General features: G+C 36.7%; 105 protein-coding genes and 1 pseudogene (1 of these 106 cut by a window edge). 20 read left to right on the forward strand and 86 right to left on the reverse strand.

Annotated elements, in window-relative coordinates:
- The 5 genes from HHL20_RS09945 to HHL20_RS09965 form a co-directional block, all read right to left on the reverse strand.
- Positions 1-2,915, reverse strand: partial view of a CusA/CzcA family heavy metal efflux RND transporter gene (locus HHL20_RS09945; RefSeq protein ID WP_169230972.1) — the 5' portion only. The gene continues 1,450 nt to the left of window position 1, outside the view; the window shows 2,915 of its 4,365 coding nt (coding positions 1-2,915); the start codon lies at positions 2,913-2,915; its stop codon lies off the left edge, out of view.
- A 159-nt stretch (positions 2,916-3,074) separates the two neighbouring features.
- Complete coding sequence (locus HHL20_RS09950) at positions 3,075-3,401, reverse strand: DUF6660 family protein (RefSeq protein ID WP_169230973.1); 327 nt, start codon at positions 3,399-3,401, stop codon at positions 3,075-3,077.
- A 695-nt stretch (positions 3,402-4,096) separates the two neighbouring features.
- Positions 4,097-4,993 (reverse strand): helix-turn-helix domain-containing protein, encoded by an 897-nt coding sequence (locus tag HHL20_RS09955; protein ID WP_169230974.1) that lies wholly within the window; start codon positions 4,991-4,993, stop codon positions 4,097-4,099.
- A 58-nt stretch (positions 4,994-5,051) separates the two neighbouring features.
- Positions 5,052-5,885: an alpha/beta fold hydrolase gene (locus HHL20_RS09960; RefSeq protein WP_169230975.1), complete on the reverse strand. Its 834-nt coding sequence runs from the start codon at positions 5,883-5,885 to the stop codon at positions 5,052-5,054.
- A 132-nt stretch (positions 5,886-6,017) separates the two neighbouring features.
- Positions 6,018-6,842 (reverse strand): SDR family NAD(P)-dependent oxidoreductase, encoded by an 825-nt coding sequence (locus HHL20_RS09965; RefSeq protein WP_169230976.1) that lies wholly within the window; start codon positions 6,840-6,842, stop codon positions 6,018-6,020.
- Positions 6,843-7,000: 158 nt separating this feature from the next.
- On the opposite strand from HHL20_RS09965, the gene HHL20_RS09970 reads away from it, so the two are divergent.
- The 5 genes and pseudogenes from HHL20_RS09970 to HHL20_RS09990 all read left to right on the forward strand — a co-directional run bounded on the left by HHL20_RS09970 (position 7,001) and on the right by HHL20_RS09990 (position 10,952).
- Positions 7,001-7,579, forward strand: a complete 579-nt coding sequence (locus HHL20_RS09970) for a Crp/Fnr family transcriptional regulator (RefSeq protein ID WP_169230977.1) — start codon at positions 7,001-7,003, stop codon at positions 7,577-7,579.
- A 116-nt stretch (positions 7,580-7,695) separates the two neighbouring features.
- Positions 7,696-8,553, forward strand: a pseudogene (locus tag HHL20_RS09975) (SDR family oxidoreductase).
- A 214-nt stretch (positions 8,554-8,767) separates the two neighbouring features.
- Positions 8,768-9,772 carry a VOC family protein gene (locus HHL20_RS09980; protein ID WP_169230978.1) on the forward strand — a complete coding sequence of 335 codons (1,005 nt, stop codon included), beginning with the start codon at positions 8,768-8,770 and terminating at the stop codon, positions 9,770-9,772.
- 46 nt (positions 9,773-9,818) lie between these two features.
- On the forward strand, positions 9,819-10,262 hold the full coding sequence (locus tag HHL20_RS09985) for a nuclear transport factor 2 family protein (RefSeq protein WP_169230979.1): 444 nt from the start codon (positions 9,819-9,821) through the stop codon (positions 10,260-10,262).
- 54 nt (positions 10,263-10,316) lie between these two features.
- Positions 10,317-10,952, forward strand: coding sequence for a nitroreductase family protein (locus HHL20_RS09990; RefSeq protein WP_169230980.1), 636 nt, complete (start codon positions 10,317-10,319; stop codon positions 10,950-10,952).
- A gap of 183 nt (positions 10,953-11,135) precedes the next feature.
- Here HHL20_RS09990 and HHL20_RS09995 read toward each other — a convergent pair whose 3' ends face one another.
- The 6 genes from HHL20_RS09995 to HHL20_RS10020 form a co-directional block, all read right to left on the reverse strand.
- Positions 11,136-11,675 carry a carboxymuconolactone decarboxylase family protein gene (locus tag HHL20_RS09995; protein ID WP_169230981.1) on the reverse strand — a complete coding sequence of 180 codons (540 nt, stop codon included), beginning with the start codon at positions 11,673-11,675 and terminating at the stop codon, positions 11,136-11,138.
- A 338-nt stretch (positions 11,676-12,013) separates the two neighbouring features.
- A complete protein-coding gene (locus HHL20_RS10000) occupies positions 12,014-12,820 on the reverse strand; it encodes a helix-turn-helix domain-containing protein (protein WP_169230982.1) in 807 nt (268 codons plus the stop codon).
- A 67-nt stretch (positions 12,821-12,887) separates the two neighbouring features.
- On the reverse strand, positions 12,888-14,303 hold the full coding sequence (locus HHL20_RS10005) for an aldehyde dehydrogenase family protein (RefSeq protein ID WP_169230983.1): 1,416 nt from the start codon (positions 14,301-14,303) through the stop codon (positions 12,888-12,890).
- A 102-nt stretch (positions 14,304-14,405) separates the two neighbouring features.
- Positions 14,406-15,314 (reverse strand): helix-turn-helix domain-containing protein, encoded by a 909-nt coding sequence (locus HHL20_RS10010; RefSeq protein WP_169230984.1) that lies wholly within the window; start codon positions 15,312-15,314, stop codon positions 14,406-14,408.
- 313 nt (positions 15,315-15,627) lie between these two features.
- Positions 15,628-16,449, reverse strand: a complete 822-nt coding sequence (locus HHL20_RS10015) for an SDR family NAD(P)-dependent oxidoreductase (protein WP_169230985.1) — start codon at positions 16,447-16,449, stop codon at positions 15,628-15,630.
- 437 nt (positions 16,450-16,886) lie between these two features.
- A complete protein-coding gene (locus HHL20_RS10020; RefSeq protein ID WP_169230986.1) occupies positions 16,887-18,005 on the reverse strand; it encodes an alkene reductase in 1,119 nt (372 codons plus the stop codon).
- A gap of 138 nt (positions 18,006-18,143) precedes the next feature.
- Here HHL20_RS10020 and HHL20_RS10025 point away from each other — a divergent pair, with 138 nt between their 5' ends.
- Positions 18,144-18,563 (forward strand): winged helix-turn-helix transcriptional regulator, encoded by a 420-nt coding sequence (locus tag HHL20_RS10025; RefSeq protein ID WP_169230987.1) that lies wholly within the window; start codon positions 18,144-18,146, stop codon positions 18,561-18,563.
- A gap of 102 nt (positions 18,564-18,665) precedes the next feature.
- Here HHL20_RS10025 and HHL20_RS10030 read toward each other — a convergent pair whose 3' ends face one another.
- The 14 genes from HHL20_RS10030 to HHL20_RS10095 form a co-directional block, all read right to left on the reverse strand.
- Positions 18,666-19,262: a DUF1989 domain-containing protein gene (locus tag HHL20_RS10030; protein WP_169230988.1), complete on the reverse strand. Its 597-nt coding sequence runs from the start codon at positions 19,260-19,262 to the stop codon at positions 18,666-18,668.
- A complete protein-coding gene (gene gntA, locus HHL20_RS10035; RefSeq protein ID WP_169230989.1) occupies positions 19,259-19,948 on the reverse strand; it encodes a guanitoxin biosynthesis heme-dependent pre-guanitoxin N-hydroxylase GntA in 690 nt (229 codons plus the stop codon). Before gntA ends, HHL20_RS10030 begins: the two co-directional genes overlap by 4 nt.
- A 252-nt stretch (positions 19,949-20,200) precedes the next feature.
- Positions 20,201-24,556: a pyocin knob domain-containing protein gene (locus tag HHL20_RS10040; RefSeq protein WP_169230990.1), complete on the reverse strand. Its 4,356-nt coding sequence runs from the start codon at positions 24,554-24,556 to the stop codon at positions 20,201-20,203.
- Positions 24,556-25,575 carry a hypothetical protein gene (locus tag HHL20_RS10045; protein ID WP_169230991.1) on the reverse strand — a complete coding sequence of 340 codons (1,020 nt, stop codon included), beginning with the start codon at positions 25,573-25,575 and terminating at the stop codon, positions 24,556-24,558. The genes HHL20_RS10040 and HHL20_RS10045 overlap by 1 nt, the downstream gene beginning before the upstream one ends.
- Positions 25,576-25,588: 13 nt before the next feature.
- Complete coding sequence (locus HHL20_RS10050) at positions 25,589-26,428, reverse strand: hypothetical protein (protein WP_169230992.1); 840 nt, start codon at positions 26,426-26,428, stop codon at positions 25,589-25,591.
- A gap of 480 nt (positions 26,429-26,908) precedes the next feature.
- Positions 26,909-28,723, reverse strand: a complete 1,815-nt coding sequence (locus HHL20_RS10055; RefSeq protein WP_169230993.1) for a pyocin knob domain-containing protein — start codon at positions 28,721-28,723, stop codon at positions 26,909-26,911.
- Between the two features lies 1 nt (position 28,724).
- Complete coding sequence (locus HHL20_RS10060) at positions 28,725-30,143, reverse strand: phage tail protein (RefSeq protein ID WP_169230994.1); 1,419 nt, start codon at positions 30,141-30,143, stop codon at positions 28,725-28,727.
- Between the two features lie 4 nt (positions 30,144-30,147).
- A complete protein-coding gene (locus HHL20_RS10065; RefSeq protein WP_169230995.1) occupies positions 30,148-30,999 on the reverse strand; it encodes a hypothetical protein in 852 nt (283 codons plus the stop codon).
- Positions 31,000-31,172: 173 nt separating this feature from the next.
- Complete coding sequence (locus HHL20_RS10070; protein WP_169230996.1) at positions 31,173-31,613, reverse strand: lysozyme; 441 nt, start codon at positions 31,611-31,613, stop codon at positions 31,173-31,175.
- Complete coding sequence (locus HHL20_RS10075) at positions 31,610-32,182, reverse strand: hypothetical protein (RefSeq protein ID WP_169230997.1); 573 nt, start codon at positions 32,180-32,182, stop codon at positions 31,610-31,612. The genes HHL20_RS10070 and HHL20_RS10075 overlap by 4 nt, the downstream gene beginning before the upstream one ends.
- 166 nt (positions 32,183-32,348) lie before the next feature.
- Entirely contained in the window at positions 32,349-33,665 is a 1,317-nt protein-coding gene (locus HHL20_RS10080) for an ATP-binding protein (RefSeq protein WP_169230998.1), read from the reverse strand.
- Between the two features lie 919 nt (positions 33,666-34,584).
- Positions 34,585-35,322, reverse strand: coding sequence for a hypothetical protein (locus HHL20_RS10085; protein WP_169230999.1), 738 nt, complete (start codon positions 35,320-35,322; stop codon positions 34,585-34,587).
- Positions 35,323-36,022: 700 nt separating this feature from the next.
- Positions 36,023-36,880: a hypothetical protein gene (locus HHL20_RS10090; RefSeq protein ID WP_169231000.1), complete on the reverse strand. Its 858-nt coding sequence runs from the start codon at positions 36,878-36,880 to the stop codon at positions 36,023-36,025.
- A 361-nt stretch (positions 36,881-37,241) separates the two neighbouring features.
- Complete coding sequence (locus tag HHL20_RS10095) at positions 37,242-37,652, reverse strand: 5-fold beta-flower protein (protein WP_169231001.1); 411 nt, start codon at positions 37,650-37,652, stop codon at positions 37,242-37,244.
- 154 nt (positions 37,653-37,806) lie between these two features.
- Between HHL20_RS10095 and HHL20_RS10100 the strand changes: the two genes are divergently transcribed.
- Positions 37,807-38,361, forward strand: a complete 555-nt coding sequence (locus HHL20_RS10100) for a hypothetical protein (protein WP_169231002.1) — start codon at positions 37,807-37,809, stop codon at positions 38,359-38,361.
- An 80-nt stretch (positions 38,362-38,441) separates the two neighbouring features.
- Here the strand turns inward: HHL20_RS10100 and HHL20_RS10105 are convergent, their stop codons facing one another.
- The 34 genes from HHL20_RS10105 to HHL20_RS10270 all read right to left on the reverse strand — a co-directional run bounded on the left by HHL20_RS10105 (position 38,442) and on the right by HHL20_RS10270 (position 65,677).
- Positions 38,442-39,302 carry a hypothetical protein gene (locus tag HHL20_RS10105; RefSeq protein WP_169231003.1) on the reverse strand — a complete coding sequence of 287 codons (861 nt, stop codon included), beginning with the start codon at positions 39,300-39,302 and terminating at the stop codon, positions 38,442-38,444.
- Between the two features lie 67 nt (positions 39,303-39,369).
- Positions 39,370-40,233, reverse strand: coding sequence for a hypothetical protein (locus HHL20_RS10110; RefSeq protein ID WP_169231004.1), 864 nt, complete (start codon positions 40,231-40,233; stop codon positions 39,370-39,372).
- 66 nt (positions 40,234-40,299) lie between these two features.
- Entirely contained in the window at positions 40,300-41,166 is an 867-nt protein-coding gene (locus tag HHL20_RS10115; RefSeq protein ID WP_169231005.1) for a hypothetical protein, read from the reverse strand.
- A gap of 105 nt (positions 41,167-41,271) precedes the next feature.
- The gene (locus HHL20_RS10120; RefSeq protein WP_169231006.1) at positions 41,272-41,775 is read right to left on the reverse strand and encodes a hypothetical protein; all 504 of its coding nucleotides are present in this window, start codon (positions 41,773-41,775) and stop codon (positions 41,272-41,274) included.
- 239 nt (positions 41,776-42,014) lie between these two features.
- Positions 42,015-42,167 carry a hypothetical protein gene (locus HHL20_RS10125; RefSeq protein WP_169231007.1) on the reverse strand — a complete coding sequence of 51 codons (153 nt, stop codon included), beginning with the start codon at positions 42,165-42,167 and terminating at the stop codon, positions 42,015-42,017.
- Between the two features lie 595 nt (positions 42,168-42,762).
- Complete coding sequence (locus HHL20_RS10130) at positions 42,763-43,203, reverse strand: hypothetical protein (protein ID WP_169231008.1); 441 nt, start codon at positions 43,201-43,203, stop codon at positions 42,763-42,765.
- A gap of 215 nt (positions 43,204-43,418) precedes the next feature.
- Positions 43,419-43,970, reverse strand: coding sequence for an alpha-ketoglutarate-dependent dioxygenase AlkB (locus tag HHL20_RS10135; RefSeq protein WP_169231166.1), 552 nt, complete (start codon positions 43,968-43,970; stop codon positions 43,419-43,421).
- A 1-nt stretch (position 43,971) separates the two neighbouring features.
- The gene (locus HHL20_RS10140) at positions 43,972-44,430 is read right to left on the reverse strand and encodes a hypothetical protein (protein WP_169231009.1); all 459 of its coding nucleotides are present in this window, start codon (positions 44,428-44,430) and stop codon (positions 43,972-43,974) included.
- Between the two features lie 32 nt (positions 44,431-44,462).
- Complete coding sequence (locus HHL20_RS10145; RefSeq protein WP_169231010.1) at positions 44,463-44,735, reverse strand: Rossmann-like fold-containing protein; 273 nt, start codon at positions 44,733-44,735, stop codon at positions 44,463-44,465.
- A gap of 395 nt (positions 44,736-45,130) precedes the next feature.
- Positions 45,131-45,505: a hypothetical protein gene (locus HHL20_RS10150; protein WP_169231011.1), complete on the reverse strand. Its 375-nt coding sequence runs from the start codon at positions 45,503-45,505 to the stop codon at positions 45,131-45,133.
- A 105-nt stretch (positions 45,506-45,610) separates the two neighbouring features.
- Positions 45,611-46,075, reverse strand: a complete 465-nt coding sequence (locus HHL20_RS10155) for a hypothetical protein (protein WP_169231012.1) — start codon at positions 46,073-46,075, stop codon at positions 45,611-45,613.
- A gap of 22 nt (positions 46,076-46,097) precedes the next feature.
- A complete protein-coding gene (locus tag HHL20_RS10160; RefSeq protein ID WP_169231013.1) occupies positions 46,098-46,874 on the reverse strand; it encodes a hypothetical protein in 777 nt (258 codons plus the stop codon).
- The gene (locus tag HHL20_RS10165) at positions 46,849-47,070 is read right to left on the reverse strand and encodes a hypothetical protein (protein ID WP_169231014.1); all 222 of its coding nucleotides are present in this window, start codon (positions 47,068-47,070) and stop codon (positions 46,849-46,851) included. Before HHL20_RS10165 ends, HHL20_RS10160 begins: the two co-directional genes overlap by 26 nt.
- Positions 47,071-47,211: 141 nt before the next feature.
- Complete coding sequence (locus HHL20_RS10170; RefSeq protein WP_169231015.1) at positions 47,212-47,646, reverse strand: hypothetical protein; 435 nt, start codon at positions 47,644-47,646, stop codon at positions 47,212-47,214.
- A 316-nt stretch (positions 47,647-47,962) separates the two neighbouring features.
- Complete coding sequence (locus HHL20_RS10175; RefSeq protein ID WP_169231016.1) at positions 47,963-48,751, reverse strand: hypothetical protein; 789 nt, start codon at positions 48,749-48,751, stop codon at positions 47,963-47,965.
- 83 nt (positions 48,752-48,834) lie between these two features.
- Complete coding sequence (locus HHL20_RS10180) at positions 48,835-49,068, reverse strand: hypothetical protein (protein WP_169231017.1); 234 nt, start codon at positions 49,066-49,068, stop codon at positions 48,835-48,837.
- Positions 49,069-49,158: 90 nt separating this feature from the next.
- Positions 49,159-49,458, reverse strand: a complete 300-nt coding sequence (locus HHL20_RS10185; protein ID WP_169231018.1) for a DNA/RNA non-specific endonuclease — start codon at positions 49,456-49,458, stop codon at positions 49,159-49,161.
- Positions 49,459-49,498: 40 nt separating this feature from the next.
- Entirely contained in the window at positions 49,499-49,897 is a 399-nt protein-coding gene (locus HHL20_RS10190; RefSeq protein ID WP_169231019.1) for a hypothetical protein, read from the reverse strand.
- 4 nt (positions 49,898-49,901) lie between these two features.
- Complete coding sequence (locus HHL20_RS10195; protein WP_169231020.1) at positions 49,902-50,075, reverse strand: hypothetical protein; 174 nt, start codon at positions 50,073-50,075, stop codon at positions 49,902-49,904.
- A 114-nt stretch (positions 50,076-50,189) separates the two neighbouring features.
- Positions 50,190-50,930 (reverse strand): hypothetical protein, encoded by a 741-nt coding sequence (locus HHL20_RS10200; RefSeq protein ID WP_169231021.1) that lies wholly within the window; start codon positions 50,928-50,930, stop codon positions 50,190-50,192.
- Complete coding sequence (locus HHL20_RS10205; protein WP_169231022.1) at positions 50,927-54,925, reverse strand: phage tail protein; 3,999 nt, start codon at positions 54,923-54,925, stop codon at positions 50,927-50,929. The genes HHL20_RS10200 and HHL20_RS10205 overlap by 4 nt, the downstream gene beginning before the upstream one ends.
- 515 nt (positions 54,926-55,440) lie before the next feature.
- Complete coding sequence (locus HHL20_RS10210; RefSeq protein WP_169231023.1) at positions 55,441-56,058, reverse strand: hypothetical protein; 618 nt, start codon at positions 56,056-56,058, stop codon at positions 55,441-55,443.
- 44 nt (positions 56,059-56,102) lie between these two features.
- On the reverse strand, positions 56,103-56,381 hold the full coding sequence (locus HHL20_RS10215) for a DUF6966 domain-containing protein (protein ID WP_169231024.1): 279 nt from the start codon (positions 56,379-56,381) through the stop codon (positions 56,103-56,105).
- A gap of 222 nt (positions 56,382-56,603) precedes the next feature.
- Positions 56,604-56,927: a hypothetical protein gene (locus HHL20_RS10220; RefSeq protein ID WP_169231025.1), complete on the reverse strand. Its 324-nt coding sequence runs from the start codon at positions 56,925-56,927 to the stop codon at positions 56,604-56,606.
- 94 nt (positions 56,928-57,021) lie between these two features.
- Entirely contained in the window at positions 57,022-57,306 is a 285-nt protein-coding gene (locus HHL20_RS10225; RefSeq protein ID WP_169231026.1) for a hypothetical protein, read from the reverse strand.
- Positions 57,307-57,377: 71 nt separating this feature from the next.
- Positions 57,378-57,608: a hypothetical protein gene (locus tag HHL20_RS10230; RefSeq protein ID WP_169231027.1), complete on the reverse strand. Its 231-nt coding sequence runs from the start codon at positions 57,606-57,608 to the stop codon at positions 57,378-57,380.
- 74 nt (positions 57,609-57,682) lie between these two features.
- Entirely contained in the window at positions 57,683-58,312 is a 630-nt protein-coding gene (locus HHL20_RS10235) for a hypothetical protein (RefSeq protein WP_169231028.1), read from the reverse strand.
- A 291-nt stretch (positions 58,313-58,603) separates the two neighbouring features.
- Positions 58,604-59,197 carry a hypothetical protein gene (locus tag HHL20_RS10240; RefSeq protein WP_169231029.1) on the reverse strand — a complete coding sequence of 198 codons (594 nt, stop codon included), beginning with the start codon at positions 59,195-59,197 and terminating at the stop codon, positions 58,604-58,606.
- Positions 59,198-59,249: 52 nt separating this feature from the next.
- The gene (locus tag HHL20_RS10245; RefSeq protein WP_169231030.1) at positions 59,250-59,663 is read right to left on the reverse strand and encodes a hypothetical protein; all 414 of its coding nucleotides are present in this window, start codon (positions 59,661-59,663) and stop codon (positions 59,250-59,252) included.
- Positions 59,664-59,842: 179 nt separating this feature from the next.
- Complete coding sequence (locus HHL20_RS10250) at positions 59,843-60,280, reverse strand: hypothetical protein (RefSeq protein WP_169231031.1); 438 nt, start codon at positions 60,278-60,280, stop codon at positions 59,843-59,845.
- Positions 60,273-64,262, reverse strand: coding sequence for a coiled-coil domain-containing protein (locus tag HHL20_RS10255; protein ID WP_169231032.1), 3,990 nt, complete (start codon positions 64,260-64,262; stop codon positions 60,273-60,275). The genes HHL20_RS10250 and HHL20_RS10255 overlap by 8 nt, the downstream gene beginning before the upstream one ends.
- 339 nt (positions 64,263-64,601) lie before the next feature.
- Positions 64,602-65,003, reverse strand: coding sequence for a hypothetical protein (locus HHL20_RS10260; RefSeq protein WP_169231033.1), 402 nt, complete (start codon positions 65,001-65,003; stop codon positions 64,602-64,604).
- A 59-nt stretch (positions 65,004-65,062) separates the two neighbouring features.
- The gene (locus tag HHL20_RS10265) at positions 65,063-65,227 is read right to left on the reverse strand and encodes a hypothetical protein (RefSeq protein ID WP_169231034.1); all 165 of its coding nucleotides are present in this window, start codon (positions 65,225-65,227) and stop codon (positions 65,063-65,065) included.
- 291 nt (positions 65,228-65,518) lie between these two features.
- The gene (locus HHL20_RS10270; RefSeq protein ID WP_169231035.1) at positions 65,519-65,677 is read right to left on the reverse strand and encodes a hypothetical protein; all 159 of its coding nucleotides are present in this window, start codon (positions 65,675-65,677) and stop codon (positions 65,519-65,521) included.
- 802 nt (positions 65,678-66,479) lie between these two features.
- On the opposite strand from HHL20_RS10270, the gene HHL20_RS10275 reads away from it, so the two are divergent.
- Positions 66,480-67,145 (forward strand): S24 family peptidase, encoded by a 666-nt coding sequence (locus HHL20_RS10275; protein ID WP_228463157.1) that lies wholly within the window; start codon positions 66,480-66,482, stop codon positions 67,143-67,145.
- Positions 67,146-67,214: 69 nt separating this feature from the next.
- On the opposite strand, the gene HHL20_RS10280 is transcribed toward HHL20_RS10275, so the two are convergent.
- The 17 genes from HHL20_RS10280 to HHL20_RS10360 all read right to left on the reverse strand — a co-directional run bounded on the left by HHL20_RS10280 (position 67,215) and on the right by HHL20_RS10360 (position 90,847).
- Entirely contained in the window at positions 67,215-68,153 is a 939-nt protein-coding gene (locus HHL20_RS10280; RefSeq protein ID WP_169231036.1) for a hypothetical protein, read from the reverse strand.
- 147 nt (positions 68,154-68,300) lie between these two features.
- Positions 68,301-70,922, reverse strand: a complete 2,622-nt coding sequence (locus HHL20_RS10285) for a PKD domain-containing protein (RefSeq protein ID WP_169231037.1) — start codon at positions 70,920-70,922, stop codon at positions 68,301-68,303.
- A gap of 120 nt (positions 70,923-71,042) precedes the next feature.
- Positions 71,043-74,282 carry an Ig-like domain-containing protein gene (locus HHL20_RS10290; RefSeq protein ID WP_169231038.1) on the reverse strand — a complete coding sequence of 1,080 codons (3,240 nt, stop codon included), beginning with the start codon at positions 74,280-74,282 and terminating at the stop codon, positions 71,043-71,045.
- A 13-nt stretch (positions 74,283-74,295) separates the two neighbouring features.
- Positions 74,296-77,085: a hypothetical protein gene (locus HHL20_RS10295; RefSeq protein ID WP_169231039.1), complete on the reverse strand. Its 2,790-nt coding sequence runs from the start codon at positions 77,083-77,085 to the stop codon at positions 74,296-74,298.
- A gap of 24 nt (positions 77,086-77,109) precedes the next feature.
- Positions 77,110-80,160, reverse strand: coding sequence for a baseplate J/gp47 family protein (locus HHL20_RS10300; RefSeq protein WP_169231040.1), 3,051 nt, complete (start codon positions 80,158-80,160; stop codon positions 77,110-77,112).
- 87 nt (positions 80,161-80,247) lie between these two features.
- Entirely contained in the window at positions 80,248-80,658 is a 411-nt protein-coding gene (locus HHL20_RS10305; RefSeq protein WP_169231041.1) for a GPW/gp25 family protein, read from the reverse strand.
- A 148-nt stretch (positions 80,659-80,806) separates the two neighbouring features.
- Positions 80,807-81,097: a PAAR domain-containing protein gene (locus tag HHL20_RS10310; RefSeq protein WP_194306235.1), complete on the reverse strand. Its 291-nt coding sequence runs from the start codon at positions 81,095-81,097 to the stop codon at positions 80,807-80,809.
- 3 nt (positions 81,098-81,100) lie between these two features.
- Entirely contained in the window at positions 81,101-82,846 is a 1,746-nt protein-coding gene (vgrG, locus tag HHL20_RS10315) for a type VI secretion system tip protein VgrG (protein WP_169231042.1), read from the reverse strand.
- 1 nt (position 82,847) lies between these two features.
- Positions 82,848-83,567 (reverse strand): CIS tube protein, encoded by a 720-nt coding sequence (locus HHL20_RS10320; RefSeq protein WP_169231043.1) that lies wholly within the window; start codon positions 83,565-83,567, stop codon positions 82,848-82,850.
- Positions 83,567-83,728, reverse strand: a complete 162-nt coding sequence (locus HHL20_RS10325; protein WP_169231044.1) for a DUF5908 family protein — start codon at positions 83,726-83,728, stop codon at positions 83,567-83,569. Before HHL20_RS10325 ends, HHL20_RS10320 begins: the two co-directional genes overlap by 1 nt.
- Positions 83,729-83,926: 198 nt before the next feature.
- Positions 83,927-84,394, reverse strand: coding sequence for a phage tail protein (locus HHL20_RS10330; protein WP_169231045.1), 468 nt, complete (start codon positions 84,392-84,394; stop codon positions 83,927-83,929).
- A 2-nt stretch (positions 84,395-84,396) separates the two neighbouring features.
- Positions 84,397-84,828 carry a phage tail protein gene (locus HHL20_RS10335; protein ID WP_169231046.1) on the reverse strand — a complete coding sequence of 144 codons (432 nt, stop codon included), beginning with the start codon at positions 84,826-84,828 and terminating at the stop codon, positions 84,397-84,399.
- Positions 84,829-84,865: 37 nt separating this feature from the next.
- Complete coding sequence (locus HHL20_RS10340) at positions 84,866-86,179, reverse strand: phage tail sheath family protein (RefSeq protein ID WP_169231047.1); 1,314 nt, start codon at positions 86,177-86,179, stop codon at positions 84,866-84,868.
- Positions 86,180-86,202: 23 nt separating this feature from the next.
- Positions 86,203-86,634 carry a phage tail protein gene (locus HHL20_RS10345; protein WP_169231046.1) on the reverse strand — a complete coding sequence of 144 codons (432 nt, stop codon included), beginning with the start codon at positions 86,632-86,634 and terminating at the stop codon, positions 86,203-86,205.
- Between the two features lie 37 nt (positions 86,635-86,671).
- Positions 86,672-88,375, reverse strand: a complete 1,704-nt coding sequence (locus tag HHL20_RS10350) for a phage tail sheath family protein (RefSeq protein ID WP_169231048.1) — start codon at positions 88,373-88,375, stop codon at positions 86,672-86,674.
- A gap of 84 nt (positions 88,376-88,459) precedes the next feature.
- On the reverse strand, positions 88,460-90,166 hold the full coding sequence (locus HHL20_RS10355; protein ID WP_169231049.1) for a phage tail sheath family protein: 1,707 nt from the start codon (positions 90,164-90,166) through the stop codon (positions 88,460-88,462).
- A gap of 93 nt (positions 90,167-90,259) precedes the next feature.
- Positions 90,260-90,847 (reverse strand): DUF4255 domain-containing protein, encoded by a 588-nt coding sequence (locus HHL20_RS10360; RefSeq protein WP_169231050.1) that lies wholly within the window; start codon positions 90,845-90,847, stop codon positions 90,260-90,262.
- Between the two features lie 573 nt (positions 90,848-91,420).
- Between HHL20_RS10360 and HHL20_RS10365 the strand changes: the two genes are divergently transcribed.
- The 8 genes from HHL20_RS10365 (at position 91,421) to HHL20_RS10400 (ending at position 99,744) form a co-directional block, all read left to right on the forward strand.
- Positions 91,421-91,741 (forward strand): hypothetical protein, encoded by a 321-nt coding sequence (locus tag HHL20_RS10365; RefSeq protein ID WP_169231051.1) that lies wholly within the window; start codon positions 91,421-91,423, stop codon positions 91,739-91,741.
- Positions 91,742-91,782: 41 nt separating this feature from the next.
- Positions 91,783-93,285: a contractile injection system tape measure protein gene (locus HHL20_RS10370; protein WP_169231052.1), complete on the forward strand. Its 1,503-nt coding sequence runs from the start codon at positions 91,783-91,785 to the stop codon at positions 93,283-93,285.
- 101 nt (positions 93,286-93,386) lie between these two features.
- A complete protein-coding gene (locus HHL20_RS10375) occupies positions 93,387-93,833 on the forward strand; it encodes a hypothetical protein (protein WP_169231053.1) in 447 nt (148 codons plus the stop codon).
- Between the two features lie 22 nt (positions 93,834-93,855).
- Positions 93,856-94,422: a Crp/Fnr family transcriptional regulator gene (locus tag HHL20_RS10380; RefSeq protein ID WP_228463159.1), complete on the forward strand. Its 567-nt coding sequence runs from the start codon at positions 93,856-93,858 to the stop codon at positions 94,420-94,422.
- A 75-nt stretch (positions 94,423-94,497) separates the two neighbouring features.
- Positions 94,498-95,388 (forward strand): NmrA family NAD(P)-binding protein, encoded by an 891-nt coding sequence (locus HHL20_RS10385; RefSeq protein WP_169231054.1) that lies wholly within the window; start codon positions 94,498-94,500, stop codon positions 95,386-95,388.
- A 21-nt stretch (positions 95,389-95,409) separates the two neighbouring features.
- Complete coding sequence (locus HHL20_RS10390) at positions 95,410-96,321, forward strand: alpha/beta fold hydrolase (protein WP_169231055.1); 912 nt, start codon at positions 95,410-95,412, stop codon at positions 96,319-96,321.
- Positions 96,322-96,490: 169 nt separating this feature from the next.
- A complete protein-coding gene (locus tag HHL20_RS10395) occupies positions 96,491-99,067 on the forward strand; it encodes a phosphatidylglycerol lysyltransferase domain-containing protein (RefSeq protein WP_169231056.1) in 2,577 nt (858 codons plus the stop codon).
- A complete protein-coding gene (locus HHL20_RS10400) occupies positions 99,064-99,744 on the forward strand; it encodes an AcvB/VirJ family lysyl-phosphatidylglycerol hydrolase (RefSeq protein ID WP_169231057.1) in 681 nt (226 codons plus the stop codon). The genes HHL20_RS10395 and HHL20_RS10400 overlap by 4 nt, the downstream gene beginning before the upstream one ends.
- A gap of 155 nt (positions 99,745-99,899) precedes the next feature.
- Here the strand turns inward: HHL20_RS10400 and HHL20_RS10405 are convergent, their stop codons facing one another.
- On the reverse strand, positions 99,900-100,211 hold the full coding sequence (locus tag HHL20_RS10405) for a hypothetical protein (protein ID WP_169231058.1): 312 nt from the start codon (positions 100,209-100,211) through the stop codon (positions 99,900-99,902).
- Positions 100,212-100,285: 74 nt separating this feature from the next.
- Positions 100,286-101,722: an NADP-dependent isocitrate dehydrogenase gene (locus HHL20_RS10410; RefSeq protein WP_169231059.1), complete on the reverse strand. Its 1,437-nt coding sequence runs from the start codon at positions 101,720-101,722 to the stop codon at positions 100,286-100,288.
- Positions 101,723-101,809: 87 nt separating this feature from the next.
- Between HHL20_RS10410 and HHL20_RS10415 the strand changes: the two genes are divergently transcribed.
- Complete coding sequence (locus tag HHL20_RS10415) at positions 101,810-102,727, forward strand: LysR family transcriptional regulator (RefSeq protein ID WP_169231060.1); 918 nt, start codon at positions 101,810-101,812, stop codon at positions 102,725-102,727.
- A 109-nt stretch (positions 102,728-102,836) separates the two neighbouring features.
- Here the strand turns inward: HHL20_RS10415 and HHL20_RS10420 are convergent, their stop codons facing one another.
- Both HHL20_RS10420 and HHL20_RS10425 read right to left on the reverse strand, forming a co-directional pair.
- A complete protein-coding gene (locus HHL20_RS10420) occupies positions 102,837-103,169 on the reverse strand; it encodes a hypothetical protein (RefSeq protein WP_169231061.1) in 333 nt (110 codons plus the stop codon).
- Positions 103,170-103,642: 473 nt separating this feature from the next.
- The gene (locus HHL20_RS10425) at positions 103,643-105,106 is read right to left on the reverse strand and encodes an OmpA family protein (protein WP_169231062.1); all 1,464 of its coding nucleotides are present in this window, start codon (positions 105,104-105,106) and stop codon (positions 103,643-103,645) included.
- 667 nt (positions 105,107-105,773) lie between these two features.
- Between HHL20_RS10425 and HHL20_RS10430 the strand changes: the two genes are divergently transcribed.
- The gene (locus tag HHL20_RS10430; RefSeq protein ID WP_169231063.1) at positions 105,774-106,334 is read left to right on the forward strand and encodes a hypothetical protein; all 561 of its coding nucleotides are present in this window, start codon (positions 105,774-105,776) and stop codon (positions 106,332-106,334) included.
- 81 nt (positions 106,335-106,415) lie between these two features.
- Positions 106,416-107,111: an ABC transporter ATP-binding protein gene (locus HHL20_RS10435; RefSeq protein WP_169231064.1), complete on the forward strand. Its 696-nt coding sequence runs from the start codon at positions 106,416-106,418 to the stop codon at positions 107,109-107,111.
- Positions 107,112-107,230: 119 nt separating this feature from the next.
- On the opposite strand, the gene HHL20_RS10440 is transcribed toward HHL20_RS10435, so the two are convergent.
- Positions 107,231-109,168 (reverse strand): SPFH domain-containing protein, encoded by a 1,938-nt coding sequence (locus tag HHL20_RS10440; protein ID WP_169231065.1) that lies wholly within the window; start codon positions 109,166-109,168, stop codon positions 107,231-107,233.
- 452 nt (positions 109,169-109,620) lie between these two features.
- On the opposite strand from HHL20_RS10440, the gene HHL20_RS10445 reads away from it, so the two are divergent.
- Positions 109,621-110,052, forward strand: coding sequence for a hypothetical protein (locus HHL20_RS10445; protein ID WP_169231066.1), 432 nt, complete (start codon positions 109,621-109,623; stop codon positions 110,050-110,052).
- A 25-nt stretch (positions 110,053-110,077) separates the two neighbouring features.
- Here HHL20_RS10445 and HHL20_RS10450 read toward each other — a convergent pair whose 3' ends face one another.
- The 5 genes from HHL20_RS10450 to HHL20_RS10470 all read right to left on the reverse strand — a co-directional run bounded on the left by HHL20_RS10450 (position 110,078) and on the right by HHL20_RS10470 (position 115,299).
- Complete coding sequence (locus HHL20_RS10450; protein ID WP_169231067.1) at positions 110,078-110,875, reverse strand: patatin-like phospholipase family protein; 798 nt, start codon at positions 110,873-110,875, stop codon at positions 110,078-110,080.
- Positions 110,876-111,039: 164 nt separating this feature from the next.
- On the reverse strand, positions 111,040-111,654 hold the full coding sequence (locus HHL20_RS10455) for a PH domain-containing protein (RefSeq protein WP_169231068.1): 615 nt from the start codon (positions 111,652-111,654) through the stop codon (positions 111,040-111,042).
- A gap of 394 nt (positions 111,655-112,048) precedes the next feature.
- Positions 112,049-113,437, reverse strand: coding sequence for a dihydrolipoyl dehydrogenase (gene lpdA, locus HHL20_RS10460; RefSeq protein WP_169231069.1), 1,389 nt, complete (start codon positions 113,435-113,437; stop codon positions 112,049-112,051).
- Between the two features lie 173 nt (positions 113,438-113,610).
- On the reverse strand, positions 113,611-113,883 hold the full coding sequence (locus HHL20_RS10465; protein WP_169231070.1) for a hypothetical protein: 273 nt from the start codon (positions 113,881-113,883) through the stop codon (positions 113,611-113,613).
- Between the two features lie 99 nt (positions 113,884-113,982).
- The gene (locus HHL20_RS10470; protein WP_169231071.1) at positions 113,983-115,299 is read right to left on the reverse strand and encodes a PQQ-dependent sugar dehydrogenase; all 1,317 of its coding nucleotides are present in this window, start codon (positions 115,297-115,299) and stop codon (positions 113,983-113,985) included.
- Between the last annotated feature and the right edge of the window lie 44 nt (positions 115,300-115,343).

Raw genomic sequence — 115,343 nt, forward strand, 5'->3', positions numbered from 1 at the left:
CTTGTTTTTGTGCCTTCAAAAACTCTTTTCAGAATGTCGGTTTCGCCCTCTTTTTCAAATTGATTGAATGTTCCAATCAAAACAATTCCATTAAGAACTGCGACTCCAAATAAGGCAATAAAACCGATTCCGGCACTTATACTGAAAGGCATATCTCTCAATAACAAAGCAAAGATTCCTCCGATGGCACTCATTGGAATGGCTGTAAAAATCAATGTTGCCTGCTTGAACGATTTAAAAGTAAAATATAAAAGCATAAAAATCAGGAACAGAGAAACCGGAACAGCAACCATTAATCTTTTGCTTGCTGCCTGAAGATTTTCAAACTGACCTCCGTAAGTGAAATAATATCCCGAAGGTAACTTAACTTCTTTGTCTAATTTTGCCTGAATATCTTTCACAACACTTTCCACATCACGGTCTTTGACATTAAAGCCGATAACAATTCTCCGTTTTCCTTCTTCACGGCTGATTTGTGCAGGACCAAGCTTATAACTGATATTCGCAACTTGCGCAAGCGGGATCTGACTGCCTGAATTGGTGGAAATCATCAGATTATTCACATCATCAATATTGGTTCTGTGGAGGCTGTCGAGACGAACGACCAAATCAAAACGTCTTTCATTTTCGAAAACCTGTCCGGCAGATTTTCCCGCAAAAGCGGTACTTACTGCATTGTTCACATCTTCGATGTTCAGTCCGTAATTTGCCATTCTTGTACGGTCATATTCCACATTGATTTGCGGAAGTCCGCTTACACGCTCGATTTGTGGAGCAGTTGCACCATCTACGGTTTGAATCACTTTTCCAACCTTATCTGCATAAATGGCGAGAGAATCCAGATTTTCCCCAAATATTTTCACGGCAACATCCTGTCGGATTCCGGTCATCAATTCATTAAAACGCATTTGAATCGGCTGGTTTTTTTCAAAGAAAACTCCTGGAATCAGTTCCAGTTTTTCGGAAATTTCATCTGCGAGTTCATCATAAGACTTCTTCGATTTCCAATCACTTTGCGGTTTTAAAACAATTATTAAATCGGTCGCTTCCGGTGGCATTGGGTCGGTAGGAACTTCTGCCGAGCCCGTTTTTCCTACGACCATTTTAACTTCGTCAAATTCTTTTATTATTCTGGAAGCCTGCATAGAAGTTTCAATACTTTGTGTCAATGAACTTCCTTGTGGTAAAATGCAGTGAAATGCAAAATCGCCTTCCTGCAATTGCGGAATAAATTCGCCACCCATTCTGCTGAAAATCACGATTGATAAGGCAAATAAAGCGACCGTTCCACCTACCAGCCAATATTTAATTTTTAAAGCTTTATCGAGTAATGGTTGATATATTGCCTGTAATCGATTCATCATCTTATCGGAAAATGTTTCTTTTTGGGAAACTTTTTTAGATAGAAACAATGCACTCATCATCGGAATGTAGGTCAGTGAAAGAATCAATGCTCCTAAAATCGCAAACCCAACTGTTTTAGCCATTGGCGTGAACATTTTTCCTTCCACACCAACCAATGTCAGGATTGGAATGTAAACAATTAAGATGATAATCTCTCCGAATGCTGCGCTGTTCCTGATTTTAGAAGCCGAGAGAAATACTTCTTCATCCATCTCAGACTGCGTAAGAATCTTATTTGTTTTTCTTAAACCTAAATGATGTAAAGTGGCTTCGACAATAATTACCGCACCATCTACAATCAATCCGAAATCTATTGCTCCTAAACTCATTAAATTGGCACTTACCCCAAAGACGTTCATCATTCCTAAAGCAAATAATAATGAAAGAGGAATTGCCGATGCTACAATCAATCCTGCTCTGAAGTTTCCAAGAAAAATGACAAGTACAAAAATGACAATTAACGCCCCTTCAATTAGGTTTTTCTCAACGGTACTGATTGCTCTTCCTACCAGATCGGTTCTGTCCAAAAATGGTTCTATCACAACATCATCCGGAAGCGATTTCTGAATGGTTGGGATTTTATCTTTGATTAAATTAACCACCTCGTTGCTGTTTGCACCTTTCAGCATCATTACGATTCCTCCGACGGCATCAACTTTACCGTTGTAGGTCATTGCTCCATATCTTACAGCGTTTCCAAAACGAACATCTGCAACATCTTTAACAAAGATGGGAACGCTTCCTGTTTCATTTTTAACAGCTATATTTTTCACATCATCCAGAAAAGTGACAACCCCGATTCCACGGATGAAATAGGCATTTGGTTTTTTATCGATGTAAGCACCGCCTGTATTCTGATTATTCTTTTCCAACGTTGTGAAAATATCGGTAATGCTTACACCCATTGCACGAAGTCTGTTCGGGTCGATAGCAACTTCATATTGTTTTAGTTCTCCACCAAAACTGTTCACTTCTGCAACACCGGGAGTTCCGTTAAGCTGTCTTCTGACAATCCAATCCTGCATTGTACGGAGTTCTTTGGAAGTATATTTTTTTTCACTTCCTTTTTTGGGATGGAGAATGTATTGGTAAACTTCTCCCAACCCTGTACTTACGGGAGCCAATTCAGGTGTTCCCACCCCTTTCGGGATTTCTTCAGCTGCCTGTTTCAACTGTTCACTGATAAGCTGTCTTGCGAAATAGACATCTACATCCTCCTTGAAAACCACAGTAATCACAGATAATCCGAATCTTGAAATACTTCTGGTTTCTTCTATATCGGGAACGTTGGCGATGCTTTGTTCAATGGGAAATGTTACCAATTGCTCTACTTCCTGCCCTGCCAATGTAGGACACACCGTGATTATCTGAACCTGATTGTTTGTAATGTCAGGAACAGCATCGATGGGCAGTTTGGTTGCGCTCCAAACACCCCATATAATCAATAACAAGGTCATTATACCAATGACAATCTTGTTCTTGATGCTAAACTTTATGATTTTATCTAACACAGAATTTTTTGATTTAAGTTTTATTGAAAATGCTGATAACTCGCATAGGACACTCCCAGCGTTTGAGTACAGCAAATGTAGAATTGAAAACAATGCAACTGTATTGCAAAGCCTTACAACGGGTCTTGAAGAATAAGTTCCTTCAAAAAGTCAACAAAATTAAATCTTAGGGGGTTGCCAAATCTGGTCGTAAACCAGATAAGCGAAATCATTCTTTTTGAAATTGATTTTCTTGGAGTAATAGGATTTTACAGCTTCGGGAAAATTTAGAATAGGTTCTGCTTTAAAAGAAGTTACCGTCATCTGACAACAGTTGCAAATGCATAATGGCGAACAATTGTCATCTTTATTTTCCGAATGTGAACTTTCGACATTCATCGAAATCCTAAAGCTGTTTTCCGAATTAGATTGTGCCTTAACATCATTGCACGGCATTACCAATAATGCGGTGAAATAAATGGTTAATATCAATCTCAGGAATTTCATTGAGACAAAGGTAAAGAATATTTTTTTACAACATTATTATAAATAAATGATATTATTACAATTATAGATTTTGCTGTTTATATTTAAAAAATATTTTTGTATTAAATAAATAAGACAACAAGATACTTTAATCTACCAAGTTTCATCTTTGTTTAAATCCTATTAACTATATACAAATTAAATACTGATGTTAAAATCTTTATGACAAAAGGGAAACCAATCGAAGCAAAATGAAGTCACACGATTCCATCTTCATTGTTTCAAATATTTAAAATTATCTTACAAAAAATTTATAACTATAAAAATTAAATTCTAAATTAGGAATAGCCTAAATCCTTTTTTAAAGTGGCGCCTTTTTTATATAGTTCAAATTTTCAGTCTGTTGATCGGTGATAAGCATACTTTCCATTATTTTTCAAATATGTCATTTTTATTATAACTATTCATGGAATTTCTGCAATAATTAGATTTTCTCCGAATAAAAAAAATAAAAAATCCCCAGCCAAGGCCGAGGATAAAAACTAATAACCATGAAAACTCAAATTAAACATGAGAATCGGTTGCAAATGTAAAGCAATTAGTCTACAAATCCAATAGACAATATGTATTATGATAATTTAATTGTACTAAATTATTTTTTTAATTTTCAGAAAAGAATTAGGACTACACAAACCAATGGATATTAGATCTGTTATTTAATTATAATAATTCTGAGATTTTCTAAATTCCAAAGGCTTCATGCCAGTGTGTTTTTTAAATAATTGTGTGAAATAAGATGCGTTTTCAAAACCGAGATGATATGCAATCTCCGTGATCCCTTTTTCCCCCAATCTCAGTAGATTTTTAGCTTCTGAAATCAAAAACGTGTGAATCAGTTCCGAAGCTGTTTTTCCTGTTTCCTGTTTCAGTAAATCGCTCAGATAACGTGGTGAAATACACAATTGTTCAGCAAGATAAGCTACATTTGGCAATCCTTTATTCTCCAAACCGTCCTCAGCAATATATTTTTTTAAGATGTTATTAAATTTTGTGGCGGTTTTTCCATTGACCAGTGCTCTATCGACGAATTGTCTTTTGTAAAAACGCTGCGCATACTTTAAAATGGAAGAAATATGACTCAAAATAATCTCACGGCTGTATTCATCAGGATTATTAAAATATTCTCCCTGGATTTTCGAATGAAGTTCCAGGATCGTCTGTTCTTCTTTTGGAGAAAGTTGTAGCGCTTCCGTTATATTGTAATCGAAAAAGCCATAATTAGTGATGCTTTGAAAGAGCTCGTGACCATTGAGATAATCTTCGTGAATCATCAGCATATAACCTTTTTCTTCAAACTCAAGGTCTTTCATTTCGATGATTTGCCGTGGCTTTGCAAAGAAAAGACAGCCATTATCATGGTCGTATTTTGTACGCCCGTACATAAAAATTCCTGATCTTATTTTTTTGAAAGCGATAATGTAACAGTCTGTAGTAAACTCCCGATTTCCCAGCGGACAAGCTGCCTGACAGCCGATCATACTGAACAGCGGATGTTCCGGAGCGTCCCACCCATTTCCTGTATGAAGTTCGGTAAGGGTTTTATAATGTTTCATCCGGACTTTAATTTTAATCGAATTAATGAAATCTGATTTTGATAAATTGGTTGTTGAATCAAGCCAGAAATAAATTGATATAACCTGCTGAAATTTCCGGATACTGATGTTGAGGTCCGTGCCCGGAATTATTAAAAATAATATGCTGCATGGTTGGTGCATTTTTCAGTAAAGGAAACCAGTTCTCGGTCGCAAAGCTGATATCGTGGTCACCGGAAATGACAAGAACAGGAGACTGCAAAGTTTTATAGCCTTCACGAAAATTCAGTTTATCTTCTTTAAAAATGCCTGAACCCGAAAAATATCTTTGAAAAACTTCTTGTGCTGAAGGTATCAAATCTCTGTCCAGCCTCTGAGCAATCCTATCATGGGACTCTTTTGCTGCCTGTCTGCTCTTTTCTGAAGTTGGTTCAAAAAACAGATAATATTCATCTTCCAGATCATTAATTGGCTTTAAAGCATGCTCGAAAAATATAGATTCAATCGGAATCGCATTTTCTCCCGGAGGGTTTGTTCCTATTAAAACGGTCTTCAGAACACGGTCTGGATTTTGAAAAGTAACGGTCTGGGCTACCAAGCCACCATAAGACCAACCCAACACATTGAATTTTTTTATGCCCAAATGGTCTGCCAAAGAAGGAACCGTATCTGCGACTTCAAAAATATCCAAAGGCAGCTCTCCTTCCGAACTTCCTATTCCCGGATAGTCAAAAAGAATTATCTCATTATTTTCTGCCAAAGAATCCAGAAATAAAGGATCCCAGGTATCCATTATCCCTCTGAACCTATTGATAAAAAATAAAGGCTTTCCGTTTCCGAATTTTCTGTAAGCAATTTTGTTGCTGTTGATTTCTGCAAATTGTGTTTCTGCTTTTAAAGCTGTAGTTTTCATAAATTACATTTTATTTTGTTGTTTTAATGATTCAAAGTTCAGAAAACTAAAGTCGAAATAATTTCACAAATCAGTGGAAGAGTAGCACAAAAACCCATGACTATTTTAAGCTGATTTGGGTTTAAACTTTAGTTAGTGTCCGTGAGCTGCGATACTCGTCTCTTTCCAGTTTCTGATATCATTTAATCTTTTGGTATAAACCTCATTGACAACATGATAAGCAATTTTACCAAATAATAATCTTTGCGGTGGATTTTGATTGTTAATAAGATTCAGGACAGGTTCTACTGTAGCTTCAGGTTTTCCCCATGTGTCAGGATTGTCACCAGATTCTGCAAATGCTGCCCGCACCGGATTATAATCGGCAATATCCGAAGAAGTCTGCACCGCCGAGGCTCCCGCCCAGTCCGTTACGTAACCGTTTGGCTCAATTAAAGTGGTTTTGATACCCAAGTGCGCGGTTTCGCTTCCAATGGTTTCAATTAAACCTTCAACCGCAAATTTTGAGGCATTGTATAAACCTAGCAAAGGCAAAGTTGTCAATCCCAAAAAGCTTGAAACCTGAATAATATGACCACTTCTTTGTTTTCTCATTACCGGTAAAACTGCCTGCGCTACCCAAAGCGAACCGAAGAAATTGGTCTCCATCTGTTCTCTTGCCTGCTGTTCTGAAGTTTCTTCCGTAGTTCCAAATAAACCGAAACCCGCGTTATTAATTAAGACATCGATCTTTCCGAAATGTTCTTCAATTTGGGCGACAGTTTCGAAAACTTCCGTTCTGCTGTTGACGTCAAGTTTTAAAGTTAAGATGTGATCACCATATTTTTCTTTAAGCTCGTGCAGAGCAGAAACATTTCTTGCTGTTGCGGCTACTTTATTGCCATTTTTTAAAAGTGCTTCAGCCCATAATTTTCCGAATCCTTTGGATGCTCCCGTGATAAAAACTACTTTACTCATGTTTTATTTTTTAATGTTATTTAATGAAGCAAAGTTATCTTCAATACTGAAGGGATGGATAGTCCATTTTAGCTGAAAAATAGCACATAAATACGTTTTGGAATTAAAAACGATTATTTTTAGATATAATAATTAAATTTGCTGTATAACTACTAGTAATGTTCGAGATTTTCCAGAAATACCTGACCGATAAAATAGAACTTTCCAATAACGAATTACAATTGATCGAATCTGTCTGCAGACTGAAAAAACTTCGTAAAAAACAATTCCTTTGTCAGGAAGGAGAAGTTTGGCATTACAATGCTTTTGTTTGCCGTGGACTGGTAAAAACATTTTCTATTGCCGAAAACGGAACCGAACACATCATCAATTTTGCACCGGAAAATTACTGGACAGGCGATAGAGAAAGCCTTTACAGCGGAAAACCATCACTTCTTAACATCGATGCAATAGAACCTACAGAATTAATCCTGATCGACAAACCTGATTTTGAAAAGCTATGTGCAGAGATTCCCCAGTTAAATCAATTGGTCAATCAGATTATTCAAAAAAGCTTTATTGTTTCACAGGGCAGAATTTTAGCCAACATCAGTTTTACGGCCGAAGAAAAATATCAGAATTTCCTCGAAAAATATCCTAACATCGTCAATAGAATACCTCAGCATATGATCGCTTCTTATATCGGAATTACTCCCGAAACCCTTACGAGGCTGCGTAGAAATATGGTCAAGAAATAAAAAATTTCATTTTCATTGACATTTGTTTGCTATTTTTTCAAGCTTTTGTCAATGGAAGAAGTCATCCTGCTGCAGCATCTTTGTCTTATAAAAATAACAATTAAAAATAAGACAAAATGAACAAAACAGTTTTTATTACAGGAACAAGCACGGGCTTTGGAAAATTAACAGCAATTACTCTTTCAAAAGCAGGATACACGGTTATCGCAGGAATGCGGGGCATTTCAGGAAAAAATGAAACAGTCGCCAAAGAATTGGGAGCTCTCCCAAATATAGAAGTTGTTGAAATTGATGTAACCAATGATTCTTCGGTAACTGATGCTTTCGAAAAAGTACTTCAAAAATATGGCAAAATAGATGTATTGGTCAACAATGCGGCCGTTTCAGGTTTCGGATTATTGGAAGCGTATAGCCTGGACAGAATCTGACAAATGTTTGAAGTGAATTTCTATGGCGTCATTCGTACCTATCAGGCTGTATTGCCTTCTATGAGGCAATATAAAAGCGGTTTGATTATCAATATCACTTCCGGTGCAAGTGCTCATACATCTCCTTTTATGATTCCTTATTTTGCTTCGAAATTCGGAGTGGAAAGTATTACTGAAGGTTTACAGGATGAATTGAAACAATTCAATATCGACAACGTTTCTATACAGCCGGGAGTTTATCCTACAGAAATGAATACGGGCGAAAAAACCGGTGTTAATTCGGATAAGCCTGAAATTTCCGAAGCGTATAATCCGGTTGCAACAGAGCAGTTTAATGCTATTGGGGCTGCATTATTTGGAAAAATGAAAGAATTCAATATGAACCCGCAAACTATAGCAGATGGAATATTGGAACTGATTCAGATGAAAGAAGGCTCCCGTCCGTTGCGCTTTCCTCTGGATGCTGTCGCCCAGGGAACGGATCTCGAATTTATCAATGCCAGAGCCGAACTTAAAGCTAAATGGCTTGCAAAATACAGTGAATAAATAGAATTCTAAATAATAACTGATAAGGTTGGAATGTTTCGTTTCAGCCTTTTTTTATGTTTAAACAGTAACCCCAATATTATCGTTGAATTTTTTAAAACAAAGTCCGGTTTCATTGACATTTGTTTGCTTTTTTTTCAAGCTTTTGTCAATGGAAGAAGGCTCCTGAATGTTGGAAATTTGCTTCATTAAATAACAACAACAAATTATCACAATGAGCAATTTAAAAAAACAAATCAAAGCCAATGCAACAGCAGTAGCAAGTGCACTTTTATTATCAACAGCAGTTTCAAACATTTCCGCGCAGGAAAAAGCAGGAATTCTTGGAGTGGATCATGTAGGAATCAACGTTCCGGATATGAAACAGGCTGTGAGCTTTTTTACTGATGTTTTAGGATTTTCAGCAGTAACAAGCTTAGGTCCGATTCCTTTGGATGATGCGTGGAAAAAGAATAATCGTATGAATCCCAAAACTGGTCCGGTATCATTCAAAATGGTAAAAGCAGGAACAGGTGCCAACATTGAGTTATTCGAATATCAGGACAATAAAGGAAGTTCCCAGCAACCTGGAGGAGACGATATCGGAGCGAGTCACATTGCATTTTATACCAATGATATCAGTAAAAGTGTAGCTTATCTTAAAAGCAAAGGTGTACAATTCCTGGGAGAGCCCTTTTTAATGCCATCGGGAGATACAGAAGGCGAAACCTGGGTATATTTTGTAACACCCTGGGGTTCTAAAATGGAATTAGTGTCTTATCCAAACGGAAAAGGCTATGAGAAAAAAAATCCTTCAACGATTTTATGGTCGCCTAAAGATGCTGTGAAAAACCCAATTGAAAAGTCAGATTCAAAAGCGCTTTCGGAAGCAGAGATTCGTTCTTTGGTAGAAGGACATTTGGCTATCTGGAATGAGAAAGACCTAAAAAAACGTGAAGCTTTGATGGCAAAGATCTATGCTGATGATATTGAAATGGTAGACCGTCATTTTATAGCAGTAGGCCACAAAGAGATCAATGGGTTTGTTGATGATTTGCAGAAGAAAAGCCCAAGCTCAAAATTCACCCATATCAAAGCCATTGATGTCAATCATAATATCGCAAGATTGTATTGGCAAAACGGCACTCCCGAAAAACCAGATGCCGTAACCGGAATGGATCTTTTTGTTTTCGAAAATGGAAAAGCAGTTAAACTATACGTTTTTGTGGACAACAAATAATCATTATAAATTATCAAAATAACATTTACAATTTTAAAAATCAATTATGAAAGCTTCAGTAATCAATCAAAATTCAGAAAACGAAAAATTAATCCGTGAGTTGTACAGAATCGCAGAAGAACAGGACACCCAAGGTTTTGTTGAGCTCTTTGCAGAGGACGGATACTTTTGGGATGTATCTGCAGGAACCAAATATTATGGACAGGATATCGGTAAAACAGTAGATATTTATGCAACAGCTTTTCCGGATATGCACAGAGAATTATACGATCTGTATGTTTTAGAAAACGAGAATACAGTGGTAGTAGAATTATCTTTAAACGGAACCCACAAAGGCCCGCTCCAGTTACCTTCGGGAACGATTCCGGCTACCAATAAAACAATGCAAACCCCTTGTTGTGATGTTTTCAAAATCGAGAACGGAAAAATAAAATCATTCCATTGTTACACTGCGGCAACTATACTTTTAGGTCAGTTAGGTATTCTTTAATAAAAAATCAGGGTGATAATGTTTTGTTGCCCTGATTTTTAACAGCTATAAATAATGAAAAATATATTAGATTTTCTAAATTGGCGATACGCAACCAAAAGGATGACAGGCGAAATAATAGAGGAAGAAAAAATCAATGCTATTTTGAAAGCTGCCCATCTCGCTCCATCCGGAATCGGATTACAGCCTTACGAAATTATCGTCATCAGTAATCCTGAAATTAAAAAGCAAATTGTGCCGATCGCAATGAATCAGGCTCCAATCGTGGAATCTTCGCATCTTTTGGTTTTTGCCGTCTGGGATGAGTACTCTAAAGAAAGAATTGATAAAGTGTTTGATTATCTGGCAGAAAAACGCAATGTCGATTCTGTTCAATATGATAAGCAAAGAAATTTTTCAAAACAGTTCTTCGGAAATATGAGCATTGAGGAAAACTTTCATCACGCTGCCAAGCAGGCAAATATTGCGTTAGGAGTAGCCATTGTAGAGGCTGCTTCAGAAGGAATAGATTCTACACCAATGGAAGGTTTTGACCCGATAGCTCTCGATGAATTTCTGAAACTTCCGTCCAAAGGATTAAGAAGCTCAATGCTTCTGGCGTTAGGATACAGAGACGAAGTGAAAGATTGGAATCTTAAGCTGAAAAAAGTGCGCAAGCCATTTGATGAGTTTGTGACGTTTCTTCAATAATTCAAAAAAATCAGAACATCCAATACTCGGTATAAACACAAAATACATGAACTAACTCAGTGCTTATTATAAAGTACATCCCGATGACAGAAAGTTTATAAATTTATGATGAATTGATAAAAGCCTTTTGAATACATCAAAAGGCTTTTCCTTAAAAACTAAAATTTATTTAAAAAGTCTTCACTAAATAGCTTGTGCTAAAGGAAAGTCAATTGGTATCCTGGTATTGGCAAATACATAGTTTGTAAAACTTCTTAATGCAACCAGAGCAGTCAATTCAATTAAAGCTTTTTCATTGTAACCTGAATTAAAGAAATCTTCTAAAGCTCCGTCTCCGGCGTTTCCTTTATTATTTGCGATAGACTGAGCTAATTTGATTATTGCATTCAATGTAACATTATCAGAATTCCCTTTTCTGACTTCTATGGTTTCTTCTTCCGTAAAGCCTCTCATTTTAGCCAAAGCCGTATGTGCTGCCAGACAGTAATCACATTCGTTAACCTGAGAAACAACAAGATTAATTGCTTCTCTTTCTTTTGCTGTAAACGATGAATCGTGGGAAAGTGCGGCTTCAGTTTCCAACATTGCTTTCAATGCTGATGATGAGTAACCTATGGTGGCGTACAGATTGGGAATTTTTCCCATTTTTTTCTCTACAGATTCTAAAATACTTTGTGATCCAAAACCCAACTGTTCCTTTTCAGGTACTGAAATTGTTTTCATTTTTTATGATTTAAATGTTATTAAATTGTTTCATTTGTTGATACAAAGTTAGCTCGCCCTCTAACCTAAAGCGTAGCCCATTTCAGCGGAAGAATAGCACAGAATTACTTAAACGAAACTGTAGAAATTTAAATAAAGTATTATAGACAAAAGACGATAGAATACAGCCGTCTTAACTTTGGATAAAGCAAAAATAGCATGCTGGAAAAGAAATTCTATGAGTGACATCGCCTGCCAGCTCGGTTTGAGCATCAATTTCACCTTATCAGACATTTCAAAGCAGGGCAGGAATCTCAAATACATGCTTTTTTAGAACAATTTTTCTCCGCAGAACTGATTTAATTATTTTTAAGTATTGCTGCGGTATTTTTCGGGCTGCGCCCAAACTGCTTTTTAAAGGCATAAGAAAAATGAGAAAGGTCTTCAAAGCCCAAATCAACATAGATTTCGGAGGGTGACTGCTGTTTTTCCTTAATTAAAAAATAAGCTTCCTCCAAACGTTTCTGCAAAATCCACTTATGAGGTGAGGTGTGAAAAATCTTCTCAAAATCACGCTTAAAGGTTGCTAAACTTCTTCCTGTGAGATAAGCAAGACGTTCTAAATTGACATTGTATTTGTAATTCTGAATCATGAAAGATTCCAAATCAATTTTAAATGGCTCTGAAAAATCGAATAGGATATGTTTGAGTTCAGGCTGAATCTCAAGTAAAATAAATAACAATTCTTTAATTTTAAGATCTATAAAATCCCTGGTCAGCAGTTTCTTATTTTCAAGAATGCTTTGCAACGAAGTAATGTAATTTTGAAGCACAGCACTCACTTTAATTGAAACCAAAGGTTTTGAAATCTCAGAACGGCTGGAAACAAGATGATATTCTTTTGCCATATTCTGTAGCACTTCCTGATTCAGGTAAATATTCAGGCTCTCAAAAATTCCGTTTTCAGGCGGATGCTTGGCGAATTTTACCAGCTGGTTTTTTCTGATTAAATTAAAATCACCTTCATGAGCGATGTATTTCTCCTGACCATCAGACAATACGAAACTTCCCGATAACTGGAAAGAAAGCACATGCATAGGAACGAAATTTTCGCCTTTTCGGCTTACTTCGTGATAGCAGGAATAGACAATATCAGATTTTTCCATTTCGTTTTAATGCTTAAACATAAAGCGTCATTTTTTAAAAACAACGCCTCATTAAATTTACAAAATATTATTGCAGTACAGCTTTCGGCTCAAGATAGGCTTCCAGGCCATAGACTCCATATTCCCTGCCGACCCCGGATTGCTTGAAACCGCCGAACGGAACCATCGGATCGTGACGGAATCCGTTGATACAAACTCTTCCGGCATCAATCTGTGCTGCTATTTTTTCAGCTCTTTCAATATTGGGTGAACTAACGTAAGCGGCCAAACCGTAAGGGGTATCATTTGCAATATCGATGGCGTCTTCTTCTGTTTTGTAAGGTATAATGCAGAGTACAGGACCGAAAATCTCGTCCTGAGCGATTTTCATTTTATTACTCACATTAGTAAAAATAGTCGGTTTTACAAAGTTTCCATCTTCCAGTCCTGAAGGTTTACCTTCTCCTCCCGCAAGTAGCTCAGCACCTTCTTCCAATCCTATTCTGATATAATTTTGAACCCTTTCAAATTGTTTCACACTTACCATCGGACCTACAATGGTATCATCATTCTGAGGCAAGCCTACAACCACTTTTTCAGCAGCTGCTCTGGCAATGTCATTTACTTTGTCGATTTGATTTTCAGGAACAAGAAGTCTTGTTGGAGCAATACAGGCTTGCCCGTTATTCATATACGCTCCGAAAATGGCTGTCGGTATGACTTCTTCAAAATTTGCGTCATCCATGATGATATTTGGTGATTTTCCGCCCAGCTCCAAAGTAACTCTTTTCATTGTATCGGCCGCAGTTTTAGCAATGAGTTTTCCAACTGCAGTAGAGCCTGTAAACGAAATCTTGGAAACATTAGGATTGGCAGCCAATTCAGATCCTACTACATTTCCCAAGCCTGTTACAAAGTTGATGGCACCTTTTGGCAAACCGGCTTCGTGAAAGGCTTCCATCAGCACCTGAGTCTGCAGGCTGCTCATTTCGCTGGGCTTGATAACAACCGTACAACCCGCTGCAATAGCGGTAGCCACTTTGCTGCATATTGAACTGTTACTTGCGTTCCACGGCGTTATAATGCCTACAACGCCAACCGGCTGCAAGAAAATTTTTGAAGAATTGATGATTGGGTTAAAGTTAAAATTCCGGAGAGATTCTATCATCGAATCGAACCACATTCCCGTAAATTCATTACTCAAGGATGAAAACCGGAAAGTTCCGCCATATTCTTCAATCATCACATCCGTGAACTCCTTTTTTCTTTTTTCAACGGCAGATTTCAGCCTTTCAAGATATCCTATTCTTTCTTCCACCGTAGATTTCGAAAAAGTTTTGAAAGCTTGTTTTGCCGCCTCGACCGCATTTCTGGCATCAAATTCGTCCGCAAGAATTACTTCACCAATTTTTCTATTATCTGAGGGATTAATTACATCTAAAGTCTGTGTTCCGTGCGGCGTTACAAATTCGCCATTGACATAAATTTTGTTTACTGTTTTCATTTCTAAATTTTATAGTACAAAATTAGATGAGAAATGAAATACATGGTTTGTAAAAAAGCTCAAATACAGTTTGTAAAAAAGTTCAGGCCGTGTTCATGAATTTTATTTGACCGCTTCTTTTTTATATTGACCAGGCGTAACGCCTACTACTTTTTTAAATAATCTGGTAAAATAAGAAGGACTTTCAAAACCGAGATCGTAAGCAATTCCTGCTACATTATTTTCTGAGCCTATCAAAAGATTTTTAGCTTCTTTGATCAGATAAATGTGAACATGCTCCAAAGCGGTTTTACCGGTTTCCTGCTTCAGAATATCACTGAGGTAGCGAGGAGAAACAGCTAATTTATCTGCCATAAAGCCAACAGTTGGCAACCCGTCTTCAGTATGTTTATTTTCGTTAAAATATTCATCCAGAACCGTCAGAAATCTTTTAACCATTGTTCCGGAAACATTGGAACTTCTGTCTATAAACTGTCTTTTATAGAAACGGTCAGAATATTTCAGGATAGAATCAATATGAGAGAGGATGATTTCTCTACTGAACTCATCAGAATTTTCATCATACTCGCTTCTTATTTTATCATAAAGTTCCCACATTATCAGTTCTTCGGATGGCGAGATATGAAGCGCTTCATTGATTTCATATTCAAAATAGCCATACTTTTTGATCTGTTCATTAAGTGGATGCCCCGACAGATAATCCTCATGGAAAAACATCACAAATCCCTTTTCAGCAAACTGTACATTACTGACTTCTATAATTTGTCTGGGTTTCATAAAAACTGCAGAGCCGTTGCTGTGGTCATACTGTGTTTTACCATATAATACATAACCTGACTTGATTTTTTTTAAAGCAATCATATAAAAATCTCCCGTAAAGCGGTCTTCACCAACAGAATAAGTCATCAGTTCTTTGCAGGTCATTAAACTCAAAAGAGGATTTTTAGGCGGTTCGAAACCACTTTTTTCGTGCAATTCTGCGATGTTTTTATAGTGATTGATTTTTTTCATAGTTATTGAGGTTATGAATCTTAATTAGGTATGATCAAATGTAGTAAATAAAGTTGTTTTATATTCTAAATTCCGGTTTTGATTTATAAAGCAGACACAGCTTTTATACTTCCGACAATTGCTTTTATTAATAGTTAAACTGAGATAAATAATAGCGATGCAATGATAAATAACCAAATGTCCGGCAATCTTTAATTTCCAAAAGATTTCTCCGGTAAATCTAAGTTCGAAAGATTTAAGAACGAATATTTGATTTTAAACAAAAAAAAATCCAATTTTATATTGGATTTATCTAATTTTTTCATTCTGCATATTAACCGTGAGCGGCTTCAGAAACGTCTTTCCATTCTTTCCAAACCTGAATTTTTTCTGCATATACTTTTTCCGTTTTTCTCAATCCTACTTTTCCAAGGAACAAACGAAGTGGCGGATTTTCACTGTCAATTAATTTCAAAATCGCAGGAACCGTTGCTTCCGGTTTTCCATAATCTTCAGGCAGTAAACCTTCCGCTTCTCCCAAGCTTGATTTCAAAGCATCGTAAGCCGGAATTACATCACCGTGAACTGCTGAGCTGCCTCCAAAATCTGTAGTATAACCATTAGGTTCAATCATGGTAACATGAATTCCAAAATCTTTCACTTCACTTGCCAAAGCTTCGCTGAAACCTTCCACCGCAAATTTTGTGGCGTTGTAAATGCCTAGTGTTGGTAAGCTCCAGACCCCCAAAACACTTGATAACTGAATTACGTGACCACTACCCTGCGCTCTGAAAATCGGCAAAGCAGCCTGAGTCACCCAAAGTGTTCCAAAAACATTGGCTTCAAATACATCTCTTGCAGCCTTCTCTCCTACTTCTTCTACGGCTCCGAAAACACCATATCCGGCATTGTTGATTACAACATCAAGTTTTCCGAAATGATCTTTAGCTTCATGTACAGCTTTAAAAACAGCTTCTCTGTCTGTAATATCCAATGCAATCGGTAAAAACTGCTCACCATATTGTTCTGCCAAATCCTGATATGCTTCAATATTTCTTGATGTTGCAGCTACTTTATCTCCTCTTTTAAGAAATGCTTCCGTCCAAAGTTTTCCGAATCCTCTTGATGCTCCTGTGATAAAAATTGTCTTTTCCATTTTAAAATTATTTGTCTTATTATTTAATTTTGATAGGACAAAGTTATACTGCATGGCACCTGTGTTTGTAGCTCAGATCAGCGGAAGAATAGCACAGAATTACGATGTGGAAATTATATTAAAATTTTTCGAGAGCCGCTATATTTGTTTTGATTATTTTATGTATCTAAATTAATTTGAAGTTAAATGCTAAGTTTGAAATAACCAAGTCTTTTCCGATTGACTCAAACAAACCAATCCTTATAAAAATATTTAAAGATATGTTCGTCCAGGTCAGAAAACCGACATAAGAAGTTATACTTCAAACGTCGGTTTTATGGTCTAAATTACTGTTATAATAGCAGATACCGTAAGCGATATATTCATCTCAGATGTCTGAAATTTCCGTTATACTTGATTTTTAAATATAAGCAGCAATTTGTATTTTATTTTTATACTTAGGCTCCGGCAATTACAGCTTTAGGATAAGTAGTATAGCCGTTTTCCTCTCCGGAATAATAAGTATTCCTGTCGCTTTCAGCCAAAGGTAAGTTATCTCTGAAACGCTCAACCAGATCAGGATTGGCAATGAAAGGTTCACCGAAAGAAACTAAATCGGCAATTCCTTCCTGTATGATTGCATTTCCGCTCTCTTTTGTAAAACCTAAATTGGCCACGATTCTGCCTGTATAATTATTACGAAAATGGGCAAAATAATTATCTTGCAGGTCTTCTACAGGAGTACCCGATAAATCTTCGGCCGGTCCTACGATGTGTATAAAAGCTAAATTGTAAGAATTTAAAGTATTTAAAATATATTTAAATAAATCAATTGTTTCTTCGTCCGGTTTAACGATTCCAACATTGCTAAGCATGACAGGAGAAAATTTTACGGAAACACGGTTACTTTCCCAAACTTCGAAAATGGCATCTAATATTTCAAAAATAATACGGGCACGGTTTTCAATGCTTCCACCATATCTGTCGTTGCGCTTATTGGTAGCGGTACTCAGGAATTGCGGTATAAGCATTCCTACTATGGCATGTACCTCAACACCGTCAAAACCTGCATCTTTTGCATTTTGAGCAGCTTGTCTGTAATCCTGTATCGTGTCTTGAATTTCAGCAACCGTCATCTCATGAGGCGTTACGGTATCTTTAAAGCCTTCCGGCGTAAAAGATTGCGATTGTATATTGACGGCCGACGGGCCGACAGGAAGCCTGCCATTCTGCAGATCAGGGTGTGCTCCGGCACCAATATGTCCCAACTGTGAAAAAATTAAGCCTCCATTATCGTGCACAGCTTTGGTTACGGATTTCCATCCTTCTACCTGTTCCTGAGTGTAAATACCCGGAACATTAATAAAACCAATGGATTGCGTATTTACCCAGGTACCTTCTGATATAATGAGTCCGGCAGAGGCACGTTGTGCATAATATTCTGCCATTATCGGGGTAGGAATTAAACCAGGATTAGTGGCTCTGCCGCGGGTTAGAGAAGCCATTATCACTCTGTTTTTTAGATTCAGGTCTCCTAATTGATATTCTTCTAATAGAGGTTGCGATGTATTTTTCATTTCTAATTTGTTTACACTACAAATTTCGTCTTATGACAGCAGCAGAACAATATGGGAGAAATTAAGATCATAGGGATAATTTTATCCCTATGTACATTTTAAAGAATATGATGTATTTTTGTTTAAAAATCTGAACTTATGTACGAAAGAAAGATTCCTCTTACGATTGATTGCGGTTTACATCTTACGAGAGAAATTCTCAACGGAAAATGGAAACCTGCGCTCCTCAATGCGATTTCTATGGATATAAAGCGGCCGAGCGAATTTGTAAGAATGCTGCCTGATGCTACACGCCGGGTCCTGAATGTACAGCTGAAAGAACTGGAAGAACATGGAATTATAGTAAAGAAAATCTATCCGCAACTGCCTCCTAAAGTCGAATATTCTCTTACTGATATAGGCTGGTCATTAATGCCCATTATTGATGCGATGAATGTTTGGGGAGATAAAAACCGGGAGTTTTTAGAAAAGGTAATTGCCCAGGATCCGAAAACTAAAAAAACATCAAAGTCTCCCTGTGAGGTTCTTCGAAAAGTTTCTGAGACCTCTCATCATTAATTAGCCAAAACATTTCTAACTAGATTAGGTAAAAAAACGCTGCAAATATGAGTTTTTACAGCGCCTTCAAATATTTTCAGTTTCTTATCAGTAAGAATGAAACTACAATTCTATCCCGGTTTTATCGACTGAATAACCGATGGGTTTGAAAGAATAATTATTCGACATTTCTGCAGAACAGGCGGTCATGCCTACAATCAGATCCATTTTAGCTTCAATTTCAATGAAATCACCGGGCCCGCTTTTTGGCGGTAAAACACTGATCTTACCGGTATCTCCGTCTACTGAAACATTCATAAAAACATTAAAGCATATTGGAATGGCGTCCGGCTCGATACCATAGGGTTCAAGGGCTTCACAAAGGTTGCCGAAACAGCCTCGGTGCGGATTTTCGTCCCCATAAATGATACGGAACGTATCTGCGCTGCAAGGCGTAAGCAAAAAGTCGTGTCTTCCAACCGTATCTTCGGTAATTTCAAACATGATATTGCTTCTGTTGGAATAAAATGGATTTCCTTTAGTTAAAAAGATTGTTTCCGCATAGTCAATGGTCCTTCCGGATGAAAGATATTCTTTGGTATCGTTAAGATTGAAACAGATAAAATCAGAAACCTGTTCGCCCTGTATATCTGTTATTTTAAGACGTTCTCCTTTTTTTAAGACAAAGGCAGTCCCGCTTCTTGGGGGTATTGTATTCATTTACTATTATATTTATAAGGACATTCCCAGTTTCTATCATATTGCATTCCGCTATACTGGTATACTTCAGAATCAGCTCCAAAATCCTGCAGCATAGGATTAATCGATCCGCTAAGCTCAACATCTCTCTTGCGGACTATATTTTTCATTTTTTCAAATCTTTTTAAAGACCTTAATTCTTCGAACTGCGCATGAGGATTAAATACAATCACCGGATAACGGAATCGCCTTGCATCTCTGCTGCTGTTTGGAGAAAGACCTATCACAAAAAAAGCTTCTTCTTTTAAGCTGAAACTGAATTCCGGTGAAGAGGGATCCGAATCTACCCTGCTGTCATAAGAATATTTCTGCGAATCAATGTCTGAAAGTGCCTGAAGCCTGGCCCAAAGCAAACGTTCAAAAGTCTCTTCGTCAATAGGATGCGTACTCGGAAAAATGACGCATGCAGTATGAAAAGGAGTCTCTGCATGACGATACTCGTCGACAAATTTATAAATAAAGTCAAGAATCGACTGGTCATCGTTCGGGCAGGCAAGATGTCCGGCTACAAATATTTTCATCTGATCTTTTGTGAGGGCAGCTTTCGCAGCAACACACGGAAAAAGTTTGTCATCAATAAACGACCTGAATTCATGCTTTACCTGCAGAGCATGGTCTGTATTTTGTAAATCGTGATTTGGTATCATACTCATATACTACACAAAGCATATGCCACTAGACATATTGTGGGCAGAATACTGCTAACGTGTGGTACCTATACATATCACAATGATTGTATCGGTTATATTTTATTGATTGAATTTTTATGAAATCATTCAAAATATTTGATCTGCTGTGAAGAATAAAACTCCACCACTTCTTCGAAGTGGTGGAGTTTTTAATTAATATTTAAAGATTACGGAAAATTTACTCTTAAAAAGTAATTTTTCCTTTATTCTTTACCAAATCATGTCGCACGGCTGCTGTCTTTCTGCAATTACCCTTAAGGAACTGGTAACGTACAGTCTAAGGAAACAGCGATTCTCAACGTAATATATTTTATTCCCCTGAATTCTGACTTCCATTGTTCTTCCATTTTGATCAAAATTATAAATAACGATCTGCTGTTTAGGATAGATTTCTCTAAAATTTACAATCATTTCGCCCTTAGCCTGTTCGCCAATAATGTGAATCAATCTGTTTCTGTCATTTACATCAAGATATCCTGACAGATCAATTTCATATTCATGAGGATCTAATCTGATGGCATATTCTGATTCATCATTAATGATTTCATCTCTAAGGCCAGCGGTTTCACCATTGGGGATAAACACGGTATCCGGTCTTTCCTCCTCAGATTTAAAATTACGAAGGGCTTTTACAGATCCATTTACGACAAGCTTATCTATGCCGTTAGACGGCATTCCCATTCCGAAAAGAGTACTTTTATACTCGAAATTCAAACCATCAAACTTACCATACTCGGACCCATAAAAATAGTAGCGATTATATTTTGCGGCGAGAAGCCTGGTCATCTGGTTATCGATAATCCCTGATTCTCCTCCAAAATAATCATCAGCCAATACTAAGCCTGTATTTAAATTGGGGGTAAATTCTTCATTTACTTTCAAGCCGTACTGATAGGCGTAATTCCATTGCTGAATATTCGTAATATTAAAATCTGCGGTAGTCCAGATCTGCATCCAGCCCGACCAATATCCGCCACTCAACGTCCTTTGATACGTTACATTAGCCGTATTTCCGGAGCCAAATGAAGTTGCGGTCTGCTTCACCCACGTACTGTCATGGGTTTCAACTGCCACGAACCACCAACCGCCATTATTCATAGGTGCATTGACCAGTCCGGCACCTCTGTAGAAGCCTGTTTTAAGATAGCCGTTTAAATCGGAGCCGCTAATGAGAACAGATGTACCATCAGGAGTATTTAAAAAACCGGATTGTGTGTACGCCTGAGTTGCCAATGCAATAGATGCCTGGGTGCCGCCATTATTAAAGTAAATATAAGGATATTGCGAACCGTTGGCAGACGGATAATTACCGGATGAAAAACCTATTCCCGTTGCATTTTCCCATGCATTTGCTTTTGTATTAAGCTGATTGACATTCACTGCATGTGACCCTAAAGTACCATTCGGAATCACCGGACTTTGGGCAAAAGTATTTGTATTGTTAAATGTCTGAACTCCGTTAAGTGTGGCATAACCTGCAAGCTGAGAATTTGCGGAAGATTGTGTAACATAGATGTTGGGATTAAAGTTCTGGCTATCCCAAACCTGTACCCAGTCATAATCGGCTCCATTCTCAACTCTTTTGTACGACAGCGCATTGAATCCGCCCGTCATCTGAACGCCGATTTCGCCATAATATCCGGATGAATTGTCGTGCAGCATTTTAATCCGATACCACCAGTTATTATTGGGATTTCCATTATGGGCACCTGCAGTATTCAGGTATCCTGCGACCGAACCATGAGTAGCGTTAAATAAATCCGTATCTCCATTGCCGTTTTTAGTTTTACCGGGAATAGAAGGGTTGACAATCATTCCCAATGAAGCATTTCTCCACGTATCTACGGCATTATCTCCTGTAATATTAGCTTTAGATGATAGTTTTGAAAGAATAAAGTCCTCGTTTTTTATATCTAAAACAGGGGTTTTGGTATCTTCTTCAAAAAATACGGAATCATTATTCAGATCATTAGAATAACTTCTCACCGTAACATCAATAAATATCGGATTTTGAGCTGAATGAAATTTATGAACATTGATATACGGTCTGTCTTTATCTGCATCATAGTGTATGACAGGGTCTACATATAACCTTTCTACTACTGCGCCAAAGGCTTGTTTTATCTGTGCTTCCGCACCCCAGGGACCACCGCCGGCATTAATTCCGTATACAAGCTCAAGTTCGATTAAACCGATTGCGTAAGCATCGTAATATGATGAACCTACTTTGATGGTAACATTGGCAACATTCTGTGTAGGAAGATATATTCTATTGATGATAGTTCCTGAATAAGCTCCTCCCTGCCAAAAGTACGTTCTCTTTTTGTTTTGTGTATTTGTAAAATTTGCCGAGGTGGTAATTTCCACCCACTCTGTCCAATAGGAATCGCTGATGAGTGTTCTTTTAAATATTCTGTTTGCCCGTGCATTATTTGCTCCCGTTCCGTAGGTAGAGGCAGTCTGGCTTACCCAACCTGTATAATGATATTCATTGGTGATGAAGAACCATTCGGGGCTGCCCATAGGAGCGTTTCCTAAATTACTTCCTCTGAAGAAGCCTGTTTCCCGGAGATCATTAAGATCTTTCCCCATAATAGCTACGGAAGATTTACCATCATCTAATCGTACAAATTCGTCTTTTCTTAAATTAAGGTTGTGCCAGACTTCGTTAAATGCAGTGTCTTCGTTACCATGGTTTCCTCTGAATAATAGCTGATTTTTAGAAATTAATAACTGTGATTTGTGTCCTAAATTATTTCCTCCTATAGAAATAAAGTTACCCACCCACGAGTTAATACCTCCTGCGCCGGTTACACCCCCGTTTATCCACATGAATTTATTTTCCTGTGTAAATAAATCGGAAGGATTCTGTTCATTAACAATTACAATGTTCCCTGCGTTATTTTTCCAGTTTTGAACATCTGCACTTGTGAAATCACCTGTATTCCAATAATCGACATATGACTGATATGGAGAAACACCTTGTGGGCTTCCCTGCCATTGCCGGAGACCGAATCCGTTTTTCTTAATCACGATCAGGTTCTGACTTCCTCCTGAGCTATCATGATATCCTCCAAAATGCATATAATCTGCCCAGGGATAAGAATTGTCATTGTTCCATGCAGTAAATCCTATCTGAAAGTTTTGAGGAAGGATATGTGCCGGCTGAATATTTCTGTTATCCCAATATCCTGCAAAATGTCTCCAGCTTCCTATTTCTGCAGCATTTACTCCGTAAACGGGATGTGAGGTTGGGATATAATTATTGGGGTTAAAATTGTGCTGGTCCCAAATTCTTGCAATGCCCCAACCTGTTCTGTTATGGAATAAATCATCATTTCCTGATTCGAAATAGACCTGTGACACTGATGGATTACCAAAGTAAATCTGAGAGTTATTGGTATTAAAAACCTGTGATCCGGATAAGATAGGAGAATATAAGCCAACACCGTCAAAGTAGCTGCCGGTTTTCACTACACCATGTATATAAGCTCCATTTGCAGGGATCAAACTTGAATGATCATAGGCATAAGATACCAACAACCCTCCTGTAAGGATGCGCTGTGCCTGATTGTCGGGAGTTAATACACCAATATCTCTATTAGATTTCATTCCCCAGTATACGCCTGCAATGTCTTCTTTTTTCCAAAAACTGTTACCCATCCAATCCCGTGTTGCAGCTCTGTCCGCTATAATGTTGGTTAAAGCAGAATATCCCACAAACTGTCCGTCTTCCAAAGCATGCTTCCATCCCTGGCTCCAGTCTTCATTATATACCCCATATTGGGTCTGAACTCTTTCAACCTCAATTCCGATATACCCGTCCCAAAAAGTAGTACTGTCTCCCAGGCAGATAGAAACCATTCCTGAGCCGTCGATCCCAACTCTGACGATGTCTGTTGGAAAATTATCGCTTACATTGAGCACAGCTCTTGAACCGGTTGTTATTATACCGCCAAAATATTTATAAAAAGAAACCTGAACTTTTCCTAAATAACTCTGATTATACCCATACAGATTCAGATCCACTACAAACATCGTCTGAGCCGTATTAACCTGTGGGAATTTTATGGCTAAAACTCCTTTAAAGGTTACATTATCTTCATATCCCTGATATACATTGTGAAAAATTCTCGTATCATTCTGCAGCTTGGAAACGGAACCGTTCTCAGCAAGAATATGTCCGGCAGAAACGATTTTTTTATATCCGGTATCGTATAAATTTTTAAAATGAAAATATCCGTCAAAATTGATCTTTCCTGCATCCATCCCGGAACTGTAGAATACCATTCCGGCTTTTGCACCACCAACTCCGTAAGTCCATAATGTAGTATCTTCCGGATTAGAGTCTCCTGAGACATAGAATATTTTCCTACCGCTAATTTCCTGTTGCGTGTTGGTCGTTACAACATTTAAATCCGAAATTATTTCCGCATGGGTTCTTTTACTTATTTTTTTCGTTACGGGATTCCAGACCAATACATATCCTGTATCGTTAGGAACCCCTTTCACGATTATTTCGCCTTCTACAGCGATGTGATTGTTAAAATATTCTGGTGCGATCATTAATCTAATCTTGCAGTTATGGTAATTCTGTATTCGTTCGGAGCAAGCGGTGCCAGTACATCTATCTGAACATCATTTGCAGAGACAGGCAGGAAGCTTACGTTTATTCTTCTGTTATCTGTATTGCGGTAACAGATATAGTCGACCTCCCAGGTATTCCACCCGTGAGTAATGGCAAAAGTGACCGAAGAGCCGTCTCCGATCTGCCATGTTTTAGATTTTATTTTTGAATCTAAAACTGCTTTTGTCGATCTCGGAGTCATTGCTTTGCTGGTATTAATACCCGCAAGAGCTTCAGCATCTGTAGCGATCTGAATGAGTCCTTTTACCGAATCTGTAGCATCTACGATATCCGGAATTCCTTTTTCAATAATCTGATAATTTGCAGGAACATTGGAAGCACCATCGGTATTGGCAATAAGATGATCTCCCACAGAAACGGGATTGCTTCCCACCCAGCCATTTGCGGTAATTACCCAAACCATCCCTGTTTTAATGCTGGCTGATGTAATAGGTGACGGAGCAGCCATCGAACCTTCAACAGAAGAAGGAACATACCCTCCCGGCTGATAGATTAACGCGCCTGTAAGACTTTGACCTAAAAGGTTTTCAATATAAGTTCTGATTTTATTGGATGACCATGTAAAGGTCCCCGACTGAATGGCATCATTGAGGAAAATGGAAACGATATCTGCATTGGTAAGGTTTCGTCCGGCCACTTTGATCACATGCCCTGAACTATTGGTGAGAATCTGGCTCAGCAACAGAAGTCCGCTTGTCTGGTCCGTCTGGAAAGGGTTATTGGTAAGCGGATAATCGGGGTGAACGTAATTTTGAGCCAGATTGATCCATTCGGCTCCGTTCCACTGGTGGAGCTGCCCTTTAAGATCAATGATCCAACCTGCGGGAACACCGTCCGTGCTTGGAAACGAATCAAAATACTGAAAACGTGTACGTTGAAGTTCTCCGAAAAAATTGTCCTGATTTGCATTGTTGCTTATTACTGCGTTTTTATTCATGGTTTTTATTTTTTTATGGTTTAACTTTTAAAATGAGAATATTAATTGGGTTAATGATTTCGCCCAGCATGTTGATTTCTATAGTCTGATTGGTGGCGTAATCGTCGATATTTATTTTTTTACCCGTCACACTATCACGGGCCTGGATGATTACATTTTCCGTTTCAACAGGGTTTGGGAATACCGTACTTTCTGTTATCTGTACAACGGCACTTGTGGGAGTCTGAGCGATGGACAAAACTTCATCATAGATCTTCTGATTAAATTCCTGCTGATTTTTTGGACTGTTCAGCCAGCTGTAATCAAGCAGCAGCTTTACTTTGTCTTCTTTTGTTTCCTCCAGGGAAACTGCTTTTAAAGCTTCAATATCCGTACGGCTTTTTTTTATAAAATCAACTATTTCCTGAAGTTCATCCAGGGAAAGATCGTTGGATAATAGTACCTTTCTGATATTTGCTATTTCTAAAGCTAAATCGCTGTCAGATTCTTTTAATTCATCAATAAAGCTATTGGTTTGTGTTTTAGTATACACATTACCTGATTGATTGTCAGCATCTACTGTACCCGCATTACCAATTCCCAGTTTAGTTTTCCAGCTTTTAACATCAGTTTGGGTCAGATTCGCAGCATTTAGCAAAGCAAGATATCCTGAATGAGCGCCGGAATCCGTAATATGTCCCTCAAAGGTATTTTTACTGACAAATTGAGAAAGATCTTCAAACCCTTCAATACTCTCCATTGGGATAGGATAATCTTTGTGATAAAAAGATGAAAATGTTGCTTTAAACTGTGCTTCTGTCGGAAAATCTCCACTTTGAAACCAGCTGAAGATTGTATGTAATGGTGTATTCATTTGATTATTAAAAATTAGTCTTGATATAAGTGATAATTGGAAAGCTTCAGAGCTTGTTTAAGTTCCCATCATGTTTGAGATAATGCTGATTAACTTCAGACTTGTTTTTGATCGTTCAAAAAATTACCGATAATATAATCTGAATAATTTGGTCAGATCCTTTTTGGAATTCAATAATGATCTATATCCCTGTGATTTCAAATTTCATGTTTATTTAACTCCTATGAAAGCTTTTTGGTCATTGCATTCTGTAGCTGCAACGAATTTTTAGAATCAGAAAACTGTATTTTAGAAAGGGTATTAACTTTCACAAAATGTGTTATTTAAAAGCATATAGATCCGGAAAAGTTGTTTGACCGATATTTTATGATAAAAATAAATCAGCGTGCAGGAATATCCGCACACGCTGATTAGACATCACTTATAATTTTTTACGTCATTGCTGTTTATGATGTCTGTTATTATAATAAACACTAGAATTTAAGAACTAAAGCAGTTTCCTATGCTCATGCTTTCCTGAATTATTCTTCCTACGCTATTCATGTAATATTTTGCACTACTTCTCGGAGGTATGGTAAAGTACAAATTCATATTACCAACAATGAATTTAGCTTCAGTTCCGCTGATGTTCATAATGGTTATTTCCTGATATTGAAACATTTTGTCTATGGTGATACTACCTCCTTCCCGCAACGTAAGCTTTACAACTCTGTTTTTAGAAGCATAGAAATTTGAAGAACCTACAAACTCCTTATCATCCGGCCTGAAACGTATAAATTCATCTTCCATAACCACTTCATGGGATAAACGGTACAAATTTCCGTCTCCGCCATATACATCATCATAATTGCTTGATTCTGAATAGATACCATAAGGAATCCTTATTGTTCCGTTAAAATAATGATTATGAGAATCTGTTGGAGCCACACCTCCGTAGCCGATATGACCATTTGATAAATCAAAAACAATTCCGTCGGTACCGCCATATTTACTGGCTATTTTCACAAATTCCCCTTCTTTCCCGGCAATATGATAATCCCTGCTTTTATCATATAACCCTGCAGTGTCAAGATTGTTTACATTCATCAGCATAATTGGTGATCCCGGGAATGTTTCGTTCAGCTTAATAAATCCGTTCGTTAAATTATTTAGCTGGGATACATTAACTGCATGGTTACTCAATGTACCGGCAGGAATAACCGGACTATGGGTAAATGTTTTTGTGTCGCTAATTGTTTCTACTCCATTTTTGCCCACGAACTGATTTAAAGCTTCGCTTTTTGTATAGTAATTGCTTAAAGCAGATTGCTGCACGGAGTTATTCCAGTTGGTAATATTAACTTGATTAAAATCTGTTTCAGACCATACTCTCAACCATCCACTGAAATTTACACCATCATAAATGCGTTTCCAAGATTTACCATATTGTAAATCAGAGTACTCCTGCACCAGTCGTGTATTGGAAGTTTTGTAAATATTTAAACAACCAGCAAGACCAACCGGATAATTTCTTGCTGCAGTTGCATTAGAGGAGGCATGCTGATAGTAAAAACCAGGTGTTAAGATTGTATTCAAGTCGGCAGTAGCAAGTAATGCGGCAGATTTAGGAATCGAACCAATATTGTTTTGATCAACCCAACTTCTGGAAGCAACTACATCGGGAACTATATTCAAAAATGATTGATAGTTCGTAATATCAATTTCAATACCTTGTGACCAGCCTTTTGACCAGTCGCTATTATATCCTGTATAATAAGTGGCGACACGTTCCACTTCAATGGCGACATATGTATTCCAGATGGTTGCAGAATCACCGATATTAATACATATTTTACCATCAGCATCTATTCCCACATTGATAATATTGGTTGGGAAAGTATCGGAACATTCAATAATCGCCTTTGAACCGGTTGGATGAATAATAGTCCCTGTTTGTTTGTAAAATGAAATTCTTAAATTTCCTAAAAATCTAGCCTGATAACCATAAATTTTTAAAGTAACATCAAACATCGTTGCAGATGTTGATGCCTGAGGGAATTTTAAACTCAAAATTCCAGTCTGGGCGGCGCTTGTAAATCCTTGAAAAACTTTATTAAAAACTCTGCAATTATTTTCAAATCGTGAAAGGCTTCCTTTCGTAAAATTAATATTCTTATCAGCCATATTAATTTCTGTACCTGCCGGAATATATGAGGCATTATCTACCGAACCGTCAGCCTTTAAAAACTGAGAGGCTGTACCGTTAACAAGCCGGTAGCCTTTGGCAGAGGTGTAATATGCATAGTTAATATCCATCTTATAAATCTAAATTTGTGATCACAACTGAAATCGGATTAGGTGGTGTAGAATCAAATTCTATGGCTACACTTGTATCATCAATCGGCTTTATTCTTCCGTAAATTTTATAAGAAGTAACTGTATCACGCATCGTAATACCAACATTCAGAGTGCCTAGGTTGTGTACGATCGTTGAAGTTCCTGAAATATTGGTAGCGTAAGTTTTTGCAACATTAGTTCCGGCTGTTACCAATCCTTTGGCGTTTACGGTAACCTGGCTGTATGTTCCTGCTGCTACTCCTGTCGGAGCTAATGTGAGTGCTGAAGTTGCGTTTGCCGAACCATCAAAGGCAATGCTCCAGGTTGCGTCACCTGATGCGGAGATTGTTCTCGGTGTGGTTAATTTTGCAGCTGATCCGGTGGTATTGATTGCTGCGGTTCCTGTAAGCAATGTCGCAGGAACAGCAGTAACAGGTATTGCAACGTTTCCGGAACCATCAATAGTTTGTGCTGTTGCAGTCACTCCTGAAAGTGTAATGGTCCTTGCTGCTGTCCATTTTGTAGCGGAAAGAACACTTTTCGCTGCGTCAGCCGTATTATCAACGTTAGCCAAGCCTACATGAGACTTGTTTAAAACGACAACACCCGTTAATCCATTTACCGAATCTACAGCTCCTGAGGTGATGTAAACGAATGTTGTTCCGGTCCAACGGTATGTTTTGTTGGTGTCAAGAGATACATAGATTTTACCTGTTTCCCCGCTGATAAGGTTGGTATAGGCTGCTTCTTTATAGAATTTCCCATCGGCAACCTTATAATATCCCTCTAAAACATCATCTACGTAAGAAGGTAGCTGAGACGCAGGAACCAGGCCAGATCCATCAAGGCTGGCAACGCCATTTGCTGCACCTTTCTGAGATACAGGGATATAATTAGCCAAATCCGTAATGGTTGGTACAGATCCCAAAGAAACCGTTATTCCGCTGGCGGTCTGGGTAATTCCCGTAACCACATTCCCGGTTCCTGAAGTTGTAACCGGCAAAGAAAATGTAGTTCCGGTAAGGGTCAAGCCATTACCTGCCGCATACGTTGTATCCGTAGAATCTAATTTAATAGTGTTTCCGGATTGGCTTACAGACATGTTGGCACCCGCTGCAAGCGTAATGTCTCCGGATACTAAAGAGCCGGATGTACCTCCTTTTAAACGGGTAATGGTATCTGGTGTGGTAAAGGATCTGTTTGCGGAAAGATCATAGCTCGTTCCGTTAATGGTTAAAGTTCTTGTTTTCGGTACATAGTCTGACGGGGTGAAGTTTCCGTCATGCCAGAAAGAACTCAATACTTTTGTACCGCCACCGGCTGTTAAAATATCACTGTCAGTTTTTCCTTCTATTTTATATCCGACAGAACTTCGATAATAAGCATATTTAATATCCATAAAATTATATTTTTTTTATTGTTAACTGAATTATATTTGGGGGTAATGAATCAAATAGTACATCAACTGTATTGCTGTCTATTCTTTTTACTTTAAGGGGAACGGTAAACATGGTTACGGTGTCATAGGCATCCACTACAAAATTTAAGGTATCAAGATCATGTTTTATTCTGGAATCTCCTCTTACCTTTTCTTCATGCCTGATTTTTCCTGAACCGACTGCATTTTCGATCTGCTGAATTTTATTATACACCAAACTGTTAAACTGACTTTGATAAGTGACCGCGCCCCAGTTTGAATAACTGCCTACAAGGCTGATTGTATCATCCGAACCGCTTCCGGCAATACGATCGGCAAGCAGCTCTATCTGTGTTCTGTTTTCTTTAGTATAGTTTATGATTTCCTGAAATTTATCAAGATTCGGATCATCAGAGCTCAGAATGTTATTAATCTGATCAACATGTGCAAGCAAAGCATCATTCTGAGTCTGGAAGACATTTAAAATCCCCTCAATCTGTGCTTTTGTATAGACATTTCCGGTGTCATCATCGCCGTCTATGGTAGCTGCTAAATTGATTTTTAATTTTTCTTTCCATTCATTAATGTTGGCTTCAGTGAGGTTGGAGGCGTTGAGTTTTGCCAATACTGAATTATGGGCATTTTCATCTTCCTGGTGACTGGTAAAAACTGCTATGGGCAGCGTATTCTGAAAAGCGTCCTGTAAACCCGTTACTTCATTCATCCTGATTCTTTCATCGGTATGACGGAATGAGGAAAAAGTTTGCTTAAATTGATATTCCGTAGGAAAATCACCCTTTTCAAACCAGCTGAATATTGTCGTTAATGGTACTGCCATGATGATCGGAAATTAGGTTTGAGTTTTTCTTTTATCACAAATTTTTGTTTTTGGTTACATTCATGTCTACATTTTTTCATTGGCTTTAATTTTCTTTTTAAGTGATTTTACAAACTCGCTGAGTTAATTCCCTTCGTTAGCTTTTGGCTTTGACCGGGAAAAGTATAGAAGTCTTATTTAGAGAAAAACAAATCGGCTTCTGTTTTTCTTCGCCTTACCAAACCATTTAATACTTTACCGCCTGCGGTAATATATCTTGTGGTAAGCCAGTCTTTAATAGCTTCCGGACTTGCTTTTTTATTGATCAAAGAAAATAGGGTATCAGACCCTCCTGTATTATAAGTATGGGATACAAGCGCATCGAATTGATTTTGGGTAAGAGCAATGTTAATTTTACTGTTCACGATTTTCTCGTACGCCGGTAAAACTGATGAAAATAGTTCTACTCCCCTTTCTCTGCTGATTGCAGGGTCTTTCATGGTTACTCTTTTACCACCGGGATAATACGTGTTTCCATAGCCGATCGTAGGAATCCCTGCAGAATCCAGATAAGGCCTGGGACTGAAACCTTCAAATAATAAAATTAAATTGATTCCATTTTGTGATGTTTTCATTTCTTAAAATATTTATAAGTGAAAAAAAGAAGTATCAAAGTAACGCCCATGATGGCCAGGAAAATCCAGGCTGCGATTTCAAAGCCTGTTACTTTTATTTTTTTTGTTTCCTGAGAAATTACCGATTTCTTCTGCCTGTCTGTTTCTTTTGAAAGCGCATGTAGAGCCTTCTCCTGAAAAGTATTTGTAAATTTTTCTTTTATATTTTCTGTTTTTTTACGGGATGTTTTCACATAATGATTGCTGATAGTATATTCCGCGTTTCCCAGAATGGAAATACTCTGGAGGGTATCTTTTCCTATAATATTGTGATAAACAAGGGGATTGGAATTATCAGATTTTCCCGTAATTGAAATGTTTCCCGATATTTCATCGGTTTTTTCGGTGGATAAAAGATCTGCAGAAGTATTCTGAACAGTTTCTGAATGTCGTAAGCCTAAGGAATCAGCTTTTACTTTTTCAGTTTCGTGCGTATTTTCACGGGAAACGGTTGTAACTTTATGTTTGCTTCTGCAGCAGCCAAGTATAAGGCTACTGAAGATTATCAGCAGCAGAATTTTTGTTTTCATAGGCTTTAATTTTTAGTAATTAATTGTTTGTGAGCTATAGTTGATGGTTTTACTGAAACCGAATTGAATTTAAGTTTGTTTTAATTTAGATTAAGATAACCAGATTAGGTTCTCGATACATTTTTCTTCATTTTATTTCGAAAACACCCGAACTGACGTTGTTGTTCTACGGGAAAATTTTATCTTCTTTTGCGTATTCTTTCCGGATGCTTTCCAGCAGCATCTCCAGGCTCACTTTGTAATCAGGATCTTTTAAAGCAATTGTTTTTAAGCTTACATCCTGGATTACGTTCATGATATTAGATCCTGTAAGTTCGTATTTCCTGGCGATCTGTTCAAGATCAATATCCTGAAGCTGTAACTGTTCGGGCAGGTTGTGCTGCCAGATGCGCAGACGCTCTTCGTGCTTGGGATTACTGAATTTTATACAGCTGTGAAAACGCCTTGTAAACGCTTTATCCATATTATTCTTAAAATTGGACGCCAGAATAATAAGGCCTGAGAATGTTTCTATCCGCTGTAACAGATAAGAAACTTCCTGATTGGCATATTTATCATGAGCATCCCGTACATTGGTCCGTTTTCCGAAGATAGCATCCGCCTCATCGAAAAATAAGATCCAGTTTTTATTTTCTGCCTTATCAAAAAGTTTAGCCAGCTGCTTTTCGGTTTCCCCTATGTATTTTGAAACCAGCATCGAAACATCTACTCTGAATACAGGCCGTTTTGTATATTTTCCCAACAGGCTTGCTGCAAGTGTTTTTCCCGTTCCCGGATCTCCGTAAAACAGTACCCTGAAACCGGGCTTCAGTTTTTTCTGCATGTCCCATTCTTCCATCAGAATCCTGCTGCTGCTGTACCATGATTCAATACTCTGAAGTTCATCCAGCGTATTCTGAGGGAGAATAAGATCTGCCCATGAGCGACGGGTGTGAATTTGCTCTGCAGGAAAATCATTGCTCATTTTAGGCAGTAATTCTGATCCGAAAATAATCATATTAAATGTTTCCTGCGGAACAGTTATCTGGACGTTCATCAATGCTTGGTTCTGTCCTGAACCGGGAAGCATAATCATCTCATTCCTTACCAATACAGAATCTGAAGAGAAATAATCCAGTGCGTTCAGTCTGTCTGCAATGCTGTCGCCACCTAAAATATACTGTACCGTCTGAACGGTAGGAAAAAAAAGTCTTCCATTGTCATTGACCGAACAAAAATCGAACAGCGCACTGTTGGGAAACTCCAGATAGATACGCTTCAGCAATGCCGGTTCCAATGCCGGTAATAAAGCCATTAAAAGAATAATAACTTCCTGATGGGCAAGCTTTTTTTCTGAAATGTAATTTCCCAGCTGAGACCCTTGATGGTCACCTATTATAAATTCAGGTGCTCCCGTGTTAAAATCTTCGGAAGAATTATTAATACGCCAGGTAATAACATTTTCCAAATGCGTAAATAGTTTTTGTATTTGTTCTGCCTTCATTGGTTATAGTCTTTTATTTTAATCAGGACTGATTTTGCTGATTGCTGAAATAATTGTTTATTGTAATTGTTAGATCTTTAATGTAGAATGGATGAATGTGCGTATTCATTTGATCAGTGTAAAGAAATGTAACTCATATTGAAAAGTCTTACCGAAACTGCCACAGCAGTTATTTTCGAAAGTCTTCTCTTTTACTGGAATTCCTACTTTTTATCATCAATTCCGTTTTTCATGAAATATCTGCTCCTGAAAGACAATAAAAAGATCTGATGACCGGTTATTATGGATTTTGGACGAGATTCTGATATCTGCATATCAAAAAATTCCAATATTTCAGGGTAAAAAGGCTTCCTGCTACAGAGTATCTTACTCGGTTGTTAAAATATCTTGTGATCCATCTTCTGATGTTACATTGTATTCTCTGGTTTAGCATCCTAAACCTCAGCCGAAAAGCAGCTCACCAATGAGTATGAATAATTGTTGTAATACTCAGTCTTCATGGTTATTGTTTTTATGTTTTACATTTCTTTTACTGATATTTTTTCTGCATCTTACAGTATTAATGAAATTTATTTATCGAAACAAGTAAAGGGTTTATATGCTCTTACATTAATTATCTAAAAAGAGCAATGTTTTTAAGATTAAAAAGTAACCTCAGCCGGAAAGCAACTCCCATAAGAGAATCTTACCCAACTGCCGTGAGTGACAGTTGTTTTTAAAAAAGCTTCTCACAATACGAAATTCCTACTTTTAAAGAATCAATCTTACTTCTGAAAGAAATAAGAGATTTTGCAATCTTTTATTTTATTCCGATAAGATTCTGATATTTACTATTACCATCAGAAAATCTCGGTATTTCAAAAGCAAAAGGCTTCCTGAGACGGAGCTTCTTACCCGGGCTGAGGTGATATTTTTGTTATTAACCAATGATATAATTAATTACATCATTTTTTTCCCGTCCTAAAATAATTTTTATCGTAACAGGATTAGACCTGAATTTTGTTCCGTTGACATCGATCTCCAAGAGCATTTGGATGAGAGAATAAGGTTTCCTGTGATGCACTGAATATCTGAATGATCCCGGTCTGTTAAAAGTGCCTGCAGGATAGAAATCCCTGTAGTTTTCACCCGGTCTGAAATAATTAATGGGATTGATATCCAAAACCATCTCGTTTGATTTGACAGGATATTCCGATTGTCTGCCCCAGGATTCTGCATCTCCGGGAAGTTCCTGGTAAAAACCGGGACTTTTCAGAAATCCGCTTTGGAGTCTTTTCTTTTGTTTATACCGTTTTATGATAATCTTCGGCTGATATTTATCAATGTCCAGTTCGCTTGATAATTTTACGTTTAAACGTTTGTAGCCAACTTCTCTTGACAAAATATGTTTATAGCCATCGATTGGTTCCGGTGCATTACCGGTATTTTCAACATTTATATGTCCTCTGTTTGTTCTCTTCCTGTCTTCAGCGATGTAGAAATGATAATTTTTTGTTTTGCAGTCTCCTGTTGGTTTTATTTCAAGTCCGAAATTAAATTCATTCAGATGGACATAATTATCTATGAATCTTCCAAACTGGCTTTGTGTTGGATATTTTCCCGTTTCAAAATAGGTTTTGAGTTCTTCTCTCTGGGTTAATTTATTTATTTCTTCCATAATATCTTAATGTTTTTTTATGCTTATGTCCTTCGTAATGTCTTTTCAGCCGTCGATTATTTATAAATGTGGTTGAGCATTAATTGTATTTTATCTGATTTTATTTAAATTGAATTTTTTAATTAAAATAATTCCCCAACCGGAAACTACCCCATATTTGAGAAGTTTACCCAACTGCCGAAGCAATTGCTTGCTGAAAGTTTCTCCGTCATTGGAATTCCTGTTTTTTAAAGAATCAATCTGCTCCTGAAAGAAAACAACAGCCTTTTGTTACGGATTACGTGTTGTTGTATTTCCCGGGGAGATTCTGACATCTGCATATCAGAAAATCCCGGTATTTCAAGAGTAAAAGGTTTCCTGTTATTGAGGATCTTACCCGGTTGAGAATTATTTTTTATAAGATGATATAATTGCTTACATTTCGCTGATTCTGCGATTCCAGATAACTTTTCATATTGTCCGGATGGCTGATAAAGCCTGTGAATTAAAGTTCAAAATTGAGGCTTTTTTTATACTTATCAAAGTTTTTTACCTTGTCTGTTCTGTAGTTGCAGTAACCTTTATTTTACAGGAAACGAAAGGTTTATCGCTTTATTTGAAAGTTCAAAGTTGAAGCTTTTTTTATTCTTATCAAAGTTTTTTGAACTGTCTGTTCTGTAGTTGCAGTACCTGGTATTTAGTCCAGGCCGAATCTATTGTTTTATTTTGCCAGATTTTCATAGTCACATTCTATTCTCACATTTCTGACGCGGTTGATTAAACCTCCTGCCATAACATTCTGGTTTTTTTGGTTTGGCAATAAATAAGCTGTCATTAAAAGAGTTCCATTATCTTCATCATAAAGCCTGCAAGCTATAGATTTATCCACTCCACGAAGATCTGCTTTATAAAAGCATGCTAAAGAGTCTCCCAGGTCATAATGATCCGTAACCATATCTTCAGAGGTATATCTATTGGACCAATAATTCCCATATAATGCATATTGAATAAGTACATCAGTCTTGTTAACCAAAGTAAAACGTGTATGTAAATTATTTATTTTCCGATCAAAATCCTGATTGCTTATCTGTATATACAGCTTTTTATTTTCCACGGTTCCCAGATCCATTCCTTCCGGAATTCCTGGCAGATTATTTCCGAACAACCTGTTGGTTGCATAGCTATCATCAATCAGGCTGTAGAGGTAATAATACCTGTTTCCTTCTAGTTTTTCTACCTGAAATTCTTTTGTTCTGACGGAGTATGGAGCCTCACCCTGAAAAAATCTTTTTTCTTCTTTGCCGGTATTGCTGACTGTAAAAATTTGTTCTTCTCCTTCTTTTGATCTTACAAGAATAGGGAACTTCCCATTTTCAATACTAATGGTACTGTAAAGAATATATCCATTATCAAGAGAGGCCAGGTTATTGGCAAGGGTTACCATTTCTTTATTGCTCTGAACACCATCTCTAATGCTTAAAAAATCGATGAGTTCTGCAAACTGATGCTCCGTTGGATATTTACCTGTTTCAAAATAGGTTTTTAATTTTTCTTTCGTGATTATTTCGTTTGTTTCCATGTATTTTAGTATTCTGTGCTGCTTGTGATTTACAGGTCAAAATTCATGTTTTTTTTGTTCCTGTAAAAGTTTTTTGCCTTGTGGATTCTGTAGTTGCAGTAGCTTTCATTTAAAAATAATTGAAAGATTATTTCTTTACCTGAAAGTTCAAAACTCAAGTTATTTTTTGTTTTTTTTAAAACTTTTTACCTTTCAGATTCTATAGTTGCAGTAATTAGGAAATGCAGGAAGCAGAAAGTTATCATTCGGACTGTCTATAACTTCAGTCCAAACTTACATCTCACTTCAGATCAAAACAACAAAGGCTCAGATTAAATCCAAGCCTTTTATTTTCAGGTAATTGTTAAAAAATTATCTTCTGCTAATCGAGATTAAAAAAGAAAAAAACGACTGCTGCCCATTCTTTTTTCACTCCTTTTGCATAGCCGATCGTGCTGTGGCTTCTGTTTTTTACCGTTCCGTCATCCTTGATGTACCCAATGGTTGAATGACTTCTGTTTTCTACTGTTCCGTCTTTTTTAAGGTACCCTACTGTAGAATGGCTTCTGTTTTCGATCGTTCCATCGCTTTTGATATAACCAATGGTTCCGTGACTTTTGTTTTCAACAGTACCGTCATTTTTAATATAGCCTACGGTGGCGTGGCTCCTGTCTTCTATAGTTCCGTCATTTTTAATATATCCTGCCGTATTGTGGCTTTCGGATTCCAGGGTCTGTGCGCTCAGTATGGAAATATTGAGTAAAAGAAAACAAATGTATAGTGCTTTTTTCATGATCTTATTTTATTTAAATATATGAAATAATACACATACTGTCTATGTTTTGAATTATAATTTTGAATTTTGAGCCAACAATTTATAATGACTGAATTTTATTAAAAATAAGAGAATTTTAAAATAATTTACATAACATTGCAAAAAAAATTCCATGAAAATTTTCAAATTAATTTCAGTTGTTATTGTAATGGTATTCTTCGGAATTACTGCAAATGCTCAGAAAAAGAAACCGGCCACTCCTTCGAAATCGGGGCCAATAGAAATGCCTGCAGACACGGAAACCCAAGGAATACCTAATGATGAGAACTTTAATAGAATGATTACAAAAGTTAATGAAGCTGTTACTTTTAAGTATGATACAAGTTACAAAAATGCGGATGTTTACGTCATGAAAAATGGTAAGGAAACGTTGATGTATAAAGTAAAATCTAATGATACGGGCGTTGATACCAAACTAAGAGCAAGAATCTATAATAAGAAAGTGTATAGTCCGGATGGCAAACAGCTTTTATTCACTTATGAAACGGAAACCGCAGCCACCAGTTTGATAAAGATGATCTTCAGCTTCCCAGAAAAGAAATCGCTTATTCTTGATTTTTCAAAAGTATATGAAAGTGACGGTTATACGATGATTAAATCAGAAACCTTTGAGAAATATCCTATTTTTTACTATTATTCATTTTATACTAACGCAAAAAGTAATTAATTTGAAAGCTGCATTTATTTGGGCAAGATTTATTTGAATATAAAGGCGAAATTTCCGGTTGGAAATTTCGCTTTTATTTTTTACAATATATCATACTCAAAAACAAACATTTTCTCTGGATCATTGGGATCTAGTTCAGCTACAAGCACTTGATTTTCGTTTAGTTTTTCCAATCCCCAATATCTGCTGTTCTCTTTAACTGGCCTTGTTCTTAGTACATTGCCTTCATAATCTAATACATACAGCATATGCTGATAACACAGCACAATTTTATCTGCCACCAAACAACCTTTTATGTTACTGTATGCTCCTGTATTATATTTATCTATTAAATTGTTATAAAAATTAACACGATCTATAGTTTCTGGTGCTTCAAACTGAATAATCATTTTTTCTTCTGACGAATCATAAATACAAATATCACTCTTTGTTTCATAATTGTGATAATGGCACAAAATCATTTCACTATCATTGGTAATGTACAAAGTATTACTAAATGCAAGATTCCTATAAACAGATCTAAAGGAAGGCATATTTTTTAAAACCAAAATGGAAGAATATTCAGTAAGTTTAAAATCTTTTAAGTTCAATAAATAAAAGCTATTTCCATCTCTAGTTTCTATAATTATATCTTCAAAGTTAAGATTTTTAAAGAGATAAGTTTTAGGGACTTTTCTATCCTCATATCGGTCTTTAAATACAATCTTGTGTATATTTAAATTACCTTCTACACAATATAAATCGGCAGTTTGTAAATCGGTAATAAATAAGCGCCCATCTTTTTCTCTAACATCGTAGTTATCCAGATTTTCTTTAAAAGTATGGTTTAACGTTTGTATAATCGAAGCATCTTCTAAACTCCATTTAATTATGTTTTTGCTTGTTATTGTGATTGAGTTTTTATTTAAAACACCTATTAATCCCTTAGTGGTATGTATCATTAGTTTTCTTTTTCGCTGTAAATTTTTTTGCAATACTAACATTCTGCATACTGCTAATAGCTTTTTTTTACAATATATCATACTCAAAAACAAACATTTTCTCCGGATCTTCCGGATCCAGCTCTGCTATCAGCACCTGATGTTCATTTAGTTTTTCCAATCCCCAATACCGGCTGTTCTCTTTAACTGGCCTTGTTTTTAGTACCTTACCTTCATAATCTAATACATACAGCATATGCTGATAACACAGCACAATTTTATCTGCTACCAAACATCCTTTTATGTTACTGTATGCTCCTGTATTATATTTATCTATTAAATTGTTATAAAAATTAACACGATCTATAGTTTGTGGTGCTTCAAACTGAATAATCATTTTTTCTTCTGACGAATCATAAATACAAATATCGCTCTTTGTTTCACCATTATGATGGTGGCACAATATCATTTCACAATCGTTAGTGGTGTATAAAATATTGTTATATCCTGTAAGATTACCATAAGTTGATCTAAAGGAAGGCATATTTTTTAAAACTAAAAGAGACGAATATTCACCAAGTTTAAAATTCTGTAAATTCAATAAGTAATAGCCACAGTTATCTGTTGTATCTATAATTATTTCCTCGAGGTTAAGGGCTTTAAAAAGATAGATTTTAGGAACTTTTCTATCCTCATATCGGTCTTTAAATACAATCTTGTGTATATTTAAATTACCTTCTACACAATATAAATCGGCAGTTTGTAAATCGGTAATAAATAAGCGCCCATCTTTTTCTCTAACATCGTAGTTATCCAGATTTTCTTTAAAAGAATAATTTATTTCTTTTACAATTACGTCCTCTTTCAAACTCCAGTTAATTATGTCTTTGCTTGTTATTGTGATTGGATTTTTATTTAAAACACCTATTAATCCCTTAATGGTATGTATCATTAGTTTTCTTTTTCGCTGTAATTTTTTTTTGCAATACAACATTCTGCATACTGGTAATAGCTTTTTTTACAATATATCATACTCAAAAACAAACATTTTTTCCGGATCTTCCGGATCCAGCTCTGCTACAAGCACCTGATGTTCATTTAGTTTTTCCAATCCCCAATACCGGCTGTTCTCTTTAACTGGCCTTGTTTTTAGTACCTTACCATCATAATCTAATACATACAGCATATGCTGATAACACAGCACAATTTTATCTCTTATTAAACAGCCTTTTACGTTGCTATAAGTTTTGGTGTTGTATTCATTAGTCAAATTAGTAAAAAAATTGATACAAGCTATGGGTTCTGGCGCTTCAAATTGGATAATCTTTTTTTCTTCTGCTGTTATATATATCCCTATTTCGCTTTTTGTTCCATCGTAATGATAGTGGTATAATATCTCCTCGCTATCATTAGCAGAATATAAGATATTGTAGGATATAAATAAAGTGTCACTATCCATTATTGAAAAAGGTCTCATGTACTTTGAAACTAAAATAGATAAATATTTGGTAAGTTGATAATTTTTTAAATTTAATAAGTAATAACCATAACTATCTCTTGTATTTATAATTAAATCTTCAAAGTTTAGATTTTTAAAAAGATAGTTGGTTCTCAGCTTTCTATCTTCATACCGGTCTTCAAACACAATAGTTTTTATATTGAAATCATCTTCTAAACAGTACAAATCTGAAGTTTGTAAATCGGTAATAAATAAGCGTCCATCTTTTTCTTTAACATCATAGTTATACAGATTTTCTTCAAAAGTATGGTTTAACGTTTGTATAATCGAAGCATCTTCTAAACTCCATTTAATTATATTTTTGCTTGTTATTGTGATTGAGTTTTTATTTAAAACACCTATTAATCCCTTAGTGGTATGTATCATTAGTTTTCTTTTTCGCTGTAAATTTTTGCAATACAACATTCTGCATACTGCTAATAGCTTTTTTTGAAAAGCGAAATTTCAAACTCAAAATTTCACTCTATATTATTACAAGTTTTTCAAATATTCAAAATTTTCTAATTTTTCATTATATCCTACTTTTAATAAGTCATCTTTTATACTTTTTAATAATTTATGCCATTCAGATATAAAAACTTCCGTGTTAACAGTTATGGGGAAATTAGCTTCTCTAACATTTTGTATAAATAAATTCGTTTTTTTACTCATTAGTCCAGCAGAAATCCATTTAGGAGAAATAGTAATTGAATTTTTTTCTTTTTTAAAATTCCAATATGCAGTAAAACCGCTCGTTAAAAAACCAGTTTGAAATTCATTCTCATTTTCATTCAAATCTTTCAGCATGTATATGATATCATTATAAATACCGCTTATATCTCCTTTTTTATCTATATGAATAAGATAATCACCAAAAGTTATAACTATTTCTTCACCGTAGGTAGGGTATGTAGACCAAACAGCTTCACTTACTGAAATATCTTCACTATCTTTTATGCCTAATGCTTTTGTTACATTAAATTTTATTTTAAACATAATCTTATAATTTTTAGTATAAGGGTTCTGCTGTCTTACTATTCTTCACTTGGAAAAGGATAATCTTCTATTAGCGGCTGTTGGCGCATACATTTCGTCTACTTTCTCTTCAATACGTTGGCTTATTTCGCGAATTACCCCCAAAACCTCATTCAATAATTACAAATAACTAATAATTAAACGATTGTTCAGCTTGGAATAATTATAAAAAGCAAAACCTTTTAATGTTCGTTTTCATATTAATCTTCTATTTCAAAATTATGGTTGTCATAGTATTTCCAACGGAAAATATAATATGTCATCATATTTCCGTCTAAATGTATCAGACATGGAATAGAATCTCCTTCACCAATATCTTTATTCGTTTTAGAATCAATGCACTTTCCATCCACATAATGGAAATTCGCATAATAATTATTTATATCGGTTGAATTATAATCAAATACTTTACGTCTCTTAAATTCTTCAAATTCTTCTTTAGCTATGGGGAGAAAATCAGAATATCTATATATATAATTGAAAGAAACATCTTCTTCTGAATATAAAATTAGCTCCCAATTTGTTATTAATGGAATCAGGGCCTTTACGGACTGTAAACTTTTAGGATCTTTGAAGTATTGATTAACTATTTCTAACTCATCCGCGGTATAACCCCCCTTCTAATTTATTTAAATCTAAAGTTATTTTTCCTATTGTCATCTTAAATATTTATAGTTACAATTCCCTCTCTAATTTATCATTAATTCACTATTTGCCAAATCTAATGATATTCGTACAGAATTTTCCCTTTATACGTAGCCAAAGTAATATCAGAACCTTTAAATATGATCACTAGCTCAGGATGGTTGTAATGAGCTTTGCATCAACCTCTTTTCCAAGAATAACATCATTAATTAAATATCCGCCAATTATTTCCTCTGTTCATCAGCAAAATTCCAAAATGTTTTGTTAAGTTTATTTGTATGATTCCTATTGCCATATTATTATTTAAATTATTCCTAGATCTCCATTTTCATCAAGAATAAAAAATGTAACTATATTTTTCTCAAAACAAACCATACATGGCACATTTGAATCATAATAATCTTCTTTTCCTTCTGGATGTGTGAACTTTTTATCTTCGTATTTAAAATTCCCAAACATAGTTGAAGAATAATTTAATGTAGATGGTAACATTTCATTTTGTCGCAGCTTAACAAAAGTATTTTGAGAAATAATATTATACGGAGTCCTATATATTGCCGAATAATAAAAATCTTCTTCTGCATAATACACAAGTTCATCATCTACAAGCTCTGCTATTAATGCATTAATTGTTTCCAGAGAATGATCTCCTAAGAAATATTTATCAATTAATTTTTGTATTTCATCATAATAAAGTTCTGATTTTGGGTTATATAAATCCATTTGTATGATTCCTATTGCCATGTTATTATCTAATATTAATCCAAATATACTTTAATATATTTCGAACCAAGTTCCAAATTATTTTTATTAATAGTAATCATTGTTTCAGTAGCGTTAAAATTATTTATATGATTCTTATGCAAGTCATGTTTCATTTCTCCGGTTACTGGTTTTTTCTCTTTTTTGACTTTGCATTTCTTTTTCCTTACTATCAACCCAATTATTCTTAGTAAGTATTAATTTTTTATTTTTATTTTTCTAAACGTTATAGACAATCGTCGTTCTCGAGGAATTATAGTGTCTAACCATTTGTCATTTTTTACAGCTTTTATACCATGTTTCCAATTATACCTTGCCTCTCCCTTTAATAATAAAATACTTCGAGGATTTAACAGTAATTCATATTTTTCTTGGTCTTTTGAGAATTGCATAATACATTGAGATAATAAACTTATGGAAATTATTATATCTTCAAAACACGGTATACAATCTATATGGCTCGATATCCCTTGACCGGGTTGATATTCATTAATAATAACCTGATCAAAAGAATTTTCAAGATTAAAATCTGTTTTAATCTTTTGCTCCAATAAAACAAGCCAATCAGGTAATTTGCCGATTTTTAGATTTTGATCAATATTTTTTTTCTTATAATCATAAATATATCCATAATGCTGAACTCTTCGTTTTAAATTCGTATCCCATTTCGCATGATCTATTTCTGATAAAATTAATTTCCCTTCTTCTATACTTAAGAAGTCATCCTGATAAACAAGACCATTTATCATATTATTCTTCAACTTCAATGGTTAAAATATATCTTAAAAAGTTTGTGAAATTTTTGTAAACAGGCTTATATCCGGCTTCTAATTCATTAGATGACCATATTGAATTTTCATCTTTCTTTGTCGCGTGATACCCATAAAAAATCGTTTCATCAATATTATCAAACCTAAGATCCGCTAATAGATATATATCTGCATCATTAAGTAACGGAGATGTAAGAAGACTGGGATTTAGCCAATCATCGAAACCAAAAATCCCTATATTAAAACTATTTCCATAAATGTTACATCCTCCATATTCGCTTAAAAAGTAGAAATATGCATTATCTTGTATAAACGGGGTTTCTTTAATGATACCAACTGTTTCTTCTTCCCAAAAATTTTCTATCTTTTTATCATTTCCAGTTTCAACTTTATATTTTGCACCTATATCCTGCATAAGCTTATCTACTTCAATAATCATAAAATATTCTATTTATTTTTTAAAAATTAAAGTTACACCTTTTCCATCTCCCATTGAGCCTGCAGATCTTTTTGTGTCATTTTATGCTCATATCCTTGAAAATTTTTACTATCAAACATTTTTTTACATTCTAAAGTAAAACCAACAGCTTGTTCTTGAGGTTTCCATCTCTTCACATAATCTTCCGTTGAAAGACTTAAAATAACTTTTCCCTCTTTATTTACTAGTCTGTTTGCTTCATTGAAAAAATCTTTAAGCAACTTTTTATTATTTATCATATTACCTCTTTTCTCTTCTAAATCCATGTAATCAAAATCTTCTTCCAGTTGTAATGCTAACTCTGTTTTAGCTATTAATTTAATAAACGAATTAACTACATTAGGATCATTATTTCCCTTTAAAATTCATCGATTATTTGTTTTTGTTGATCAAAAAAATTCCAAAAAAGATTTTTCAAATCTTTTTTCAATTTACTAATTGTCATATTTATCATTGTTTTTAAATATCAACTCAAAGATATTCCGCTTTTTCATTAGCCTCAAGTTTTGCATCATTTTTGCCATCTTTATTATCATTTGTAAGCTTTATGCGATCATTCTCTAATTTGTTAAATTTATTATTTAAAGGCAATACTTTGTTCTGGTGGTGTGCTATCCCGGCATTTACACTTTCCTCTTCACTCTTTGTTTCAGCAGCTTTTTTAGCATTGCTTAAGTGGGCTTAAAACATGGTCATCTTTACTTTGCATATAGAGCTTAGCGTTCTTGCCTTCACCTTTAAAGTGAAGTGTGTGTTTAGCATTTCCTACATTTTCAAAAGTGATTTTATCATTCCACCATTCAACACCTTTACTAATTTTTCCGTGCTCTTTTGCTTTCTTATCTTTCTTGTCAGCAACCAAAATTTTGCTTAACAGTTTCCCTGCCTTACCTTTCACAAAATTCCACAACTTCACAATCGCATTCTCAATACTTTGGCGTATTTTTCGGATAACACCCAAAACCTTATCAGCCAATCCGCCAATTCCCAGTAATGAGTTTAAAAAGCCAATTAATATAGGAACTGCTTTACCCAATGCATTTTCTATGGATTCACAACGGCACTTACATTTCCGCTGGCAATGGCTTTGATTTGAATATAAAAAAGCGAAATTTCTGGTTGGAAATTTCGCTTTTTTATATTAATCTTCTATCTCAAAATTATGCCCATCGTCAGGATTCCATTCAAAAATATAATAAGTTATCATAGTACCATACGAAAACTCTATTAAACAAGGAAGAAAAAATTCTACTTCGCGTATATTTTTTCCTGTGGCAATATCTATACATTTACCCTCCTCATACCAAAAGTTGGAGTAGTAGTTTGGTGATACTTCTTTAAAAGGGTCTATTACTTTATGTTTGATGAATTCTTTCAACTGCTCTTCTGATACTGGATTATATTCGCATTCTTCATATAAAGCATAGTATGAAAATTCTTCATCCACAGATAGTGTTACTTCAGTTCGTGCTATTATTTCTATTACTTGTCTGACAGTTTCTATTTCTTTATTTCCATTTAAATACTGATGAATTACTGCTAGCTCATCATTATTTAAATGATAATATAAATCATTTAATTGAATTTCTATTTTTCCTATGATCATATTTTTATGATTTTTTTAAAATTTATAATACTCCTGGTAATTTTCCGTTAAATTCGCCTTGGGCTAATCCTATAATAATACTTCTGGTAGAAGTCCCTTCTTGTGGTATGATGCTATATGCTGCAAGTGAAGCATCAAAACCCTTAAAAAGAATTACTGGTTCCTGATGATTGTACAGCGATTGTTCACCTAAATCTTCTCCTAGTATATAGCGAGTTCTATTAAAATACAATATTACTTTATTTGCAACATCTACAATTTCACTATTTACGGTATTTATAACACTATCTCTTCTGTTATCTACATTTTCTCCTATTGTTTCTTGCATTGAATGTAATTTGATTTTAAGATTAGGGTATTCATTATTATTTAATAAGGCAGCAATACCATTCGTTATAAGTATGAGAGAGTCGTTTTCTTTGTCTTCTACCTTATCATCTAATTGTTCTGCTTTTTTAACTTCATCATTGGATGCGTTTTGCTTTTTAGCCTTATCCAATGCTTTATCTGTTTCTCTTGCATCCTGACTAGTTTCTAGATATTGGCTTTTAGCTTCAGACAATAATGCTTTTGCTCTTGCTTGTTCTTCTTTCGGCAATGCATGCATTTCACTTTCCCATTTTTTCAACCTGTCACTTACACTCATTGTTGTACTCGCCACCATTACCTCAACACTATTTCCTTTTGTAGTTATCCAAAGCTTATGTTGTTCCCCATCAGCAGAAAAGTTTATTACTGTTCCTACTTCACTATCTTCAAGCTTTTCATTATTTTTAGCCTTTTTCACACTTTTCGTCATCTTTCTTTTTTTTGCTAACACCTAACCTATTCAACAGTTTTCCAGCCTTTCCTTTCACAAAAGTCCAAAACTTGACGATTGCATTCTCAATACGCTGTCTGATTTTTCGGATAACACCCAAAACCTTATCCGCCAAGCCGCCAATTCCTAATAAAGAGGCTAAAAAGCCAATTAATACAGGAACCGCTTTACCCAATGCATTTTCTATGGACTTGGCGACGGCACTTACGTGTCCGCTGGCAACGGCCTAATTTTTAAATACAAAAGCGAAATTTCCGTTTGGAAATTTCGCTTTTTATTTTGAGTTATTAATTGTTCAATAATATTGTTGATATGATTATTGAGGCAGAATGAAAGATGTTTCATCCAAAATATAAAAAATTAAATTATTCTTATCTAAATGAACTAAACATGGAATATTTTTTTTTAGATAATTTTCTCCTAGTTCAGAATTAACAAATATATCATTTTCATAATCAAAATTTACATACATATTCTCTGAATATTGAAGAAATTGTGGTAACAATGCATTGTTTTGTAGTTTTACAAAAGTGTTTTGAGATATGATATTATAACTTGTTTTACACAAACTAAAATACATAAACTCTTCTTCCACGTATAATATTAATTCATCATATACGACTTTATTTATTAATTCATTGACTAAATTAATATCTTGAATACCCGACAAATAGTTATTTATTATTTCTTCGTTCTGAGTAATAAAATATTCTGATTTTGGATTGTTTAAATCTATGATTATTTTTCCCATAATATTATTTTTAAGATATCAAATATACTATTTATAAAACGCCCTCCAGCTTCCCGTTAAGTTTCCCGTTACCTAATGCAATTACAATGTCCCTCGTGGTAGTGTTTTCAATAGGAGTAATTTGATATGCTACCACCGTTTCATCCATTGCATTGAATATTATAACTTTTTCCTTTCCATCATATTTTGTTTGGCTAGGAACATCTTCACCTAAATGTAGCTAGTTTGTGCATAATTAATATGAACCCTATTATATTTTGCCATCTCATTCATTTTAACACTTCGTTATAGAACTTCACTTTTATCTTTGTAGTAATTACAACAAATAAGGTCTTGCCCTTTCCTTTATCTGCTCAAGCCGATCTTGATGATAACTAAAATCTTTTTCAGGAAAAAGTATTGGTAAATTTTTTGTTATTATTTCCAATTCATCTATTAAATACTTCAATCTTGGGCTGTCTAAGTCTTTGTCTTCAATTGGATTGTTGATTAATATGCCAGACCTTAATAACATTTCTTGATTTTGTTTGATAAGTTCATCTATATCCACATAAAAATACTGCCAGTAACTAACCGCACAACTATCTATCAAAGCTTGAATATAGTCTTCTAACGATATATTCATTTTAATACGTATACCTTCATCAAAAAAATAAATATCCAACGGCCACTTAGCATACTCTCTATAGAAACAACCCCTTCCTCGCTGGGACATATGCTTACGCATTTCACTGTCATTAAATGAATATAAATTTTCCACTAATTTTTGTGCATGATTGAGTGGATTTTCCTTTAGCCATTCATCTTGAATTCCACAGAGAGAATTATATATCAGAAAAGATGTTCCTCCATTGATGTTTTCTTTTACTTTAGGAATAAATTTATTATTCCATTTTATTGCAAGAGAAGTTAAACCTAATATTCTTATATCATCGTCATTAAATTCAATACCAGCTTCATCAGAAATTTTTTTTTGATACTTTTGAAGAAATCTATCTGTTAAATTAAATTCTTGAGGAAAAAGAGATTCTTTATGTAATTCTATTAAATCATTTGAGCTTAATTCATTAAAAAGGGTTACCAGTTTTTTAAATAAATTTTCCATATTTTAAAACTTAATTTTTTTACTTTTTGCCAAAATATTAATATTTTTATCTAAATCATATCTTCTACTAATGTTTTTTGCTATCAAATAATTTCTATTTTATTTTCAAGATCTTCTATCCCTTTTATTTCACCAATATTTTTAGCATTTCTTATGTCATCAATAAATACATCATCTAATTCAGGTTCCATCAGTTTGATAGTTGGTCCGCCAATATCATTGATGTACAACGCCGGGTTTTCTCCTAACATAGGAATTTTTCCTTGACCGAAGGAACATTTTCTGGAGTAGAATACTTTTCTAATTTTCCGTTTCATACTTTAAGTATGCCATTGAAACTATCCATTTTTTTCGGAAAATGCTGCATATCTTCATGCCCTCCGCTCCACCATTCAGTTACTTTTGTTTCATAACTTTAAAATAGCACTTTTATCTTTAATGGCATTTTTAGCTTTGCTTTCTATTTCAGTTTCCATTCTTGTATTCACACCCGTACGAATGGGAACCAAGTTCCAATTTTCACCTGGACCATGTAATTCTTCACTTAATAAATGCCCACGGACCCAATCTTTGTTCGTTGAATGCAAACGCAACTGTTGAGCGTAATTCCAACCCGGTGGACTTGCATTTCCTGGATCAGAACCAACAAAATTTCCCTCTAACCAAGTTAACGGATGAGCAATTACATGTCCTTTTCCTTTTTTCATAACTACAGTTGGAATTTCATCCCTATCATTATGATTAACCTTATTCGCTTAAACAAATCCACCATATTTTTGCGCGCTTTTCGTAGCTCTTTAACTTCTTATCCATAAGAATAGAGTTTTTCTCAGTAGCTTTTAAATTTTCCAGTTCATTTTCTAATGGTAATATTTCTTGATTATAATATTGTTGTGCTGTCAAAATATTAGCTTCTTCAGCCCTATCTTTAGATTCCCTAGAAACTATCTTACGCTCTTCAAGTTTTTCCAATATAGGTTTAGGATTTTTACTAGCAACATATAATTGGAAATCATTCCCTTTTTTCTTATAATACATTTCATGATTACCACCATCTTTAGATTTAAAATCATCGATATCATTACTCCAATACAGGTAACCATAAGCTTCTTTTTCCTTATCTTTATTTTTTCTCTCTCTTCCCAATTCCTTACTTTCCTAATAAATTGCCAGCCTTCCCTTTCACAAAAGTCCAGAACTTCACAATCGCATTCTCAATACGCTGTCTGATTTTTCGGATAACACCCAAAACCTTATCCGCCAATCCGCCAATTCCTAATAAAGAGGCTAAAAAGCCGATTAAAACCGGAACCGCTTTACTCAATGCATTTTCTATGGACTTGGCAACGGCACTTACATTTCCGCTGGCAATGATTTCAAATGTAGAAGCGAAACTTCTATTTAGAAATTTCGCTTCTACATTTATTTTATTAAAACATTAATATTCTATTCCAAATTCTTTTAAATCGGGATCTATTTGCGGGAAAATTATCGGAAAAAAGCGCTTCATAAGTTCGTAACTTGGTGATTTTTCTTTTAAACAGTAAGTTAAATTCCAGTAATTAAAACATTTTGCTTTATAGGCTAATTCTAAATATTGTTCAAAATTAACTTTCATATCGTGCAATGCTTCCGGAAAGCCTCCGAAACCTGTATATAGATACACATTGTCTATTAACTTCCCGTTTTCAACTTTCATACAGGCTACAGCATATTCATTAAAATCTATGGGACGTAAATCTCCCCCATTTAAACCTAAACTTATTGCTGCATCGTACATACCAGTAGATTTTACATCCTCAATATCAATGATGTTTTGTATCTCAGAAATATTTAAATTACCACTCAACAATATTTTTACTGCTTCCCAACTGTAACCGTTGTCTAAATATTCTTTTTTTATCCACGGATCTTCTTTAAATAGCGCTTCTCTTTCTTTACCATTTCTAAATCGCTCATCAACAATTATCCATGTTAGTGATAACATTGCAGCTTGACTATAAAAATCCATTAAGCTTTTAGGAAAAGTCAAACTCTTTTCTTTTAGCATTAATTCTAATCCTTCCTTAGAAATAATATGGCTAGGTTTACTTACTGCACCAGGACATAATAACGAGTCACTTCCTTCAATTTCCTTATAGTATAGCTTATCTATGAGTTCTTTGTTAATATCTATCATATAAACCTCAATTTATTTTCTATTGTTAATAATCTTAAATTCTCAATATGTGAATCTTTTGCAATCCCTGACATTCTTTGTTTAACATCACTAATTCTATCAAACATTCCATTTTTATTGCGCTCATTTACCAACTCCTTAAAGAAACTACTCATTCCCGAAACACCATTTGCTTTAGCAACTTCTTGTAAACGTTCCGCGCTTTCTGTATTGATGTTTACTGTATAAGTCTGCGGTATTTCAAGTGCCTGGACATAAGTATTAGATACTCCTTTTCGTTGACCATTTGATAAATCATACTCTCCAAATTCGACTTTTATATGTGTTGGGAAATCGCCTGAACCATACGTTAAGCTGGTTTCATAAAAGTAAGATTTATTGTCTTTTCCTGCAACAGCTTTTTTCGCTGGATTTTCAACTGCCAACTCCATACCTTTGTTAATATCTTTATGTGCAGGGAATAAATTCCATTCAACACCCGGTCCATGTAAATGATGATTTAACAAATGGGCTCTTACCCAATATTTTGAACGAGCTTCTGGTTCTATTTTCTCCCATCCAACAGGAACACTGCTTCCTGGTGAAGAGCCATGAGTATTTCCTGGTATTTTGGTTAAAGGCTCTGCAATAACTCGTTTAGCTTTTTTCCCATGCATTGTATAAGCAACTTTAGTGGTAACTAATGAAGTATTAGCCTGCTCTACTCCAATAATTTTAAATGATGCTGCCATTGATCTCAAAATGGTCTTCATTGCATTATACTCATCTTTTACATTAGCACTATATTTTTTATCCTGTTTACCTTTATACTTGGAAAGTTCTTGTCCAAAATTACTTTTATCAGCAATTAATTTATTAATTGCTGCTTGTTTCTTAGAATAATCACTTGATATCTTATTTGCATGAATTTCTTCTTGCTTTTGTCTTAATAATTCGTTAAAACCTATTCTTGTACTGTAAACCGCTAACTCACCTTCATTTTCAAATTTCAATTTATGTCCCCCATCAACGTTTATTTTTTCTTCATTATTTCTAAGTTTGGCAAATAATTTTTCTTTTCCATCGGGAATAGTATCATACTGTTTTTTATCCGACCTAAGTTTGCCAACACCAATTTTTCCAAGCAATCCTTTAGCCTTCCCTTTCACAAAAGTCCAAAACTTCACAATGGCATTCTCAATACGCTGTCTGATTTTGCGAATTACGCCCAAAACCTTATCCGCCAATCCGCCAATTCCTAATAAAGAGGCTAAAAAGCCGATTAAAACAGGAACCGCTTTACCTAATGCGTTTTCTATGGATTTAGCCACGGCACTTACATTTCCGCTGGCAATGGCTGCAACGCTGTCGATGAAGGCCTTAATCAGCTCCATAATCTGTGCGGCACGCTGGATGAAGAATTTCACCACATCAATAATCGCCATGGCAGCTTTTATAAATGCTCCTACCGGAGTCAGCAAGCCCATCACCCATTTGATTCCCGCCTGGATTACCTGGGTCTGGATCATGTCCATAATGGTATCCATGATCGTGGCTTTCAGGTCGGCAAACTGGTCTTTGAGGTGTTCCCAAAGTCCGGCAACACCTTCTTTACGGACAATCTGAACCATTTCAACTCCTGTTTCCAGAGCTTTCATTACCGGCTCACCAACAACTCTCAAACCGATAGCTCTGATTCCGTTCCAGGTCAAACCAAGCACCTGTGTGGTGATTGAGAAAATTCCTTTGAGGGAAAATATATCTTCCGGCATGGTAAGGTCGATACCTTTTGTTGCACCGGTAAGCCAGGTGAAGAAGCCGGTTTTAAGGTGGGTCCAGATATTGGCCCCGAAATTGGCAAATCCCTGCCCGACGCCTGCAATAAGATTTTTAAAGAAGCCTATAGGATCTGCTATAATGGCCATCACAACATCTGCAATTCCTGACAATAAATTGGTAAGCGTATTCTTAATTTCAATGATAAAGGCAAATACACCGCTCAAAGCGTTGAGTGCTTTATTTATGAAGCCGCTGTTTTGGGCTTTCAACTCTTCAATTCTGGCATCGATACTTGCTACGTTTTCGGCATATTTTTTAGCTAATACATCGATGAGCGCATCTTTTTTACTGTTCACGCTTTCTTCCAGCGCATTGAATTTATTCTGAATTTCAGCAATGGCATCTTTACCTATTTTACGCAGGCTTGGCGATAAGCTGTTGACGTAGGTCTGTACGTCTTTTTTACCTTTGGCAATTTTCGCCTTAGCAGCATTAAGCTGATCGGTAACATGGGTTGCAATTTTGTCGATATGCTGATCCATGGTTTCAACATATAATGCTTTACCACTTACAAAATATTTATTGACCTCATCGGGAAGTCCGGTAGCTTTATCCCATAGCCATAATCCGGCAGTCGCTAAAGCGCCGTATTTGGCATAAGCATCACCGTAACGCTTCTTTTTGTATTCTTTCATTCCCTTGTCTACATGATCTTCAAATGCTTTTTTGGCAATCTTGCTACCGTAGTCGAACATCTCTGCAACTTTCTTATCGAGATTATTTAAAATGGTATCAACCTCTGTTTTGGAGCTGTTGTAAATGCTGTTGATGCGATCGGCTATTTCTTTTCGTTTCTGGCTGTCTTTGTTTGCCGTATTTTTTTGATCGCCGTGTGCATGATTCAATCCGCCTTTACGGGCATTATGCATTCCGCCAATATGTTGAACAGCCTGTGATTGTGCCTGGTCACGGGTTTTTGACAGTTCGGTATTTTCTGTTTTCCTGAATTTCTGTGTTGCAGCAGTACTTTCTGTTTTAGCCTTATTTTTTTCGTCTAAGGCTTCCGTAAATGAAGGTTCGTTGGAGTTGGCGAGCATTTTATCTGTTACTCCGTGGGTCTTCATCTCGCTGTCAATGGTATTGGTTTCTTCCTGCAGCGGTTTTTCCACGTTTGCAGCATCTCTTTTGTGAGGCATTGCTTTTGTTACATTGGGTACACCCGGAGCTTTTCCGGCATTAGGTGTCGGCATTTTGGCAACGGAGCGAACAGGTTGTGCCCCAATATTAGGTTTTGCTGCGGTAGCTGAAGCAATATCATTGGTTGCTGCATTCTTTTCATTCTTAACATCGGCAACCGCATTTTTATTGACCTGCTGGATATTGTTGTTTTTCTCGAAATCATCGGCTTCTGCTTCATCTTTTGGAAGTCTGATTCCTTCAATTTTCTTCTTTAATAAAGCTTTAAAATCTTCTTTGCTGAATGTTCCGGGTTTTTGGGCATCCATATGATCTACTTTACCTGCCTGCGCCATACTTTCGCGTTCGTTGGCAGGTGAAGGAGCAGCGGCCTGTGCAGCATCGCTTGCTTTTTGTGCCGGTTCATGGCTTTTCTGGGATTTTGCGGTAGCGGTTATTTTACCACTTAACTGTGTAAATTCAGGATTGTTATGGGCATTCGGGGAAGGTGCCGCTTCAATGCTTTGCTCCTCTCCTTTATCTTTAGTTTCGGCTGCAGGTTTTCCTTCTGCCTTCTGTTCAGGTTTGGCAGATGTTTCAGGCTTTGCTGTTTTTCCTTCATCAACTTTTTTGGTTTCCTGATATACTTCAGCCTGCTCCTGTAATGTTTTTGGAGTATAATTACCTGATTTAAGGTTTTGATAATCTTCTATCTGGTTAATGTTCAGGGTAGCCATATAGTCTTTTTCCATCTCCTTGGTTTCGGGATGGTTGATATCGCCGGTCTTCTGCAAATTTTCCTGAAATCTGCCGTAAGAGATTTTCGAGCCCTGATCATAAATATTTTGCGAACCGTGAACGGCCGCCGGTGTACCATTTAGGCTAACCTTGCTATCATCAGGTGTGGCGGGCCCTGGGTTGCCGAATGGATTTTCAGACTTTCGGGTTTGTATAGCAGCGACTTCTATCTCTGACTGAGATACGACCACCGGATCTTTCTGCTTTTTATTCTGGTTCTGGTGGTTTTTGTTGTCTGCTTCTACAGGTTTTGCTACTTTCATGATTTAGTTTTTTTTATTCATAATTGATGTATAATGTCATACAAAACGCAATTCTTCAATTGCGTTTTATACACCTGTTGAATGTAAAATCTGACCCGGTGCGGGTGATTTTTTTAAGAATTTATGTAATAGAAGTGGCATTTTTGTAATAAGAAACAGGTAATGACTGCACCACTTCTTTTTTCCTCCTGTGTTTTTTGAGTTTTAAATTCTGTGGTTCAAAAATCTTATTTTTTGATGAGAATGTATTACTTTTTAAGCGATGGATTCTGTAGTTGCAGTAAGTAAGGATAAGGCGTGACGCCGGAAGCGGGATGAAGATGCTGATAGATTGGTGTGGTTCGGGAACAATACAGCATTGTTTTTTTATTAATGGTTTTTACATTGATTTCTCCGAGAGGAATTATCTTGTAAATGCAAAAACTCAGGCCGGTTTGTATTCCGGCCCTGAGTTTACTTTTAAGACAGCATTGTTGTCATTTTTTCATAAAGTATTAATTTTATTTTGTAATAAATTATTCTTTATTTTCTCTAGGAATAATTTCACCACTAGAGTTATACGTATATTTTTTTTGGAAACTTTCTCCCGTTTCAGGATTTCCGTTTCTTGGGTCTACGCCATATTTTAGTATATACTCATATACGGTAGCAGGTTCAAATAAATTACCGTTAAACTTTTTTGAGTCGTAAAATCCTATTGTATCCTCATCTTCTTTTTTTCTTTCCTCTTCGGTTAAGGATGCTCTTCTTTGGGATTCCATCTCGTCTCTTACTTTCCATTTAAGCTGACTTAGCTGGGTGTTGTGGTCTTCTGATAAGGCATCAAATATAGCTCTTCTCACTTCTCCTTCTTTTTGGTACAGCATAACTTTCTGTAGTAAAGCATCGTCTAAGACTTCGGGTAAATTATTGAAATCTACATAAGGCAACGTTTCATTTCTCTCATTCCGGTACTTTTTAGCTTCTTCAGAGGTTTTGTAAGCAAGATATTGTTCTTGCTGATGAGGTTTCAGACTGTTAAAGACTTCATCAAAAATGAGATTATTTAAATCTTCAATGTTTAATAGTAATTTTAATTTGAATTCAGATAGTTCATTTTTAATGTATGCAAAGTCATCTATAGCGAAAATCATATTTTTATTTTATTGGTTTTATTAAATATCAGCTTTTTCGTTTTTTAACTTCTTAACTCAATAATTTCTGACAGCACTGCTTTATACAGATTTTCTCTTAATGCGGTGAGTTTTTCATTTGCTTCAGTATCAACTTTTCCGTCCTTATAGAGTACCAAATCGTTGAATGAACCCATACCTCCATATAATTCCTTTATACTTGAAACAGCATCCTCTTTGTGTGTAACATATAGATTTCCAAGCTGTATAAAAGCTTTACTCTTTTCGTGGTTTGCTTCTTTCAATAATTTGCTTATTTCCAGGCAATAGTCTTTAATTGTCATATTTCTTTATTTTAAAAGATAACTTTTTAAAACCTCACACCAGTAATTTTCATGACATATATATTTTGAGTTGTCGGTTTTTTCTTTTCAACATTTTTAAATAATTCAATTGATTTTAGCGGGAATAACTGGGTGCCAGTATCATAATTTCTAAAAATTGTTTAATATTTCTTTAATTTTTTTTATCGCCTGTTCTATGGTCATTTAGATCGACAGTTATGATTATCCCCTAAAAAGACGATTGATAATCTTTTGCATTTTTTTATCTTCCGGAACAACGCTTTTTAATAGATTCATTTCTCTTATGACGATTTCTAAATCTATATCAGATCCATCATATATTTTTCTTGAGCCAATTTCAATTCTTAATTCTATTAATTGATTGATTACGTCTAAGGTGAAACTGTAAAAAGGTTCCTGTCTTAAGCTATTTGGAAAATCATGCAATAATGTATCAGATATATTTAATAGTTGCATGTAATTTTTAATCGGATCACTTTCCTGGAACGATTTAAATTCTTTTATCAGGTTTTCGATATTATTCATACAAATTATTTGTAATATTTTATGGCATTTTAGGTTTTACTTTTGCAATTTTTTGCATGAATTATTGTAAAGAGATCTGGATTAATATTTAATTTTACTTTAATCTTAATATTATATTTTGGTTTTTAAAATCTAACAAATTTTTATCAAAAAAACCCTTATAAGAAAAAGATCTATTTTTAGTTTTAATTTCAGATTTATCTAAAGGTAAGTTTTCATTTTCAAATTCAATTGTATCGAAATAAATATCATTAATAAAAATATCCCATTGTGACTTGTCATTAATAAAAGTATTAATATTCTCAGCTTCACCAGTAAAAAATGTTTCATCAAAAGACATATTAAAAATGCTATTTAATTTTAAAATTTCTTTTTTCATATGTCTATGTTATTTCACGATATTTAAAACCTATTTCTAAATAATTATTTTAATTTAAAATGACAGCAATATTATCGCCATGAATTCATTTGATAATTATAATAGTTCATATTCATATCGTTAATTCTTTCTTCAAGAGCCTTAATGCCGATCTGCAGATATTTTTCTTTTTCAAATTCGTTCAAGATATGGATAACATCAAATCCCGGAGCAGGTTTTGGGATAGGCACAGATAATGTGATACTATTGTTTTCTTCAAAAATGTAATAATGCCAATCTTTTTTTTCTAATTCTTTTCTCACAGTAATAATTTAAGGTTTTTAGTTTCAGTTAGCTTTTAATTCTTAAAATAACAAATATGGATGATATATTATTACTATTTTTCTGCTTCTTCTATATTGAATTTAATTCTATCATCTTCGTTGATGAGGAATTCAAAAGTCTCTTTATATGTATTGAAATTATTTTTATCATAATGTACAATTACGGGAAAGAGCTGGCTTGCCTGATAGTATCTTTTATTTTGCAAAGCTTCCTGCATGGCCTGCTGTATTTCATTTAAAAGCGACTTGCAATTTTTCTTCAGAAGAAATTCTTTCAGGCCTGATTCGAAAAATTGAGTACCGTAAATTCCCAGGAAATGTTTAATATAAGGATAAAGTTCCTGCTCCGGTTTTCCATTGAGTGCGGCAATGTACAGGGCATTTGCAATGACATCGTACACATTATCTTCACCGTGTATTCTGTGGGGTTCAAAAGTTTCTTTTTCAGCCCATTTTTCGGAAATGAAGCGATCAAGCTGTTTAAATCCTTCCGGTTCTGCCCAGGCGAGTAAAATAAGCATTGCCTGATAAGCAATATACCGATCTTCATTGTGAAGCAGCAATTTTAGCTTTTCAGTTCTTTCAGCATCTCTTTTTTCAAGAAGCTGCACTTCTTTGAGATTGTATCCTTCCTCCCCTTCTTCGTTGTAGTGGTACAGGAGCTCGTGTATTTCGTTTTTCATGTGATTAGATTTTATTATGTTTTAAATAGTAACCATTTCCAGTTTGGTTTTTTGTAAGTTGATAAACAGTCATTAAGAATATTCTTACAATAATTCTAAGTTTTGTCTTACGACGTAAATTCCGAATCCAATTGTCATTTACACCTAATGATTTATTCTATCTGAAAATACCTTGCATTTTTTCGAGTCCAAAATCTTCTGCATAATAACGCAAATCATCCTGTTCATTTTTACTATCGGAATAATATAAGATATAATTAAACTCTTTTTTATAATTTTTTATCATAAAACTTAATCCTCCATTGGAATTACGTTACCATTTTTATCTCTCTTTCTTCTTACTGACGCTAAATCCTGATCAGATAAATATCGAGAATTAATAATCCTATTTTTTAATAATTTGGGCAACTTATATTCTTTTTCCAAATTTTCTACAGACCCGTAGCTTAATTTATCGTCTACATCTAAATTATAAACAGACATCTTTTCTTTTTCATTTTTATACAATTCAAAATCTTCTTTTGAAATGAAAAAAATAATAACATCATGTATATTTTCCATATCTTCAACCTGAAAACATTTTGCTACAAATTCTTTGCTTAATATTTTTGTTTCTCCTTTCCATTTATTTGAAGGAGTGACAACATATTTTGATTCTAAGAGAAATAGTTTTCTTAAATTTTGAACCGTAGAATCATCATACTCAAAATCAAATGGCCATTTTTCATCAATTCTATCAATTTCAGGAATAAATTTTATATAAATTCCTAATTTAGAATTTATAATGACATCGAAAATATCAATTACTAAATCTTCAGGATACACTTCATTATCTACTTCATCTAAAAAACTAATATTAAAATTATATTTTGGTATTAAGTGCATATTATTTAATATTAAGCAAATAGGTTATATATTAGTTCAAAATATTATTTGATTAAATAACTATTTCCAACATATTAGATGTTGTACCTAAAATGCCAAAAGTGATATAAAACTTTTCATCTTTAGGAATTTTAAACGAAATTCCTTTAAAAAATAAAATCAGATTATTATTTTCTTTTAAAATCGAAGCTGATAATTCATATTTTTTTGTCTCATTTGGAAGCAGTTTATCAGGATTAGTTTTAAGATTACTGTGGACTGGAGAAATAAAAGCCCTCTCATAAGGAATTAATTTTTCATATTTTGTATTGAGAATATTTATTCCATTTCTAGCCAATGCACCGGTGTCATTTACGAAGTAAAACTCTTGCTCTTCACTACTATAATTCGTTATATTAAAATATAATATAAAATTATTATTTATAATTTTATATGAAATATCCAAATCTATTTCCTTTGTATTCATTGATTTTAAAGATTTCCATGTTTATTTAACAAACTTCTAAGGGTTATTATAGTTTTTCAGCTTTTCACAATTTTTAAGGAATTGCACATTTTCATGCTTTAATTAAAAATAATATTGTTTATGCTTCTATTCTTTGATAGCTAAGAGATATTCTTATAATAATCTTTTAAGTTTTTTCTTTACAATTTAAACTCTGAAATCCAATTTTCATTTACAACTAGTTGTTTATTCTTTAAAATATCATTTAAGTAATTAATATCTATTGAATAATCAGAAACTACATAATCACTTTTTGAAAATTCAGAATATGATTTGTAAATAAGTTCTCCCTCATACGAATAACTGATTACTATTTCTTTAGCTCCATTTTCTTCATTAATTTTAATTAGTTGTTTACCGTTTATCGAATTTTCCCAATAAAGATTTTCATTTAATTCAATATCAAAATTAATATTAACAATGTAAGTGAATACTTTCTTTTTGATATTAACAGAAAAAACAGGAAAACAGTATTTATATATTTCTTTTATATTATTTTCTTCAACAAAGGATTTAAATTTCCCAATATGTAAATCTTTGGCTTCGTTAAATAATTTATCTATTTCGTTATTATTCATAGTTCAAGTTGTTTTCATAGTATTTGATCCATTTTAATCTATCAATTTCTGATCTAATTAATATATCGTCTGTAGGTAAACTACCAAAAATGTAAGGCTCATCCACAGTATTGCCCCAAATTGCACTTCTTTTCTGATTCATCATGTCCAAAAATGGCCTATCTTTAGGACCCGGAGTTATGCTGCTTCCAGGTGGGTGGGTATGACCGGAGAATTTGCCATATTTTCCTTGAGTTAATTCATCTAAGAATTTCTGATTAGGAACTTTTATTACGTTATTCTTACCTCTCATAATTAATCTTCTTGATCCTAAAGTAAACATATTAAACTCATCACCTGTTACATTTGTAAGCTTTAGCAGATCTTTCATCGAAACACCTTTTTTCGGTAAAAAAGCATAATCTCCAGACTTCGGCAATTTCTCCAAGATGGATAATTGTCTCTTTTTTAAAGAACTGACAAGCTCTAATGAATAATCTCCAACTTTTTTGCGATCAGATGTATTAATAATATTTCTCTCTTTATTTAAAGTCTGTACTTCATTAGCATCTTGAATAGATTGTGATAATTTTTTTCTAATACTTTCTCCATTTTGAGATGAAATGTTTTCAAATATATCACTTTTCGTAGCTTTCACCTTAAAATACTCAGAAGGAATTTCGCCTTTAATTAAAATTTCCTTATCCCGAACACTATTGTTAAGATCTCTTACGGCATCATCTACTCTTTTTTGATTTTTAGGCGTTGGATTTTCCTCAAATCTTTTCATCGCCTGATCTATTTTGGTTTGCAGTTCTGCCTGTACTTTTTCAGGTCTTAAAACCTCTACTTCACTTATTTTACCTGCAGCAATGTCCGCTTCCAGTCTTTTGATGTCCACTTCAATCACATTGTCGCCATACGTTTTGCCAATACCCGGACCTTCTTCGGAGAAAGAAGTGTAAGGACTTTTGCTTTTCATCGGCTCACTTCCTCTTACATGGTCCGAAACAGTAGCACTCCCGTTTTTATCAGCAGGCGTTAGATTGCCTTCTTCATTAATATGAGATTTAATTCTTCCTTCTTTTGATCCTTTAGGAGAATAAGGAGTGTTGTCCTGTCTGAATACGCTTTCTTCAAATGTATTTTCTTTTGCCTGAGCCGACTTCACATTTTCCTCTTGAATGTTAGATTTTCCTTTACCTTTATCCCTGGCAAAAGGCTGGTCATGCATTCTGTCCGGAACCGTCTGCTCTTCAAAAGGAAGCTGGTTAAAATTACGTTTTTGTGGTACCGTATTCTTTTTCCTGAAAGGTTCAGTCACCCAGTCCTGTGCTTTTTTATAAGCCGCTTTGAAATTCTGTGCCGCTTTTATCCAGGTTTCTTTTTTGAAAACAGAAGTTATCTTTCGAGGGATGGAAACAATTTTTGCTTTGAGTCCGTTTCTTGCATTAATGAACATCCGTTTGCCAAAAGTTCTCGGATTTGTTTTGGCCAGATTTTTTACGGATGCCCCTCCTTTTTGAGAAGCTTTTCCACCGACCATCGCCAGAATAGCCATTCCGGAATTGGTAATATCACTTTTCAGCTCACCGGAATTTTTAAATAACACTTCAGCCGTTTTTGCCGTATGGATATCATAAATGTTTTTAATGCCATTGAGTACATTTAATCCTAATGCGATGGCCCCGATCCAGAACGTGATCGTTCCCATAGTGATGGTTGCTCCTCCGAGCCAGGCCGCTAATGGAGCCAATCCACCTAATGTAAAAATAGATCCTACGGCAGCTGCCAATGTTAAAATACCCAGTATTCCGGTGATTACCCCTGCAATACCCAGCACTTTATTGGCAATTCCGGCAGCTTTCTGAAGAATCATTCCTACCGGATCTTGTGAGAAACCTTTCCAATTTGTGAGGTCATCCCATATTCCCTGTATTGAATCTGAAACAGTATGATACCACTCTGCAGGATTAAGAATAGAATTGATTAATTTGCCTACATCGGTCCAGGTAATGGATGTAATATCGTTCCAAATACCGGAAAAAGCGAGGGTAATAGACATCCAGAGTCTTTTCAAACCGGTAATCCTGTTCAGGTTTTTGGTCACAAGATTCATTGGTTTTTGTAAGGCATCTTTTCGTTTATTGTTGAAGTTTTCAATCTGGGCATTTCTGATACTTTCAACATTTTCGCTGATTGAGCTTTGCTGCTCAGACTGGTCATTATCATAATTGGCAGTAACCTGCTCAAATTTATCTTTTAACAGATTCTGTTCACCCGGGCTTAATGTCCGGAGAAAAGCGACCTGTTCATCCTGACTTTTTAATTGTGCAAAATCCATTAACAGACGTTCTGAAGGATCAAGCTCTTTTGGAGACTGCTGAATTTTCTCTTTTTCTTTTTGTGTCAGGCTATTTCGTCCCTCAACAGTCGCCATATTCTTATAGTAAGCATTCTGAGTTTTTGTCACCTCATTCTCAATGATGTACGAATCCTGCAATAATCCGTCAGCTTCTTTATTTAATTTTTTGCTTTGTGATTCTGCTTCTTTTAATTTTGGATTCAGCTTTGTTAAGTCATTTTTTGCCTCGGTGTTCTTTTTGGTATCTGCTGCAAGTTTTGCTTTTGATTTTCGCAGAGATGCTCTTGAAGAGAGTGCTTCTTTGTGCATGGCTGCATTTTTGGCTTTGGCCTGCTGTGCATCCTGGGCCAATTTCTGAACGGTATTTCCTGATTGAGATACCGCCTGATTTATCGTTCCTGCATTGGTGTTTAGTTCTTTTAATTTTTGAGTCAGCTTTCCGGAATCGGCATTTTCAGGATCCTGATGCTTCTGCGATCCGCCCAATAAATCGTTGGCTTCCTTATTTAAATCGCTTGCTTTGGTTTTATTTTTCTGGTATTCTTCCCGATAGGTTCCTACCTCCTGTTCAACTTTCTGCTGTCTTTTTACTGAAGTATCCAATCCTTTTTCCAGTTGGCTCACCAGATTCTCTTTAGCCTGTACGCTGTCTTCGGATTTCCGGAGGTCATCGTCTGATTTCCGGATCGCTTTTTCAACTTCTTTTATTTTACTTTTCAGTCCTTTCGCTACATCGTTCTGGGATTTCACCTGCGATTTTGCTTCTACTCCCTGGTCTCTGAACTCCTGTGCGGCAGCAACAAGTCCCAGGATATTAACTGTTGTCTGTGCATCCGGAGCAACTTCAGCCTGCTCACTGTCAACCGCCTTATCCATTCTTGGCGCAACAACAGGTTTAATATTAGCCGGAACGACAACTTTTGTTTCTTTTTCTCCTTTGGTTTTTGGATTTAATTTTTTATTGTCGGAATTTCTTTCATTCTTATTATCTTTTCGAGAAGGTGCAGCCACACTTTTATCCGCAGTCTTTTGTATATTGTTGCTATTAAGATCAGTGATAACCGGTTTAATCTCAGTCTTTTTAATTTCAGCCTTCTTCTCTTTTGGCTTTTGATTTACAACAGGTTTTGGTGCTTCAGGAATTGGATCAGCCTCCTTTACAATTTCTTTTTGCTCTGTTGTTTTTACCGTATTTACAGGTATTTTAACCGCCTGATGAACGGCAGCCTGCTCCTGTAAAGTTTTTGGAATATAGTTTCCGGATTTCAGATTGTGGTAATCCTGCACCTGATTAACATTCAGGGTGGCCATGTATTCTTTTTCCATATTCTTCGTTTCAGGATGGCTGATATTTCCGGTTTGCTGTAAGCTTTCCCGAAGTCTCCCGTACATCACTTCAGAACCCTGATCATAAATGGTTTGTGAACCGTGAACAGCTGTCACGGTACCATGTGAACCGACCGGTTTTTTATCCGTTTTTGCCCCTGATTTGGTAATCTGACTTTCAGGCTTTTGGGACTGCATTGCAGCAGCTTTTATTCCCGAAAGGAATCTGGCCATCGGATTTTTGGGTTTTTGTTTTATATTTTGGTTATGATGGGCTTTTTTGACTGCTTCCACAGGTTTTGGTGCTTTCATGATTTAGTTTTTAATTTCATAATTGGATGTAAAAAGACATACAAAACGCAATTGGAATAATTGCGTTTTATATACCTGTTGAATGTGAAAAATCATACCCTGGGCGGGAGATTTTTATTAAAGAATGCAAGTAATCAGAAGTGGCATTAGCTATAATGAGAAACAGGTCATGATGAGGCCACCCCAAGTTTTTATATCTTTTATTTTGATTTCAATTCCGGTTCAAAAATCATATTTTCCGATGAGAAAACCTTAGTTTTTGAACAATGGATTCTGTAGCTGCAGTAATCGTTTTAAAATAATATTACTGTCATGATCTATCCATTTCATAACTTCCGTTTATGGGTTGCTTTTCATCTGATCTTCAGGAAGGCCGATTGTCGGTTCTTCTTTTTTATCAGCCGTTCTATCCGTTCTGACGCCGTATCGGGTTTCGATAAACAGATTTACTGCTTTATCAATCCAGTTGGGCAGATTGGTAGTGATCATCTTTAAATATTTATCATAACCGTAGCCCAACACAAACAAGATTCCTGTGGAATACCATTTGTCATGCAGCTCGGCCCTGTTCATAAGGTAACTCATTGTAAATCCGACGATAACAACGATCATCAATGTAATAATGTGTTCCCACGGCTTTTTTTTTTCCTTGTTCTGTATTGAGATCAAGACCCTTAATAATCCTCCCGAAAATGCAATGGCAGTTCCGATTAACAGGGCTTTTAAACTATCTAAATTCATCTTTTCTCTTATATATATTGATTCAAATTTTTGATTTTGACACTACTTTCAATGTGTCACTATTCAAGGTCCAGTATGTACATATCATCCAAAAACCTTTTGCTTTTCTGCATGTTTTTGTTTTCGTCTGTATATGCAAGTTCATCGATAAGATCACCAATGTCTTTTCTGGGATTTTTTACTATTTCTCTGTTTTTCTTTATTTTTTTTCTTCTCTTTTTCATGGTCTCTGAAATTTTTAAATTGAACATTGTTTTAATCTTTTAAAACTGATTCATCCAAGTAATTTCTTCCCTAAGCTCATTCTTCAGCTTAAACAACAGTAATAAAGCAAAGCGTTTAGCTCGGCATTTACCTTTAAAATAAATTTGGGAAAACTTTCCGGATAACCTTCTGTAAGTATAGTAAGGTTAACTATTTGAATCAGTGCAGTACTTTCTATGCTAGAATAATTCAGGTCTGATTGATGGTTGTTATCAGTTTTAAAAGATTATTGTTGGCCGGTTGATTATAATCTAACCCTGCAGAATAATGTTGTATATTGTTCTTTCAGACAAAAACAGCATCTCTGTTAATTCGGTGACAATCACCTTCATCTGCTTATCCTGATTACGTTTTACATAATCGATGACAAAATCTTTTCTTTTTTCTACTAATTCTTTGCTACGTTTCATGGTTAAAGTTTTTTATGTTAAAAGTTTTTTTTTGAATTACGTACATCTTCAATCTTATTTTCCGGTTGATTAAGTCCATAAGAAATCCTAAAGACCCACTGTAAGCCTTTGATCAGATGTAATTATTATTTAGTTTTTGATTTTTAGAAAAGTTGATAATCTGATATTCTTACTAAAAAATACCATTCAACATTTCTGCTACATTTTACTTATCGTAAACGTTCATTGATGACTGAAGAGATCAATAATCAACAGTTCCGTTTACTGAGAGTAAATTTGTTTAAAGAGCGCAACATTTTTACTGATAACTGTAATTAATCGATATTTTATATGTTAAACAGTAATGTTTGTCAGGATTTCCGGCTTATTTTGATCATAAACAACCGGAAACAATTAAGACAGCTACCTGATTTCTATGAGAATAAAAGATAAAACGCATTCCATTCAGCATAACCTACCACAACATGCACAAAATCTTTTAAAATATAGATTTAAAAACGCACTTTTTACATTTTTAAGATTAGAAATATTTCATTTGTTCTTATCAGCGCCAGATAAAACAATAGATGAGAAATTCTAACCATCATGGCTATTAAGCCTGAAAACTGCATTTAATGTATTGATTTCAAATTTATACCACGTTTTTAAAACATTAAATAAAAATTCAATCATCAATATTATTTTGTATATTTGCAGTGTTCCATCTTAACCGCGAGACAAATATACGAACAATGTTCGCTTTTCAAAATTTATTTGTGAATATTTTTGTATTATTTTACTAAATAACTATAAACACATCAAAATGAACTATTTAGAATTCAAAGAGATTAGAAAAAAACTCAATATGAAGCAGGCAGAGATCGCAAAATCTATTGGAGTTGGCACCAGGGCCGTACAATACTGGGAAAAAGGCGAACGAAAGATCCCGGAAACTACTGCTTATTTTGTGACCAATTTACTTCTGGACCAGGAAAAGAAACAAAGTGAAGACAGCGCGTCACCACTCGCTTTTTCAGATCTGAAAATAATGAACGTTCCGCTTGCCAACCAATATGCACAGGCTGGCTATCTGAGCAGATTTGCAGATGAAGAATATATAGAAAGCTTACCTACAATCCCTTTTACCGATGATGTAGAACACCGTGGCGAATACATGTGTTTTGAAGTAAGAGGAGACAGCATGGACGACGGGTCCTACGAAAGCTATCTTGAAGGTGATATTATCTTATGCAGAAATATCCGGCAGGATTACTGGATGAGCAAGCTGCATTATGATAAATGGGATTTTGTAATCGTTCACAAAGAGAAAGGCATCCTGGTAAAGCGTATCATCAACCATGATGTTGAGAAAGGCATTATCACGCTTCATTCTCTTAATGAATATTACGATGATTTCGAAATCCATCTTGATGATGTTGCCAAACTGTTCAATATCATCAGTACAAGACGTAAAAACAACAGAAGATAACTGAAACCGTCTGACTTAGTAAAGTCTTCTGCTTTGAAGATGTTATTAAGTCAGACAGATAATTTCAGCTTATACTGCATTACAATTAAACGAAGTTGAAACCCCTGTTATTAAACCTGTTGATGGGTTTACATCATAAATTTTACTTCTGTTATAACTTTCGAATCTTATCCATTTAATTCCCATATCTTTAAATCCGCTGCTTGCGGCACCTGTTTCAAAACTCCCCAGATTTGCAGGAGTTGCAGGAGTTATACCGTCACTCAGGTAAATATAGCTTCCTACTTGCGGGACAGACGTTGTGAGATTAATCGCTTTCTGCAACGGACTTTCTGTCCAGCAGATGCTTGCTCCTACTTCATTGCTATTGGTAGGGCTCTTAAATTTCCCCGAAACACAAAAAGCATCATCAAAAGCGTAAGGCGCCTTTTTAGCAATCCAACGTTTAGATTGAAACCTAATTACATTAGACCATATTGAAACTCCGGAAGGAGATTCACAGTGGCTTCTTGCCCTGATATAAAGCACCGTATTGTCGGGAATATTTCCGCCATTCATATAAACATATTCCTGCGGAGAATAGTCGAAATCTACTTTAAAATGAATAATATTTTTAAAGCCTATATCAGTAGCGATCTGATATTCCGGTGTGGCAAGATTGGTGGTATCTACTGTATAATCCATCACAATCTGACCGTCGTCAAGCACATCTACTTTATTAATAGTCGGCTCTTTGCATACCGAACCGCTGCAGTTGCCGATCCTGAAAAAACTCGTTTTCCTGGTAACAACTCCTGAAGCCGTTAATTCTATAACCAGCTCGTATTCTCCCGGTGTCTGAATTTCAGGAAGCGTTACCAAACTTCCACTAGACGGCACCGGATATACAGATTGCACCGTATACGGATCTGCAGAACCTTTAATTTTGTAGTAAGCAGTTACAACCGTTACCGGAGCGGAAGATGTATAATTTATGTTAAATGAAATATTACATGTTGCTATTGCCATTATATTTTATTTTTTTGTTATTTTTCTTGATATGAAAGAGGTGCTAATGAATCCTGAAGATTAATAACACCCCTTTACAATGCTAAAGATTTGCTTTGAGAGGCAGTTCTTTTTACTTCTTATGGTATACTATATTAATAATGGTAATTATCCTTCATATACACTTATCTGCACAAGATCACTGGCAAACGCCCCGCTAATACTATCAATAACTGTCAGTTTAAATTCATACTCTCCGATGACGACGTTTTGTACCGTTAAAGAAGGTGTATTAATATTCGTGAGACTTACTATCGGCCCGGCCGTTTGTTCCCATGAATAGTAGAGAATTGCTGCTCCTGAACCTGTTCCGTTCAGAACAAAAGAGTTTTTAGAGAACGGGAATCTCTGGAATTCACCGGCATATGCTGTTATAGAAGGTACGCTTCCTTCACAGCAATTTCCTTTCGGGAATGAGATATCATTAATTACCGTAACAGGACCATTATACCAATCTCTGATTACTATGGTCTGCGTACATCCGTTACCATTCACATTCGCAGTTATCACAGGAATTGCAGAAGGATTCAGATCGTAGTACGTATAGCTGATATTTCCTTCACCATCCGGTTTCAGATTAACAAAACTACCGTTCTGCCAGAAATCCCAAGTATAATCATAAGTTGTAAAGTTTTGTCCGGAAACCTTAAAGTTCACTTTTGTTGCGTTTGAAGCTCCGACCGGATAAACTACTGAAGCCACCTCTATATGTACATCAGATTCTTTTATTACTTTAATGGTACAGCTTGTAGGTTTTCCATTAACGGTAAAAGCAATTGTCTGCCCATATAATTCAGGACTTACCTTTACCGGATTAAAAACGTACTGTCCGTCAACTATTTCCACACCTCCCTTTAATCCTGCGGCAACGACTGCCTTTACTTCTCCGTTCATCGGGTATACAGTAAATGGTATAGAGCCCGCTTTGGCACAAATAACAGTATTGGGAAGGCTTAATTTAATATCAACTTTCGGGGTGCAACAGATGTAAGGCAGTGAAAAATCTGCAAAAACCACAGGATTTTCCGAAGACTCATAAACAATGATAAAAGTACCTCCTCGCTGCACACCTCGTCTATGCTCCAATCCCGGATGCTTTTCTACATATTCATTAAAGTATGCTTTAAACATATCTTTATTATCCACCAGTTCTTCCAGAGACAGAATCATCACATCAAATCCCAGCTGTTTTTCATCCTTAATCTGATTGAGAAGCTTAAAAACCTTCTGATAATCCATTCCCTGATGGCCTTCAATATTATAGAATGAGTTTCTGTCTATATTAAATTGTAAAGGCTGCAGAATCTGTTCATCCGGCGACAGCCAATTGTTGTATGCTAAATTATCTCTGTATGACCGGTTGCCTGTTTTGTCAAAATTCCACGTCTTCAGAAATTCGTCACTTATGTTGTAATAAAAAGGAACCGCTTTGTTACTGAGAGGATTTAATGCCTGGGACGGGGTAATTTTTATTTGCGTACTGCCGTTATCAGCAACCGTAAAGTTTCTGAAATTCTGTACCTGCTGAAGAAAACAGCTGATCAGCAATCTTACTCTCTGCGTTGTTTTTTCTTCATCTAAAACTGATGAATTATAAAACTGATGTCTTGAAAAATCCAGCTGTCTGTCAGAAATCAATTTCCCCAGCATGATATGTTTTGGGAAAGAATCAAGATCCGGAAGGTTTACCGTAAATGCTTTTGGCAGTAATTTTATCACTTCACAATAGGTATCTGCTAAATCTTTTACGACATCATAGGCATACTGAAAACCTGCTTTCTGAGCAAGAAAGCTTTCCAGTGTATTTCTGAAGCCCTGATAATACGCAGTCGGAAGTCCTATTAACTGGGCAATAGCATTGATTTTCTCAAAAATAACTTTACCATATTCATTGTTTTCCAAAACATCGGAATACAGATCTTTTATATCGTCAGACGAAAAAGATGCATCAGTACCCTGTTCTGCAATAAGCTTTTCTACAATAACACGCTCCTGCTTTCCATATTTCAGGATATCTTCTATAAACAGAGGATGAGGTTGAATACGATCCATCGGAGCTGGTTTGAGTTCACCGCTAACCGGATCTTTTACAAGAACATCTTCTCCAAGAATATTCATGATTCCATCTGCCGTAGTTACTAATACTTTGAGATTGCGGATCTGCTGAACCCCATGGTTGTCACAGTCGACTCCTCTGCAGGGGTTAACTTCTTTTTCGTAGCTTTCAAGATATAGCAGGAGATATTTATCCTGTATATTGCCAAGAGTATTTATGGGCTGAAAATCCAGATCCGCTTCCTTAGCAGTGGCAAGTTCCCAAAGTTCAACCTGTTTACCGAGACCGTTATCTTCGCGAAAGGGCTCGTATTTCACCCTGAAGTCGTCATACACTTTGAAATGTGTATATTCTTTATTTTGTATATCAATGGTTTTGAGGTCACTTACATACAAATCTTCACTTACCTTGTTCGTATTGTTCAGGGTAAGCAGATCACCGTCGGTGGTTACCGCCACACCCTGAGAGAGCCGTATACTGCTCAGGAGTTTATCGGTATAAATAAGTTCGGGTTTAAAGCCGCATACAATACCTACTCCCTGAAGCATTACTCTGGATAAACGATCCTGATCTTCAAAAAAATCTAAAAACTCGTTAAACTGCGTATGCTTTACGTACTGCCCTTTACTGAATTTACGGTACTGGATTGATATATTATTTAATTGATTATTCATTATTATTAATTTTTTAATGATTTTTGAAGAAGTCTTATAAGCTTCCCAGGCAGAAGGTCTCTGCCTGAGAAGTATATAATGATAGAATGTAAGTTCTAAATCTGTGATTTCTTAATCATATTAACCTCCACAACCGTTTATAATTGCAGTTCTAATAGCAATTGCATCATAGCTCGGGTTCCATGAACCCCCTGTTCCTTCAGCCAGTTCTTTCCAGATGTATCTTTCTTGAATCTGATAATTGACCCCGGCTCCCAGAACTATCACTTTGATGGACTTGGACAGACAGATGTTTTTCAGTCTGGTGATTTCAGCTACGTCAAGGCCGTTGGCAATATCATCGTTACCACCCGGTGTAATATCCGTAATGAGGATTACATACTTAGCTACACCGCTTCTGAATGCTCCGGCAAAATCGTACTCCACCACTCTGCTCAATGCCATATCCGTAGGTTCAGGGGCTCCGGATCCGTTTCCGATGCTTAAACCGCCCGACGGGTTATTCATTTTACCGAGCTGGCTGGTAAATGAGGACTTATTATTATTAGACATTACTTCCATTGCCGTAATCCACTGGAATTTTGAACCGATTCCTGTATTGATAAATCTCTGAGCGGCAGGCAGACTTGTGTATGCTGCAGCCGAGCTATAGCTGGAATTGGTTCCGGATGTATTTTCATCCGCCAATACAATACCTAATCTGTACGGATTAGTTCCTGATTGTGCCTGAATTGTATCTATGATATTGTTGGCTCCGGTTTTGGCAGCTTCAATCTGACCACCCATACTTCCCGTGTAATCAAATATGAAAACAACGTCCATACCCGAATTACATGGAGGCGGACCAATTTTAACGGTAACCGTTGCGATGTTACTGTCTAATTCGCCATCGTTGATATGATAGGTAAACGAGTCTGAAAGAGTATTGGTTCCGTTGTGGGTATACCTGATTTTACCATCCGGTCTCAACGTTGCTGTTCCGTGTGCCGGCTGCGTATTAATAATAACGCTTAACGGTGTATTTCCTAAATCGTAATCGTTATCTTTTACCGCGATATCCACAAATCCTTCGTTTGCTACGGAAACATAGTCGTTTACTGCTACCGGAGCAGATTTAACCTTAACAAATACCGTAGCGATATTACTGTCATCCTTACCGTCATTAACGCAATACGTGAATGAATCTTCAAGATTGGCCGAACCATCATGCGTATAAGTGAATGTGCTGTTGCTGTTTAATACTACCGATCCATAAGCCGGATTTGATTTTTTAATAACTGTTAACGGATTATTGTCTGCATCATAATCATTATCCAACACAGCAATTGTTACCGTTTTACCAAGCAGACACGTAGCATTGTCATCTTTAGCAAGAGGCGGAATGTTCGGTTTTTCTTTCGAACAGCACAGGTAAGGCAATGAGAAATCTGCAAGAACCTGGTTGCTGGCTTCCGACTGGTAAATTAATACAAAAGTACCTCCGCGTTCTACACCAGCCAAGTGTTCCAGACCAGACTTCCTGTCTAAAAATTCACTTAAAAGCTCGCTTACCACGTCATCTTTTTTAGGATCCTGCCTTACAACGGTGACGCCATCTCCTTCTTTGGAAAAATCTGCTTTGTTGAGCAATCTTAATTTTTCGTCGAGTTTGGAAATATTGAAGAGTGTAGTTTGTGAATCGGCTTTCTGTTTGCTGATGTCACTTGAAATCGATACCAACTGCTTTCTTAAATCATCAATTGATACGGTTTCCTTGCCCGGTTCAACCGGTGTTTCACCTTTTTGTAAAACCAGAGCGATCACGTCAAAAGCCAGTCCGTACTGAGCTTTAAGATCGTTGATGTTCTGCAGCGCCGTTTTATAAGGCATGCCGAGATGGCCTTCGATTCTGTAAAAATCATTGTCATCAATATTGTAATTCAAAGGGTTCTGAATAAAGTCTTCTCCCGCAAGATTGGCTGTATGATAACTTAAATTGTAAGTTTCCCGGTCTGTTTTTGTTTTTTCATAATTCCATTTATTCAATAATACTCTGTCTACATTATAATAATACGGAATAGCTTTATCACCTAATCTTACAAACTGATTGGAAGGAGTGATTTTAACAGGTCCAATATAAGACTGGAATCCGTTGATTTTCTGCACAAAACGATTGGCTAGCATTACCACTCTTTCATAATTTTCATCATCTGCCGTAGTAACCGGAGCATGATAAAAACCGTGACGGTAAAGCGTATTTTCGCCTAATCCGATTGTTGCTCCTACCCGACCCAGCATGAGGTGTTTCGGAAATGAATTTATGCTTGGACAGCATTCTGCATTAAGATGAAGAATCAGCCCTTTTATTTCATTGTAAGTATCAATTAAATCTTTCAGTAAATCATACCGGTATTGATAATCATCCAGCCTTAATGTACCTATAGGGTATAATAAAGAATTCAGTTTATCAAGGAGATTCTGGCCACCAAAGTTGAGTCCTATATTAAAAGCACCGGCGATTGCATTAAAACCATTGCTTAACTGTGTAACAGGAGTTAAGGCATTCTGAAATCTGGTTTTTAAATCTGCTGCTCTTGCGATATTTTTATCGAGAATAACTCTTTTAGCTTCTAATTTAGGCAACTGATCAAACAGCACCTGGTAAGTATTATGCGCTTTATAGATAGTGTCTTTTGCATCCCCCGAAGAGAAAAGATCGAGAACCGATTCCGAATCTGCCAAAAGCACTTTAAGATCAGACACCTGCTCGGCACCGTTATGGTCGCAATCTGCATCCTGACAAGGTGTTTCATCATTAGAATAACTTTCTAAGTAAAGAATAATCACCTTATTGCTGATGGCAGCTCCCAATTCTTTTATATTTTTAAACCCATTTCCGGCCGGAAGCTTATCATATTCATCCTGTGTGATTAATTCCAGAAGAGGTATTTGCTGGCCGCCGATCCGGAAGTGTTTGTATTCAACCTGATCAGTATAATTCCTGAAATATTTATAGCTATTGGCATCAAAATTTACGGTAACCTCTGAAGAGGCGCTTCCTTTTTTACGCAAGGTGATCATATCCCCGTCTGTAGTGACCCCGACACCCTGTGTGATCACAACGCCGTCATAATCTACAAGATCCAGCTTCTGGATCTGCGAAAGTTCTTCCATAGAAAGTTCTGCACGGGGAATTGAAATGGGAGCAAGATAGACCGATTCGAAACCACAAGCCAGTCCTACACCGCTTAACCGGGTTCTTGACATCCTGTCCTGATCTTCAAAATAATCTATAAATTCGTTTAATTGCCCCTCAGTTAACGCCTGATTTTCGTTGAACTTTCTATATTGGGTTGTTACGTTATCTAATTTGGTATTCATTGTTTATCAATTTTTATATGTTTGATTGTCCTAGTATGATTTTTCCGTCTAAACTGTCGTTATCATCTTTTGCACAGTCCAGAAGTCTTCCCGGCCTGTAGATATTATTCAGGTTGGTAAGAGCAATCAGCAGTTTGTGGATGCTTTCCCCTAAATTCACTGTGTTATTTTGAGCTTTATCCAAAAGATATTGTTTAAAAGCCACTTCAAATTCAGAGAGATCACTTTTTGCCGTCTGCGTTTCCGTGAAACGGTCTCCCACCCAACAGATTTTTGCTAATACATGAGCCGGAATTTCCTGTCTGATAACGGTTTCCGCATAGCGTCTGAAATCAGGGTCCTGGAAGCGGTATGCATATCCCGGAAGCACTACGCTTACCCGATAAGAATAAGGATCGAATACATCTGTTTCACATTCTTCTTCACAGGAATGCATGAAGGTTTCGGAATATTCTACCGGATCTTCAGCTGAAGCACTTTCGGCATCGTACATTATTTTAAATGTGCTTTCTATTTCCATACACCCGATGCCGCCCATCTGCTTATAATCTCTAACGCTGGGTTTTAATAAGAGATGCTCAACAAGGAAAATACCTTCTTCCGTAAAATCATATCTGAAATATTTTACCGTCTCCCTGATTCCGGTTTTCAATGCATTAAGATTAGGGTATGGGTTGGTTCTTTTGTGAGTAGCAATTACATTTTTCTCAGGAGAATCATCCACGACATCAAAATAATAATTACCTCCGCCGGAAAATCTGATGTTCATGTTACCGATGAAGCATTTATTATCTTCGCATGATCCTAAATCTTCCAGTGCGTTTTCAAGGTCTTCTTCATCAATCTGAATAATCTGATAGATTGCTTCATTCAGGTTTTTGGTAGCCGCATATTCAATCTCATAGCTTTTCACGGATGATAGAATAATATTGCCTATGGCATCTTTTATTTTCCATGTAAAAGTTTCTTTATTGCCATTTACTGTTTTGGTAATCAATACCGGTGACTGGGATAGATTTCTTTGAGTATAGTCTTTAATTCCCAATAAACGGGCGATCCTTTTCTGTGCACCTGAAATATTGGCTGTATTCCAGATATCTGAATCCGAAAATAAAGTATAATTGTAACCTGATCCTCGGTTTTTGCTTAATGAAGCATATTCATTAAGGAAATTTTGTTTGTTGTTCAGGACAATTTCATCAGCAGATTTCCCATATAATGATTTCATTAAAAAAGTATAGTCACTGAAGGTCTCTGCAAATCGGGAAATCAAGTGATCCAGGATTTCGTTACGGCGTTCTACGCTGTTGTCGAGTTCTTCATACAGAACATCGGTAAGCTCGTCATCATTTCCTGTGGGATACCCGGAAACCAGTTCTTCAAATCCTTTAATATTTTTAAGGGCTTGTGTGAAAAACGTCCTTTTTAAATCTCCGTTTACGCTTAATACTTCCTTTACTTTTTCAAGGTGTTTAAAATAACCGGCAAGAATCTGGTCAAAAAACAACAGATATGCCTTCATTTGTTTTGCGAGTGCTTCTCTTTCCGGAGTTCTGTTTCCTATGATTCCTGAAGTTCCGACTCCGTAGGTATCCGGAAACTCATTGAGAATAGTAGCATATTCTGCCACATCATAGGATGTTCCGCGAGGTAAAGCCAGTTCTTTGTTCTGTCTGGCATCTTCTCTCAGTACTTCTTCTTCTCTTTTAAGAGTCTGCAGGTATTCCTGAACTTTTTGGTCGTTGATATTTAAAGGAAGGGTACCTTTACTGTAACTGAATGAACTCAGTTCGCAAAGTTCCGGCTTTCTTCCTTTTTCGATGCAGATCAGCCAGTCGTTACTTTGTTTTATAATGCTGTCACAGCCTGCAATGGAAATTTCATGTATTTCTTTTACCCCATCAACTTTCATGATTTCGCTGACGATATCAGAAAGGCGTACTTCTGTTCTCAGCTGGCTGTTTTTCAGTTCTTCGGTATCAATAAAACCGTTTTCCAAAAGCGGGCCTTCAAAAATCTGATCCGTGGTAAGACCTTTATCCAGCATTTGTTTTAATGAATAAAAATGCACTTCCGGAGAGAGATAATTATTAATGGCTTTCAATACTTTAGCATGCACCAGCTCTTCATCGGCTTTATTGACCAATCCGATACGGGCACACACAGCCACTTTCTGAATTTCAACTTCTTTAATTTCGGCCAGATCTTCGCAAAGGCTTCTATTGGCGTGGTAACGGTCTAAAATCTGAAGGTTAACCCCAATTTTTCCGCATCCGTTATTTTCGTCGTTAACATCCTCGGCGTAGTCTACATACAAATCATAGAGCCCTTTTATATCAAAACTTTGTACTTTATCTCCGATAGGCTTAAAGTCTAAATTGCCGGTTTTGCAATCGACATATAATTTTTCATTATTGGGAACGAGCCAACAGTTTCTGATGGGTCTTTTGTGACCGGATGTAAAGCTGATGTCTAAAAAGAGTTTTCTGTAATCAAGTTCGGTTAAAGGTTTTGAAGGCAGAATTTCCGTGGCTTTTAAAAACTGTGACTGAATATCTTTATCGGGATCTTCAGCGGTAAGGATATCCTCCATGTTGAGGTTTACCCTCATCCCAAGATCGGTGATGGCATAGCTTAAAACCTCCAGCGTTGTAATCCCCGGATCGTGAGAGTTGTAATCTGTCCAAAGCTTCCCTCCCAATTTCTCTATGTATTCAATACCTGTTCTGCGCAGAAAGTGAAAATCGGTCTGATCCCCGGTTTCTACATTTTTCGGTATGCTGATGTGCTTATTTTCTGACATGGTTATGTTTCTTCTTATTTATTATTAAATACATACTTGTTCTGCAATGATAATTTGGTGCTGTTTGGCAGATACGAGAATTGATTTCGGATCTACTTCTATTAAAGATTTTTTCTGTACAACATTATTCACCAGTATTTTAATCTCATCAATATAATCTACATAATACAGCTGTTCCAGATAGTTAATGAGATGGTTGACATTCAGCTCCACATTAAAATCAATGTCTTTAGAGTCTGTAAAAGCCCATGGCGATATGTATTTCTTAATATCTTCATCCAGTTGCTTCATGTAAAAAATCTCGTCAAATTTTTCAAAAATTTTCACCGTGGCCTGTATTTTCGCTTCTTTATAATTAGGATTAATTACCTGAGCCTTAACATGCATTGTATTTAATTCATTTACATAATTCTGAATTTTATTGAGACTGGCTCTGCTGACTCTTGGCTGATAGACGTCGAAAGCGTTTTTATTTTTAATATTCGGCACTACCATTAGCGTGACATGTCCCGGTGCCATATATGATTTTTCGGAAGTGTGGTTTAAGCATTTTACTTTGAAAACTTCCGGGAACTCCTGCAATACCAGGCTTTCATAATCCCACTGTGTAATGGCTCTGTGTTTGTGTCTCAGCCGTTCACTTACTCTTCTGTAAAATTCCGTATCGGCTTCTTTGTATTTTCCGTCGAACGAATTATACGGCTGGCTAACCGATTTTACCTGTGGAACTCTGGTAATTAGTTTCGAAATCGTGTCGGCCGGCAAACCATTGTTCAGATGCCCCAGATCATTGTCCTGATTCTGGAATGTTGCCAAAACAGCCTGTGTATATATTCCCTGAATTTTGCATACCGCATCATAGCTTCTTTTTGATTTGGCCCTGATCCAGACCAGTCCGTCGGTAAGTCTTGTATGGCTGGTATTGATATCTTTAGGAATTTTGAACTTTATAGCGCCTGATTCCATGAATTTTCTCGTTTCATTTTTCAGCATGTTTTCTGACAGGTCGATCCATGTATTGTTGGAGAGGATATGCCATTCGATAAACTCTTTCTCCTCGAAAGTATCTACCAAAGGATTCTCGCTTCCTTCCAGCATCTGGATCAATAGAGAGATGGTGGTTTGCGGCGTTGCTTCGAGACCGATGTATAATTCACCTCCGTTTTCGTGTACGGGAACAATGCTTTTGGTTTCAATTTCTTTTTCGTACTGCCCGAATGCATCTTCATGGTATAACTGCATGCCTTTGCTTTTGGAAGCTTCTCCGGTAGAATCTTTACTTATATAAGAATAGGCATTTTCTTTCGCACTGTAATTCAGCTCTATATTTTCTGCAAAAGGAATATAAGGCTCATTCGGAACAAGCTTTTGTTTGTCCGGATTGCTGGATAACGCCAAGGTATATAGTTTAGGATAAACATCCTGTAATGCCGACTGGTTCAGCGTTACTCTGATTGCCTCGCTGGTAGCCGGATCACTATTCGTGTTATGAATAGAGAACTGCGTTTTATAACCGTTTTCTGTTTTTAGAAACAACTGGATATCGTTTCCTCGTTCACGCCAAACTTCTTTTTCAAACAATGCGGTATCTGCTGTAAAATAGGCATCCGAACGAACAATTGACGGAGTTTTCAGCGCTTCAAAATCTCTTACACTGATGTTTTGATTCGGCTGAATGATATAGCCGTTGTATAAATCGGTAATTGAATTGGGTGTGTTTTTCCAGTTGATGGTAATGTCTGCATTTTCCCATTTTTTGGAAAACATTTCAGGACATTTAATGTAAAAATTAGACCCTTTAACAGGCTGTGCGGTGAAAGGATAATAAGGCTTTTCGGCATTCAGTGTACTGCTGTCGTTTTCGATCTGAAGAGATTTCACTCCTTTTACATCAACGGCAATTTCTACATTTTTTATCAGTTTTTCTGAAAGGGCTTCATAAATCTTGTAATATTTTTCGCCTTCGATCACGAATCTTACTACAGGAAAATCAGTCTGAAACGTTTGCAACAAGACCTCTTTATTGTATTTTACGACAGCAGGGAGCTCTTTGGTTAATGTAAAAGAAAGGACCAGCTGGTCTTCGCTTTTTCTTATACACTTCAAGGGCATTCCGGAGAGCCATTCTTTTTCTCCGCTGCACAGGACTTTGATGTTATTTTCAATGTCTCCGTCTGTTAAATCCTGTAATTTTTGCGTCGAATTTTTAATAAAATCGATTTTCACGGTAACGGTTCTTTCTCCTTCTTTCAGATCGAATAATGATGATGCGATGGCAAAACCGAGTTTCGCTTTCGGAAGTTCCTTGTAGATGGATTTATCGGAGGCGGTTTCATCGGTGTTATATCCGAACGGCCACCAGTAATTGCTTTCCTGCGGGAGCTTATCTCCTAAACCGTCGGCAGAATTGGCAACCGGAGCCATCTTCAGCTCACTTTTTTTAACGTCGTTGAGGAAACTTTTGATCTCAACTACTTTTGCCTGGTTGGCAATAAGTTCTTCGTCTGTTTTGTAAATGCGTTTTTTTCCGGTGGCATCTTTATCACCGTCCAGCAGTGTTCCGCCCGGAATTCTTTCCTGCATGGCTTTTTTGGCCAATTCAAAAATCACATAGACCTTATCCGGTTTGGCTTCATTTTTTTCAATCTGCAGAATTTCGTTATAATAGAAATCCAGATGCCTTTTAGTCAAATTATTAAAAGCATTTTTTGAGAAATCCAATAATTTCAGAAAGCAGACGAATAAGGTGAGGTGGGGCGTCAGGTTGCTGTCTTGTTCAAACTGGGAAATAAGATCTGTAACCTGTTTTTTCATACTTTTGTACTCCACGCTTTCTCTGCGTGGGACAGTATTGGCATCATCACCCAGGAAAAAGTTTCCCCAGTTTCCTTTCGGTGTGGTATTATCATCTTTATCGAAATAGTTTACACGCTGTGCAAAATTGTTTGCGAATAATAGCCAGTCAAACAAATCGAAATCGTGTAATTCAAGATTGCCCGGGTCTAATTCTGCTAAAAAGCGCTGCATTTGTGATTTTCCTTCACGATAATGTGAAAATGTATCTGTTTTTTTCATTTGTTTATATTTATCTTTCTATGGTCAGATGCAATACTTGTGTAGTGTTGGTAGTATTTAAAATGGCTACAGACATCCCGTAATTCATTATAATTCGGTAGCTTCTTCTTTATAAAAAGGAAAAACCATATTGCTTCTTGTATTCGTATTTCTTACTTCGTAGTTAATCTGTATTAAAATTTCGCCTTCAATTTCGTCCTGAGTATCAATTTCAATACTTAAAATGTTGATTCGTGGTTCATGATATAAAATAGCACGCTCAACAATTCCTTTCATCTGTGTAATCAGCGTTAAGTCCAGTGGCTTAAAGAGCATTTCCTGAAGGTCACATCCGTAATCAGGGAACATGACACGCTCACCAGGGCGTGTAGACAGCAGGATCATAAGGCTGTTGTTAATGTCTTCCACATCTGTGGTCATTGCCAGTTTTCCTTCAGTCTGATTAAATTCAGGCGGAAAGCTCCAGCCTATTCCTAAAAAATCTGTATTTATTTTCATACGTTATTGGTTATATTAATGGTAACATCTGCAACTGTAACATAGTGTTTCAGGTACGGTAACCTTTTGTTATTGATGTATTCCGTTGTTTTAGGGAGATATGATTAAAAGCAGTTCCTGACTAAATCAAAAACATGATGTCTTACTATCATCCTCCTATCAAAACAGTAGCTTCACCTGCGGCTATTACCCCACCGTGCGCTGTGGAATCTCCCATTCTTGCGGCCGGTTTCCCACCGATCATTACGCTTGAAGATCCTGATGCAATGGTATCTATCGGACCTGTGCATACTGCTTTGTCGCCTACTCTTGCTGCAGGCTTACCGCCGATAAGAACGGTAGGCTCTCCCGCCGGAATGATTGGCCCGCCTACATGCGGAACATTTCCCGTTACCATGGGACAGGTATGCATATCTGTAATTCTTGCTGCCGGTTTCATGATTTAATTGATTTTTACCTGAGATCCTTTGACAACGGTTACCGCTCCTGATTTAAGTTCAGAACCTGAGCTTCCTTCCGCCTTTAACTGGGCACTGGCTTTCACATTGATGTTTACTCCTTCCATATTGATATCACCTTTTGCTTTGATCTTGATGTCTTTTGAACTTTCCATGCTGATGCCGTCTTTGTTAAGGATAAATGTATTGGCATGTTCATCTTCAATTTTGATGATGTCGGCATCTTCGTCTACGATCACTTTCTTGCCTTTCGGAGTTTCTAATGTGTAAGAAATCTTGTCGTCGTTGAAGATCATTTTCATTTTGCTTCGGGTTACGAATCCTTTTTCGTGGTTATCATCCGAAGCCACAATAGGAGCCGGTTTTGTACTGCTGTTCAGCATTCCCAGAACGACGGCGTCATTAGGATCATCATTAATAAACCCTATAATAACCTCATCCCCGATTTCCGGTCTGAAAAAAGAGCCTCTGTTTTCTCCGGCATCAAGAGTGGCTACTCTCGCCCAGATTCCCTCTTCTTCATTATTGATGATCGGTATCTGCACCAGAATTCTATCTTCACCATCCGGATCAGATTCCAGCTGGGAGACGATCCCGATGTGCAATCCGCTGATAGCAGGAATAATCCCCGAGCCCGGCATTTCACTTACATCATAGGTTTCTGAGAACCAGGTTGGGGAAAGCCCGAACTGCGCATCTACGAGCCAGTTTCCGTTAATGATTTCGTGACGGACTCCCGTTACGTATATTTTTCCGTTGAAGCGGTTCCCAACTCCCTGTAAGGTCAATGTAACTCCGGGTTTTACCGCCGGAATTCCCTGGAATTTTACCCTGCCTCTTGTTTTTGCCAGCTGCTGAAACGTTGCTTTGGCATCACCCCATTCCTGCAATTCGCCCTGGGTAAGATTTCCGCCGTGTTTCAGCTGGAGGTCTTCAATTCCAAAGACTTTTGCCAGATCGCCGGAAGAAAGATTGCCATTGAGACTGATGGCCGGGTCCTGCGCTTCGACTTCCGTAAGCTCCTGATCCGTATAGCTCCATGTTTTGACAGTAATTTTACTGAACTGATCTCTTGCGTCAATTTCGCCGTCAAATTCATGTACCGATGATCCGTAGACAACGGTTTCTACTGTTTCGCCACTGAAATTAGGCTTCGCCACTTTCACAGTTCCGTCGTCAACAAAACAAAGCTTTCCGTTTGCCTGTGCTCTGGTTAACATAAAATCCCAGTCGGAAGCCTGGTACTGTACCAATTCTTTGTGGGTATTTGAAGTAGCCTCCACATCAGCAATAGCTCCGCCGTTACCGATAAGTTCTTCGATGATATCGCTGTCTTTACTATCGTAGAAATATTTGCTTTTTCTTCCCAACGTCATTTTTACCGCTTTATCTCTGCATTCGATGATGAGGTACGATGAGCCGTTTCTGACCTTGATATTATGTTTTACCACAACCCCTTTAAAAATGGTTTCTTCTTTGGAATGGTAGCCAGCTGTGATTTCAATTTCTTTTCCGGGAATTAATAATTCTTCATTGCTTAATTTGAAGTCCTGTTCCGGTATGCTTCCATCCAGAATAACAATGCGGGCATAAGGAATCCTGTTGACTTCTTTTTCTACGACAATACTTTTAACGCCGTATTTACCAGGCAATTCCGTGCCTCCGGACATTACTTTAAAAGTAATCAGATCCGGGTTTTTTGCTGTTTGTATGTATCCGCTGTTATTCATTTTATGAAACTTTTTCTAATGGCGGGAAGTAAAGTTCGCTCCCTGGTTTTAATTGTCTGAAATTGACAAGACCGTTTACTTTTGCGACTTCCAGATAGTATTTGGAATCACCGTAGATTCTTTCGGTCATTAAGGGAAGGGTGTCTCCGGCCTGTACTGTTCTTTTGTGGGTAACATCAGGAGATTCATTTTTCTTTTCAGCAGCTTCCAGCTTGGGACTGATTGATTCACTAAATTTGGCTTTCCCTATTGCTCTTAAAGGCTGTCCTTCATTATCAAACAACTTATACTCTACGGTAAATTCTGCCAGCACGCCTTTGAATTCAAAGCTGCCCCAGTTGAGGATAACGTTATAAGGTTTATGTATAGGACCTGCAACCTTGCCTGTAGCTTTATAAAAAGCATCTACCTGATCTTTTACGGATGTTTTTTTAAAAGCTTTTCCTTTGATCATGTTGATAAGTTTGTTGCCTGAAAAAGCTTCCGTGACACCTGTACCATCAAACAGAAATTCTAACTGCAAATCTGTTGAAGGTGATGCGGTATATTTTAAATCGGTTTTAGCTGTCCCCAATGCCTGTCCAGGCTCAAGTTCTGTTTTGTAAGTAACAGAATACCCGGTAGGATTTATAAAAGCGGTAAAGGCTCCACTGTCAACTCTTTTTTTATAGTCAGAATCTTCATATGTCCCGATTGTCAGTTTTTGAAGTGCTCCTTTCATTATCTTTCTTTTTTACGTTTGTCAATATGTACTGCCTGTTCCACGCTTTCGCTCACTGCCCGCATAATTTTTGCCTCATCAATGGATGTAGCATTAGTTGATGCTGCTGTTTTCTCGTCCACATTTATTTTAATGTGAAGCTCTTTTATTTCTATTGGCATTTTCGTTTGTTTTTAATCGGTTTTAATTATAATATATTAAAAACCAATGATTTAACGTTTTTATTATTAAAAATCTAAGCACATAAAGAGTGCGTTCAGTCCTGTGATAGACCAATCTGTTTTTGTTTTTTGAAAATATTTTTGCTAAATGTTATCCTGAGGCTAACACACTTTCAGGTGCTCAGATTAATTTAGAAATTACAAGCCTAAGCTTGCTAACGATGAAGGTATCGTGAAATATCTGTATTTCAGTTCTATTGTTTCAATAGCCAATTTGCTTTCTTCTGCGTTAAATTCGGAAACTTCCCATCTTACAGGATATGCTCCCACAACATTCCAGACCATTAAAGGAGCTGTAGACTGAAGCCCTCCCGACAGCGTAACGATAAGGTTTCTGGGTTCAAACTCGAAGTTTTCCATAGCATTTCTGCACCAGCTGATCAACCCAGAACTTACAATTAAGCCGCGCTTAAGCACTAAGTTGGGATATTTCGGCCGTAAAGGAAGCTGATGAAGAAACCTGTTTTCGCCTCCTTCGGCATATTCTTCGGTTGGAATGTCCGTTGATAAACCAGATATTGACTGAAATCTGGAATCAATACCCTCTGTAGTCGAAATCCCGTTAACAATGAAAGAGAAACTGGTTGGAGGATATAAAAGAGCCATGATTAGTTATTTTCAATAGTTAATCCTTCGTGCGCCAGTTCAAGGGTTTCGATAGCGACCTCATTACCATCTGCTTTCAAATCACTTGACTGAAGCTTCACAGGGAAAGCATTTTTCACCTTCCAGGTTACTGCCGGATTTCCGCTCTCATCCAAAAGAGAAATCGTAACAGATCTTCTCTCTACCGTGTTAAGCTGTACAGACTGGAACCATTCAAAAAATTCGTTGTCTCCCTGGAAAGTCCCCCTTTTTAAGGTGATATTACTGAACGTCTTCAACCCCGTCATCTTCGTTTTACTGAAATCAGGGCTTGCTCCATGTCTGTACTCAATGACAGCCGTTTCTAAATTCATTCCCGATACCTCAGTGAATCCTAATTTTGTTCCGCCCCAATCTACTTCAAAGGCAAACTTTACTAATGGATATGTACTCATAATTGTATGTATATTTAATTGTTATTTAGTTTGATTTTTATGATTCCTGTAATTTGTGGGAAAAACGAAGCACAATAAATTCAGCCGGACGTACGGCTGCCATACCGATCTCGATATTCATTCTTCCTTCAAGGATATCCTGGGCAGACATGGTTTTGTTTAAGCCAACGCTTACGTAATAAGCTTCCTCAGGCTTGCTTCCTGCCAAGGCTCCGTCCTGCCACTGCTGGTTAAGGAAATTTTCGATCATGGTCTGTACACGGATCCATGTGTTGGCGGTATTGGCTTCAAAAACGAAACGTTCTGTTGCCTTCATCACAGATTCTTCCACCATGTTGAAGAAACGACGTACAGAGATGTATCTCCATTCATTGCTGTTTCCGTCTAACGTTCTTGCCCCCCAAACCAAAGTACCTTTTCCGGTAAAGGTTCTGATTGCGTTGATGGATTTTCCGGCTGTAGGATCTACGTTCAGGCTTTCCTGATCTTCATGTGAAATTTTTTCGGTTGGTGCCACTACATAGTTCAGGCCTACATTTGCAGGTGCTTTAAATACTCCTGCAGTGCTGTCTACTTTAGCATATACTCCAGCCATTGATGATGATGGAGCCATAACTACTTTTTTGGATTCCATCGCATTTTTTGCAAGGTTGTAGAGATCAGAATCATTCGTTTTCCAGTATTCCAAAGACTGACCTCCAACCATAATAGCCGGATCATAGCTGTACGTTAAAACCGTTTCTAATTTTGGATGGTACGCAGCTCCATATTTTAATGCTTTTGTTACGCCTAGTCTAAACTCAGCGACAGTTCCGACTACATCCATGATCACGAATCTGTCTTTTAGCTCTGCTGCCTGATCTAAGGCCTGGTTATACAACTGGTATGCATCTGCTGCTAAAAATTCAGCATCAGGGAAAACGATAAGTGTTGGTTCATCTTCTTTTTCCAATGTTTTTAATCCGAACAACAAGCTGCCGGCAGTAGTTTCATTTCCTAAAGACGGGTTCGTTCCATATCCATTTACAGAAACAATATAACATGGGCCTCCACCATTGGCAAAATACATTTGCATGGCATAATACATTTTGAAAGGGCTTGGTGATACAGTAGCAGTAACTGTTCTGGGTGTATTTGCAGTGGCTGCCACTATATTGAATGTAAACGCTTCATTTTTAGCTTTTCCGAAAATTGTTTCGTATTCCAACATGGAAGAAATTCTTGTAGGCTCATTTCTTGGCCCCTTATCCGTATGCCCGATAAAAGCAGGGATCGCTGTTTCTACTTGTGCTACAGATGGCGGAAATTTTGCAATTTCCTCTATGTATGCTCCTGGTGTTTTGTAATTCATTTTTTTTAATTTTAAAGTTAATATTAGTTATTTTCAATAGTTAATCCTTCGTGCGCCAGTTCAAGGGTTTCGATAGCGACCTCATTACCATCTGCTTTCAAATCACTTGACTGAAGCTTCACAGGGAAAGCATTTTTTACCTTCCAGGTTACTGCCGGATTTCCGCTCTCATCCAAAAGAGAAATCGTAACAGATCTTCTCTCTACCGTATTAAGCTGTACAGACTGGAACCATTCAAAAAACTCGTTGTCTCCCTGGAAAGTCCCTCTTTTTAAGGTGATATTACTGAACGTCTTCAACCCCGTCATCTTCGTTTTACTGAAATCAGGGCTTGCTCCATGTCTGTACTCAATGACAGCCGTTTCTAAATTCATTCCCGATACCTCAGTGAATCCTAATTTTGTTCCGCCCCAATCTACTTCAAAGGCAAACTTTACTAATGGATATGTACTCATAATTGTATGTATATTTAATTGTTATTTAGTTTGATTTTTATGATTCCTGTAATTTGTGGGAAAAACGAAGCACAATAAATTCAGCCGGACGTACTGCTGCCATACCGATCTCAATGTTCATTCTTCCTTCAAGGATATCCTGGGCAGACATGGTTTTGTTTAAGCCAACGCTTACGTAATAGGCTTCCTCAGGCTTGCTTCCTGCCAAGGCTCCGTCCTGCCACTGCTGGTTAAGGAAATTTTCGATCATGGTCTGTACGCGGATCCATGTGTTGGCGGTATTGGCTTCAAAAACGAAACGTTCTGTTGCCTTCATCACAGATTCTTCCACCATATTGAAGAAACGGCGTACAGAGATGTATCTCCATTCATTGCTGTTTCCGTCTAATGTTCTTGCGCCCCAAACCAAAGTACCTTTTCCGGTAAAGGTTCTGATTGCGTTGATGGATTTTCCGCTATCCGGGTCCACATTCAGCTTTTCCTGATCTTTAGCAGAGATTTTTTCGACAGGAGCCTCTACGAAATTAAGGCCTAAGTTTGCCGGCGATTTCCACACTCCTGCGGTGCTGTCTACTTTAGCATATACTCCAGCCATTGATGATGATGGAGCCAATATCACCTGTTTTGATTCAATTGCTTTTTTAGCCTGGTTGTACAATTCTGAACTTGCAGCTTTTAAATCAGCAAGATTTGCGATACCTGATGCGCCGGTTACCAAAACATTTGCCTCATCAAAAGCGTAGTTTAAAACTGTCTTTAATTTCGGGTGATAAGCAGCTCCATATTTTAGACCTGAGGCGTTGACTTTGCTTCTGAAAGTATCATCATCGCCAAGAACATCCATAATAACGAATCTGTCTTTCATAAGTTCCGCCTGATCTAAGGCACTGTTGTATAACGAGTACACTTTTGTAATAGCGGTAGCATTCGCTTTAGCAGCACTAACAGCACTCGCATTTGCAGAGGCAGCCGCAGAAATTGTGGTTGCAGTGGTAAGATCAGTATCGAACGCAGCAGTAACAGCCTGAGCAACAGCCTTGGCATCAGCAAGATTAGCAGCAGCCTGAACAGCAGCAGCGACAGCCTGAGCAGCAGCAACTTTAGCAGGATTTACGGTAGTAGCAGTAACATAGCCAGTCACTTTAGTAGCAGCAACATCCACAGCAGCCTGAAGGTTAGCAGCAGCCTGAACAGCGTCTGACACATCTTTAGCAGCGGCCTTGGCATCTGTAGCTGCAGTTTTATTATCTGTTGCAGCCTGTGCTGCTGCGGCAGCTGTATCTACATCAGCAGCATTAGGAACCAGGCCTTGAAGATCCGGAAAAACAATAAGGGTGGGCTCATCTTCTTTTTTAAGCAGTTCAAGACCGTATAGTAATGTTCCTTGTGTTGTAGATGTTCCTACGCTGACCTGATCAGCATAGTATCCTACTGAAACAATATAACAGGGTCCTCCGCCATTGGCAAAATACATCTGCATGGCATAGTACATTTTAAAATCGCTTACTTTCGTTTGTGTTGCCGTTGCAACGCCATCTTTGAAAGCTACCGCAAACGTTTCCGGATTTGCTTTTCCGAAAAGCTGCTCGTACTCCAACATTGAAGTAATTCTTGTTGGCTTATTCTTTGGGCCTTCCGCAGTATATCCTATAAAAGCAGGAATAGCCGTTTCAACTTGCGCTACGGAAGGCGGAAATTTTTCATGCTCCTCCACGTAAACTCCAGGGGTTTTGTAATTCATTTGTTAAAATTTTTAAATTAAGATTAATATATCTCGAAGTACAGCTTCGAATATTTGTTGTGACTGATTATATTTTCAGAATTATTATAATTTGTGGGAAAAATTCAGTACGATAAATTCAGCAGGGCGTACCAGTGCTATCTTTACCGTTACATTCATCGTTTTCGATTTATCTTTGTCACCGGAGACTTCTACATTATAGGCTTCTTCCGGCGTACTTCCTGCCAACCCGCCATCGATCCACTGCTGATTAAGAAAATTTTCTATCATGGTTTTTGCTCTTAACCATGTATACGGTATATTGGGCTGGTTTATAAATTTTCCGTCGGCTAATGCTTTTCTGATCGACAGTTCAATCATATCGTAATAGCGGCGTACATTGATATACCTCCAGATGTTTTCTTGATGGTCTTCTGTCTTTTCTTTTGCATTCAGGGTTCTGGCTCCCCAGACTAATGTTCCCTTTCCGGTAAAAGTTCTGATGGCATTGATTGATCCTGCATCATTTACATTCATATCAGACTGTTCGGAATCGGAAACCTTTTCCGTAGGGCTCACCACAAAGTTAAGGCTGACATTAGCCGGTGCTTTCCAGACTCCTCTTGTGCTGTCTATTCTTCCATAAACGCCCGCCATTGCTGAAGAAGGAGGTAAAACTACCTTTAATGATGCGATCTCTTTTCTGATCTGATGATATAAAACCGAATCAGATGATTCTAAACTTTTCAATGTTTTACCGTTTGCTGCTCCCACTTCATCCTTTACGGCAAGAATCGCAGTTTTTAATGTGTCGAACTCTTCACTGAAAACAGGGGTATCTTCCAGGTTATCAGGAATAACAAAATCATCTATTGTTCCGTCGTAAATGGCTTCTAATACTGCGTTCGCTTCTTCAATGGCGTGTATCAAATTACCTTTTGCATCACCTGCTTCATCTGCTGTTTCACTGATTTCCTCTGCAATGGCTATCGCCTGCCCCAGTAAATCTGCCAATACGAAAGGATCTGCAGATCCGCCGATAATTTCTTCACTTGCCAGGCTTTTTAATTCGTCCAATGCTGCAATTTCACCTGCATACAAGTCTGCAGTAGTTTGTCCTTGTCTTTGTAAACCGGTATGCTGGATAAGTGTTTCGGTTTCATCAAAAGTATAATTCAGAATGGTGGTTAAATGCGGAAAATAAGCTGCGGCATAAGTGGTAAGCGCTACATTATTCCTAAGGTTGGCGAGGGTATTAAGATTATTGGATTGGGTTACAGAGTTTCCGTAAAAAGTATCTACTATAACAAACCAATTTCTCCCGCCTGATTCTACCTTAGCAATAGCCTGATTATAAATAGTATAAAAATCAGCTTCTGATAAAGACACTGCATCAGGAAAAAGAATGAGCCTGGGTTCATCTGAATCTTCAATCAGTTCCAGACCAGTACTTAAGGCAGCTAGTTCAACTTGTCCTGATGTATAATTGCCAACTGAAAAAATCTGACAAGGGCCGCCTCCGTTAGCAAAATATACCTGAAGCGAATAGTACATTAAAAACTGTACTTCAGGAGCTATAAGCTCTACTCCTTTATCTTCCGTATCTTTAAGCCGGATATTTTCTTTTTTCGCTTTTCCAAAGTATTTTTCGTATTCCAAAAGAGAGCTGATATTCAGTGGCTCAGTATGGTCAGCAGGGGTCAACTCAGTATACCCGATAAATACCGGAATAGCCGTATCAATAAGTGAAACTGAATTGGGAAGCCTAGTAATTTCTTCAACTGAAACACCTGGTGTAGTTGGATTTTGCATGTTTAAAAATTTAAGTTAAAGGTTATTAGTTTTTAGTTTTTGGTTTGATTATGCGTCATTACCATTATTATAATAAATTCGCACAATCATTGATTAATCGACTTTGATACTTTTTATACTTACTTCATCAATTAAATTAATATTGGTTGCTTCCACAGATTCAATCTTTATAACACTTACTTTGTATAAAGCAGAAGGCATGACTTTTCCTCCTAATAATCCCCAGATATAACTAAGCTGTTCAAAGGGAATCGAATGCAGTTCCATTCTAAACCTGAAATTTTTTTTCACATCAGAATCAATATATTCCAGCACATTATGGGTCTGAAAAATTTCGATAACCTTCGAGATGTCGGTTAAAGATTTATCATAGGCATTACGGTTTGCAGCAATCATCAGGTATAAGTTTAGATAAGCCGGCGGATTCTGCTTTTTCATATCATAGATAATCGGATTTTCAGTTACCGCTGTTCTGGTATACCATGACCTGTTTTTTAATGTTGATTCTTCCTCCACGTTCAGCAAAGTGATAACCACTTTATCATCAAGCCCGGAGGTATCATCATCATGTTTTGCTATATCATCAACTACGGCAATATCGCCGCTGTGCTGTCCGTCTTTTAAGCCGTTCACCGGATCATTGAGCTTATCTTTTAAAATTGTCAATACTTCTTTAATCATAATTTTTGCTCTTTATTATTATGATGCAAACATACAATTACACTTAATCAAAAGACAAATATTTTGAGGTCCTAAACCTGTCTTTGCAGTAAATACTTTTTATATTTTTTCACAGAAAGCTGAAAAACCCACTTTTATAAACAACTAAAAACCAATTAATTAATTAAAATAAATAATTTAATTTAAAAAAATAAAAATTGCCTAAATCCAGTATCAGTGAAGTTATTACACAATTTTTGAGGTGTAATTTTGAAATAAAAAAATTAGTGATTCGAAGATGTAACTACAGAGAACATATATAACCTTTTTTGCGGTTTAATAGAACGTAAATATTGATTTTACATCAGCCGCTAATTTGTTTTAATTACTGAGCTACTTTTTAATGTATAAAAGACATGCTATTTTGTAGAGCTCCAGGTTTTAAAGTTCAACACCCTACTAATCATGCAATTACACATCGCATCTTGGGAATAATTTTGTTTTTACTGCAAAGACAGAACAGAGACGTCTCATAATTAGCAGGATGGAATTTCTTCCTCTAATTTTGACCCCAATAATCTTAAAACTTAAATCATGAATATCAGAAAAATTTTTGGCAAGCGCAATGAAATCATTAGCGGCCATTTCAATGAATTACGTTCAAAAATCGGCATGGCCAATCAAAATGAAGAAGATATTTTCTCTTTACGGGAAGAAATCTGCAATGCATGTCCTTTAAAAAACGGCAACAATTGCAACGCCATGAAATGGATGAATCCGGAAACCCTGGAAGTTGCAGACTCTCCGAAAGACGGCTTCATAAGAGGCTGCGGATGCAGACTGAGTGCAAAACAGAGATCAAAACTAAGCCTTTGTCCGGCGGGTTTCTGGGGTGGCGAATTTGACAGAAAATAATAATTCAACAACCGTCAGTACTGAAATTAAACCGATTTAAAGTGAAGCAGAATCATATCATCCAGAAAGTTTTTATTGAAATTACCGTCAACAATAAAGAAAAGGCATATCGAATAAAAGATGATCTCAACAGCTTTTTGGCAATTGATGTTTTCCCGGAAATAGAAAAATACATCAATGGTATAGAGCATCAGTTAGCAGGTCATACTTTGCAAATTCCCCTTTTAGAGCTGAATCTGGATGTGGACAACAGCTCGCTGAACACTGAATTAAAAGACCGAATTACCCGGCTTTTTAAAGAAGAATTGTCAGAAATCGTCGATTCCCGGGAAATGATGAGCGAACAAACAGAAAACAATTCTAAAGCAAGCTGGATCAGCAATAAGGAAAAACTCTTGCAAAGCTTTATTCATTTTTTAGAGAACGGCTCTATGCCCTGGTGGAATTCAGATAATGAAAATATTAACTTTTTGGAAACAGCAGTTTTCGACAGTCTTATTGCGGTTCCAGCCTTTCAAAAAAGTATCATTTCCGTTTTACCGAAACAGCATATTCGAATCCGGATTATCAACCAGCTTTCGGACAGGCAGATTGGTCAATTATGCATGGCCTTACTGGAAAATAAAGAAATAACAATCAATCTGGAAGATGGAGACCTGCAGAATGTATCAAAACTCCGTCATCATGAAAGAATTTTTGTGTGGAGTCTTGTATTAGGTGTTTTATACAGATATTCTGATTCGTCAAATGCAGATCTTCGGGAATATATTTTGGAACAGATTTCAAAAGCAAATCCGGGAGGATCTTCAAGGAAAAAAATCAGCCATAAAAGCAGGAAAGCAATAGCAGAGATATTTTCTTTCATCAAACAAGATGAAATTGCTGAAAGCATTGAAAATACCAACAGTAAAAGCATTATTAATAATACCGAAAGTAAAGTCCTGCAACGCATTACAGATCAAGTGAAAGACGACCTTAAAAACGTAAACAAATCTGCAGAGATAATCGATCGTAACCATACAGAACTTGATGATGACGGCATCATGAATGGAGGACAATATGTACAGAATGCGGGACTTATCCTGATCCATCCGTTCATTAAAACATTTTTTGAACATTGCGATCTTCTGGATCCGAAAACCCAGGAAATCACCAATCCAGAATTAGGAGCTCATTTGCTCCATTATATTGCTACCGGAGCAACCAATGCGCCTGAATACGAAATGGCATTCGAAAAATTTCTGTGTAATATTCCCATGCATCAAAGTATTGACAGGTATATCAAACTTTCGCGAAAGCAAAAAATCCAGGCTAAAAATGTCATCGAAAGTGTTCAGCACAACTGGAGCCCGATGCAAAAATCATCTGCAGCATTATTACAGAATGAATTCTTTCAGCGGTCAGGGAAACTGGTTGTTACCGATCATGATTATACCCTTACCATAGAACGAAAAACACAGGATATTTTACTGGAAAAACTGGGCTGGGGAATTGGTTTTATCAAACTGCCGTGGAAGGAAAAATTTCTGTTTGTCAATTGGTAATAGATTTCTTGCAGTAATAGATTTAACCGTAAAAATTTTCAGAAAACAGAAACAGTTAAAAGAAATCCGTGAATATTCCGTTTAATTCTTAAATTAGTCTCATGAAAAGGAATCTTTATCTCATCATCATATCATTTTCTCTTGCCAGCTGCTATACGTACCAGGTCAAAAAACCGAAAGATCCGATGGCTGACAATACACAGGAGTCTAAAAACGGCATTGGTCCCGCCAATAAAATATCACCTGCGCAGAATGCACAGCAAACACCAGTACCAGCACCAATCAATGTGCAGGAGAAACTTGCTGCCGGTAAAAATGTTAAAATTGATGTTGACGGCAAAAAATATAAAGTAATCGTGGACAAATGGGAAAGAGACAGCCTGATCGCCCATCCGGTACACAATGCTAAAAAAACACTGAAATTCCATAAGAACCAGATCAATGCTGAAAAAATTGCTGAAAAGAGATTTTCACAACCGATAGCGGATATCATTACCGTGGCTGCCTATACCGGTATTGGCGTGGCCATTTATTCTCTTCTTCGTTAATTTTTAGATTAAAAACCTCATCTTGAGAAAACTGCTTATAGATTTTATCAACCGGAATGGTCATTTTAACGAAGATGAGCAGGAAACAATTATTTCAAAATTTCACCTTCGCACTGTACGAAAAGGGCAGCTTGTGCTGAAAAGAGGTCAGGTGGCGGACCGGTATTATTTTATCATAAACGGTGCCCTTCGTTTTGTATACGGCGAAGATCCTGAGCTTACAGCCTGGGTCGTTTTACCAGAAGAATTTTTCACCGAGATTTCCAGCTTCAAGCACCGTACTCCTACCCGCTTTAATGTAGAAGCCATTGAAGAAACCGAGCTGTATTATATTGAACGGCAGGATATGGAACAATTATACAGAAGCCTTCCGGCATGGCAGGAATTCGGACGGGAAATCTGGGAGTCTATGGCAATAAGAATGATTGATGAAATTATACGGTTTCAGACAATGACGGTGGAAGAGCGGTATCTTGAATTCTTACAGAAACCGGGATTTATGCAGCGCGTATCGGTTAAGCAGCTGGCTTCCTATCTGGGAATTACCCCCAATGCGTTAAGCCGGATCCGGAAGAACTTACACCGGTAAATTCATTATCTACCAAATGGTAGTTTTTCAGCCTTGAATAATGCATAGTTTTGATCTACAAATAAGATCATGACTATGGAAAAAACAATTTTGGTAGCCGGTGCTACAGGAAATCTGGGAGAGAAACTCTGCTACGAACTATTGAAAAGAGGAGCTGCAGTAAGAGCTGCGGTGCGTTTCGGAAGCGACAACAACAAAATAAAGCTTTTGAAAGATGCAGGAATCGAGGTAGTTGAAGTAGACTTTACCAGCCATTCAATGCTTGAAAACGCCTGTTCAGGAGTATCATGTGTTGTTTCTGCTTTGGCGGGACTGAAAGATGTGATCGTAGATACCCAGGCGGCGCTCCTTAATGCAGCTGTCAGTGCCGGAGTTCCTCATTTTATACCTTCCGATTTCTGTACCGATTATACGAATCTGCCCGAAGGCTGCAACCGTAATTTTGACCTCCGCAAGGCTTTTGCAGAAATTATTGACAGCAGTCCCATACACGCAACTTCTGTTTTCAACGGTGCCTTCTCTTATGTACTGCATTATGACATCCCTTTGCTGAATACCAATCACAAAACCATTGGTTTTTTTGAAGATAAGTCTGACTGGAATATAGATTTTACCACGCTTGAAAATACGGCTGCCTTTACGGCATCTGCTGCTTTAGACAGTGATGCTCCACGATACCTCCGTATTGCAGGTTTTAGTATAAGTCCGGAAGCATTGCTGCCTGTCGCTGAAAAAGTGTACAAAAGTTCTTTTCAGCTTGAGAATATGGGTTCTATGGAGAGATTTCTGGAAACAATATATACTTTACGACGAGAACAGCCTGAAGGAGAAAACGAGCTCTATCCCGCATGGCAGCAGATGCAGTACCTCTACAGCATGTTTGCAGCCCACCATCAGGAACTCGACAATGAAAGATATTCCGGCATTGTATGGATTGGTGCTGAAGAAGCTTTATCAAAAAGGTAATGTAATGTTCAACAGAAAAATATGGAAAAACAATATACAGACGAATTCTTAATTCAAAACTGGGAAGGATTCACCAGCCACATCGTTACCGTGAACGGCATACAGCTGCATTATGCAGAAGGAGGTAAAGGATTTCCGGTGATCTGCCTTCCCGGGTGGCCGCAGACCTTTTATTCATTTCATACCATTGCGCCTGAACTTGCCAAACATTTTCGTGTGATTGCAGTAGATCTAAGAGGAATGGGAAGTTCTTCAACACCTTTATCCGGATACGATAAAAAAACGATGGCCGCAGATATTGCAAAGCTTATTCGTCATCTCGGTATACAAAGTGTTTTTGTGTTGGGACATGATATCGGAGGAATGGTAGCTATGAGCCTCGCCTATAATTATCCTCAGCTTGTTTCGCGGCTCATTGTTGCCGACGGCCTGCATCCAAATGAAGGAATACTTCAGATGCCGCTCATTCCTCCCGCCGGAACTTTCGGCGACAAAATTGACACCGATCAGCCTTACACGTGGTGGATGGGTTTTAACCAGGTAAAAGATCTGCCTGAAAAACTGCTGGAAGGCCGTTACTATTACCTGCTGGACTGGCTGTTTCGGTATGTTATGACTGATGATCGTAAAATATCCGAACTTGAAAAACAGATCTACGCCGAAGCTTACAACAGACCGGAAAACATCCGTGCTTCCAATGCGTGGTATCAGTCTTTTCATCAGGATATTGAGGACAGCAAAAGATACACCCCATTACAGATGCCTGTGTTAGGGATTGCCAGTAATGTTTCTTACGGTTTCTATCAGTATGCCCTGCCTGCAGCTGCAGAACATTTTGAACTGGTACACCTTAAAGATACAGGTCATTATATGTTTGAAGAAAATCCTGAAGCGGTATTACAGGCTGTAGAAGAATTTTTATTAAAACCCTGACAGATTCCTGAAATAATTGCTGTTAAAAAATAAAGGCTATGATATTTATCGTAGCCTTCCTTATAAAGCTCAAATAAATAATATTTTTATAAAGATTACTAAAAATTCATAAGATTTTTAATTATTTTTGATAAGAATCCTACTCTACGTTTTCTTTAATTAAAACTATATGAAAATCGGCAAATTATCGAATATATTCAGATTAACTCGATGGAAGGAAATTTTAGCAGTAGTGGTTTTGCTGTTGGCTTTTGTTTTTTTCAGGAGTGAAAGGCATGAGCTTGCTTCCATAGGCCCGCAGTTGAAAAATTCAAACAGTGAATGGATTTTCATAGGTATTATTTTGGGAGGTATTTATATTTTCCTTCAGGGCCTGATGTACGTTACCAGCTTCAAAAGTGTTCAGCTGGATGTTAAACTGTCCGATTCGGTCAACTTATTCCTGAAGCGCAACCTTCTGAGTATTTTTCTTCCTGCGGGAGGAGTAAGTTCTCTCGCCTATCTTCCCAGAAATATCAGAATTAAAGGTTATAAATCTTCCAAAGTGCACCAGGCAAGCGCAATCTACGGCTTTGTAGGATTTCTGACGGTTCTTATTGTGGGCGTTCCGCTGATTCTGTATGCAGTGTCTGTAAATAAAGCATTTGATAACAGCTGGACCGGCATCATTTCTTTATCCGTATTGTTATTGCTTGTATACGGTATTTTTATATCATTTAGAAAAAAGAATTTTCTTTATCGGTTTATAGAAAAGAAATTTCCGAAAATGATCGGTTCCATAGATGAGATATTCAATAACGAAATTGATAAAAAATATTTCTGGTATACTGTATTAATATCCGTTGCTATTGAATTCTGCGGCGTTTTCCATTTGCTCATCGCGATGTATGCCTTAGGGGTGGAAGCGTCATTTACGGCCGCCGCCATATCGTATGTTATTTCAATATTGTTGATGATCGTTTCTCCCTTTTTGAGAGGATTGGGAGCCGTTGAATTTTCGCTGACTTACCTACTCTCGGGCTTTGGGTACCATCATGCAGAAGCACTGGGTATCACGCTGCTTTACCGTTTTTTTGAATTCTGGCTTCCTTTACTGCTTGGAATCGCAGCTTATCTTTGGGGTGGCAGAAAGCTTTTTGCCAGGCTCCTTCCTGTTATTATGATATTCTTATTGGGTATCATCAATATTCTTTCGGTGATTACACCGGCTTTAGCTGACCGTTTATCTATTGTAAAAAGTTATCTTCCTCAGGATTTAATTCATATTTCCAAGATGTTCACGCTTTTGTCGGGGGTATTATTATTGATTACTTCAGCAAATTTATTTAAAGGAAGCAGGCGGGCGTGGTATTTTGCCGTAACACTTACTGTCGTTTCCGTAATTTTCAATCTTGTTAAAGCTCTGGATTACGAGGAAGCTCTTTTTGCATTAGCAACGTTGGGTTTGTTGATGTACAGTCGCAGAGAGTATACGTTTAAAGGCAACAGAATGTCATTTCAAAGGGGATTCAGCTGGTTTGTGGGAATTTTTACGGCTATATTTATATTCAATTACCTCAGCTTCTATTTTATAGATCCTTCCCATTTTGGTATTGATTTTTCGAAAAAGGAAGCGCTTTATTACACGCTTCATACTTTTCTTTTGTTTAAGGATCCCGGGCTGACACCGCTTACGGGTTTTGCCAGGGATTTTCAGCAGCTGAATTATATTTTGGGTACCGTTTCTTGGCTCGTTCTTATTATTTCATTTTACCGGACCCATAAACCGGAAGAACAGAGCGACCTTGAAAACCATCTGGAAGCCGAAAATCTTGTTGAAGAATATGGGGACTCTTCTCTGGATTATTTTAAGCTGACTTCTGATAAACTTTTTTTCTTTGCTGCGGACCGGGAAGGTTTTCTGTCATACAGAACAGCGAATGGTTTTGCAGTGATCCTGGAAGAACCCGTTTGTGCCCAAAGAGATAAAACTGCTCTGATTGAAGAATTTGAAGACTATTGTAAAAATAACGGGTTAAAAACAACCTATTACCGTGTTGGCGAAAACAGCCTGAATTATTTTTCATCGTTAAGAAAACAGCATCTGTTTATCGGTCAGGACGCCATTCTTGATACGGAAAAGTTCAGCCTGACCGGTAAAGAGCGAAAATCCATCCGAAACGGCATTAACACGTTGGAAAAATCAGGATTCAGAACGGAAATAAAATATGCACCGCAGTCTGATGACATTTTGAACCAGATTGAACGTGTTTCGAATGAATGGCTGGAAAAATTTGACAAGAAAGAAATAGTTTTTGCAGAAGGAATGTTTGAAAGAGCCGTTGTAAAAGAGCAGGATATAATTATGATATCTGATGAGGAAGGAAGCTGCGTTGCTTTTCTCAACATCATTCCTCACTGTGCTCCTGATGAGTGCAGCTACGATATGATCAGAAAAACTGAAAATGCCCCGAATGGCTGTACAGATGCGCTGATTGTAAAGCTTGTAGAATACGCTAAAGATAAGAATCTTAAATTTATAAATATAGGAATGACGCCGATGGCAGGATTGGATGAACCCAATAATACAGCAGAAGACCTGTTAAAATTTGCCTACCACCGTGTCGGAATTTTTAAACACTATCAGACGCTCAGAAATTTTAAAGAGAAATATGCTGACCTCTGGGAAAATAAATATCTCGTTTATAATAATGATCTTGATCTTTTACAGATCCCCGCTGCACTGAACCAGATTATGAAGCCATGAAAAGATTTTACATTGTATTTGTTTGGTTAATTCTTTTGTCACTTTTTACCGGATGTGATGCCGGTAAGGATTTTAAGGTAACCGAATGGAATTCGCATTCTGAAAAACCAATTATTTTCTACATCAGTGGAGATGCGGGCTTCAATACCTTTTCAAAAAGTTTTGGAGAAAATCTTCACAAGTTCGGCTATGATGTATTTGCACTGAATACAAAAGTTTATTTCTGGGAAAAGAAAACACCGGCAGAAACCGCTTCCGATATTGAAAATTATATTAATAAACAATTAAGAGGAAGGCAAAACCAACAGGTCATTTTGATTGGTTTCTCGTTTGGGGCAGACGTTACGCCTTTTGCCTATAATCGGTTTTCTGATGATTTAAAGGATAAAATTCAGAAAATATTTATCATCGGGCCTTCAAAAAGCAACGATTTTAAAATACATCTCGAGGAGTATTTTGGACAGGAACCGAAAGGAAGTCTTCCCGTAATTCCTGAAATTAATAAAATAACCCATATTCCTGTGATGGTCATTCTGAGCGATTTTGAATTTACCCACTTTCCATATGAAAATATTAAACTGGGATCTAATTACCAGATGAAGCATATTGCCGGAAACCATCATTATGGGGGAAATACGAAAATGCTGGCTGCTTTTATTAATGATCATATAAAGTAATCAATTTTAAACCCCAAACCGTAATTTGTTTTTTAGTATAAATAAAAAGATCCGTACAATGTACGGACCCAACTCAATGTGTTTTTTTAGGATTTGCATCAGGGATTATACATTCATTGTCAAATGTTTTATTTCCCTAATTTTGTCTATTGATATTAAAAGAATGATATGGTAATTTCTGCATTGATCTTGATTTTCTGATCTTTTGCCTTACCCTGGTCTATTAACTCTTCAATTGTGGCTTTATCACTTTTCAGCTTCGGGATTCTTTTCTGGGAATTTTCATCGTCAACCCCAAAGCGTTCTAAAGAGCGCCAGTTGTTCAGATTGTGATAGTTTATCTTAAAAGTGTAAATCTTAGATAATATTTCTTTAGCATCTTCAGGAGAAAACACCCCTTTGATGAGAAAAAAAGTATTGTCTGTCTTTGCTTTTGTTTTGGTATTTTTAATAGTACTTGGTTTCATCTTGTTACAGGTTTAATATGAATAAAGATTCTTTAAAATCAATCTATACAAGAAATGCTTCTGACATTTCGGTTTTATTGACCCTGTGCCAGTGAATATGCCACTTTGCCGTCGAAGGAATACAAATTCTCTGTTTTTATGACATCGATATCCTCGTCTATAGCTCTCGTGAGTAAGGTAGCAATGTCTATTTTGCTGATTTCCGTACTTTGCTGAGGTCTGAATCTGCATCGCCAGTGATCCGTACAGAACGTCTCTTTAAAACCATCCGGCCAGACTTTGATTCCCCTGTTGGTAATTACGTTGAGCTTTATGCCTCCTATTTCCAGGCGCTGTAATTTATTGGCCAGCTCATTGGCATCAGTACCGTTCCAGTGCACGAACAGGTCTACCCCGTCAAGAACTTTTTTAGCTCTGGCTCTGCGTCGGTATTTCGGAAGCTTGAGCGTATAGTTATTCAGGTGCTGAACCGATTTTAGAACGGATGGTTTTTTGCCTAAATTAAGCACTACAGCCTGAGCAAACTCCTGTGTTCCCACCTTCTCTCTGCTCACCCCTTCTTTAAATATGTCTACGGTATGAATACCGTCTTCCAGTGTTTTCAGCCAGGCGTTGTGAACTTTTTCCGCTACCTGGTTTTGTCCGATATGGTTCAGCATCATAATGGCAGCCTGAATCAGCCCGGAAGGATTTGCTACATTCTGTCCTGCTATGAGCGGAGCAGAGCCATGGATGGCTTCAAACATCGCACATTCTTCCCCTATATTTGCCGAACCTGCGAGCCCGACTGAACCTGTAAGCTGTGCTGCAATGTCACTTAATACGTCTCCATACAGATTTGGCATAACTACAACATCAAACATTTCGGGCGTGTCTGCCATCTTCGCCGCACCGATATCGATAATCCAATGTTCATTTTCTATTTCAGGATATTCAGCGGCAATTTCATTAAAGACCTGATGAAATAATCCGTCTGTTTGCTTCATAATATTGTCTTTGGTAAAGCAGGTTACTTTTTTCCTGTTTTGTTGTTTTGCATATTCGAAAGCATATCGGATGATTTTTTCGCAGCCAGGGCGGCTTATTAATTTAAGGCACTGCACTACTTCATCGGTCTGCTGATGCTCAATCCCGGCATAAAGGTCTTCTTCGTTCTCCCGTACGATAACAATATCCATTACAGGATGTTTGGTCTGTATGAAGGGATAAAAACTTGCGCAAGGTCTTACATTAGCATATAAACCTAAGAATTTTCTCGTACTTACGTTCAGGCTTTTGTACCCGCCTCCCTGTGGCGTTGTAATGGGTGCTTTCAGAAATATTTTATTACGTCTGATAATATCCCATGATTCGTCACTGATCCCGGATGTATGTCCTGCCAGATAGATTTTTTCCCCGATCTCAATTTCATCAATTTCAATTTTAGCACCTGCCGCTAAAATAATCTTCAGGGTTGCGTTCATGATTTCGGGACCGATACCGTCACCTTTAGCTACTGTAATTCTTGTCATAATTTAATTTTTTTTACATGACAAAGTTGTAGATTTTAATTCATTTATTTTTATTTATATTTGTAATCAATACCATAAAATAATTTTATGAATTATACTCTGAATCAGCTGCAGATTTTTCTGAAAGTAGTGCAGACAGGAAGCGTGACAAAGGCGGCAGAAACGTTATTTCTCACTCAGCCGGCAGTGTCTATTCAGCTTAAAAATTTTCAGGATCAGTTTAATATTCCTTTAACGGAAGTTGTCGGGAGGAAACTATACGTAACGGAATTCGGAAAAGAGATTGCACAAGCTGCTGAAGAGATTGTGAATCAGATTCACTCCATCAACTACAAGACGTTGGCCTATCAGGGACAGGTTACAGGGAGACTGAAGATTTCCGTTGTCTCTACGGGTAAATATGTGATGCCTTATTTTCTTTCGGGATTTATCAGCCAACATCCCGGAATTGAGCTGGTGATGGATGTTACAAATAAGGAAAAAGTAATTGAAAGCCTGGAAAACAACGAGGTGGATTTTGCACTTGTATCAATTTTACCGAGTGCTTTAAATATCGAACGAATGGATTTGCTTCAGAATAAGCTGTATCTTGTCGGCAATACGCAAAACAGCCATCCCAACATCTCACTGGAAGACTTTGAAACAATACCTTTGATTTTCAGGGAAAAGGGATCCGGAACACGCACTACAATGGAAGGGTTTATCAAACATAAAAATATATCCGTATTAAAAAAGATGGAACTGACCTCCAATGAAGCTGTGAAGCAGGCGTTACTGGCAGGATTAGGATATTCTATCATGCCACTAATCGGCATCAAAAACGAACTGTATAATGAGGAACTGAAGATTATCCCGATTAAAGGACTTCCCATAAAAACGATGTGGAGTCTGATCTGGATGCGCGGCAAAAAACATTCGCCGGTTTCGGATCTTTATTTACAGTATCTGCAACAAGCCAAAGCCGAGATTATTGAAGAAAAGTTTAGCTGGTGTGAGCAGTATTAGCGGATAATTTTTGAAATAATCCTAAAAAAATGTATAATGATTCGCTTTACTTGTGCTAACGATACTGATTACACCGGGTATCTTACTTATGGTAAAATTTTTAATTTCTTTAGTCCATTTTCTGCACATAAAAGCCAACTGTATCCAGTCTAATATTAAACGCTCTGGACTCTCCGGTGGTTGTAACAGCACTCTTAGCACTGGGAAAATAGATGCTGTCGTTTTTAATGATGAATACCCGTTGCAGAACTTCCCATGAAATTTCAGATTCTTTTCCGCAGGAATTTATTACGAAACACGGGTTCGACATGATTCCGCCTTTGGACTCTACATTGCAGTTGCAATCTTTTTTCAGATTAGCACACTCGGCAAAAGGGTGAGAATACCATTCAACAGTATCACCTTCTGCATTGACGACGGGCGGTGTTTTGTAATGATACATATTCTCGAATTTATTTCTAACATCCGATGGAAGATCCTTATATGTTATTTCTTTTATTTCAGGCTTAGAGCAGCTGCAAATAAACAATATAAGACTTATGGTAAAAGATACTCTCACTATTTTAATTATATACCACATATTGTAGATATTGCAATAGTGAAGTTGCAAGAAAATGAGTCGTCATGGTTATTAGTTTTTATAATTCACAAATCTAAGAAAAATATTATATCAATTATTAAATTTTCTAAATTTTAACATTAATTTGAAATGTGTAATAATTTTTTAATATAAACGAATAAATTTTATATTGAATTAAAATATTTCTTTATTATGTACAGCAAAGATCATTACGGCTAACGACAGAACTTGACGCTTTAAAATAATTTAATAATTAATACAGTTCAGCAATTCCAGCAGGAATAAAAAAAGACTGCCGTTACAACGGCAGTCTCAAAATTAGAAGTTATTATAATTTATTTTGCTTTAAAATACACTCTTCTATTCGCTCTGTTTTTCCATTCAGGACATTTTGAAGCAGGATCACATTCAGGATATTTCAGGTCGGTTTTCCCGTTTCCCTGAGCACCAAGTTTTCCCGACTGTACTCCGTTCTGAATAAGATAGTTTTTTACGTTATTCGCTCTTCTTTCAGATAACATTTTGTTGTAAGCCTCTGTTCCTCTTGTATCGGTAGCGCCTACAACTGTATAAGAACCATCAGATGAATTGATATAGCTTACGGCGTTATTTAAGATTGGCGTATTCGAAGGTAAGATTCTGTCTGAATTAAGATCAAACTCGATACCTTCCAGTTTTGTTTCTGTTTCAGCAACAGCTCCCTGTCCTTGAGTCTGGTCAGGACATCCGTTATTTTCTACGCTTCCGGGAACTGTTACACATTTGTCGTAAAGATCAATTACTCCGTCAAGATCTACATCTAAAGCAACCCCTGATCCATCCACTCTTGCTCCTGCAGGAGTGTCAAGCTGTCTGTCCCAATCATCGCAAACTCCGTCGTTATCTGCATCTCCGTTTTTACAAACAACAACATCAGTAATCTTAGATTCCAACACATTGATTTTGTAGTAAGCTTCCTGCAATGGGTCATGCCACATCAGGTGAGATTCGTGCTTGCCTAGATTAACGGTAAGACCTAAAGTTGTGTTGATGAAGTTATCAGAACTTTTATTATTTATCCTGTTAATTGCGCTGTTTTGTGATCCTCCGCCATCAAATGAATCATCAGTTGTTACCACATACATTACTCTTCCTTCAAGATCAAGACGGTTGCTGATTTTATATTTCAGCCCGGCCCCCGCCTGTCCGAATAGTGAACCGAATTTGAATGGTTTGATTTCTCTTGTTAACCTTTGTCCCATTTCATCCTTAAGATATGCTCTGTATGCTAAGGTACCGATACCTGCATATCCATGAAGTGCCCATCTGAATGGTGATTTGTTATCTACTCTTCTTAAAAGGTTTGAAAAATTAATATCACCCAAAATAGAGATTGCATCGTATTGCGTTCTTGCTCCTACCTGCATATTAGCAGCAGCATTTGCTGGTGCGGCATCCTTTGTGTTGAAATACCCCTGTCTGGTTTCTCCACGGTCATATTGCAACTTTAATCCAAACGCATGTGTGATTGCCTTATCAATACTTACATATGCTGAATATCCAAACAAATCTTTTCCAGATCTATCACTTGTTTTAATTGAGTTAAGGTCAGCAGATTGTACCAAAGGCACTCCGGCACCAAATGAGATTGACCAGTCGTTAAATCTCTTTGAAGAGTTGGTGAATGGCTGTACATCGGCAGATCCTGAAGAGAAAGTGTTAGGATACTGTGTATTGTTCATAACCTGTAATGAATCCTGAGCAAAAAGGCATGTGGGTAATGCTATTGCCAACGATAAGATTGATAGTTTTGATTTCATATGATTTTTTTTAATGTTTCTTTAAGAAAAATAACTTCTGCTGCTTCAGCAGAATTATTTCAAATCAGAGTTTCAGCTCGTGCTCTTCATTATTCAATTATTATACCATTCATCCCCCTGAAATCTCTACCAGAGGGGGTATTTAACCGTAAAATAAAAATATGTGGTAGCTAAATCAGGTTATATATCAGGGATTTATAGTGTTTTATATGTCTCGCATATTAATTTTTAAATCATTTAATTTTAATATTATTTAACATTAAAATTTGACTGTGATTTATGTTTTTACACGATAAATTTTAATTAAATCTCTCAAAAAGATTTAAAAGTATATTAGAAAAAGAACCAATTCGGATATTAGGATTAGCTTATTATTACTCTCTTTCACGTCCTGATTATGATGAATATTTCCCAATTGCCAATAGCGTAAATCACACCATCTACCTGATATTCAATAGTAAAAAAACTTGTTTATAATAAAGATGTAAAATTAATTTTTGCGACAATTATTTATAGAAATACAAGTGCGGATGGTCCACAGACAGCCATCCTACGGAACGGATATGGAATTTTTTTTTTACATTTGCTTAAGAAGAGTACAAAAACATTTGATGTTTGTATTCCTTATATATTATACCAAGTTTATAAAAGCATTAAAAATCAACTAATGAAAAAAATTATTCTACTGTTTGCATGTGTGTTAGGTTTTTCGGCTTTCTCACAAATAAAAGTGTTGAAAAATGAAACTGTGGTAGAAGTAGGTAAAGATAATTCCGTAGGTTTATATAAAAAAGACAATAAATTTACAATCAATTATCAGGATCTAAATACCGCTAACCTTAATACCTTCCGATCATTTTCTTTTGAGAACCTCAATAAAGATGTTTCGGGTCTGTATGAGCTTATTAGCAATGGATTTATTGACATACCGGTAAGCAATATTGTTTTGGAACTTCCCAACGATATTATTGAGCTTCACTTTGAAAAAAATTTCGGACAGCCCACCGTTCAGTTTATTCAGTACATTAACAAAAACAGGAAATATGTCGGAAAATCTCAGATTCTGAATAAAAAACAGGTCGACAAAATTTTCGGAAGGTTAAATGGGAAATCTTCACTGTATGAAAAACCGGAAACAGCTGCCATGGGAAATCCGGCGAATCGTCCTGTTAATTCAGGCTCCGCTGCAAATACCGGCAGTAATAAAGACAGAAAAACAAAGAAATAATCGATTACAGAAATATTAACGAGGCTCATTCATCAGAATGAGCTTTTTTATTTTTATTTTTGCAAAAAGATCATTACGAGTATGTCTCTTCATATAAACAATCTTACCAAAAAGTTTGGTGAACAAACCGCGCTGAACAGTATTAATATTTCCATCGACAAAAATGAGATTATCGGACTTTTGGGCCCGAACGGCGCCGGAAAATCCACATTAATGAAATCTATTGTCGGAGCCTTAAAAATTGATGAAGGAGAAATAATTTTTAACGGTAAAAGCATTACCGAAGACGAGATAGAAAGCAAAAAAAATATAGGTTTTCTTCCGGAAAACAATCCGCTTTATCTTGAGATGTTTGTGAAAGAATACCTGCAGTTTGTTGCAAACATCCACCATATTCCTTCAGCAAGAGTAGATGAGGTAATAGAACTTGTAGGAATTACGCCTGAAAAATCTAAGAAAATAGGACAGCTTTCAAAAGGATATAAACAAAGAGTGGGTCTTGCACAAGCCATCATTCATCAGCCGGATCTATTGATACTGGATGAACCTACCAACGGACTGGATCCTAACCAAATCATCGAAATCCGAAATGTAGTGAAAGAAATCGGTCAGCAAAAAACGGTTTTGCTTTCCACCCATATCATGCAGGAAGTAGAGGCGCTTTGCTCACGGGTAATTCTTATTCATAAAGGAAATATCCTGCAGGATTGCCCGATAGACGAATTTAAAGGAAAGTTCGCCAGTCTTGAAGAAGCATTTGCAAGTTATACCGCATAAACGAAAAGCTCCAGATTTTGGAGCTTTTCTCTTTTGCACCAAACTTTGGCAAAAGATATATATAGATGGTTAAAAGTTTTTAAAGTGGAAACGAATTTTTTATTCTTTAAGCAAAATATTTAAGAATTATTATCACTTTTCTCTTCTATTGCCGGAACTGTTTCCAGATTTTTCTTCTGAACCTGTTCCAAAAGCTGCAGTCCCAAAAGTCCGCTGATTCCTCCGTTCGCAGAATCTCCGCTGCCTCCGATCAAAACTTCAGGCATAATTCTAACATTCTGACTGGCAATATTTTCCATGATCTTTAATTGTGTAAAATTATTTCCTCCCATTGCTTCTACAGACAGTTTATAAGATTCCGCATTAGATTTACCGATGGCCAGGATTTTTTCAGCTTCAGCATTACCTGTCAAAGAGATTTGCTCTGCACTTGCTTTGGCCAGCAATTCTATTTTTTCGGCTTCGGCCTTTGCGAGGAGTCTTGTCTTTTCAGCTTCACCGTTTGCCAAAAGTTTCAGCCTGTCTCCTTCTGCAGTTGCCTGCAATCTTACAGAATTTGCATCTCCGGTTGCCTTTTTCACGGATGCATCAGCAATTCTTTCTGCAATCACGACACCCTGATCAGCTTTTACGATTTCTTTCTGCATATCTGCAACGGCAGTTTCTTTTTCCAGAGCCTGACGCGTTTCCTGAGCAAGCATTTCTGTTTCATAAGTGATTTTCTGCTCTTCCGCCAGCTTTCTGTCCGTCAAAGTTTTCATAAGACTTTCAGGAGGAACGATGGCGCCGATCAAAGTATCCACTGCATTCACATTGTATTGTTCCAGAACGCTGCTGATATGATCTTTTGCAGACTGCTGTCTTTCTTTACGGGTTCCCAGGAAGGCAATAACATCGCTGTCCTGTGCAGAATTTCTGAAATAATTCCCAATCGTAGGTTCCAGAACCTGGCTTACAAGATTGATCATATTTCCGAAACGGGCAATCACTTTCGGTGCTTCATAGGTTGGAATATGAATAATCTGTGAAACATCCAGATTGAAAGGGAACCCGTCTTTACTTCGTACGGTAATTGTGGAAAGATTTTTATCCAGCTGATGGGATTCGCTTCTTTCATAGGCCCAGTTTAAGACAAGGTTTGTTGTAGGAACCAGTTCCACTTTCATAATATAAGGATTGATCGGATATTTTCCGGGACCAATTGGTTCTGCCCAAACACCTTTATGTCCTTTTTCCACAATATTTCCGTGTTTAAAATCTACGCCGCTTAAATCCTGCCCTTCCTCACCTACATAGCTTATAATCACCCCAACATGACCAATGGGAATTTCCGTCATTTTTACCATTTCAACTTTTGTAAACCAAGGGTTTAAGAAATATGAACCCGCCAGAATCACCTGTTCCTGAAGACCTTTGTAGCCGCCATTATTTAAAAAAGTGTCGACATCCTGAAACTTGTTATGATCCTTGATGATTTTCCCTGCAATCTGTCCTTCTTCCAAAGGACTTCCTTCCATTGTTGTGATAATTCCTACCGCATTATCCGGAATCTGGGTCATATCCGTAAGTTCAATTTCAAATAATAATGTGTTGATTCTGTAAGATCCCGGGGCAATAATAGCGGTTTGACGGCCTTTTCTCCCTCCGTTTTTTAAAAAAGCTTCAGCATCCTGAAAAGAATCGCAGTCTACTTTTCTTCCTAAAATTCTTCCGGTTTCCAGCTCCATACCATCTTTCGCAAGAAGCAAACCTATTTTTCCGGTCGGAATTACAATGAAAGGCTGAAAGTCAATAGAATATTGCCATATCCATTTTCCGAAATACACTCCGGGAGCCAGAGTCTGGGCCTGAAAACCTGCTTCTCCGTTGGTTGCAATGATTCTTCCTTCTGGAAGTTCCTGCTTACCTACGAGTACAAATTTTTTGGTAACCAATCCTATTCTGTCTTGCGGAACTATGACCAACCCAAAGAAAATTCTTAATATAAATTTGTAAAAAATAATGCATAATAATGCCATTACGACCGGAATCATCCAGCCATGAAAACCTAATTCCATAGTTTGTTTGTTTTTTTGTTTGATTAAATTTGAAAACAGGAGTGGTGCTCTATTTTTTCAGAAAAGAAAAACAGAGTACGAATTATGTGATAATTCTTTCAAAAAAAATTAAGAAATTACAGGAGGAGAAGTATTAAAAATCGTGAAGATGATTTCTGATACTTTTAAAAGAAAAAACTTAAAGTTAATTAGTTTCATTTTGATAAGAAAGGAACAAGATCCCTTTGACCATACAAATGTACGCAAGAAAAATATTCACTTGTTTCGAAAAACTTAAATATTTTCACAAATAGTTTTCAATCCCTTGAAAATCAATCCAATTATTTTTTATTTGATGTTGGTATTTATTAAAAATCTAAAAATTTTTGACAGGAAATTATCATTAAACCTAATCAACAATCTATGCATTGGCTTTAAATTTGATTAATTTTTTGCCTAAAAAATACTTTAAAATGTTCAGAAAAATTTTGTTGGGAACCTTCTGTATCGTTCAGATTTCATTGCTGCAGGCAACAGCTGTTACTGAAAATCCGATTCCAAAAATCCACTATTCGCAGGAAAAATTACCGAAATCCGTAATCATTAAAACTAAAAAATTTAAAATTAAAATCGATCAGCAGCCGGATGGAAAATACCTTTACCAGTCCTGGCCGGCCAATGGAAAAATCACGTCCAAACCAAGTATGATCATCAGTGGCGGAGAATTAATTCCTGACGGATCTGGAGGAAATTATTACTTTGAATTCAGCAATGAAGGATACACCTACCAGGTCTGGAGAAATTATCTTACCGACTCTGCTAAAAAAGCACCTTACACGCTTACTGTAGAAGATCAGAATGGGAAAACAATTGTAAGTCAGGATGGATTTGTTGTAAAATATTAAAAAATGCTCACCAAGGTGGGCTTTTTTATGCACGGGATTCTTTAACCAGATAAAAATTACTTTCGTTAAAGCTTTCCTTTGCTGCCTCATAGCCTATCTGAAATATTTTCTCAAGGCGGTCCTTTCTTCTTTCGAAAGTTCCGTAAGTGGAAAGCTCCTGCGAAGAGATAAACCAGTCGCAATAGTCGAATTTTATCTTTTCAATCCTGTAAGACAATAAATCGTAAGAACGGGAAACAATAGCTTTAATGGATTTAAGATCATTAATTTTAATATCATGAGGAGGAGAAACGAAAACGCCGATCAATTTATCACATTCATCCCTGATGATATCTGCAGGAAAATTATTGAGCACTCCCCCGTCACAATACATTTCTTCGTTAATAATGTAAGGAGTAGTAATTCCCGGTATGGAACATGAAGCGATAATAGCATCAACTACTTTAAAATCCTGATCAAAGATCTTTTCTGTCCCTGTTACAAGTTCTGTAGCAACGATTTTAACCTCTTTTCCTAAATCTTTCAGCTTCATATCTCCGAAAATAGGATTCAGGTAATTCCTGAAAATCACCGAAGATACAAGTCCGGGCTGATTAAACGCAAAATGTTTCCAGTTGAAAAAATATACCGAATTGAAGAACTCCAGAATTTCTTCCGGACTTTTTCCTACAGCATACATGGAACCTACGATAGAACCTGCACTGCAGCATGACAGAACATGAACATCAATATCTTTTTCCCTCAGAAATTTTAAAACTCCTGCGTGTGCAATTCCTTTTGTACCGCCGCCCGATAAAACAAGACCTACCTTTTCAAAATTCATTGAATAAATTTAAGAAAATACCACAGAATAAAGACAGCACTATCTAATTTTTTATTAGGTAGCTCTAAATAATATTGTATCGCTTACCAAATGACGTAAGACAGTCTACTGTTATATGAACAAAATAATAAAGCCCGGAAAATTCCAGGCTCATTTATATGTTATTAGTTATTAATATACTTTTCAAATATTTTTGAGAAATCCTTCTGAATATATTTATCAAAACTTGTAGTATTCCAGGCAAAAATATATTCGTTGATTGTTCTTAATTCCTGACTTTTCGATACATTTTCCTGTTTACCGGAGGCTACCGTAGTGATGGCTTTCTGTAAACTGTCATTTGAAAAATTCAACAGTGCCTGATTGTGATGAACAGCCTGCTGGATTGCCAATAGGGCTTTATACAAATCTTTAAGCTGATCGATCTGGCTTTTCGTTACACTGATCATCAGCGGAACATTTCCGATATTAAAAGATATTTCGACATCGAGATCAATGGTTCCTGCCGTCTGCAGGGCAATATTGGAGAAAGGGAATTCGTAATATTCATATCTTCTCAACACTCTTTTTTTATCCAAAGCACTTGCTCCGTCAATATGAATCAGTGCTCTGTTGGTAAAGCAGTATTCATCTCTTTTGGATTTAATAAGAAAGAAAATTTTCTCATTGTCTTCTGACAAGATATAATCATCAGAATCTACCTTATCATAATCCTGGGAAGGAATAATTTTGCCAATATCTCCTAATCCTAACGCTTCTGCAGCTAATTTTTTGAACATACTTTATTTTAATTTGTATTTTGTTTAGTGAATAAAATTAAGAAAATAACTTAGATAAAATCAAAAAAATTATCCTAAAGCTCGTTTAAATTTGATTAATTATTCAAAAATTTCATTCATTTTTTGACGCAAAGATTTAATTTAAAGACTTAATTATTTAAGTAAGCAAAGGAGGATCAACAGGTTGATTTGATGAAGCTATTTCTTCAAGCTTCGTGAAGCAATTTTATTTGCCTTTGCTTTCTAAAAGTAATGTGTAAAGTTGAATTAAATCTTTGCGTTTAAAAATAATAGAATTTAAAAACTTTAAATGTCAAATTTAAACAGGCTCTTTCAAAAAGAAAAACCACAGACAAAATCTGTGGTTTACTATATTTATAATTTAATTATCAAATTAAATATGGATCACTTCTCCATAAGCAGCAGCAGCAGCTTCCATAATCGCTTCGGATACTGTTGGGTGCGGGTGAATCGATTTGATGATCTCGTGACCGGTAGTTTCCAGCTTTCTGGCAACAACCGCTTCAGCAACCATATCGGTAACGCCATCTCCAATCATATGACAGCCTAACCATTCTCCGTATTTAGCATCGAAAATAACTTTGATGAAACCGTCTGTATTGCCGTTTGCTGTTGCTTTTCCGCTTGCAGAAAGAGGGAATTTACCCACTTTGATTTCATACCCTTTCTCTTTAGCCTGCTTTTCAGTAAGACCAACAGAAGCAACTTCAGGGTGGCAGTACGTACATCCCGGAATATTGCCATAGTCGATTTTTTCGACGTGCATTCCTTTGATTTTTTCAACGCAGGTAATTCCTTCTGCAGAAGCAACGTGTGCCAATGCCTGAGTCGGAATGATATCTCCGATTGCATAATATCCGGGAACTGAAGTTTCGTACCATTCATTTACCAAAACTCTTCCCTTATCCGTCTGGATTCCTACTTCTTCAAGACCAATATTCTCGATGTTTGCAGCAATACCGACAGCAGATAATAAAATATCAGCTTCAAGCGTAATGTTTCCTTTAGCTGTTTTTACGTTAGCTTTTACGCCTTCTCCGCTGGTGTCAACACTTTCCACAGAAGCGTTGGTCATGATCTCAATCCCTGATTTTTTCAGAGATTTTTCTAAGTGCTTAGAGATTTCTTCATCTTCTACAGGAACGATATTCGGCATAAATTCCACCACCGTAACTTTTGTTCCCATTGTATTATAGAAGTCGGCAAATTCTACCCCGATTGCTCCTGAACCTACAACGATCATCGATTTCGGCTGTTCAGGAAGAGATAATGCCTGTCTGTATCCTATTACTTTTTTACCATCCTGAGGAAGGTTCGGCAATTCTCTTGAACGCGCACCAGTAGCGATTATAATATGTGTTCCTGTATATTCGGTTACTTTTCCGTCTTTATCGGTAACAGAAACTTTTTTACCTTTCTGTACTTTGGCGGTCCCTAAAATTACATCGATCTTATTCTTTTTCATTAAGAATTCGATTCCTTTGCTCATTTTATTGGCTACGCCACGGCTTCTCTGAATTACGTTAGGAAATTCAAAACTACCTTCCACTTTATTTAAGCCATAATCTTCAGCGTGATTAATATAATGAAAAACCTGAGCAGACTTTAGCAAAGCTTTTGTAGGAATACATCCCCAGTTAAGGCATATCCCTCCCAAACTTTCTTTTTCGATAATTGCAGTTTTGAAACCCAATTGCGCCGCTCTGATTGCAGTAACATATCCACCGGGACCACTACCGATGACAATAATATCGTAATTCATTAGTTTAAAATTTTATGCGAATTTAAGGAAAAATATTGGATGTTCAGCCTTTCTTAGCTTACAACATAGATGGAATGAAAGACATTATCTTGTATTTAAAAAAAGAAAAGAGAACGCTAATGCATTCTCTTTTTTATTTCCGTTAAGAGGATAAGTTCTCTGTTATGCTTACTCTATCTGGTAGCTCTTAACAGCTTTTTTTCATTCTGATATCTGAGATTAAGGGCTTTCAGCTGATCGCTTTTCATTTTCTTGGTCGCCAGCGGATGATTAAGAATCAACCTTTTTTCAGTGTTATATTTTTTGTCTAATTCCCTCGCCTTACTGTTGTACAGTTCGCTTCTGGAAGGATGCGGAGGTGCGGGAGGACGTAAAGGATGTTTCTGTGCAAAAGCTCCACCTGACAAACCTAAAAGTAAAAGTGTTGGTATTAAAAACTTTTTCATAACTTTTTATTTTTTGAATGATCTTAATTTTAGCCTTATATCATTCAGGTTTATAACGGAATATTTGCATATATCATACCACAATTCAATAAGAATTGTTTACTTATTTTTATTATAGGAAACCCTCCATACTACTCCGCTTACATCGTCGGCAACAAGTATAGATCCGTCAGCAAGCTGAAGTACCCCTACAGGTCTTCCGTAGACGTCTCCTTTTGCTTCATTGGCAATAAATCCTGTAAGAAAAGGCTGATACGGACCTGAAGCCTTACCGTTCGCAAAAGGTACGAATGCTACCTGATACCCTGCGAGAGAAGATCGGTTCCATGATCCGTGTTGTCCGATAAATGCTCCGTTTTTATATTTCTCCGGAAACTGACTTCCGGTATAGAAAGCGAGTCCTAAAGAGGCGGTATGACTTCCCAGCGGAACATCCGGGACAATGGTCTTAGCAACGAGATCAGGTTTTTCTCCTTTTCTTCTCGGATCTTCATTTTTCCCGAAATAAGCATAAGGCCATCCATAAAATGCATTCTGCTTTACACTAGTAAGATAATCCGGAACCAGTTCGTCACCAAGTTCATCCCGTTCGTTGACAACCGTCCAGAGTTCGCCGGTAAGGGGATTCCAGCTCATTCCAACTGGATTTCTCAGACCCGCTGCAAAAATTTTCTCTCCGCTTCCGTCAGGATTTACTTCAAGAATGTTGGCTCTCCGTACTTCATTTTCCATTCCGTTTTCGCCTACGTTACTTCCTGAACCTACACTGATGTAAATTTTAGACTGGTCTTTATTGGCGATTAAATTTCTTGTCCAGTGGTTATTATATCCTCCGGCGGGAAGATTTACAATCTTTTTACCAGGCTGGGTAATTTTTGTATCTCCCGATTTATAGGGATATACCCAAAGTCCATCGGTATTGGCTACGTAAAATTTATCTTTAATAATAAGCATTCCGTAAGGCTGATTGAGCTTATCAAGAAATACGGAAGACGATTCGGGAAAGCCATCCTTATTGGCATCACGATATAAGATGATCCTGTTGGCAGATTTGCCTCCGACTTCAGCATCACTTTTACCGCTGATATCGTTTTTAATTTTCTCTGTTGTGGAACGCTCCGAGTTGGAAAGAACGACAAAAATGTCGCCGTTTTCAGCCTGAATCATATTTCTCGGGCTTTTTATATTATCTGCAAACCGGGTTACGGTAAAACCTTCCGGAGCAACAGGCGATTTTCCTTTGGGCCATCCGATGACATTACTGAATTTGTTTTTGGAGTTCTTCTCGTCAGGTGCAGGCAACTTCAGCGTATCCGTTTCTGTGACGACTTCTTTCTGAGTTGAGGTTTTTTCGTTTTTATTTTCTTTACAGCTGAAGAAAGTCAGCGCCAAAGCTGGTAAAAGATATTTTTTCATAAATTTTAGTGATAATGGTTGATAAGAGACTTGCAAAAACCATT

It is taken from the genome of Chryseobacterium cheonjiense (assembly GCF_012927265.1).
GTDB lineage: Bacteria > Bacteroidota > Bacteroidia > Flavobacteriales > Weeksellaceae > Chryseobacterium > Chryseobacterium cheonjiense.

Bases quoted from the DNA above. Each gene is read 5' to 3' on its own strand.
- HHL20_RS09985 (WP_169230979.1), top strand. From the start codon at position 9,819: ATGAAAGCTTCAGTAATCAATCAAAATTCAGAAAACGAAAAATTAATC.
- gntA (WP_169230989.1), bottom strand. From the start codon at position 19,948: ATGATACCAAATCACGATTTACAAAATACAGACCATGCTCTGCAGGTA.
- HHL20_RS10145 (WP_169231010.1), bottom strand. From the start codon at position 44,735: ATGGATTTAGAAGAGAAAAGAGGTAATATGATAAATAATAAAAAGTTG.
- HHL20_RS10340 (WP_169231047.1), bottom strand. From the start codon at position 86,179: ATGAATTACAAAACACCAGGAGCATACATAGAGGAAATTGCAAAATTT.
- HHL20_RS10385 (WP_169231054.1), top strand. From the start codon at position 94,498: ATGGAAAAAACAATTTTGGTAGCCGGTGCTACAGGAAATCTGGGAGAG.
- HHL20_RS10090 (WP_169231000.1), bottom strand. From the start codon at position 36,880: ATGGAAACAAACGAAATAATCACGAAAGAAAAATTAAAAACCTATTTT.
- HHL20_RS10345 (WP_169231046.1), bottom strand. From the start codon at position 86,634: ATGAGTACATATCCATTAGTAAAGTTTGCCTTTGAAGTAGATTGGGGC.
- HHL20_RS10015 (WP_169230985.1), bottom strand. From the start codon at position 16,449: ATGGAAAAGACAATTTTTATCACAGGAGCATCAAGAGGATTCGGAAAA.
- HHL20_RS09960 (WP_169230975.1), bottom strand. From the start codon at position 5,885: ATGAAAACTACAGCTTTAAAAGCAGAAACACAATTTGCAGAAATCAAC.
- HHL20_RS10185 (WP_169231018.1), bottom strand. From the start codon at position 49,458: ATGAAAAAAGGAAAAGGACATGTAATTGCTCATCCGTTAACTTGGTTA.
- HHL20_RS10095 (WP_169231001.1), bottom strand. From the start codon at position 37,652: ATGAAAAAAGCACTATACATTTGTTTTCTTTTACTCAATATTTCCATA.
- HHL20_RS10140 (WP_169231009.1), bottom strand. From the start codon at position 44,430: ATGATTATTGAAGTAGATAAGCTTATGCAGGATATAGGTGCAAAATAT.
- HHL20_RS10390 (WP_169231055.1), top strand. From the start codon at position 95,410: ATGGAAAAACAATATACAGACGAATTCTTAATTCAAAACTGGGAAGGA.
- vgrG (WP_169231042.1), bottom strand. From the start codon at position 82,846: ATGAATAACAGCGGATACATACAAACAGCAAAAAACCCGGATCTGATT.
- HHL20_RS10260 (WP_169231033.1), bottom strand. From the start codon at position 65,003: ATGAATTTAGATAGTTTAAAAGCCCTGTTAATCGGAACTGCCATTGCA.
- HHL20_RS10180 (WP_169231017.1), bottom strand. From the start codon at position 49,068: ATGAAACGGAAAATTAGAAAAGTATTCTACTCCAGAAAATGTTCCTTC.
- HHL20_RS10335 (WP_169231046.1), bottom strand. From the start codon at position 84,828: ATGAGTACATATCCATTAGTAAAGTTTGCCTTTGAAGTAGATTGGGGC.
- HHL20_RS10040 (WP_169230990.1), bottom strand. From the start codon at position 24,556: ATGATCGCACCAGAATATTTTAACAATCACATCGCTGTAGAAGGCGAA.
- HHL20_RS10155 (WP_169231012.1), bottom strand. From the start codon at position 46,075: ATGATCATAGGAAAAATAGAAATTCAATTAAATGATTTATATTATCAT.
- HHL20_RS10065 (WP_169230995.1), bottom strand. From the start codon at position 30,999: ATGGCAGTACCATTAACGACAATATTCAGCTGGTTTGAAAAGGGTGAT.
- HHL20_RS10445 (WP_169231066.1), top strand. From the start codon at position 109,621: ATGTTCAGAAAAATTTTGTTGGGAACCTTCTGTATCGTTCAGATTTCA.
- HHL20_RS10440 (WP_169231065.1), bottom strand. From the start codon at position 109,168: ATGGAATTAGGTTTTCATGGCTGGATGATTCCGGTCGTAATGGCATTA.
- HHL20_RS10245 (WP_169231030.1), bottom strand. From the start codon at position 59,663: ATGAATACAAAGGAAATAGATTTGGATATTTCATATAAAATTATAAAT.
- HHL20_RS10410 (WP_169231059.1), bottom strand. From the start codon at position 101,722: ATGACAAGAATTACAGTAGCTAAAGGTGACGGTATCGGTCCCGAAATC.
- HHL20_RS10215 (WP_169231024.1), bottom strand. From the start codon at position 56,381: ATGACAATTAAAGACTATTGCCTGGAAATAAGCAAATTATTGAAAGAA.
- HHL20_RS10270 (WP_169231035.1), bottom strand. From the start codon at position 65,677: ATGAAACGTAGCAAAGAATTAGTAGAAAAAAGAAAAGATTTTGTCATC.
- HHL20_RS09970 (WP_169230977.1), top strand. From the start codon at position 7,001: ATGTTCGAGATTTTCCAGAAATACCTGACCGATAAAATAGAACTTTCC.
- HHL20_RS10375 (WP_169231053.1), top strand. From the start codon at position 93,387: ATGAAAAGGAATCTTTATCTCATCATCATATCATTTTCTCTTGCCAGC.
- HHL20_RS10290 (WP_169231038.1), bottom strand. From the start codon at position 74,282: ATGAATACCAAATTAGATAACGTAACAACCCAATATAGAAAGTTCAAC.
- HHL20_RS09950 (WP_169230973.1), bottom strand. From the start codon at position 3,401: ATGAAATTCCTGAGATTGATATTAACCATTTATTTCACCGCATTATTG.
- HHL20_RS10160 (WP_169231013.1), bottom strand. From the start codon at position 46,874: ATGACGAAAAGTGTGAAAAAGGCTAAAAATAATGAAAAGCTTGAAGAT.
- HHL20_RS10225 (WP_169231026.1), bottom strand. From the start codon at position 57,306: ATGAAAAAAGAAATTTTAAAATTAAATAGCATTTTTAATATGTCTTTT.
- HHL20_RS10365 (WP_169231051.1), top strand. From the start codon at position 91,421: ATGAATATCAGAAAAATTTTTGGCAAGCGCAATGAAATCATTAGCGGC.
- HHL20_RS10080 (WP_169230998.1), bottom strand. From the start codon at position 33,665: ATGAAGGCAGAACAAATACAAAAACTATTTACGCATTTGGAAAATGTT.
- HHL20_RS10235 (WP_169231028.1), bottom strand. From the start codon at position 58,312: ATGAAAAACGAAATACACGAGCTCCTGTACCACTACAACGAAGAAGGG.
- HHL20_RS10060 (WP_169230994.1), bottom strand. From the start codon at position 30,143: ATGGATATTAAATATGCTTATTATCGAAGTTCTGTCGGATATAAAATA.
- HHL20_RS10210 (WP_169231023.1), bottom strand. From the start codon at position 56,058: ATGATTTTCGCTATAGATGACTTTGCATACATTAAAAATGAACTATCT.
- HHL20_RS10170 (WP_169231015.1), bottom strand. From the start codon at position 47,646: ATGGGAAAAATAATCATAGATTTAAACAATCCAAAATCAGAATATTTT.
- HHL20_RS10275 (WP_228463157.1), top strand. From the start codon at position 66,480: ATGAACTATTTAGAATTCAAAGAGATTAGAAAAAAACTCAATATGAAG.
- HHL20_RS10050 (WP_169230992.1), bottom strand. From the start codon at position 26,428: ATGAATACACCATTACATACAATCTTCAGCTGGTTTCAAAGTGGAGAT.
- HHL20_RS10105 (WP_169231003.1), bottom strand. From the start codon at position 39,302: ATGATACATACCACTAAGGGATTAATAGGTGTTTTAAATAAAAACTCA.
- HHL20_RS10470 (WP_169231071.1), bottom strand. From the start codon at position 115,299: ATGAAAAAATATCTTTTACCAGCTTTGGCGCTGACTTTCTTCAGCTGT.
- HHL20_RS10120 (WP_169231006.1), bottom strand. From the start codon at position 41,775: ATGTTTAAAATAAAATTTAATGTAACAAAAGCATTAGGCATAAAAGAT.
- HHL20_RS10020 (WP_169230986.1), bottom strand. From the start codon at position 18,005: ATGAAAAATACATCGCAACCTCTATTAGAAGAATATCAATTAGGAGAC.
- HHL20_RS10405 (WP_169231058.1), bottom strand. From the start codon at position 100,211: ATGAAACCAAGTACTATTAAAAATACCAAAACAAAAGCAAAGACAGAC.
- HHL20_RS09980 (WP_169230978.1), top strand. From the start codon at position 8,768: ATGAGCAATTTAAAAAAACAAATCAAAGCCAATGCAACAGCAGTAGCA.
- HHL20_RS09995 (WP_169230981.1), bottom strand. From the start codon at position 11,675: ATGAAAACAATTTCAGTACCTGAAAAGGAACAGTTGGGTTTTGGATCA.
- HHL20_RS10255 (WP_169231032.1), bottom strand. From the start codon at position 64,262: ATGAAAGCACCAAAACCTGTGGAAGCAGTCAAAAAAGCCCATCATAAC.
- HHL20_RS10200 (WP_169231021.1), bottom strand. From the start codon at position 50,930: ATGATAGATATTAACAAAGAACTCATAGATAAGCTATACTATAAGGAA.
- HHL20_RS10415 (WP_169231060.1), top strand. From the start codon at position 101,810: ATGAATTATACTCTGAATCAGCTGCAGATTTTTCTGAAAGTAGTGCAG.
- HHL20_RS10025 (WP_169230987.1), top strand. From the start codon at position 18,144: ATGTACGAAAGAAAGATTCCTCTTACGATTGATTGCGGTTTACATCTT.
- HHL20_RS10085 (WP_169230999.1), bottom strand. From the start codon at position 35,322: ATGGAAGAAATAAATAAATTAACCCAGAGAGAAGAACTCAAAACCTAT.
- HHL20_RS09955 (WP_169230974.1), bottom strand. From the start codon at position 4,993: ATGAAACATTATAAAACCCTTACCGAACTTCATACAGGAAATGGGTGG.
- HHL20_RS10285 (WP_169231037.1), bottom strand. From the start codon at position 70,922: ATGAATAATCAATTAAATAATATATCAATCCAGTACCGTAAATTCAGT.
- HHL20_RS10355 (WP_169231049.1), bottom strand. From the start codon at position 90,166: ATGCAAAATCCAACTACACCAGGTGTTTCAGTTGAAGAAATTACTAGG.
- HHL20_RS10465 (WP_169231070.1), bottom strand. From the start codon at position 113,883: ATGAAAAAGTTTTTAATACCAACACTTTTACTTTTAGGTTTGTCAGGT.
- HHL20_RS10075 (WP_169230997.1), bottom strand. From the start codon at position 32,182: ATGAAAACAAAAATTCTGCTGCTGATAATCTTCAGTAGCCTTATACTT.
- HHL20_RS10450 (WP_169231067.1), bottom strand. From the start codon at position 110,875: ATGAATTTTGAAAAGGTAGGTCTTGTTTTATCGGGCGGCGGTACAAAA.
- HHL20_RS10135 (WP_169231166.1), bottom strand. From the start codon at position 43,970: ATGATAAATGGTCTTGTTTATCAGGATGACTTCTTAAGTATAGAAGAA.
- HHL20_RS10110 (WP_169231004.1), bottom strand. From the start codon at position 40,233: ATGATACATACCATTAAGGGATTAATAGGTGTTTTAAATAAAAATCCA.
- HHL20_RS10115 (WP_169231005.1), bottom strand. From the start codon at position 41,166: ATGATACATACCACTAAGGGATTAATAGGTGTTTTAAATAAAAACTCA.
- HHL20_RS10265 (WP_169231034.1), bottom strand. From the start codon at position 65,227: ATGAAAAAGAGAAGAAAAAAAATAAAGAAAAACAGAGAAATAGTAAAA.
- HHL20_RS10360 (WP_169231050.1), bottom strand. From the start codon at position 90,847: ATGATTAAAGAAGTATTGACAATTTTAAAAGATAAGCTCAATGATCCG.
- HHL20_RS10395 (WP_169231056.1), top strand. From the start codon at position 96,491: ATGAAAATCGGCAAATTATCGAATATATTCAGATTAACTCGATGGAAG.
- HHL20_RS09990 (WP_169230980.1), top strand. From the start codon at position 10,317: ATGAAAAATATATTAGATTTTCTAAATTGGCGATACGCAACCAAAAGG.
- HHL20_RS10175 (WP_169231016.1), bottom strand. From the start codon at position 48,751: ATGGAAAATTTATTTAAAAAACTGGTAACCCTTTTTAATGAATTAAGC.
- HHL20_RS10130 (WP_169231008.1), bottom strand. From the start codon at position 43,203: ATGGCAATAGGAATCATACAAATGGATTTATATAACCCAAAATCAGAA.
- HHL20_RS10070 (WP_169230996.1), bottom strand. From the start codon at position 31,613: ATGAAAACATCACAAAATGGAATCAATTTAATTTTATTATTTGAAGGT.
- lpdA (WP_169231069.1), bottom strand. From the start codon at position 113,437: ATGAATTACGATATTATTGTCATCGGTAGTGGTCCCGGTGGATATGTT.
- HHL20_RS10300 (WP_169231040.1), bottom strand. From the start codon at position 80,160: ATGAAAAAAACAGATACATTTTCACATTATCGTGAAGGAAAATCACAA.
- HHL20_RS10280 (WP_169231036.1), bottom strand. From the start codon at position 68,153: ATGGCAATAGCAACATGTAATATTTCATTTAACATAAATTATACATCT.
- HHL20_RS10295 (WP_169231039.1), bottom strand. From the start codon at position 77,085: ATGTCAGAAAATAAGCACATCAGCATACCGAAAAATGTAGAAACCGGG.
- HHL20_RS10250 (WP_169231031.1), bottom strand. From the start codon at position 60,280: ATGAATAATAACGAAATAGATAAATTATTTAACGAAGCCAAAGATTTA.
- HHL20_RS10430 (WP_169231063.1), top strand. From the start codon at position 105,774: ATGAAAAAAATTATTCTACTGTTTGCATGTGTGTTAGGTTTTTCGGCT.
- HHL20_RS10305 (WP_169231041.1), bottom strand. From the start codon at position 80,658: ATGAAAATAAATACAGATTTTTTAGGAATAGGCTGGAGCTTTCCGCCT.
- HHL20_RS10320 (WP_169231043.1), bottom strand. From the start codon at position 83,567: ATGAAAGGAGCACTTCAAAAACTGACAATCGGGACATATGAAGATTCT.
- HHL20_RS10045 (WP_169230991.1), bottom strand. From the start codon at position 25,575: ATGAATAAAAACGCAGTAATAAGCAACAATGCAAATCAGGACAATTTT.
- HHL20_RS10100 (WP_169231002.1), top strand. From the start codon at position 37,807: ATGAAAATTTTCAAATTAATTTCAGTTGTTATTGTAATGGTATTCTTC.
- HHL20_RS10350 (WP_169231048.1), bottom strand. From the start codon at position 88,375: ATGAATTACAAAACCCCTGGAGTTTACGTGGAGGAGCATGAAAAATTT.
- HHL20_RS09965 (WP_169230976.1), bottom strand. From the start codon at position 6,842: ATGAGTAAAGTAGTTTTTATCACGGGAGCATCCAAAGGATTCGGAAAA.
- HHL20_RS10005 (WP_169230983.1), bottom strand. From the start codon at position 14,303: ATGAAAACAGTAAACAAAATTTATGTCAATGGCGAATTTGTAACGCCG.
- HHL20_RS10030 (WP_169230988.1), bottom strand. From the start codon at position 19,262: ATGAATACAATACCCCCAAGAAGCGGGACTGCCTTTGTCTTAAAAAAA.
- HHL20_RS10435 (WP_169231064.1), top strand. From the start codon at position 106,416: ATGTCTCTTCATATAAACAATCTTACCAAAAAGTTTGGTGAACAAACC.
- HHL20_RS10325 (WP_169231044.1), bottom strand. From the start codon at position 83,728: ATGCCAATAGAAATAAAAGAGCTTCACATTAAAATAAATGTGGACGAG.
- HHL20_RS10055 (WP_169230993.1), bottom strand. From the start codon at position 28,723: ATGGATATTAACTATGCATATTACACCTCTGCCAAAGGCTACCGGCTT.
- HHL20_RS10420 (WP_169231061.1), bottom strand. From the start codon at position 103,169: ATGTATCATTACAAAACACCGCCCGTCGTCAATGCAGAAGGTGATACT.
- HHL20_RS10240 (WP_169231029.1), bottom strand. From the start codon at position 59,197: ATGCACTTAATACCAAAATATAATTTTAATATTAGTTTTTTAGATGAA.
- HHL20_RS10220 (WP_169231025.1), bottom strand. From the start codon at position 56,927: ATGAATAATATCGAAAACCTGATAAAAGAATTTAAATCGTTCCAGGAA.
- HHL20_RS10205 (WP_169231022.1), bottom strand. From the start codon at position 54,925: ATGAAAGTAGCAAAACCTGTAGAAGCAGACAACAAAAACCACCAGAAC.
- HHL20_RS10330 (WP_169231045.1), bottom strand. From the start codon at position 84,394: ATGGCTCTTTTATATCCTCCAACCAGTTTCTCTTTCATTGTTAACGGG.
- HHL20_RS10400 (WP_169231057.1), top strand. From the start codon at position 99,064: ATGAAAAGATTTTACATTGTATTTGTTTGGTTAATTCTTTTGTCACTT.
- HHL20_RS10010 (WP_169230984.1), bottom strand. From the start codon at position 15,314: ATGAAAAAAATCAATCACTATAAAAACATCGCAGAATTGCACGAAAAA.
- HHL20_RS10310 (WP_194306235.1), bottom strand. From the start codon at position 81,097: ATGAAACCGGCAGCAAGAATTACAGATATGCATACCTGTCCCATGGTA.
- HHL20_RS10425 (WP_169231062.1), bottom strand. From the start codon at position 105,106: ATGAAATCAAAACTATCAATCTTATCGTTGGCAATAGCATTACCCACA.
- HHL20_RS10455 (WP_169231068.1), bottom strand. From the start codon at position 111,654: ATGTTCAAAAAATTAGCTGCAGAAGCGTTAGGATTAGGAGATATTGGC.
- HHL20_RS10000 (WP_169230982.1), bottom strand. From the start codon at position 12,820: ATGGAAAAATCTGATATTGTCTATTCCTGCTATCACGAAGTAAGCCGA.